Origin of the sequence: Bartonella sp. OD88NMGDW, from assembly GCF_042193775.1 — a bacterium.
GTDB lineage: Bacteria > Pseudomonadota > Alphaproteobacteria > Rhizobiales > Rhizobiaceae > Bartonella > Bartonella grahamii.
The window spans coordinates 1-115,343 of sequence record NZ_JBHIMA010000005.1 but is presented as its reverse complement, the minus strand read 5'-3'; the positions used below and the strand labels follow the sequence as shown (position 1 = coordinate 115,343).

Here is a 115,343-nt window from a genome sequence, read left to right as displayed (position 1 = left end):
CGTTATTCATATTGAGTAAAAACCCTGAATACCGTAAGATTCTCTCATCCAAATCTTTTTCATGTTGAATCCATCAAAACCATTTGATTGCATGTTACAAGTGGGGAGAGCTGTGTAGACAAAAATAAAAAAGACTAAAAATGCCTCTTATAAACCATCCCAAGTGCCAAGAGCTACACAACATTGGGAGTTGGCAAATTGTGTGATGGTAGCGGCTTGTTACTCCATAAGCGTAAAGATGGGAGTGCTCAACGAATTTTATATCATATTTTGGGGCTTTATCGTTATACCACTCATAAGCGCCGCCGTGAAATGAGCTTGGGTGCCGGTTTATTTTAAAAAAAGCACATGAATTAGCAACACAAATATATTCCGTTTAGGGCGTTCTGTTTTACATGAAGAACGTAAATCCATTAAAAACGTGAGAAACAAAAGCGTGAGGCAATGCGTAATCTCTATTATTTAACAGACATTGCTTTAGATACTTTTGAAAGTCGTAAAGCAGAATTAAAAATGATGGTAAAGATAAGATTTGGTTTTTATATTTACGCCTTCATATTTTTTCCCAATTAGGCTGTGTACTGGTTTCAGAGATTTAGGTCTTCGAACCTACCATATGTTTCAAAACTCTCCTCAAAATTGCTTTTTTCAAATAAAAGCTGTTACAAAAGTAAAAAATATGAATTCGCAAAAGCACTTTGATTACCTAAACTTCAAATGAAATAGCACTTAAGAATTTATTATAACTCTTATCAGAAAAGATGAGAGGATAAAATGCCCATAATGTACAAGCATTTCATCCTCTCACATCAATAATTAACTCCATTAAAAGCCAATTTTAAAGTTAGCTATGCGCAAAAATATCAACTTCCGCCCATCCTAAAAGATCAAGCCTAGCTCTCATAGGCAAAAATTGAAAGCATGCCTTGGCAACATTTTCTCGCTCTTCACGTCTTAAACGTTCTTCAAATATAACCTTTAAACGATGCAAATATAACACATCCGACGCAGCATATTCAATTTGTGCCTGTGATAACGTTTCTGCCGCCCAATCCGAAGATTGTTGCTGTTTAGAAATATTCACATTCAGCAATTCATTACAAATTTCTTTCAAGCCATGACGATCCGTATAAGTACGCGTGAGTTTCGAAGCAATCTTTGTACAAAAAATAGCCTCTGGCATAACACCAAATGTATGCGCTAAAATCGCAAGATCAAAACGCCCAAAATGGAATATTTTGATGACTGCGTTATCTCCAAGAAGCTTGACCAAATTAGGTGCACTCTTTTGTCCTTTAGCAATTTGTATAATATCGGCAGTACCATCTCCAGAAGAAAGCTGAACAACACATAAACGATCACGATGGGGTTGTAACCCTAAAGTTTCAGTATCAATCGCAATGGCGTCAGTTTTATAATTATCTAAGTTTGGTAAATCACCTTGATGAACGCGAATCTCAGCCATTTACCCTCCTATTTGCGAAAGCAGCAAGAATACGCGCCCAAGACCGCTGCCCCTTATGAAACGATTTTAAATTATACTTTTCATTAGGCGAATGAATACGATCATCAGCCAGTCCAAAACCAACCAAAAGAGTTTCCATACCAAGAATTGACCGAAAATCTGCTACAATTGGGATCGAGCCCCCCATAGCTGTCAAAACAGCAGGCACTTCCCACTCTTGTGATAAGGCATCCTTCGCCTCCTTGATAAAAGATGAATCATCAGAAATCTGAAGTGCCGGAGAAGAACCGTGATTCTTAAATTCAACCTTACAATCAGCCGGAATTGAGCTACGTACATAATCACGCAACGCTTGGCGTATTTTCTCTGGATCTTGCTTATGCACCAAACGACACGATACTTTTGCACTCGCTTGAGAAGCAATAACCGTTTTCATCCCTTCCCCTTCATAGCCGCCACTAATACCATTAATTTCCATGGTAGGACGTGCCCATACAAGCTCTAAAATGCTCCGCCCTTTTTCACCAGCAGGAATGGAAAGCCCTATAGGACCAAGAAAATTTTCAGCAGTACAATTAAGTTCATTCCATAACTGCAAAATCTGTGGAGGTGTTTCTTCTACGCCATCATAAAAACTAGGAAGTGTTACCCTATTATTTTCATCGTGAAGTCCTGCTAAGATTTTCGTTAGAATACGAATGGGATTAACTGCTACTCCTCCAAAATAACCAGAATGCAAATCACGATTCGCTGCTGTAATAATTATCTCTTCTGCCATAATTCCCCGAAGAGAAAGAGCAATAGATGGTGTATCCGCATCCCACATTGACGTGTCACAAACCAATGCATAATCTGCCTTAAGTTCATCTTTATTTTCTTTTAAAAAAGGAATAAGGGAAGGAGAAGCACATTCTTCCTCACCTTCACATAAAATAGTAACTTTAACAGGAAGATGCCCTGTTTCTTTCTTAAATGCACGACATGCTTCAATAAAAGTCATCAACTGACCTTTGTCATCTGAAGCTCCACGAGCACAAATAACTTTCTCTCCATCTCTCTCTTTTAAAGAAGGTGTAAATGGATCATCCTCCCATAAACTCAAAGGATCAACAGGTTGAACATCATAATGTCCGTAAAACAAAACATGCAAACAATCATCCGAAGGTCCTGGATGATGCCCAACAACCATTGGATGACCCGGTGTATCACGGCGTGAAGCCTCAAAACCGATGCTTTTTAAATCCTCTACTAACCAATCAGCTGCTTTACGACATGCATCCTTGTAAGCCGAGTCTGTAGAAATCGATTGAAAACGTAAAAGAGAAAAAAGGCGTTCAAGGCTCTTTTCTATATTTCCATCAAGATGTGTTAGTACTTTATTCAGCATAAAAAAAACCTCTCAAGCCTTGTGTAATTATACTATAGATACGACGACTTTAAGCCTCTTGTAAGATTTTGCAAGACACCTTATTCATTTTTGGCATTGTGAGCAGTAAAAACTTGAACGTCCAGCCTGTAAAATACGCACTATAGGCGTTCCACATTCCAAACATTGCTTGCCTTCTCGTCCATAAACTGAAAAAGCATGTTGGAAATAACCAAGTGAACCATCTATATGCATATAATCACGTAAAGAAGAGCCACCAGACAAAATGGCTTCAGAAATCACATTGCGTATATTTTTTGCTAAAGAATCTGCAAATTCACATGCACGTGCCGTTTTTGATGCCAATGTAAATGCACCACGTTGTGGAGACAAACGACTCCGCCAAAGTGCTTCACAAACATAAATATTCCCAAGACCTGCAACAATAGACTGATCAAGTAAAACGCTCTTGAGAGACATTTTTTTATTAACAAAAGCCTTTTGTAAATAACGACCAGAAAACGAATTACTCATAGGTTCAAGCCCTAGCTTATTTAAAAGTGGATGTTCATAAAGCTTGTCCGTATTGACTAAAAGCATAAATCCAAAGCGACGCACATCATTATAAATAAGATGATAAACTTCACCATTCCTTGTTTGAATATCCATGACAAAATGATCATGTTTAACCAATTTACTTGTCGTTCTTAAAAGATCATTCTCTATACGCCATGAACCAGACATTCCTAAATGGCTTAAAATCGTTTCATTCTGAGAAAGATGGAATAATAAATATTTTGCACGCCGACCAAGTTCTATAATTGTTCTGCCAATAAGGCGCTCAGAAAAAGCCTCAGGAAAAGGAAAGCGCAAATCTCTACGATTAAGTCTGACAGATACTATCTTTGCATCAGTTACAACAGACTCAAGTCCACGACGAACTGTCTCTACTTCAGGAAGTTCAGGCATCTCTCTTCTTTAATAATTATACACTTTTCAATTGTATCACCAATAAATTGGCTTCTTTTCCCTCCTCAAAGAACAAAGGTTTCCTCTACATCTGCTCTATAAACGACTCAAATTCTTGATGAGTGGATTTCACTTAGCTTCCTACTCATGTGAGTCACTTAACTAAAGGCTTTATGACCAAACCCTGCCTTGAATATTCACCTGGCACTCTAAAATACTTAACGTATCAATGAGGCTTACACCCCACCCTACCTCAAATGACAATATTTGAGGACATAGCAGGATTAAGCCCACTCACCTTTACGAAATACAGGAACTCTTACACCATCTTGGGTAATGCCATCGATATCAATTTCGCCAGAACCAATCATCCAGTCAATATGAATGACACTTTTATTACCACCACGCGCTGCAATCTCTTCTGATGTCAATGATGCCCCATCTAAAAAGCATTTGGAATAACACTGTCCTAAAGCAATATGACATGCAGCATTTTCATCAAATAAGGTATTATAAAAAAGGAGGTCACTCTTAGAAATTGGTGAAGAATGAGGAACAAGAGCAACTTCGCCCAATCGGCTTGCACCCTCATCACTTTGCAAAACCTGCTGCAAAACTTCCTGCCCCGTTGATGCACGGGATTCAACAATACGCCCTGCTTCAAAACGTACTTCAATATTATCAATCAGTGTTCCTTGATAGGAAAGTGGCTTTGTTGAGCGAACAAAACCTTCAACCTTATGAGCATGAGGAGTCGTGAAAACTTCTTCTGTCGGAATATTCGGATTGCAAATAACACCATTTTGAGCAACAGATGCACCACCATGCCATTCATGATCATCTGCCAAACCAACAGTTAAATCAGTCCCTGGCCCTGTAAAGTGTAAAGCAGAAAAACGCTGCTCATTAAGCCAAGATGACCGTTTCTTTAAATTCTCGTTATGGACGAACCACGCATGTACCGGATCTTCTTCTGTAACACGTGAAGCAGAAAAAATTGCATCGGCTAATTTTTTAATCGCCTCATTCAGTGGTAAAGAAGGAAACATTGCCTCAGCCCATCCTGCTGTTGGATAAGCAACAATTGACCAATTTATAGAAAAATTCGATATTTTTTTGAGAGCAGGCTGGTAAGCTAGTGAAGTCGCCTTATTCAAACGCGCAACCTTATCGAAATCTTGATTGGAAAGGAGCAAAGGATTATCACCAACAATTGCTAACCGCGCTGCCCCCTTTTCAAAAGCCTTCGCCATTCCCTCATAAAGCCAAGAAGGGGCACAATCAAAACTAGTTTTATGGGCATTTTCAAAACGTGTAAGCGATAATATATCATCACTAAAAATTGGTGTAATGACACCAGCACCAACCTTATAAGCATGATATGCAATACGCCGAACAAAAGGTAATGCTGAAACTGGAGCAGTCAAAACAAGATCCTGCCCCTCTTGTAAATTCAACCCCACTTTTACTGTAATTTCTGCAAGACGATTAAGCATTTCAGGCGAAATTGTCTCATGAATATCAAAGTACATTAGCAATACCCTTCTTTAAATAAAATGCGTTCTTTATGTCGTCATCTTATAAATTTTTTTAGATCCTTCGAGTTCATTTTCTCTACGTATATTTATGCGTGTCATTATCGCTAAAAGGTTCACTTAATTCATAAACCGCAATGGGTATATAACCCTTCTTTTGTCGTGAAAAACTTACCAGTTTCTATGTCGTTTTTCTAACATTGCAACAATTGCATTTAACTGATCTGATGAAGGCAAAGTCATAATCGTTTTATTTTCCTCTTTCCTAGCTAGATGTTGAGGTGCATAGGCAGGAATAGGAACTTTATCAAGCTGTACCAAAGCAAAAGATGCAAGATGTGCCGTCTTGGACTGTGCTATTTCTATCGAAGGAGATGCTCTTTTTTCTACCTTTACTCCCCCACTTTCTAAGCCTTCATCTATAAAGCTTGGCGCATGACCAGAACGTTCTTGAGCAAAAGCATAAGCAACATCATAAGGGCGATTATTTGTAGGAACTTGAAGTTCCCCATCACGTGATCGTTTTTCATAAAAAGCATTTCCCCCTGCAACCTGAACATAATGCATGTTTTTATACGGAAAAGACAAACCAGCGGTATGAAAAAACTTAGCGTGTTTAACTTTCTTATCTCGTTCACCCCGTAAAACAGCATCAGCCGCCTCTCTTACACGAGCAACAGATGCTTTCTCCGTCATAGGACGCGTTAAAACACCAGGAGCAAACTGCTTATATTGACCAACAACACCACAAATCGTCTTAGGATAGGCGGTTGAATTAACACGATTCATAACAACCGTCCCAACAGCAATCATTCCTTCACGGCTTGTGCGATTTGATTCAAAATACATCGCTCGCATGAGACATTGACGCTCTGTCAATGGATACGTAACTGTTTTTGTCTTATTATTATTTACTTTTCCAGTATCTAAACGATTTGAAGCACACCCCACAACAACTAACGGCGCTACACAACAGGTAACAAAAACATTCCAACGATTTTTTTTCATCTTATGCAACACATTCCTATAATCTCTGAGCTATTCAAATTTTGAAATGAGCTTTAAATGTATCTCTCAATAAAGTACATAGCTAACTGTTACCACTCAGTAAAATTTTAATACAAGAGGTAATCAAAAAGTATCTATGCAAAATAAAAAATAAAAAACTCTTAATTTACAGATCAATATTGTTATCCTTCATGGTCCAATATAGTCCATAATAGCCCACACGTTCCAATTACAATGAAGTAACACTATCCACTTCTCCTACATACAAAAAATTTGGATACCAAAACTCTTTGCATCGATATTAAAAAAATAATACAGATATCCCCTTTTAATATAAAAATTTTAACAAAATGATCTGAAAGGAAATTCCCCTAGAAAACTCCCCTCCTGCCACAATACGAGTGATGATATCATCCAATATACAAATATGTCAAACCAAGAGTTAGCAATCTGCTATGCTTCTCTGAAAAACTCTTTGTTGCCTCTTTATGCTTTTCCATAAGATAGTTATCTTATTCTTTCTATAGCCGCACTGTAAGAAAATACTCATATATCTACAAACTGATTTTATACATATAAGAAAAATCTTAATCTATTTTCTTCTCACCTACCCCAACTTTATAAGTAAGGTCATCGCGAGGACGATCAGAGGACATATGGTAACCCGTTATGATATAATGCAGCATCTCAGCAATATTAGTAACATGGTCACCAATCCGTTCAATATTCTTTAAACAAAACAGTAAGTGCGTACAAACCGTAATATTACGCATATCTTCCATCATATATGTCAAAAGTTCACGAAAAAGAGAAGTATACAAAGCATCAATCTTCTCATCACGCTCACGCACCGCGTCAACACGCTCTAATAGGCGACTCGTATAAGCATTTAAGACTTCTTTTAATTGATTGAGTGCTAAAGCTGTAATTGTTTCAAGCCCATGATAAACAGAAGCAGATTGACGTATTTCTGAAAGTGCAACAGTCCTTTTAGCAATGTTTTTGGCCATATCCCCAATCCGCTCAAGATCAGAAGAAATACGAATGGCTCCAATAATTTCACGCAAATCGACAGCCATCGGTTGGCGTTTGCAAATAATAGCAACCGCTTTTTCATCAATGTCACGTTCTGCTTCATCTAAAAACACATCATCGGCAATCACTGTCGTTGCAAGTTGAAGATCACTACACACAACCGATGCTACAGAACGTTCAATCATTCTTTCTGCATGGCTCCCCATTTCTGTAATCCTTGCTTTTAAATATTTTAGTTCTGCATCATAAGAACGGACAGTATGGTTCATAGACATATCTTACACTCCTCAATTCACCTATCCAAAACGCCCCGTAATATAATCTTGCGTCCGTTGCTCTTTTGGTGAGGTAAAGATCATTTCAGTCGCACCAACTTCTACCAAATGCCCTAAATGAAACATAGCCGTATATTGAGAAACACGTGCGGCCTGTTGCATGGAATGCGTTACAATAACAATTGTATAATTTTGCCGTAACGCATCGATAAGCTCTTCAATCCGTGCCGTCGCAATGGGATCAAGAGCTGAACAGGGCTCATCCATCAAAATAACTTCAGGACTAACCGCAATAGCACGTGCAATACACAAACGCTGTTGTTGTCCCCCTGACAAACTTGTTCCAAGATCATGAAGACGATCTTTTACTTCTTCAAACAAACCTGCCTGCCTCAAACTCTTTTCAACTACATCATGCAATTCAGAGCGCGTTTTAACTAAACCATGAATGCGTGGACCATACGCAACATTCTCAAATATAGATTTTGGAAAAGGACTGGGCTTTTGAAAAACCATTCCAACACGAGCGCGCAATTCTACAACATCAATCCTCTGGTCATAAATATTCTCCCCATCTAAGGTAATAAGACCGGTTGTTTTAGCGCCTTCAATCGTATCATTCATACGGTTAAAACAACGCAAAAAAGTCGACTTTCCGCATCCTGATGGACCAATCAAGGCTGTTACTTGATGTTCAGGAATATCAAGTGTAATACCATGGAGTGCTTCTTTGTCTCCATAAGAAACCTTCACATCCTGACCGCGCATTTTAATCTTCATTACAAAAATTCACCTTACAAAAATCTTATCAAAGCTGTTGTTTTATTAAAATTACTGGCGGCGTTCAAATCGTCGACGTAAAAAAACCGCAGAAATATTCATGATCGCAAGAAAAATCATTAATACAATAATAGCTCCTGATGTCTTTTCAACAAAAGCGCGCTCTGCTTCACCCGCCCACATAAAAATTTGAACAGGCAAAGCCGTTGCTGGATCCATGGGGGTCGTAGGAATATTCACAACAAAAGCAACCATTCCAATCAAAAGCAAAGGCGCTGTTTCACCCAAAGCCTGCGCGACTCCAATAATTGTGCCTGTCACAATACCAGGCGCAGCTAAAGGAACAACATGATGAAAAATCATTTGTGTTTTTGATGCTCCCAGTCCTAAAGCTGCTGCACGAATAGAGAGAGGAACAGCACGCAGAGCAGAACGTGTTGCAATAATGATCGTGGGAAGAGTCATGAGCGCTAAAACAAGACCACCAACAAAAGAGGCTGAACGTGGTAATCCTAAAAAATTAACAAAAAAAGAGAGTCCTAAAAGACCAAACACAATTGAAGGAACAGCTGCAAGATTATTGATATTAACCTCTATAAAATCTGTAAATTTATTTTTGCGTGCATATTCTTCCAAATAAAGAGCCGTTGCTATGCCTATCGGGAGTGAAACTAATAAAACGATGCCTATCATATAAAGAGAACCAATGATCGCAACACCTAATCCCGCAGTCTCAGGACGACTTGAAGCGCCAAATGTAAAAAAACCAATATTAAATGTTTTATAAAGCGTACCATCATGCGCTAAACGCTTTATCCATTCTACTTGTCGATTAGAAACTTTACGGTTTTTTTCTGCTACACGCAGATCAATCTGTCCCTTATAAGCAGAATCAATATCCGCAGATGCCAAAACTTTAACTTTTTGCATCGTGCCAATCAGTTTTGGATTCTTTGTCACCATTTCACGCAGTTGAACGCGAACACTATTTGAAAACATACGATTAACTTCCCGAAGAGAGGCTCGATCATTTTGATCTATATTAAGTTTCTTTGCTAAAGCATTGCGTACAAGAAGTGGATAATTCGCCGTCATGAGTACTCGCGGTTTTGTTTTATGTTGACCACTTGGATCAATGATCTTTTCATCCAAATAAATCGATAATGTCATTTCACTTTGAAAAAAAGCTGTATAACCCTGACCAATGATAGACCATAAAAGCGTAAATAAAAAAAACAAACCAATAGAAATGGCAATCAAACCATAGGCACGAAAACGACGTTCAGCCCAATACCGACGCTTGAGGCTAATATTGCGACGAGGGAAAAAATCTTCATTCATTCATATTGTTCCCGATATTTACGCACAATATAAAGAGCCAGAATGTTCATCAAAAGTGTCATAACAAAGAGCGTCATTCCTAAGGCAAAAGCCACCAGAGTTTGTGGAGAATTAAACTCAAAGTCACCGGTCAATTGATTAACAATCTTTACAGTCATCGTAGTCATTGCTTCGAAAGGATTGAGTGTTAAGTTTGCTGCAACACCTGCCGCCAAAACCACAATCATTGTTTCTCCAATTGCACGCGATGCCGTCAACAAAATGGCCCCCATAATCCCTGGAAGCGCTGCTGGTATAACAACTTTTTTAATTGTTTCAGATTGCGTTGCGCCTAAACCATAAGAACCTTCACGTAAAATGCGTGGAACAGCCGTAATAACATCATCCGATAAAGAGGAAACAAAAGGTATCAACATAATTCCCATCACAACTCCAGCAGTCAAAACACTTTGTGCCATAATAAAACCACCCCCATCTGAGAGAGACGCAGAGAGATCACGTAAAAATGGTCCTACAACCTTCAAAGCAAAAAAACCATAAACAATGGTTGGGATGCCAGCAAGAACTTCCAACAATGGTTTTACAATTGCTCGCAATCGCGCAGAAGCATACTCAGCCATATAAAGAGCTGAAAATAGTCCTATAGGTACAGCAAAAAGCATGGCGACAAATGCAATATAAAGCGTACCAGCAAGAAGCGGTATTAAACCAAATTGTCCTACTTCATCGCTTGAGCCACTCGCGGAAAAACGCGGATCCCAAACAGTTCCTAAAAAGAAATTTGAAAAGGATACAGACTGAAAAAAGCTCACTGTCTGAAAAAGCATAGAAAGCGCAATGGCTATTGTTGTCAAAACTGCAACAATAGATGCACAAATTAATCCAATAATAATAAAAGATTCAACCTTATTGCGCGCACGCTGATGAGGCGCAATTTGCATCATTCCAAAGATAAAACCAAAGAATGCAATAGCAAAAAGGAAACCATAACCTATAAACTTAAGCTTTTCAGAAGAGAATACCCACGACCGGGCTATTTTGAACACATCATCTGATGCTTCATGAGATACAATCAATCCCTTCGCGAGTAATTGTGCCTGCACTTCCTTATAGGAAGCGGTAGAAAGATTCCCCTCAAAGCGATGAATCATTTTGACGAGACTTCGAAGTGTCTCCCAAAGTAGATCATGATTTACAGACTCTGTTACATGCGCACTATACGCCCCAAGCTCTCGAGAGGCATTATATTCTAAATAAATTGTACTCCCAGCATCCCAAACAATTAAAAAAATAAAAGCTGGAATAACAGTAATCAAAAATGTCCACCAGCCATAATAATACGCACGAGAATGCATCTTATGTTGTCTGTATTCAAGAATGCGTGCTCGCATATAAGAAATACAAAAGCCACAAAATCCAAAAATCAATAACAGCAAAATAATAAAGGAAATGCGCATTTTATCTTTCAGTTTTTATAAAAAATAGCACCCAAGTTTCCTATTCCAGAAATCCAACAAATTTTCCCTGCAAATTATTTCAATGTCATTACTCGACCAGCAGAAAAATCAGAACGCTGCGCTTGACGCTCCTTTTCAGGAGAAACAATCAAACCATATTCAGCCAAAGGACCCTCTGGACCAATCATCTGATCAGAAAGAAAAAAGTCAACATACTCTCGCAAACCTGAAATAATACCTAAATGTGCTTTCTTAATATAGAAAAAAAGCGGACGAGAAACTGGATATTGTCCGCTAGAAATCGTCTCAACTGTTGGCGCAAAACCGTTAATATCGGCAACCTTTAGCCTATCAGCATTATTTTGATAAAAAGACAAACCAAAAATACCAACCCCTGTTTTATTAGAAGTTAGACGCGCAAATGTTTCAGAATAATCACCATCAATATCAACCGCTTTTCCATCCTTACGTATCGCAATACAAGCAGTGTGTATCTCCTTATCATCCATTCCTAAAGACTTCATCACCTCAACTGCCCCACTCTCTTTACACCCCTCAGTAAGTAATTTTTCCTCAAAAACTTCACGCGTCCCATGCTTCTCTCCAGGAATATACGCTGCTATCGTCCAATCAGGAAGAGCACTATTAACTGCACTCCATTTCAAAACATTATTCGGTTGCAACTTTCCGTCTATAATAATTCGAGCAGCAAGAGCTTTATAAACATCTACTGGCTTTAACTTCCAATCAGGACCCTTAATATCTGTTGCAAAAACAATACCATCATACCCAATACGTATTTCCTCAACATCTTTTACACCAGCATCAAAACAAGACTGTAATTCACTCGGCTTCATTGCTCGCGAAGCATTGACAATATCAACGGTGTTCTCCCCAATACCACGGCAGAATTCCTTAATACCAGCTCCTGTTCCACCTGATTCGATAACAGGAACCTTAAAATGGGGATAAATTTCTCCAAATGTCTCAGCAACAATCTTTTGATAAGGTAAAACTGTAGATGAACCAGTAATCTGTATTTGATCGCGCGCATTGCCTCCATTTGCTGACAGCAGTAGCGCAAAAATCAATCCCACTCCAATTGATAATACTCTGCTCATCTATAAACTCCCTAAAAATTGAGGACACAGCCTCTTAATTTATATCATACGGTCATTCTAGTTCACATTTGCAACATAACAAATATAAAAAACAACATGGATCATTTTTTTAAAACCATGTTTTTGTCCTCTGTCAAATAAATTAATTTGAACGCTTGAACTCAATAACATCCCAAAACAAATGAGCAACATCTGTACCGCAGAAGCGTTTAATTTCACGAATTCCTGTAGGAGACGTCACATTAATTTCTGTTATATAATCTCCGATCACATCAATCCCCACAAAAAGAAGACCACGTTCCTTTAAGGCTGGAGCAATACGTTCACAAATCTCATAATCACGTTTTGTTAACTCAACATTTTCCGCGCGACCTCCAACATGCATATTAGAGCGCACATCTGTTTTTGTCGGAATTCGATTAATAGCTCCAACGGGTGTACCATCAAGCAAAATAATCCTTTTATCTCCTTTTCGTACTGCCTCTAAATAGCGCTGAACAATAAAAGGTTCATGATAAATTTCTGCAAACATTTCCAACAATGATGCTAAATTGCGATCATCTTGTTTTAAATAAAAAACACCAGCGCCCCCATTTCCATAAAGTGGTTTAACAATAATATCGCCAAATGTCTCTCTAAAAGCTGTTATTTCTTCAATATCTTTGGTAATTAATGTTTCTGGCATCAGATCAGAAAATTCAGTAACAAAAATTTTTTCTGGGCTATTGCGTACCCATGCTGGATCATTCACAACGAGTGTTTTAGGATGAATACGTTCTAACAAATGAGTCGTCGTGATATAATTGAGATCAAAAGGTGGATCTTGGCGTAAAAGAACCACATCCATATCTGTTAATTCCGTGCGAGCAGGCTTTTCTAATTGATAGTGGCTTCCCTCTTTATCACGCACAATCAATGGCTCTAGTCGTGCAATCACACAACCATCACACAGAGATAAACGATCTGGTGTATAATGGAAGAGAGAATGTCCACGTTCTTGTGCTGCTAAAGCGAGTGCAAATGTCGTATCTCCTTGAATCCGAACTGTTGAAATATGATCCATCTGAATGGCAATTTTCATAAATAAATCCTCCCTATCCTAAAAGCAGACTGGTCTATGCACCATAAACTTAGTAAACAATAAAAGAACTATGACAAGAGAAAATTTATGACACAAGAAACAGATACAAAATTAAACAACAAAGAAATCGAACGCTATGCACGCCACATCATTTTGCCTGAGATTGGTGGTGCAGGGCAACAAAAGCTAAAAAAAGCACGTGTTCTTGTTGTGGGCGCTGGTGGTCTTGGTGCTCCTGTCTTAACCTATTTGGCTGCCGCAGGTGTTGGAACCATTGGAATTGTCGATAACGACATCGTTTCACTTTCCAATTTACAACGCCAAGTTATTCATAAAACAAATGCAATAAACAAAAGAAAAACAGACAGTGCTGAAACCACTATAAAAGCAATAAATCCTCATGTTGTAGTTGAAAAACACACCCTACGCTTAGATAAAAGTAATGTGGATAAACTGCTCAATGCTTACCACATCATTGTTGATGGAAGTGATAATTTTACGACACGCTATCTTCTTGCTGATCACGCTGCCCAATGCAAAAAACCTTTAATAAGTGGTTCTGTAGAACGTTTTAATGGCTCATTAACCGTCCTTATGCCATATAAAGACAATAATCCTCACTATCGCGATTTATTTCCCACGCCTCCGGCTCACGGAACTATCCCAACATGCGCTGAAACTGGAATCATCGGTGTTTTACCTGGCGTTATTGGGACCCTACAAGCAATGGAAGTTATTAAAATGATCACAAATATTGGTGAACCCTTAGTGGGAAAAATTCTTCTCTACAATGGATTATTAGCGCAATTTAATATTATTACTTATAAACGCTCAAATTATAAGAAAAATGCCATAGTTATTAAGAAACTTGGGGAATCATGATTATGTCTCCTCCCGCATTAATTTTTAGCACTCTCGCAATATGTCGCAATATGTATTGAAATACTGATGTTTTATCGTAAGTCATCGAAACACTGTAACCAATGGAAACTATTAAATTTCTCACAAATATGGAAGACCTTTTGTGAAAAAATAATTCTCTATAATAGCTTATCAGCAATAGCTTATCAGCATAATTTCATGTCATCGTCTATAAATGAACAGAGACTCGTGCAAACTTAGCTGCCATCAGTATTCTTGTGTAAAAAATTTTCGAAGTAGATAAAAATATAATCAGCAGAACTCTATTCAACTATTTTACTATTCACACATAAAAATTGCTTCCAATTTGCTTCACATGAAAGTGCTTACTTCACACCATAACCTATAAACAAATAATCTAAATCATATTTTAGTTATCGATACTATAAAAGGTCAATGATCTGTCCCTACACCTCTAACCTCAAGAGAAAACGTCTATTCATCAAGCATCATAAAAAGCAGCTTAGGATTATTGCACGTATAAGAATAATCAATTGTCTCTGTTCGCAAGAAAAGTACATAGGGATTGATGTGTATAGAAGGATTGAGATAAACCTCGTGGAGAGCTTTAATTACATAATTATTGCATTCAGAAGCAGAAAGCTGCAGCTCATGAATTGATAATCCTTCAGCAATAATTTCACAGACAAGTATATGTAGAAAAAGTGAAGCACACAAATCTTGAAAACCAATCTACAGATGACAGCGTAAAGAGTGCATTTTTATAAAAGATCTCTTTAAAATAAGCGAGTCAATATGCAACGTTAAATGTATTCTGTTTTGCGTGAGGGGCGTTCCCCCTAACAAAACATCAATAAGAGCTCTTTTTATAAAACTGTGAAACTAAAATTACAAAAAAAATCAGACTTCTTTCTAAAATTAACATCTATGGTATAAGTTAATTTAGCTCTTTTGCTTTATTATTATCCATTGGTAAAGGAACAGGATGATCGGATAAACTGCGTAAATAAAGCAAAAGATCGGCACGATCTTGGTCATTTTTAATTCCACGAAAAGACATAATGGTCCCAGGAAAAGCTTCACGTGGAGAATGTAGATAACGATCTAACGTTACAAAATCCCATTTTTGATCAAAATGAGCACGCAATGCCCGTGAATAAGCAAAACCTGCTGCTGATGCCAAAGGGCGGTTAACAATCTCCCAAAGAACTGGACCAACACGCCCTGCTTCATTGCGTCCAGAAGTATGGCATATGGCACATTGGCGAAAAATTTTACGGCCATTTTCAAAATTGCCTTGTTGAAGACGACTATTTAGTGATAGGGAGACATCAGGTTCTTTTTGTTTTTCTTGAAATGTATCATCCTTGGCAATTGTATGATGATATTGGACTGATATAGGATGATCGTAAATGATATTGCTGAGTGTGAAAATCCCCACAATAATGACCAGTACACATAAACAAGCACAAATAAAATAAATAAATCTCGGGCGATTCATAAAAACTCAAATGTTCACGGTTTCATTACCATTTTTAGTTTAAGCTTTTTCTTTATAACACACAACATCATAAATGCATCACAGATGACATTTGGAATCTTACAATGGCTCTTGAACCAATTATTCTTATTCCTGCTCGTATAGGCTCAACCCGTCTTCCTCGAAAAGCTCTCGCTGAAATTGGCGGAAAACCGATGATTGTTCATGTCGCAGAACAAGCCAAAAAAGCTGCAATAGGGCGTACGATCGTTGCAACAGATCATAATGATATCGCTAGAGCTGTTGCAGATTATGGGCATGAATGTATCATAACACAAGGTGATCATAAGTCTGGATCTGACCGTATTTATGAAGCTTTAATGCGCATTGATCCGAAACAACGTTACAACGCCATTTTAAATATACAAGGTGACCTACCAACAATAATGCCTCGTGAAATCATTCATGCACTACGCCCTTTAGAAAATAGCTTTACTGATATTGCAACCTTGGGTGCTCGAATCATTGAAGAAAATGAAAAAAGAGATCCCAATGTCGTCAAAATCATTGGTACACCGCTTTCTCAAAATCGCCTTCGTGCTCTTTATTTTACGCGCGCCACAGCACCCTATGGAGATGGTCCTCTTTATCATCATATTGGAATATACGCTTATCGGCGCGAAGCACTTGAGAAATTTGTATCATTCAAACCCTCTACACTTGAGCAACGTGAAAAACTTGAACAATTACGTGCATTAGAAAACAATATGCGTATCGATGTGGAAATAGTCGATACAATTCCCTTAGGTGTAGACACACAACATGATCTCGATAGAGTTTGTGAGATTTTAGCATGAAAATACTTCAAAAAACCAATAAAATTTCTTTCCAAGGAGAATACGGCGCTAATTCCCACATTGCTTGCTCCAATATGTTCCCCAATATGGATGCTGTTCCCTCTGCTACTTTTGAAGACGCACTTAATTTAGTGGAAAGTGGGCAAGCTGATCTTGCTATGATCCCTATTGAAAATACTCTTGCGGGACGCGTTGCAGACATTCATCATCTTTTACCGCAATCATCCCTTTATATTATTGATGAATATTTTTTACCTATCCATTTTCAATTAATGGTTTTGCCCGGCGTTACATATGACGAAATTAAAACCGTCCACAGCCATACGCATGCCCTTGCACAATGCCGAAAAATCATACGAAACAACGGTTGGAAACCTGTTGTTTCTGCAGACACCGCTGGAGCTGCAAAATTTATTAAAAAAAATGCTAAACGTTCACAGGCTGCCTTAGCACCTTTAATCGCAGCAGAACTCTATGGACTTGATATTCTTGAAAGAGATGTTGAAGATAACCCTCATAATATTACCCGTTTTGTCATCCTTTCACGCTCCAAACGACATGTCCCCAAACCTAAAAATGGCGAAAAAATCATCACCAGTCTTCTTTTTCGAGTGCGCAATGTCCCCGCTGCTCTCTATAAAGCTATGGGAGGATTTGCAACAAATGGTATCAATATGACAAAATTAGAAAGCTATCAAATTGGTGGAAATTTCAATGCAACACAATTCTTTGTTGATATTGAAGGACATCCTGAAGACCCGATGATGAAACTTGCCTTAGAAGAATTATCTTTCTTTTCTGCAGAACTGCGTATTATCGGTACTTATCCAGCACAAAACGATCGAACATCGTATATATAAAAGCAATTAAACTGCCATCATTCTTTGCTGATATCAAAGAGCATCGTAAAAATTTCATGATGCGACGCATCTTGGAAGAGCTCGTTTTTTTCTACTCAACACCCTTCATAAAAACTGAAGAAGAAAAAACGGTTCATAAAAGAATATATAAATTATTTCCATAATACTTTTTCACAAATTATATCATGATAAAAAGCAATTCAACTTGTATAAAAACCAATGTAAAAAACACAGTAACCAAAAATAAAAACACTTGTACCATATATTTCCCTTTATATATTATAGAGAGGTTCTTGAAACAAGTCATTTCTTCTGATAGTTTATGCCAATAAAGATAACGAACTTCTAATTAACTCTCAAAACAATTCAAATTATTATACATGATAGAACATTCAAATTTATTAGAATGATATTAGTCTGAACATGGTTTAAAGCTAGAAAATACAACTCAAACCTGCTTTTAGCATTAAGTTTGAACTTTCATCTTTATAAAAACTGATTTATGATTCATCTCACTTTAGAAAAAAGGAGAGGATAATGAAAAAAATCTTCACGCAAGGATTATTAGCCGCAAATATTCTCGCCTACTCTAGTGTTGCATTTGCTGGCTTTGGTGAGAAAAAATGGAATTTTGCGCTGGATGAAAGTGTTGTGATCACCCCATCCGATATTGTCCATCAAGGAGTTGAATACTCTTGTAGTATCTTTAAACCGAATAAAGTATCCTTCACTTTATCATACTCTACCCCTTCTGATCTAAACAAATTGAGAATTGTTGTTGATGATGAAAAAAAAATAACCCATGATAAAGAAAAAAAGGTCTTTACACTAAAAAATATAAAATCTCTTCATATAAGTTTTCCTTCGTCAGGACATTATATTTTTAAAAATATTACGAAGAAAAAAGTTGTTGGAACCAATTGTGACACAGGAGATTATGATTAATAATATTTCTGTAACATCTAAATTTGAGTAGATTTATTTTTTTCAGTTATTTTTTCAAAATACAGCATAATGAGCTATTAAAACTAATCGCCGAAGAGGTATTTTTATACTAATATGGAAAACCTTAAGCTGCTCAGAACGTTAGATATTAAAGGACTTTTGCAAAAACTAAAAGACTAAACTTAAATTGTTCTGGATTTTCTACTATCAGAGCTATTTTTTAATAAGAATATGACTTCTATCTTCGTAGCTGCTTCATTTTAAGTGCTATGAAGCACATCTTACCCAAATCACTTAGATAAACAGATTTGAAACTATAAAATGTCGCTTATATCGAATAAGAACCATTTTTACGCTTATAAAACCAGTACCCCCTTATTTCTATAGCGCTGAATGTTGCATCTTCTCTTGTATGAGCACAGTCACTTAAAAAATATATGAAACCTTTTCTCAAATGATGAAAATTCATATATTGATCCATCTTGTGATAAACATCGATGTTTTTTAATTAAAAGAACAAGCACGCAAAGAGCGATAACATCTACTCAGTATTTATATTCGTATATGTTAAAAGAAAAAATATTACGTATTTGATATTCTCATTCACTATAGAAATCAGGTGGTGGTCTTATAAGCTATTTAAGATATTGACTTATCATTATAAGACTTTGATTTTTTTATACTGAATTACAACCACGAATAAAGTAAGATCCTCCCATCTTAAATCTTCATATTAAATCAATTAAAATCGTTTCCTTGAAAGTTACAAATGGAGGTGGTGTGTGAGTAAAAACGATTAAAAAAGAATAAAAAAGCTTCTTATAAAGCCTCTCAAGTGCAAGGGATCGCAATATTGGGAATTGTTAATAGTATGAGAGCTCAAATTTAGACTTTTATTAAGCATAAAGAGGATAGTGCACAATGGATTTACACCTCAAGGGAAATATGTATACTATTTACGAGCGGGGTTTGAAATATCGTTAAGAGTACTGAGCAATAGCTCTTTAAAAAGCATGTAAATGAACAACATTAAGTTGTTCTGTTTGAGATGTTCTGTTTTGTGTGAGAGGAGCAACATCATTAAAGCAATATTTGCTAATTATTTAAATAGCACTCTTCCCCCTAACTTTCGAATGTTAGCCAATTACATGATCTATCTACTTTATTTGCTTCTTTGACTGTTGTAAATTTTTGATGATTCAATTTCGTAGTTTTAGAACAGACATATCTATCCTAAAACTCTTACATATTTCAGCGAATGAGAATAATTATACATTCAGATTATCTTAAGCGAAAAATATTTTCATACCAAATAAATATGAAGAGCTACTGCTATGAAAACTGATAAATCCATAATCTCTTTGTTGTTTATATGTCAATAAATTAAACGCAAAGGAAAATTCTTCGTCGTTCTTAGGATATTTTTCGTTTCTGAGCTTGATTTTTCATTCCAAATCGACAATATGAACTTGGGAGGTTGGTGGTGGACGAACTGCTCGCCAACTGGGTCAGGTCTGGAAAGAAGCAGCCCCAACGAGTTCTGGTACGGGTCATCGTGCCAACCTCCTATTTTTCTGAAGAAATTATTTTTTATGCTGTCTTTTAGCGAGGTATTTTTAATCTTCAGAGCGGCATTTGTATGCAGCAAATAAAGGGGTTTGGTTATTTTTTAACAAATTGTCCCATAAATAATTTGATTAAGAAAAAATCCTTTTATATGAAACTACAGTATTGATCTATGCTTTTGTGTTATCAAGATGTACGCATAAAGAACTTCGAAGTTGGAAATATTCATGGAAAATGTACCGGTAGAAACAGCCTATCGTGTTCTTGCTCGTAAATATCGACCCCAAAACTTCTCTGACCTTATTGGTCAGGAAGCTATGGTGCGTACTCTCACCAACGCCTTTGAAAAAGGTCGTATTGCACAAGCGTGGATGTTAACAGGGATTCGTGGCGTAGGTAAAACCACAACAGCACGTATTTTGGCACGTGCGCTTAATTATAAAACAAAAGATATTGACCAACCGACAACCGTATTAGACTCTCTTGGTGAACATTGCACACAAATTATCGAAGGACGCCATATTGATGTTATAGAAATGGATGCCGCTTCTCATACGGGCATTGATGATATTCGTGAAATTATTGAACAAATACGCTATCGTCCTGTTTCTGCACGTTATAAGGTTTATATTATCGATGAAGTACATATGCTCTCAACACAAGCCTTTAATGGTTTATTGAAAACTCTTGAAGAACCACCGTCCCATGTGAAATTTATTTTTGCCACAACAGAAATTCGCAAAGTTCCTATTACAATCCTTTCGCGTTGCCAACGTTTTGATTTGCGGCGTATTGAATCAAAAGCTTTGAGTGCACATTTGCGCCAAATTGCGAAATATGAAAAGGTAGAAGTAGAAGATCAAGCACTCTCTATGATTGCCCGTGCTGCAGAAGGATCTGCACGTGATGCATTATCCATTTTTGATCAAGCGATTGCCCATAGCAATGGCAATGTTAATGCCATTGCGGTGCGTACAATGTTAGGATTAGCGGATCAAGCACGTATTATTGATCTTTTTGAATTTATCATGAAGGGCGATGTTGTTAATGCATTACATGAATTACGCAGTCAATATGAGGCAGGTGCTGATCCTCTTACTGTATTGACAGAACTAGCCGATTTTAATCATCTGGTTACACGTTTACGTTTTACACCAGAAATAGTGGAAGATTTCTCACTGACTGAAGAACAACGTTTAAGAAGCTTAAACTTTTCAAAAAAACTTTCCGTTCCTGTTTTATCCCGAAACTGGCAAATGTTACTCAAAGGTTTGCAGGAAGTTAATCAAACTGCACGTCCGCTTCAAGCCGCTGAAATGCTTTTAATTCGTCTTGCTCACACGGCTGAGTTACCAACTCTTGATGAAGCTTTAAAAAAGCTTACGCAAGAAAAAACATCTCTCACATTGGTTAAAAACTCTTCTCATCAAGAATCTACAAATACAAATAATATAACAAAAGAAACAATGGTCGAAGCCTATGCTTCCTCGAGCGTTTCAAATACATTACCAGATCAATCAGATTTAAAAACATCCTTGAAAAACCAATTAGATCATTCCTTAAAACAGGAAAATTTAGTTAGAAATCGAAACCCTGACAAAATCAACGCCCAAGAAATAACAGAAACTCTTGAAACTTCTCAATCTATTGATCTTTCTGAAAAGAGTGCAAATTTATCGCATTCTGTCACGCAAACAACGGAAAAGATTACTCAACCTAAAACTCTAGTGATTAATTCTTTGCACGATATTGTTCAATTAGCCGAACAGCATAATGATGCTCCTTTCAAACTCCTTATTAAAGAATTTGTTCATCCTGTTTCTTTTGAAGCTGGGCATATTACCTTAAGACTTTCTGAAAATACCCCTCAATTTCTTGCTCATGATATAGAAAAAAAGATATCTCAATGGACTGAAAAACGCTGGACAATAACTTTTGTTAATGAAGGAGGTGGCCCAACCTTACAGGAGGAAAGTATAGCGATTCAAAAGACTCTTTTTTCCAATGCAGAAACAGATCCAGATATCGCGAAAATCCTCAACCATTTTCCAGAAGCAAAAATTGTCGATATTCGACTCAATAAAGAAGAAAATGATCTTGATTTACTCCCCAATACCTTTAAAAATGCTGATATTTTAAAAAATAAAAATGATATCAATGATGAATAAGGATACCTATTCCTATGCGTGAAATGATGAGCATGATGAAAAAAGCCAAAGAAATGCAAGAAAAAATGCAGAAGATTCAGGAAGAAATAGCTAATCTGCAAGCTACCGGCACTGCAGGGGGGGGGCTCGTCAATATCACTTTAAATGGCAAAAATATTATAACAGCAATTCAAATTGATCCTTCATTACTCAACCCTGAGGAAGCTGAAATTCTCGAAGATCTCATTATGGCAGCTTATAATGAAGCAAGAACAAAAATCGAAATTGCAATAGAAGAAAAAACCAAAAGTATAACGGCAGGGTTACCGCTCCCTTCAGCTTTCAAGCTTCCATTTTAATGAAACGGATCTTTTTCTTGGGACAAAAATATGTCTAAATACATTGCAGGACCTGAGATTGAACGTCTCATTCAGATTTTATCACGTATACCAGGTCTTGGTCCACGTTCAGCGCGTCGTGCTGCGCTTCATCTTATCAAAAAAAAAGAGACATTGCTGGAGCCTTTAGGAGCAGCTATACAAGCAGCTATAGAAAAAGTTGGCATTTGTTCTGTTTGTGGAAATGTCGATACCATTGATCCTTGTTCAATTTGTACAGATCCTCGCCGCGATGATACAACAATTATCGTTGTTGAAGATATTGCTGATCTGTGGGCTCTTGAGCGCGCAAAAACTTTAGCCGCACGTTACCATGTATTGGGTGGACGACTCTCCCCCTTAGATGGAATAGGTCCTGACGAACTCAACATTGCCACCTTAATACAACGTGTTGTACAAAACCCTATTAGGGAGATTATTCTTGCTGTCAATGCGACTGTCGAAGGTCAAACAACTGCTCACTATATCACCGATCAGCTTTCCAATTTTTCAGTTAAAATTACGCGACTTGCTCATGGTGTTCCTGTAGGAGGCGAACTTGATTATCTTGATGATGGAACTTTAGCAGCAGCTGTACAAGCACGAACAAATCTTTAAAACTCGCTTCTAATGCCCATTGTCTCTTCTTACTTGTTATTTTTTTCTTTTTATGAGGGAATATTAAAATGTCAAAGAAAAAACTTTCCCTTGTGAATAATTTTGGTCCAGGTATTCTATTATGCCTGCTCATATCTGCCTTAGCTTATGGTTTAGAAGTGATAGAAAAACTGTTTTCCGCAGAAGCATGGCTTGAAAGCCTTGTTTTGGCAATTCTCTTAGGATCCATTACTCGTAGCTGTTTTAATCTGCCAAAATATTTCCAAAAAGGTATAACCTTTTGTGCAAAAACGCTTCTTGAAATTGCTATTGTTCTTTTAGGGGCAAGCATTAGCATCCATGCTGTTCTTTCAGCCGGTTGGAATTTGCTTGCAAGCATCGTATTCGTTATATTTATAACCATCCTCATTAGTTTTGTTATAGGCAGACTTTTTGGACTTTCTGCCAATTTAGCAATGCTAGTCGCTTGTGGTAATGCCATTTGTGGCAATTCAGCTATCGTTGCAACTGCCCCTGTCATCCATGCTAAACATGAAGATGTAGCGGCAGCAATTGCTTTTACCGCTCTTTTAGGGGTTCTTATTATTTTATTTCTCCCTTTTTTACACCCACTTTTGAATTTATCATTTAACCAATATGGTGTGCTTGCAGGAATGGTTGTTTATGCTGTACCACAAGTCTTAGCAGCAACAGCGCCAATATCTTTCGTAAGCGTTCAAATTGCAACAATTGTCAAATTGGTGCGGGTTTTAATGTTGGGCCCTGTTATTTTTATCCTATCCATCATCTATCGTCGATCAGCACAAACACATTTTCGTCTACACACTCTCGTCCCATGGTTTATCATTGGCTTTATTATCATGATGCTTGTTCGCTCAAGTGGTCTTATCCCTGAAAAGGCTATCAATCCAATCAAACTTATTGCTCAACTGTTCACGGTCATTTCAATGGCAGCTTTAGGATTAGGTGTTGATATCCGCTCATTAAAAAAAGCAGGATGGCGCGTTATTTTAGCTTCAACTTCCTCCATACTCCTTCTTGGCGCTTGTAGCCTTATCATGATAGGATTAATTGATCTGAACCATATAACATTTTGAAATATGCATTTATTATTTTTTTCAACAGAGCATGCAATCAATTCAAAGGCTCACTAAGTATTAAAAGCAGTTTTTTATAAAACCAGCAAAAGTTCTAAAAAACTGCTCATTATTCTATACAAAAAATTGAAAGAGCTGTTATGTTAAGTGAAGACTATCAGAATTACTTTTTCAATTAGCTTTTCAGTCCATAATGATTTGCAATGACGTAGTATCAAATACGTAACTCATGTAAAACAATGCCATTTCTTTCATCTTCTCATTACGCTGAAGTTTTTATACAAAGACTGATAAAATATGCTCTTGTTTGGAAAAAATATGGGGTCATGGCTTTCCCCCTTTTAAATTACTTTTACTTACTATGTAATATAAGTGGCATCGTCGTACTATTTGATAGCTTAAAATGTTGTGACAATCCTTACATTTAAACGATTCGTAAAAGGAGTTTTTATTCACACCCTAATTTCGCTTGTAATTTACAAGCTAATAACTTTAATTGTTTTGCCATAAGTATATTTGAGATAAGAGAATCTTACAATATTCAAGGTACTCATTCAAAAAGTGATAACAAATAGGGATTAAATCAACATCTCGTTCTATCCCATAAAAAGATATTGTTGCTTATTGGCACTAGTAACTCTCTTATAAATGAAATATACGATAATAAAAAGATTAAAAATACAGCAGGACTTTTGTTTATCATTTTATTCGACTAAAATATTTTTATGCTTATCCTTGCTATAGATACTGCTTCAATTTATTGTGCTGTTGCGCTCATTCATCATAAATCTGTTATTGCGCGTATCAATGAGCGCATGAACAAAGGACATGCTGAAAAACTTATTGGGCAGATTACACAAATAATGACACAAGCCAATATGACGCTTGATCAAGTTGAGCGTATTGCTGTCAATATTGGACCTGGATCATTTACTGGTGTACGTGTCGGTGTTGCAACAGCGCGCGCTTTGGCATTAGCACTTGAAATACCTGCTGTTGGAGTGAGTGCTCTTGAAGCGTTAGCAGCACAAGTAATAAACAGTAAAAGTACAGCATCAGCAATTACTGTTGTCATTGAAGCAGGGAGAGAGATGTTCTACCATCAAAATTTTCATAATGATCTCACACCTTTAGGAGCGCCGGGATTAAAAACAATTGAAAATATCCTCGAAGATTTGCCAAAAAAAACCCGACTGACTGGCCCAGCTGCTGATGCCGTTGTGGAGCATATTAAAAGCCATAAAATAAACGAAAAAATTGTCCTAGAAAAAATCCCCTGCGAAGCGGCTGATATTGTAAACTATGCTTATCTTGCTGCAAACAAACAATCAAAAAATTCGCCTCGCCCACTCTATCTACGCAGCGCTGATGCAAAACAACAAACCAATTTTGCTTTACCACAAAAAAAATAATGCCCAAATTTTCATTGACAAAAAAGATTTTTGGAATTGCTCCGCTACAAGTTAATGATAGTGCTCCTCTTCATCAAATTCATCAACATTGTTTTACCCCGTCTTGGGGAAAAGAAGCTTTTGATAATTTCTTAACAGATCACTCTATCTTCGGATACAAAGTTTTTCTCATCGATCGCTCTGATCAAATTTTAGGCTTTTGCCTATGCCGTCTCATCCTTGATGAAGCAGAAATTATCACGATTGCTGTTCACCCTCATTATCGTCAACAAGGAATTGGTACCTTTCTGATCGAAAGAACAGTTCACCATCTTCACGACAAAGGCGCTATAAAATTATTCTTGGAAGTAGAAGCCACAAACCTTTCTGCTTTGAACCTTTATCAACGCTTTGAATTTCAAAAAATTTCTGAACGTCTTGCCTACTACCCGTCAAAAAATGGTCGTGGTGATGCAATTATCATGCAAAAAACTTTTAAGTAAATAGATTGAGATTTGTGTAAAAAACATTTACACATGCACCATGAATAAAGTAAATCCTAAAAATACACCTCCTGTTGCTCCGAAAAAGGTTTTTATCAAAACCTATGGATGTCAAATGAATGTTTATGATAGCCAACGGATGACTGATAGCCTCAGTTCGCAAGGCTATGTAACAACACAATTTCCCAATGATGCCGATCTTATTCTTGTTAATACCTGTCATATTCGTGAAAAAGCAGCAGAAAAACTTTATTCTGATCTCGGTCGTTTGCGCGTTATGCGTCAAGAGCGCACACCTGATAAACCCCTGATGGTTGGTGTAACGGGTTGCGTTGCACAAGCTGAGGGAAGTGAGATCTTGCGCCGTGCTCCAACAGTGGATCTTGTTATTGGTCCGCAAATGTATCATCGCTTGCCAGAATTGTTAGAGAAGGCCAAACAAGGAAAAAAAATTATCGAAACAGACTATGCTGTTGAAGATAAATTTGCTCATTTGCCACCCCATAATAAACATGCAGTAAGAAAACGAGGTGTTAGCGCATTTTTAACAGTACAGGAAGGTTGCGATAAATTTTGCACTTTTTGTGTTGTGCCCTATACACGCGGTGCCGAAATATCACGATCCGTTGAGCAAATTACTGAAGAAGCCCTTCAACTCATCGAAGCGGGTGTCAAAGAAATTACACTGCTTGGACAAAATGTCAATGGTTGGCATGGACAAAGTGCTGATGGCAAAACTTGGCGTCTTGGCGATCTTCTTTATCATCTTGCAAAACTCGATGGTTTAAAGCGTTTGCGTTACACAACCAGCCACCCACGTGATATGGATGATAGCCTTATTGCCGCGCATCGAGATCTTGATATGTTAATGCCTTACCTCCATCTTCCTGTTCAATCAGGTTCAGATCGCATCTTAAAAGCTATGAACCGCCAACACAAAAGCTCTCATTATCTTCATCTTATCGAAAAAATTCGAACCGCACGGCCAGACATTGCCTTTTCAGGCGATTTCATTGTAGGATTTCCAGGAGAAACAGATGAAGACTTTGAAGAAACCATTAAACTTATTCAACAAGTACAGTACAGTTCAGCTTATTCTTTTAAATATTCTCCCCGTCCTGGAACAGTGGGAGCCACAATGAAAAATTATGTTGATGAATCTGTAAAAGATGCCCGCCTTCAACAGTTACAAGTCCTTCTCCTTGAACAACAAAATGCGTTTTTGCGTTCTAAAATTGGTCAAAAAACTAACGTTCTCATCGAAAAACCTGGACGTCACTCAGGGCAAATGGTAGGACGTTCCCCTTGGCTTTTACCTGTTGTCGTAGATACAGAAGCCTCTACAGGTAGCGTAATAGAAATTCATATTAAAAATGCAAGCTCAAACAGTTTTGTTGGTGAAATGACAAATAGATAAACATACCTCTAAAACCTTGTTCACAATAAATATTTTGGAAAACTCTTTTATTTTAAAAGAAAATGATTACATCTAAAACGTGCACTTTTCTAAAAAATTGTCTTTTATAAAATTTACTTAACAAAACGTGCAATATTTATGTAGATATGGAGAATAGGCTGAAAGCTTCAACCGAAAAAATAAAGCGTATTAAAGAAAAAGTAAATATGTCCCTTGAAAAGGCTGATAACTTGAAACAAACAAGCGCTTCAGATCCGAGCCAAGTTGTTTTGATTTTCGAAAATAATAAATATGCAAAAGCAGTTTTTGGTAAATTTGACGAAAATCTCGCTTATATCGAAAAAAAACTTGAACTTAGTATTCATCCGCGTGGTAATGAAGTCTTAATCCGTGGAAGTATTTCTGTTATAAAACGTGCGCAATATGTATTGCAGCAACTTTATGAACGTGCCCAAACACATCAAGAGCTCACTTTATCAGATATAAAAGGAGCACTTGCTATGGCAAATATACCAAAGAAGCAGAAAGAAGACACAATAACATACAAATCTGCAACGAAACGTATACCAGCAAGGTTGAGTACCCATAAAAAAATAATTCATGCAAGAACTCCAACACAAGATGCTTACATACGCGCTATGGAGCATACTGAGCTTGTATTTGGTGTAGGACCAGCAGGAACAGGCAAAACGTATCTTGCTGTTGCTCATGCTGCAATGCTTCTAGAACGTGGTATCATTGAGCGAATTATTCTCTCACGTCCGGCTGTTGAAGCTGGAGAACATCTTGGTTTTCTTCCCGGTGATCTCAAAGAAAAAGTCGACCCATATTTACGACCACTTTATGATGCTCTTTATGATATGATGCCCGCTGAAAAAATAGAACGCATTTTAGCTTCTGGTGTCATAGAAATTGCTCCTCTTGCCTTTATGCGCGGACGAACACTTGCCCATGCTGCTGTTATTCTTGATGAGGCACAAAATACTACGCCCATGCAAATGAAGATGTTCCTCACACGTCTTGGTGAAGGAACACGTATGATTGTTACCGGTGACGTAAGCCAAATTGATTTGCCTACAGGGCAAAAATCAGGTCTCATTGAAGCAATTCGCATTCTTTCAAATGTAGAAAATATTGCAATTGTACATTTTGATGAAGAAGATGTTATACGCCATCCACTTGTTGCTGCTATCGTTCGTGCTTATGATCGTGATTCCGAAATACAAAATAAAAAAAAATCATTCGCATGCGATGCATTAAAAAATGAATTTGATTCATCATGATTATTATTGATATAATGGTCAAAAGCGCAGGGTGGAATGATGAGAAAATGCTTTATAATATCACTGAAAAAGCATTAATGACGACTATGCATCATGTTTCATTGGAAAATGTTGTAAGCGAGATTAGCCTGCTTTTTACGGATGATAAACATATGGCACAAATCAATGCACAATGGCGCAACAAAAACAAATCTACTAATGTATTATCCTTTCCTGCTTTTCCACTTAAAGCTGGAAATCCTCCTGGTCCCATGCTCGGTGATATTATTATTGCGCGAGAGACTGTTGTTCTCGAAGCAGAAAAACAAGGAAAAACATTTCAAGACCATTTAACGCATATGATTGTTCATGGTATCTTGCATCTGCTTGGCTATGACCATGAAACTGATAATGAAGCATATCAAATGGAAAAGCTCGAAAGAGAAATTCTGCAAAAGCTTTCCATAAAAGATCCTTACGCTGAATTGTCTATAAATGATAAAATTTAACTTTTAAAATCAATATTACGAGCATACCATTCAAAGCCTCTCATTCACCTAATTATAAAAAGAAAGTTTAGAAGATTTCAAAACCATGACAAACAAAACAAATGCACAAAATAATAGTCAAACATCTTCTAATAATGAAAAAAAAACCTCTCAACAGACGAATCATACAGAAAAATATTCTCTGATGAATCATTTGTTTTCATTTTTACGGGGTCGTAATTGTGTGTCTACATCACTGCGCGATGATCTTACCGTTGCACTCACGACTGACAATAAAAAAGACACTGCCCTCTTCTCACCTGAAGAACGTACTATGTTGCATAATATTTTACGCTTACGTGAAGCACGCGTGGATGATGTTATGATACCACGTTCTGAAATCGAAGCACTGGAAATAAACACTTCACTTGGAGAAACCCTTAAATGCTTCGCAAAAATTGGTCATTCTCGCTTACCTGTTTATGCTGAAACTTTAGATGATCCGCGTGGCATGATTCATATCCGCGATATTCTTAACTATATGACTCGCTTTATTGTCAGCCCAACAAAAACCGAACAGAAATCCGATTTGCTTCAATTAAACCATACAGACTTACATACCCCAATCGGTGAATTGGATCTGATCCGAACTGTTCTCTTTGTTCCAAGTTCCATGCTTGCAAGCAAATTATTAACACGAATGCAAACTACACGAACTCAAATGGCTTTAGTTATTGATGAACATGGGGGAACAGATGGTCTCGTTTCAATGGAGGATATTGTTGAATTGGTTGTTGGTGATATCGAAGATGAACATGATAATGTCGACAATGCTATCGTACGTGAACCAAACAATAAATGGCTCGTTGATGCAAGAACTGAACTAGAAGATGTGGAGAAAGCTCTTGGTCCTGATTTTATCGTAGGGGAATATGGTGATGATGTTGATACGATTGGTGGTTTGATCGTCTCCATTCTTGATCGCATTCCTGCCAAAGGTGAAATTGTCGAAGCTGTACCTGGTTATAGATTTCGTATTTTAGAAGCTGATAAACGCCGGATTAAGCGATTGCGTATTTTTCGCATTCCAAAAAATGAGAATCTTGAGAACAATGTCATCCCTAAAGAATAGTCCAGCGTTTTTAAACAATTTTATCGTTTTTTTGTCCTCTGTTACCGGTTGGAAGCGCCAAGCATGGATATTTCTCTGTGGTGCTCTTACTTCTTTTGCACTTCCACCCTTTTATTTGACACCTCTTTGCTTTTTAACTTTCCCTCTCTTTATTGTTTTGCTGGACTCAATACGGGACGCAAAAAACAATAAAAAACATTTTTTTACTTACGCTTTAAGCTGTGGAACCTTTGGTTTTAGTTATTTTATTTGCGGACTTTGGTGGCTATGCAATGCTTTGTTAACAGATCCAGATTCTTTTGGTTGGGCAGTCCCATTAGCCATTTTAGTTCCTCCACTCTACCTTTCTCTTTATTGGTTTTTTTCTGGTTTCATTGTCGGTTTATTATGGACAAAAGGAATAGCACGCTTTTTTGTTTTAGCCTTTGCATTAGGATTGTCCGAGTGGTTGCGTGCGTTTTTATTCACAGGATTTCCATGGAATGCTCTTGGCTATACAGCCATGCCAACCCCAATGTTCATGCAATCTGATGCAATCGTGGGACTTTACGGAATGAATATTCTTGCTGTCTTAGCCTACAGTTTGCCAACTGTTTTATTAACAAATGAAAAAAAGAAAGTGGCACTCTCTCTTTGCTTATCACTTATATTCATTCACAGTGGTTTTGGGTTTTATCGTCTTCATACTATAGAAAACACAGCTAAAAATCAAAAAAGTTCTTATTGGGTGCGCATTGTTCAACCTTCCATCCAACAAAATATAAAATTGCGTGATAATACACGAGAAGCTATGTTGGAAGCGCATATGAATCTAAGTGCAATGCCAACAACCGATCAAAATTCAGAACCCGATTTTATCGTATGGCCCGAAGCTTCCGTTCCTTACCTTCTCTATGATAACTCATCTATCACAATGCGCATTGCCTCTCTTTTAAAACCTAAACAATGGGCTATTATCGGAGCAATACGAGCCAGCAATGATCTACCTCATTCCCAAACACAATATTTTAATACAATTGCAGTCATTAATGCTCAAGGTAATATTTTAAATACTTCCGATAAACTTCATTTGGTTCCTTTTGGTGAATATCTTCCTTATCAGAATTTATTGAAAAAAATTGGATTGCGTACCCTTGCCGATAATATTGGTGGATATAGTGCTGCAAGTGTGCGCAAAATTGTTACAATGCCAAACGGATTTTCTTATCTACCCTTGATTTGTTATGAAGCAATATTTCCTCATGAAATGACTTTTAAAGGCTCCCCGCCTCAAGCAATTATTAATATTACAAATGATGCATGGTTTGGTGTAACACCAGGACCCTATCAACATCTTCAACAAGCACAACTTCGTGCCGTTGAACTCGGAATCCCCCTCATACGAGCAGCCAATAACGGAATATCAGCTGTTATTGATTCTTATGGACGAATCGTTGTAGCTCTTCAACAAAATGCTGTGGGCATTATTGATTCACAAGTTCCATCATCCATTACCCCTATAGGAAGCAATGAATACAGAACTTTCTCTACTTTTATCTTATTCATCCTTATGCTATTGTGTCGTGTTGGTTTTGGTTCTACAAAACAGCTTAAATGATTCAAGTGCCCTTTGTACGGTATTATGTTGCGTTTACCAGTAATATTGGGAAAAAATATTACATATTATTTTAATTATATGATAAATCAGCTGCGCATAAATATGATGTTGGTTTAGAATAAAAGTGCTGGAAATAAAGAGTTGCATTATGACCGAAACTAGAAAAAAACCTGACCCTATAGATATCTATGTTGGAACTCGTATCCGCTTACGTCGTAATATTTTAGGACTCACTCAAGAGAAACTAGGTGAAAAATTAGGAATTACTTTTCAGCAAATCCAAAAATATGAAAAAGGAACAAACCGTATTGGTGCCAGTCGTCTTCAAGCGATAGCGGAAATTATGGATGTTCCTGTTTCTTACTTTTTTGATAAAGGTATTACCTCCCAACAAGTAGAGGGTTTTGCTGAAAATGATCACAATTTTATAGACTTTTGTTCTAGCAGCGAAGGGATTCAGCTCATGCGCGCTTTTACAAATATATCTGATGCTAAAGTGCGTCGAAAAATTATTGATTTGGCAAAAGCACTTTCTGAGGAAGATTTGACAAATAAGCTATAAATTTAAATTATATCTTTTCTCTTTTATTCATATAAATTTTCATTGACGATTTGCTGTAGAATTAGCAAATCGTGACAACTTTAGTAAGCAATTAATTAAATCGTTGATTTTCTTTTTTGAAGGAGTTCCTATGCCGCATCAAGATTATCTTTTTACGAGCGAATCGGTATCGGAAGGACATCCTGATAAAATTTGTGATCGTATTTCCGATGAAATCGTTGATATGATCTATAAAGAAGCTGAAAAGACTGGTACTGATCCATGGTTAATACGCGTTGCCTGTGAAACTCTCGTCAGTGTCAACCGTGTTGTTATCGCTGGTGAAGTGCGTGTCCCCGATACGCTATTAAAAAAAGATAAAAATAAAGAATTTATCTATGATGAAACTGGCTTTCCACTCATTAATCCTACGCGTTTTCGTACAGCAGCGCGCCGTGCTATTCGGACCATTGGCTATGAACAAGCAGGATTCCATTGGAAAACTGTTAAAATTGATGTTCTTTTGCGCCCTCAATCAGCTGACATAGCAAGAGGGGTTGATAATGCTACGGATCGGCATGGTGAAGAAGGAGCAGGTGATCAAGGCATCATGTTTGGATATGCTTGCCGTGAAACACCTGATTTCATGCCTGCGCCAATTTATTATGCGCATAAAATTCTCAAACTTCTTGCCGCAGCCCGTCATAAAGGAGAGGGAGAAGCTGGAAAATTAGGACCAGATGCTAAAAGCCAAATAACCATACGCTATAAAAATGGAAAACCGATAGAGGTCACATCCATTGTTCTTTCAACTCAGCACCTCGATGAAAGCTGGGATTCCAACAAGGTACGTACAGTGGTTGAACCTTACATTCGTCAAGCTTTACATGACATTCCCATTGCAGCTCAATGCAGTTGGTATATTAACCCAACAGGAAAATTTGTCATTGGTGGTCCTCAAAGCGATGCCGGATTAACAGGACGCAAAATTATTGTGGATACTTATGGAGGCGCAGCACCCCATGGAGGCGGTGCTTTTTCAGGAAAAGATACAACAAAAGTTGATCGTTCTGCAGCCTATGCGGCACGCTATCTGGCTAAAAATATTGTTGCGGCTCATTTAGCAGAGCGATGCACCATTCAACTCTCTTATGCAATTGGTATTGCACAACCTTTATCTATTTATCTTAATCTTCATGGAACAGGAAAAGTCGATGAAAAAGTTATTGAAGCAGCCATTCGCAAAATAATGGACCTTTCACCTACCGGCATTCGAAAACATCTTGACCTCAATAAACCTATTTATGCGAAAACAGCTGCCTATGGTCATTTTGGGCGAAAACCAAAACACGATGGTTCGTTTTCATGGGAAAAAACTGATCTCGTGAAAACGCTTCAAACAATGATCCAAATTCCATGATTAAATATAATACACGCAAGAGTGAAGCATTTTTTGGACGCCGACAAGGAAAACGATTACGAAACTGTCAGCTTATCCGTATAAAAACGCTTCTCCCAACTCTTAACATTGATTTAAATGTCCCTCCTCCCTCAAACCTTACATCCTTATTTTCAAGCAAAGTAAGAGAAATTCGACTTGAAATCGGCTTTGGTGGAGGTGAACATTTACTTCATGAAATGGAATATTTTCCACAAACCGGTTTTATTGGCATCGAGCCCTTCATTAATGGCATGGCAAAAATGTTAATGTCTCTTGAACAGCATGCACAGCATCAAAATCATCTCCGACTCTATGATGATGATGCTACACGCCTCCTTGATTGGCTCCCAAATGCATCACTCGATGGAATAGACCTTTTCTACCCTGATCCATGGCCTAAAAAAAAGCATTGGAAACGACGCTTCATCAACATAAAAAATCTTAATCGTTTTGCGCGCGTTCTTAAAACAGGCAAAAAATTCCGCTTTGCTAGCGATATAGACAGTTATGTAAACTGGACTTTGTACCATTGTGCACAACATGATCACTTTGAATGGAAAGCAGAAAGCCCTCAAGACTGGAAACTCCCTTATCCACTATGGAAAGGAACCCGCTATGAAGCAAAAGCTTTACGCGAAGGACGAACACCTGCCTATCTTACCTTTATCAAGAAATAAATGATCAAGCGCTTTTCTCATAAACAACTTGAAAAATTTTGAATTTAAGAGTATCAATAGTTAAATTCTTGGTCTTATGATGAAGGGTGGGCCGTTGGACCCGCTCTTTTTTAATATCATAAAACTGATGAAACCAACTTGGATAAAATGTATGAACGAAGCTGAAAAAATAAGCAATCTTGACGAACCACGCCTGTTTGAAGAAGATGGTATCGAAGCACAGGTTGCTGCTCTTGTCATACCACTACTTAAACCTTTAGGTTTTCGTTTGGTTCGTGTGAAACTTCTTGGTCAAAATGGTTTAACACTTCAAATTATGGTTGAACGTGCCGATGGTTCTATGACCGTAGAAGATTGTGAAACTGTTAGTCGAACTGTTTCCCCCCTCCTTGATGTACAAAATGTTATTGAACGCAAATATCATTTAGAAATCTCATCACCTGGAATTGATCGTCCATTGGTAAGAAAATCTGACTTTTTTCATTGGCAAGGGCATCTTGCAAAAATTGAAACCAAAATAACAATTGATGGGCGCCGAAAATTTCGCGGGACACTTACAAATATCACGCAAGATGGATTTATTTTAAACACTGATAAAGCTGCTTATGGAGAAGCCATGTATACCCCTATTTCCTTTTGTGATATCATAAATGCGCATTTAGTGCTTACCGATGAGCTTATTCGCGATGCATTGAAAAAAAATAAAGAGTTAGGTCAACAATTCATTGCTGAAGAGAAAGCTAACGACTCTATACAGACGCTCAATTTCAAAAAATAATATCACTGGGAAATACCCATCGTGTGGCACAAAGAAGGAGAAAATTGATGGCTACAAGCGCTAACAGGCTTGAGATTCTGCAAATTGCAGATGCTGTTGCACGTGAAAAGTCAATCGACCGTGAAATTGTCATTTCTGCGATGGCTGATGCTATTCAAAAAGCAGCACGTTCTCGTTATGGTCAAGAAACAAATATCCGTGCTGAAATCAATTCTAAAACAGGTGAAATTAAATTACAGCGCCTGCTTAAAATCGTTGATGTCGTTGAAGACTATACAACGGAAATTACTTTGTCTGATGCTCTTAAACATCAAGCAGAAGCAAAAATTGGTGATTTTTTTGCTGATCTTTTACCTCCTATGGATTTTGGACGTATCGCAGCACAATCTGCTAAACAGGTTATTGTACAAAAAGTACGCGACGCAGAGCGTGATCAGCAATATGAAGAATTCAAAAATAAAGTTGGTGAAATTATTTCTGGTACAGTTAAGCGTGTGGAATATGGTAATGTTATCGTTGATCTCGGACGTGGTGAAGCTATTGTGCGCCGTGATGAATTAATTCCTCGTGAATCATTCCGCTATGGAGATCGTATTCGTGCTTTTGTCAATGATGTACACCGTGAAACGCGTGGTCCGCAAATTTTCCTTTCACGCACACATCCCCAATTTATGGTAAAACTTTTCACTATGGAAGTGCCAGAAATTTATGATGGTATTATAGAAATCAAATCTGTTGCTCGTGATCCAGGTTCACGGGCTAAAATCGCCGTTGTTTCACGCGATGGTTCCATTGATCCTGTTGGAGCATGCGTTGGAATGCGAGGAAGTCGTGTACAAGCTGTTGTTGCTGAATTACAAGGCGAAAAAATTGATATTATTCCTTGGTCGCCTGATGCGGCAACATTTGTCGTTAATGCACTGCAACCTGCTGAAGTTTCTAAAATCATCCTTGATGAAGATGCTGAACGGATTGAAGTTATTGTGCCAGATGATCAACTTAGCCTTGCTATTGGACGACGTGGACAAAATGTTCGCTTGGCTTCGCAACTAACAGGATGGAACATTGATATTTTAACGGAAAAGGAAGAATCTGAAAATCGTCAAAAAGAATTTACTGAACGGAGTAAATTGTTTATGGAAGCCTTAGAGGTTGACGAAATGATCGGACAAGTTATGGCATCAGAGGGTTTTTCTTCTATTGAAGAAATCGCCTATATTGATCTTGAAGAGATCGCTTCTATTGATGGTTTTGACCATGATACCGCCGCTGAAATCCAAAGTCGTGCCCGAGAATATCTTGATCATCAAGAAAAAGAACTCGATGAAAAACGCAAAAAGCTCGGAGTTTCTGACGAATTGCGAACACTTCCTGGAATGACAAGTGCTATGTTGGTTGCTGTAGGTGAGGATGGTGTAAAAACAATAGAAGACTTTGCTGGCTATGCCGTTGATGATTTAGCTGGTTGGAGAGAACGCAAAGAAGGTCAAACACAGAATTTTTCTGGTATTTTAACCCCTTTTGACATTACACGCGCGGATGCAGAAGCTATGGTTTTAGCCGCACGTGTACAAGCAGGCTGGATAGACCAAGCTGATCTTGTTACAGAAAATCCTGTAGAAGATGAAAATTCTGCAGAAAATGAAAAAACAGATGATTTGGATGTGGATACACTTTAAATGAATGAACGGACTTGCATTGTGACCAGAAAAAATGCTTCAGCACAAACGCTGATCCGTTTTGTTATTGGTCCCAATAACCAAATTGTTCCTGATCTTAAAGCGAATTTACCAGGGCGTGGCGTTTGGATTTCTGCCCATCACGCTATTATTGAGAAAGCAATCAAACAGAAAGCTTTTCATAGAAATTTTAAAACAGATGTTGAGGTTGCGCCAAATCTTGTGCATGTTGTTGATACGCTTTTACTAAAAGCCGCTCTTTCAAGCCTTTCCATGGCACGAAAAGCGGGAGCAATTGTTATGGGAGCAACAAAGGTTGATGCTGCTATCCGATCTGGTAAAGTTATTCTTGTACTTCATGCTAAAGAAACAACAGATGATGGGAAACGAAAAATTGCACAGGCCATCCATTCAATACAACAACAAACAAATCGGACTATAAAAACCATATCTTTATTTACAAGTGATGAAATGCAAGTGGCTTTTGGCTCTAATCCTGTAATGCACGCGGCCTTATTGGACACAAAAGCTGCTGAGGGATTTCTCAAAACGACATATAAATTGATCAGCTATCGTGACGACAAGCATAGTAAGCCTAGTGAGATGACGGCACAAGCCGTGAAGGAAATACAATGAGTGAAAATAACAACGACAAAACAACAGTCAAGAAGACACTAACTCTCAAGCGGTCTGTCTTGGAAACGAGCACGGTCAAACAAAATTTTAGCCATGGCCGTACGAAGGCTGTCGTTGTCGAAACCAAACGGCGTAAAATTACGCGACCTGATGAAAAAGCTGAAACCCCACAGCCCATTACAAAGCCGCATGTGGCCCCTCAGCGCTCTAAACCGCGTTTTGAGGGAAAAAAGCCTCAAGAATCTGTGACCAAAAGCAATCTTTCATCGACTGAAATGGAAGCGAGACTTCGCGCATTAGAAGAAGCACATATCCAAGAAAGAAGAACACGAGAACAAGCCGAAGAAGAAGCAAGGCGCGCTAAAGAGCGTGAAGAAATTTTACAGCAAGAAATTAAAGAAAAAGAAATACATCTCCAACAAGAAGAAGAAATATCGCCAGTACAGGCTCCACCTGTTCCCCCTCTCATTGAACAGACAGATATTTCTATTGCGCCTAAAAACACAACTGTGGTTGAAAAACGCAAAATAGATGAAAATAAAGAGGAAGAACGGCATAGTCGACGTGCTAATCCTGCTAAATCAGAAATACGTGTACCAAAAGTTGTCAAAGGAGCTGATGAGCGGCGACGCGGAAAGCTAACTCTGAATAGTGCACTGGATGAAGAAGGAAGCGCACGTGGACGCTCAATGGCTGCAATGCGGCGTAGACAGGAAAAGTTTAAGCGTGCACAAAATCAAGAACCAAGAGAAAAAATTTCTCGCGAAGTTGTTCTTCCTGAAACGATTACCATTCAAGAGCTCGCACAACGTATGACTGAGCGTTCTGTTGATGTGATTAAATTCTTGATGAAACAAGGACAAATGATGAAACCTGGCGATGTTATTGATGCAGATGTTGCCGAACTCATCGCTGTTGAATTTGGCCATACTGTTAAACGTGTTTTAGAATCTGACGTAGAGGAAGGTATCTTTAATATAACAGATAATCCTCAAAACATGCAGCAGCGCCCTCCTGTTGTAACCATTATGGGCCATGTTGACCACGGAAAAACTTCTCTTTTGGATGCTATTCGTAAAGCAAATGTTGTTTCTGGCGAAGCAGGAGGTATTACGCAGCATATTGGTGCCTATCAAGTAGAACAAAACGGTCAAAAAATTACCTTTATTGATACACCAGGACATGCTGCATTTACGGCTATGCGTGCACGTGGAGCTCGTGTTACCGATATTGCTGTTCTCGTTGTAGCCGCTGATGATAGTGTTATGCCCCAAACGATTGAATCAATCAATCATGCGAAAGCCGCTGGTGTACCTATCATTGTTGCTATCAACAAAATTGATAAACCAGCTGCGAATGCACAAAAAGTGCGTACAGAACTTTTACAACATGAAGTATTTGTTGAAACTATGGGCGGAGAAACTTTGGACGTTGAAGTTTCTGCTAAAACTGGTCAAAATCTTGATAAACTTCTCGAAGCTATCCTTCTTCAAGCTGAAATGCTTGATCTGAAAGCAGATTCTCAACGAACTGCAGAGGGCGTTATCATTGAAGCCAAATTGGATCGCGGACGTGGATCTGTTGCAACAGTTCTTGTTCAAAAAGGTACATTACACCCTTCTGATATTATAGTTGCCGGAAATGAATGGGGTCGTGTGCGTGCTTTGATTGATGACCATGGTCGCCATATTAAAGAAGCGCTCCCCTCTACACCGATTGAAATTTTGGGCATGCAGGGAACACCTCAAGCTGGTGACCGTTTTGCTGTTGTTACGCATGAAGCAAAGGCACGTGAAATTTCTGAATACCGTCAACGATTAGCACGTGATAAAGCTGTTGCGCGGCAAACTGGTTCGCGTGGTTCTCTTGAACAGATGATGACAAAATTGCAAACGATAGGTGTTAAGGAATTTTCTCTTATTATAAAAGGGGATGTGCAGGGATCAATTGAAGCAATCGCTTCAGCATTGGAAAAACTCGGAAATGATGAGGTTCGTGCGCGTATTGTACATTCTGGTGCGGGAGGAATTACCGAAAGTGATATTTCTCTTGCGGAAGCTTCTAATTCTGCTGTAATTGGTTTTAATGTTCGAGCCAATAAGCAAGCACGTGATTTTGCTAAAACACAAGGAATTGAAATTCGTTATTACAACATCATTTATGATCTTGTTGACGATATTAAGGCTGCCATGTCTGGATTACTCTCACCAGAACAGCGTGAAACTTTCCTTGGTAATGCTGAAATTCTAGAAGTCTTTAACATTACAAAAACTGGAAAAGTTGCAGGATGTCGTGTTACAGAAGGTAAAATAGAACGAGGAGCCGGTGTTCGCCTTATCCGCGATAATATCGTTATTCACGAAGGAAAGCTGAAAACACTCAAACGCTTTAAGGATGAAGTCAATGAAGTGCAAAGTGGTCAAGAATGTGGAATAGCCTTTGAAAATTATGAAGACATGCGCGCAGGAGACATCATTGAGATCTTCCGTATCGAACATATTAATCGCACATTATAAAATAATCCAATAACTTTACTCTGTTGTAAAATGAAGAAAGTTATTAGGTTTTATACACAATATCTCTTTTTCCTTATCTAAATGGTTAAAAAAAGAGATCTTGTAGCAAGGATAAAACTTTGATGAAAAATGCAAAGCCCTCACAACGGCAACTTAGAGTAGCAGAGCAAGTACGTCATGCAATAGCGCATATATTACAGCGTGATATTTTGCTTGATGATATCTTGAAAGATATTGTTATTTCTGTCTCTGAAGTACGCATGTCACCAGATTTAAAAATTGCTACTTGCTTTGTATCACCTCTCAGCACTCTTAAAAATGCTTCTCATACCGATGTTGTTGATACCCTCAATAAACATAGTCGTTTTCTCCGTGGAGAAATCAGTCACGCGTTGCGACAAATGAAATATATGCCTGAACTGCGTTTCCGACTTGATAATAGTTTTGATAATTTTTCAAAAATTGATGCCCTCCTTCGCTCGCCTGAAGTTGCTCGCGATCTTCACCATAGTGATAAAGATGAGGATTAAAGATATGGCACGGCAACACAAAAAAAAAGGGCGTCCTGTTTCTGGCTGGGTCATATTTGATAAACCAAAAGGAATGAAATCAACAGAAGCTGTCTCACAAATCAAATGGCTCTTTCATGCACAAAAGGCAGGACATGCAGGAACACTTGATCCTCTTGCTTCTGGTCTCCTTCCCATTGCATTGGGCGAAGCAACCAAAACCGTCCCTTACGTGATGCAAGGCAAAAAAACTTACCGTTTTCATATCGCTTGGGGAGAAGAGCGTTCAACAGATGATCTAGAGGGCGAAATAACGAAAACTTCTCTCAAACGTCCAACACAAGAAGAAATACTTGCTCTTCTTCCTCAATATACAGGTGTTATTTTGCAAACGCCTCCGCAATTTTCAGCAATAAAAATTGCCGGAAATCGTGCCTATGATTTAGCGCGTGAAGGGGAAGTTGTTGAAATTCCGCCCCGTGAAGTGGAAATAGAAACTTTCAAATTATTAGAAATGCCTACCAAAGAGCACTCTGTCTTTGAAATAACCTGCGGAAAAGGAACTTATGTGCGCTCTTTAGCGCGCGATATGGGACGTGATCTAGGTTGCTATGGGCATATTGCTGATTTAAGGCGTATTTCTGTCGCACCTTTTGATGAAGAAGATCTCATTACATGGGACGAACTAAAAGCGGCCGTTCGGCCAAATAAAAACACTACAGATGAAAATAATCGTTCTTTTGAAAAAAACTTCACAAAACTCGATGAGCTCTTAATTGAAACAAGCGCTGCATTGGATTGCCTCCCTCACTATATCCTTAATGAAACTCAAGCACAGAGAATTATAAAGGGTCATTCTATCCTCTTAAGTCATCACAAAGTACCTCTTGACGAAGATGAGATTTTTGTCCTCTATAAGGAACAACTTCTTGCCATTGGCACCCTCGACAAAAGTTTATTTAAACCGAAGCGGATTTTCACAATTTAATCGATTCTTTTCCACAACCACCTTTTGCGGAAAGATATTTTTTTCTATCAATTAAGAAAAATATGGTGCTTTTCATTGTCTATGTTTACCATATTCATATCAAAATTTAAGTCAGTGCTATAAGCTAACACCACCACACACTTTTTCCTCTTAATGTCGGAACAATCCTTGCGTTTGAAAGGATTCATAAGAGGCTTTTTATTTCTTATTCAATCGTTTTTTACTCACACTTTAACCCTCATTTGTAATGTGCAAGCGAAGATTTAGACTGATTTACTCTAAATAGATTTGAAACGAGAAAAGCTTAAGATTTTTAAGACTATCACTCAACATGAAAAACGACAAATAATCATTATAAATCAATTTATTAACCACTTAAACAGCAATTTTTTGTTATGATTATGCTAACAAATCGATCGAAATAATATTAACGTATTTAATATTTTACAAAAACTGTTTTAACCCTAAGGGAGATGATCAGAGGAGGCTTTTAAAAGCATCTCATTGGCTTGGGGTATTGTTTGGCGTTCAATCATACGGTGCACTCTTATGCCGTTAGGAGCACAATTTAAATGACGCAAACGCTTATTGACTTCTGCATCCGCTTTTGTACGACGATGATTATGGCGTAAATAATCTACCCATGTCGGCATATGATAAGCCTCTGTCCAATATTCAGGTCTTTCAAGATCTCGTAAAAGAACCCACTGACGCGCACCATCACGTAACCGGATATGGCGTCGACGCGTCATCACTTTGAGAAACTCTTCGAGATCATTTTCATGAATTTGATAATCAATCATTATCATGATCGGGCCACTTCTTGCTTTGAGGTCGAGTAATAGTTCCGGCTCTCTAAAATGATCAAGAGGATTTAAATCTATCTGAGGAATTTCTTGAATTCTAAATTTTACCCCCGCAAGAGCACCAAAAATCAAGAATAGAGAACAAATACTCAAAGCAATTGTTGGAGAATAACCATCAGCTAAGCCTCCCCAGATTGCACTTCCAATAGCCATCCCCCCATAAGACGCCGTTTGATAAAGTGCTAAAGAACGTGCAACAACCCAGCGTGGTGTAGAGAGTTGTACAGATGTATTAAACAATGATAATGCCAAAACCCAACATAAACCTGCAGGAAATAAAGCAATATGGCTTATAATTAGTGAACGGCTGATTCCCAATAAAAAGCAAGAAAAGGCGAAACCAATAAATGCACTTGCAATAATTGTTTCTGAACGAAAATGATGCCGTACAACTGCATTAATAATACCCGCTGTCATGGCTCCTAATCCAAAACAACCGAGCAATGTACCATAAAGAAGGGCACTTCCTCCAAGAACTTTATGCGCAACAATTGGCAAAAGTGCTAAAATAGAAATAGCTCCTATACCAAAAAGGAACGCTCGAACCATAATACTCAGGAGATTAGGTGACATCGCAACATAACGCAAACCATCTGAGACAGCTCCTAACAGCCTTTCTCGTGGCAATGAGTTTTTTTTATAATTCGACTTCCAGAAAAATAACGCACCGATAAGAGGAATATAGCTTATAGCATTAAACAAAAAAGCAGCAGATGCCCCCAAAGTTGCAATGATGGCACCGCCAATAGCAGGACCAACACTCCGCATCAAATTAAAGCCTACACTATTCAAACTAACAGCAGCAGGAATATTTTCCCTGCTCACAATATCTCCTATCGTTGCTTGCCAAGAAGGATTATAAAAAGCTGTGCCACATCCAATCAAAAACGTAAAACATAACAAAAGCCAAGGTGTTAGAAATCCCATATAGGCTAAAACAGATAAACTCATGGATATGACCATCATCATAATCTGCGCACACAACATAATTTGACGCCGATTAAAATTATCCGCTAATGCCCCTGCCATCAAAGAAAACATAACAAGTGGTAATGTTGTGGCACTTTGAACAAGCCCAACCATGGAATGCGAAGAACTAATCAACGCCATTAACCACCCTGCTCCAACAGCCTGTATCAGCCCCCCTAAATTAGAAATAAGAGTAGATGACCATAGATTTCGAAATACCGAATTACGAAAAAGTTTTAATGTTGAAATGCTCTGCATCTTTTTCCTCCAAATCGGTATTTATCATCTTTGTTAACACACACACGCTCATAATCTTTGTATCAAAAGGATGCATAATTCTTTAAAAGGCTTCTCATAAAACTCTATTTAAATCAATATTTCAAAACAAAAGCTTTTATTTAAAGAAAGACTTCAAAATGCTGTAAAGGACTAGTATTTTAACCTTCTTTCCTATATAAGGACGAAAATAGGTAAGAGTCTTTGACTCTTCTTATTTCCTCACAGACCCTTGCTGAACGACATCTCGGCTATGGGTGACTTTATGTTTCTTCGTTTTTGGAAAGGATAATACGATGTCGATTACAGCTGAACGTAAACAAGCTCTTGTCGCAGAATACGCAAATAAAGTTGGTGATACAGGATCACCAGAAGTACAGATTGCTGTACTTTCTGAACGTATTTCTAATTTAACAAACCACTTTAAATCTCACAAAAAGGATAATCATTCTCGTCGTGGTCTTTTGAAGATGGTGTCTCAACGCCGGCGCCTTCTTGATTATCTTAAAGGAGTTGACCAAAATCGTTATCAGACACTTATCAAGAAGTTAGGTTTGCGTCGCTAAAAGAAAAATGGTGGTGGTGTTTTAAAAAAAACCACCCATTTTTTCAACGTGTTGCTTTTAATTAAAAAATTTAAAAACTGACAAGTTATTATGGGATAGGACTGCTCATCATTTCGCATTTAAGGCAGTTTACTTCTCTCTTCTCGTAACAAAGATAAAAAGTATGTTGTCCACCCCAGAGCTTGGAAATATGCTACGCAAAACCAGAATGTGAGCAATCAAAGATTTAAACACTGGTCATTAAGGATAAAAAATGTTCAAAACGCACAAGATAGAAATTGAATGGGCTGGGCGTCCTCTCACCCTTGAAACAGGGAAAATAGCACGTCAAGCTGATGGTGCAGTGATTGCTACCTATGGAGAAACTATTGTCTTAGCAACCGTTGTATCAGCCAAAAGTCCAAAACCAGACCAGGATTTTTTTCCACTCACTGTTAATTATCAAGAAAAATCCTATGCTGTTGGTAGAATACCTGGGGGCTATTTAAAACGTGAAAGTCGACCAAGTGAAAATGAAACTTTGGTTTCACGTTTGATTGATCGCCCAATTCGTCCCCTTTTCGTTGAGGGATATAAAAATGATACGCAAGTGATTGTTTCCGTTATACAGCATGATCTCGAAAATAATCCCGATATCCTTGCGATGATTGCATCTTCTGCTGCATTGACCCTGTCAGGTGTTCCTTTCATGGGGCCTATAGCTGGTGCCCGCGTTGGCTATTGTAATGGACAATATGTTCTCAATCCTCATATTGATGAAATGCCTGAATCAAAACTTGATCTTGTTGTTGCTGGAACAGAAAGTGCTGTTTTGATGGTTGAATCAGAAGCACAAGAATTACCGGAAGATATCATGTTGGGTGCCGTGATGTTTGGTCACAAAGGCCTTCAACCTGTCCTTGATGCCATTATAAAGCTTGCTGAAGTTGCTGCAAAAGATCCTCGTGATTTTGTTCCTGAAGATCTTTCTGAACTTGAAAAAGCAATGCAGAAAATGGCAGAACAGGATATACGAAAGGCTTACACAATTACTGATAAGCAAGAACGTTATGCTGCAATTGATGCACTAAAGACAGAAATCCTCAATAAATTTATGCCCGAAACAGAAGAAGACTGTAAGTTTAGTGCAGATCAAATTGCAACCGTATTTAAACAGTTGCAAGCAAAAATTGTTCGCGGGAATATTCTTGATACCCAAAAGCGGATTGATGGACGCAATCTTTCTACCGTGCGCCCTATCCAATCAGAAGTAAGTATTTTACCCCGCACACATGGATCTGCACTCTTTACCCGCGGAGAAACACAAGCTATTGTCGTTGCAACACTAGGAACTGGTGAAGATGAACAATATGTTGATTCGTTAACGGGAATGTATAAGGAAACATTCCTTCTCCATTACAATTTTCCACCATTTTCAGTGGGTGAAACGGGACGCCTTGGTTCTCCTGGTCGTCGTGAAATTGGACATGGCAAATTGGCATGGCGGGCAATTCACCCCATGTTGCCAACGAAAGAATCTTTTCCTTATACCATTCGTGCTGTCTCAGAAATTACAGAATCCAATGGCTCCTCTTCAATGGCAACGGTTTGTGGGACCTCACTTGCTCTCATGGATGCCGGCGTTCCTCTAGCACGCCCTGTTGCTGGTATTGCTATGGGCTTGATTAAAGAAGGAGAACGCTTTGCTGTTCTGTCTGATATTTTAGGGGATGAAGATCATCTTGGAGATATGGATTTTAAAGTCGCAGGAACAGAAAATGGTATTACTGCCTTGCAAATGGATATCAAAATTGATGGTATTACCGAAGAGATTATGAAAATCGCGCTTGAACAAGCCCAAGGTGGACGAATCCATATCCTCAATGAGATGGCGAAAGCTTTAACCAGTGCACGTGCTGAGCTGAGTGAATTTTCTCCACGAATCGAAGTTATGAATATTTCTGTCGATAAAATCCGTGATGTTATCGGCTCTGGTGGTAAAGTTATTAGAGAAATCGTGGAACAAACTGGAGCAAAAATTAATATCGAAGATGATGGTACCATTAAAATTGCTTCTGCTGATGCTAAAACCATTGAAGCAGCAAAACGCTGGATCCATTCTATTGTTGATGAGCCTGAAGTTGGTGCTATCTACCAAGGAACAGTTGTAAAAACTGCAGAATTTGGTGCATTTATAAACTTCTTTGGTTCTCGTGATGGACTCGTTCATATCTCTCAGCTTGCATCAGAACGCGTTACCAAAACAACCGATATTGTGAAGGAAGGTGACAAAGTTTGGGTTAAATTAATGGGCTTTGATGAGCGTGGAAAAGTTCGGTTATCAATGAAGGTTGTTGATCAAAAAACCGGAAAGGGAATCACCGCTGATAAAGAGATGAATGAAGAAAAGTCTGTGGATGAAAAAAAACAACCTGAAAATAAGCGCCGCCGTAAGAAAAAAGAAGAGTAAGTTTTTCCTCTCATCTTATCATGAAATGCCATCCCAACATTGGAGTGGCATTTTTCTTTGAAAGAGTCATGTGTGTTATTATTTTTGCCTTTTGGAAATCATGAACTCCCGTATCCTGATCCAAACCAATGTTGGTTAGGTTTCGGTTTAACAGAAATCCCAACTCCAGAATGGGCACAGAATTTAAAAGTTATTACGCCTTGGCGACCAGATTTTTTAAAATTTGTCGATACTCCATTTCACTGCTCTCCTCAAATAGATAAAACCTGCAGCTATGATGGTGCATTTTTACATTTGAGCAAATATCGTGGTTTTAACCAAAATTGTTTTCTTGATTTATTAGAATGCGTTAAACCCAATGGATGGATTGTAATCAGTGGGAATAAAACTGCTGGTGCTGCTTCAATGATGAAGTGGGTTAAAACAATTGTTCCCATCACCAACAAATTGTCTAAAAATCATGGTCTTGTATTTTGGTTGCAAGTTCCTCAACAAATTAAGAGACATAACATTGCACAATTGCGCTTACCACCGCTCACTTTTGATAAATTTCAAACCACTTCTGGTATGTTCTCACACGGACGTATTGATCCGGGATCTGCTGCACTTGCTTCTTATATGCCCAAAGTTATTTCTGGAAAAACGGCTGATTTTGGTGCTGGATGGGGCTATCTTTCTCACGTTGCGCTTGAAAGAAGTGAAAAACTCACCGCTCTCGACCTTTATGAAGCAGACTACAACGCTTTGAGAGCAGCAAAACAGCACCTTAAATCCATAACAGCTCCTTTTTCAATTCATTTTTATTGGCACGACCTTGTGCATGAACCTATCACAAATCTGTATGACACCATCATTTCAAACCCACCCTTTCACACGCAACAAACGACAGATATTTCATTAGGAAAAAATTTTATTATAAATTCTGCAAAGTGCCTAAAACCAGGCGGCAGTCTGCTTTTTGTTGCAAACCGCCACCTGCCTTATGAAACATTATTAAAAAATATTTTCCGCACAGTGTTGATACATGAACAAGCCCATGGTTTCAAAATTATCGAAGCACGCAGATAAACAGAACAAGCTATAACTTTCAAAGAATAAAACGTGAAAGATCGATATCAGCAGCAAGCTCACCAATAGATTTTCTCACATAAGCGGCATCAATTGTAAACGATGTTCCAGCTTTATCAGGTGCCGTGAAAGAAATTTCATCCAAAACGCGCTCCATCACTGTTTGCAAACGACGTGCCCCTATATTTTCAATCCTTGCATTTAAATCTACAGCAATATCTGCTAAAGCATCAATTGCATCATCGGTAATTTCCAAATGAACCTCTTCTGTTGCCATAAGAGCAATATATTGTTTAATCAAACTAGCTTCTGGTTCCGTTAGAATGCGCCGTAAATCTTCTCTTGTTAAAGGGTTGAGCTCCACACGGATGGGCAAACGTCCTTGAAGTTCCGGTAATAAATCAGATGGCTTAGAAACATGAAATGCACCTGAGGCAATAAAAAGAATATGATCTGTTTTGATTTGCCCATATTTTGTACTAACCGTTGTTCCTTCAACCAAAGGCAAAAGATCACGTTGAACGCCCTCACGTGAAACGGCAGCACTAGCTCCACCATCCCTAGTTGCAATTTTATCAATCTCGTCAATAAAAACAATCCCGTCATTTTCAGCAACACGAAGCGCTTCTTGAATAATTTGATCCTGATCAAGGAGTTTTTCAGATTCATCATCAATAAGCGGCTTAAAAGCATCCCTTACTGTCGTCTTACGGACTTTTGTACGACTGCCCATTTTTCCCAAAATATCTGATAAATTCATAATACCCATTTGTGCCCCAGGCATACCAGGAATATCAAAGGTTGAAGCACTATTGCTATTATTATCAGCGACTTCAATTTCAATCTCTTTCTCATCCAATTCACCTTCACGCAATTTTTTGCGAAAACTATCACGGGTAGCGGGACTGGCTGTTTTACCAACAAGGGCGTCTAAAACGCGCTCTTCAGCATTCACGTGAGCCTTTTCTTTTATTTCATCCCGTTTCTTTTCACGCACAAGAGAAATGGCAATTTCAACAAGATCGCGAATAATTTGCTCAACATCACGTCCCACATAACCAACTTCAGTAAATTTAGTCGCTTCTACTTTAACGAAGGGTGCTCCAGAAAGTTTTGCTAATCGACGTGCAATACCAGTTTTACCAACACCTGTTGGCCCTATCATTAAAATATTTTTTGGCATAACTTCTTCACGCATCGGCTCCTCAAGCTGTTGCCTACGCCACCGATTGCGCAGTGCAATAGCTACAGAGCGTTTGGCATCATTTTGGCCAATAATAAAACGATCAAGTTCAGAAACAGTCTCACGAGGGGAAAATACAACACACATTTAAATAGCTTTCTCTAAAGAAGATAATTCTGCATCCAATGTTTCAATCGTAAAATGATCATTGGTGTAAACACAAATTTTAGCGGCAATAGCCATAGCTTTACGAGCAATAGTTTCTGCATCCAAATCCAAATCCATGAGTGCACGCGCTGCTGAAAGAGCAAAATTTCCTCCAGAGCCAATTGCCATAACCCCATCCTCTGGTTCTAATACATCACCAAGCCCTGTTAGAGCCAAAGTTACTTTCTTATCAGCCACGAGCATCATTGCTTCGAGACGACGCAAATAGCGATCTGTTCGCCAATCTTTTGCAAGTTCTACACAGGCACGCATAAGCTGATCAGGATATTGTTCAAGCTTTGTTTCCAATCTTTCCAGTAATGTGAAAGCATCTGCCGTAGCACCAGCAAAACCAGCAATAACCACTCCGTTCTTTCCAAGACGACGCACTTTACGTGCATTACCTTTCATAATTGTCTGCCCAAGAGAGACCTGACCATCACCGGCCATCACGACTTTTCCACCTTTTCGTACCGTAATAATTGTTGTACCATACATTATGTCTGGCTTATGTTCTGTCATAAGGAGACTCCTTAATATTAACTTTACTTTTTAATATTGATTTCTTTTCATACAATGTAAAACTCAACTACTATTGTCCTATTTAAGAACATATACAACAAAACACAATGATTCAGCATAACTCAATTTGTTGAAAATGGAAAAATGATATCATTGTTGTCAATGTAAATTACTGCTAAATAGCTTTATATAAACAGTTTGTGCCTTTTAGAGGAAAATTATGAAAAAAATAGCCATAGGGACCTTAGGTGGAACAATTGCAATGACTGCTGATCGTTTTGGTCACATGCAACCGACTTTAACTTCAGATAACCTCATAAAAAGTGTTCCTGATTTAAATAACGTTGCTGATATTCATGCACAAACATTAATGCAAATACCAAGTGGATCTTTATCGTTTCAAATTCTTTTTGAAATAATCGAGTGGGCAAAACAACAAATAAACGCTGGTGCAGAAGGTATTGTTTTAACACAAGGGACTGATACTCTGGAAGAAACAGCTTTTTTTCTTTCTCTTTATTGGAAGGAAGCTGAACCACTCATCATAACCGGCGCTATGCGCATGCCTCATGAAGCAGGTGCGGACGGCCCGGCCAATATTTTAGCAGCCACTCGTGTCGCAGCAGCTCCACAAAGTCGTAACAGGGGCGTTCTTGTTGTCATAAATGATACAATTCATTCACCTTATTGGCTTTATAAAAGCCATACCGTCAAAGTCGAAACATTTCAATCAGGTCTTGTAGGTATTTTAGGAACTATTTTAGAGGGAAAACTTATTTATTTCAATGATCAAAAACTTTTTCCGACAACGTTTGATCTCCCCCAAAACCACGATCATCAAATTGCACTCCTCTATTCCTCTTTATCATCTGATGCACAATTAATGAAACTATGCCTTGAAAGTGGGTATTATGCTGGAGTTGTTATTGCTGGTTTTGGTGCAGGACACTGTAGTTTTCAAGAAGCCGACCTTGTGCAACAATATGCACAAAAAATACCAATCATTATTGCTAGTCGTTGTTGTAATGGCTCAACAACTCGTATAACTTATGGCTATAAAGGCTCAGAAATCGATATGATTGCTTCTGGTGCTCTCATGTCTGGTTATTTATCAGCCGTAAAGGCGCGTCTACTTTTATGGGCGTTTTTATCGCAAGGGCACTCATTAGCACAAATCCGTGCAAACTGGAATGACTGGACTATAAGTTAATGAAAAATGATCTATTATCTTAAAGAAGAGAGCATGCAAAACAAAATTTATTTGAAAATCAAGCCGCTCATCTTGTCCACTTTTAATCGATTGCTGCGGCAAAAAATTCTCGTCCAATACAAATGATTGATACGACTATACAAAAAATTAATCAGGAAGATAATCTGGTCAAATGCGTTTCTGACCGATATTCACCCTATCGTGTTTTTACTGCACAAGAATGGTCAGAGTTTCGCGCAGACACACCTCTTACTTTGACTTTTGATGAAATTAAGCGTTTGCGCTCTATTGATGATCCTATCGATCTTAAAGAAGTCCAACGCATTTATCTTTCTTTATCGCGTCTGTTAGCATGCCATGTTGAAGCAGTACAGGAACTTTTTCACAAACGTCAGCAGTTTCTCCATCAAGAAGAGAGTAGAAAAACGCCCTTTATTATTGGAATTGCTGGTTCTGTAGCAGTAGGAAAATCAACCACGGCTCGCATTATTCAAGAACTGTTGAAACGATGGGCATCTAGCATTAAAGTTGATCTGATCACAACGGATGGTTTTCTCTATCCTAATGCAATCTTACAGCAAAAAAATCGTATGAATCGTAAAGGATTTCCTGATTCCTATGACATTAAGAAATTGCTGTGCTTTCTTTCGGCTATAAAAGCAGGTATCGGAAATGTTCGTGCCCCGCTTTACTCACATATGACCTATGATGTTCTAGAAAATCAGACAATTACCATTGATCGTCCTGATATTTTAATTGTTGAAGGTATTAATGTATTACAGGTCAGTGATCTTCCTAAAGATGGGAAAGCTATTCCTTTCGTATCAGATTTTTTTGATTTTTCAATCTATGTCGATGCCGAAACAGAAGTCATTCGTCACTGGTATTTGGAACGCTTTAAACGTTTGCGTAAAACAGCTTTTCAAAATCCTGAATCCTATTTTCATCGTTATGCCCAGCTCAGTGAAAAAGAAGCCTCAAAAATCGCTGAGGATCTTTGGCAAACAATTAATTTAAAAAATTTACAAGAAAATATATTGCCAACACGACCACGATCCAATCTCATTCTACGAAAAGGAAAAAATCATTTGGTCGAGTATGTCGCACTTAGACGACTATAAGGATCTCATAACTATGCAGCACTATCACATTCATTTTACCTCAACGCGTATTGATAACAGTTGCCCTATCATCTTGGTAAACCAAAGAACTCTTGCCAACTTATCACTTGATGCGTCAACAACAGCATGGATAAAAGTTAATGACTTTACTGGTAAAGCAGGACAAATACTCTTTGTTCCTCATGAAACGGGGCATTTAAAAAAAGTTTTATTTGGAATTGGCAATGGGAACGATCCCTTTATCACAGGACTGCTTGCTCAAAAACTTCCTGCTGGTCAATGGCATTTAGAAGGTACAACCTCTGATGAAATAAATGCCTATCTTGGATTAGCATTCGGTAGCTATCAATTTAATCGCTATCATCAAAATTCCTCTTTCAAATCATTGTCTATCCATGTCAATGAGGCCGTTGATCTTAATGAACTCCAACGAATTTATGAAGCTGTCTTTTTCGTCCGTGATCTCATCAATATTCCAGCCAATGATATGACCCCTGATGCTCTCGAAAAAGAAGTACGAAAACTAGGAAAAATCTACGGTGCTCATATCCAAAGTATTTGTGGAGATGATCTCTTAACCCATAACTTTCCGATGATTCATGCCGTAGGACGAGCAGGCAGTACTGCACCGCGACTGATTGAGTTACACTGGGGGCAAGAACATCATCCTAAAATAACGTTGGTAGGAAAAGGGGTAACTTTTGATACGGGAGGGCTCGATATTAAATCAGCCAATAACATGTTGCTTATGAAAAAAGACATGGGGGGTGGAGCAAACGTTTTGGGATTGGCTAAACTTATCATGGATGCCAAATTGCCTTTCCGTCTACGTGTTTTGATTCCAGCTGTAGAAAATGCAATTTCTGCGAATGCTTACCGACCAGGTGATATTCTAAAAAGTCGTAAAGGCTTAAGTGTTGAAGTAGGTAATACAGATGCTGAAGGACGACTTGTCCTTGCCGATACGCTCGCCTATGGTGATGAAGAAAGTCCACAATTCATGCTTTGTATGGCTACTTTAACAGGGGCAGCGCGTATAGCATTAGGACCAGATCTTCCCGCATTTTATTGTAATGATTCAATATGGGCACAACAAATTTCTGAATCTGCTCACGCTGTTTTTGATCCTCTTTGGCAAATGCCCCTTTGGAAACCTTATCAAGAGATGTTATCATCACCAATTGCTGATCTTAACAATGTAACTGGAAATAGCTTTGCTGGCTCTATAACGGCTGCTTTATTTCTTAATTCTTTTGTTGAAAAAGCTGAACATTTTGCGCATTTTGACCTTTATGGATGGGTTCCAAAAGAAAAACCAGGATACCCTATTGGTGGATCAGCACAAACTATTCGTGCCCTTTATAATATATTTAAAAATGAAGTTTGACACACAATATCCACAAAGATAGACAATTTTGCATCTTAAAGAATAATTGCAATCGTCTTAAACTGTGTTCTTAGTTTTGTTTGAGGATAAAAACCTTACCAATAGAGTTTTCATGAGTTTGTTTAAAAGTAAGAAGTAACAAAATGGAAGCAAAAAGATGATCTCTAAAGACCCAAGACTTTATGCATTCAGAAATGATCTAGCAGATCAACGTCTTGAAACAGAAATTACAGCCCAGCGCTTTGTTCAAGGTGAAAAAAAACGTGTTAATACAGCGGTCGCTGGACTTTTTAAAGAAAATAGTAAAAAAAGTGAAAGACAAACAGAATGCTTATTGGGAGAAGAACTTCTCATTTTTGAACAAGGGGAAACGATGTCGTGGGGACAATCCCTCAAAGATGGTTATGTTGGTTATATTGATACAACAGCCCTTTGTACATCAACTATAAAACAAACGCATATAGTTTCAGTACCACGTACATTTAAATATTTACACGCTGACTTACGTGGACCAATAGTGTCCCCATTATCTATGGGAAGCAAAGTCAGTGTTGTTGATGAAATTGAAGTCCGTGACACAATGTATTCTATTCTTGAAAATGGAACAGCAATCATTACAAGCCATCTCAGCCCCATTGGACGTGTATACGAAGATTATGTCACAGTTGCAGAAACCTTTATCCGTACACCTTATCTTTGGGGTGGTGTCAGCGGTTTTGGAATTGATTGTTCGGGACTCATTCAACTCTCTATGATGATGACCGATCAAATAGTTTTACGTGACACCGATATGCAGCAAGAAACTATAGGCAGTCCTCTTACAGATACTGATAAACTTCAACGAGGCGATTTAATTTTTTGGAAAGATCATGTTGCTATTATGGTTGATCATGAAAATATTATTCATGCAAATGGTTTTTCCATGGACGTTATGATCGAGCCACTGGAAGAGGCAATTACGCGTATCGCTAAAAAAAATCAATATCCCATCGCAAAACGTCGTCCAATGCAAGAAACTTAATACATGCCTCCTATAAAAATAATTAATTGGATGTTTTTGTTATATAATAAATTGATTTATAAGGATAATTATCCATCATTCATTCTGTGTCAAGAATTCCAAATATCGTAAAATTCTCTCATTTCAAATCGGTTTTTATGTTGAATCAATCAAAATCGCTTGCTTGTTCATCACAAGCGACATTGATGTATAAGTAAGAATATCCCTTCTGAATGCTCTCAAATGCCAAAAGCTATCATAATAACATTGGGACCAGCTTACTCTTTCATAAGCGTAAGGATAGTGGTGCTCAATAGATTTTACATTATTTCCATGGGGGCTTTAACGTTATACCATTCACTAGTGCGACACGAAATGGGCTTTGGAGCATTGCGAGATGCCTCTTTTAAACAAGCTCGTGAATATACAACACAATGCCGTTCTACATTACCTAAAGAATGCCCCCCTCTTAATCAAAAGCAACATTTTTTGAAATTTTTCCTATTATCGATATCTCATGAAATAAGTACCCCTTATACCTCTCAGTGCACCCAAACCCATCTCACAATGATCCGCGTGAAAAAGCATCATTATATACTTTGCCAATTCTCAATGTTGCGATAACCCTTGGCTATTGGAGAGTTCTTTCAGCACGTATTTTATTTCTTTCTTAAATAATTTTATCCACATGACCCTCCTCACTTGGAACGTGCAAAAGAATGATTTTGATTAATTTAACATAAAACAGATTTGAAATGAAAAAAATTACGACTCTGGACTTTCCCATTCAACATAAAAATTATAAATTATCAATTTAAATCAATATATTGAATTATATTTAAACAATATTTCCTTCTTATAACACATTAAAGAAGATGATTTTTCAATACCTGAACCAATGGTTTATCAGCATCAGGCATAGGGTATTTATCAAGATCATTAACAAAAACCCATTCTAAATTTTGCCCCTCTCGTCCTTGCGCAACTCCCTCATAATGATAACAAAGATACAACGGCATCAAGAGGTGAAATGTTGTATAGCTATGGCTCGCAAACGTTAAAGGGTGTAAATTATTTGCCTGAACATACACACCGAGCTCTTCTTCTAGTTCACGAATCAATGAAATTTCTGGAGTTTCACCTTGCTCAACCTTTCCACCAGGAAACTCCCATAAACCAGCCAGCGATTTTCCTTCAGGACGCTTGGTAAGCAAAACACGATTATCTTGATCTAACAGTGCACATGCAACAACAAGAAGAAGGGGACTTTTTATATACATATCACTCTCCAATGAGAATATAAAGATAACTGTCTCTTTCTAGTATATTCCCTTACCTCAAAAAGAACGCACATATCTCATTCTCTTTTAAAAAATAATAATAGGCAGTTAAATATAGAGAGTGCATCCATTAACTTCTGTAATCGCTATTGATCATAACGTACTCTTTTGTTAAATCGCAAGACCAAACCGTCGCTGTGCTCTTACCCAAACCGATATCAACACGAATTGTGATGTGTTTACCTTGCATATAAGCACCTATTGTCTCTTCACAATACTCAGGATCTCGTACGCCATTCACGGCCACACGATGCTCACCAAACCAAATCGTCAATAGATCACGATCGACTTCAACACCGGCCTTCCCAACTGCCATAACGACCCGCCCCCAATTCGCATCTTCACCGGCAATAGCCGTTTTTACGAGCGGTGAATTTGCAATTGATAAAGCAATAGTTTTAGCTGCATTGTTTGTTGTAGCGCCCATCACATTAACCTCAATTAAATGACGAGCACCTTCGCCATCACAAACAACTTGTAGTGCAAGTTCATGCAGAAGTGCACTCAATTGTTTCACAAAAACTCCATAACGCGGATCAGATTTACTTGTAAGACATGGAAAATGTTCTTTTCCTGTCGCAAACAACATAAGCGTATCTGAAGTTGAGGTATCGCTATCAACAGTAATTGAATTGAAAGAACCCTCAACTGCCTCTGATAACATGGATTGGAGTGCATCCGAAGAAATAGTCGCATCACTAACCACAAATGACAGCATTGTCGCCATATCAGGTGCAATCATACCAGCACCTTTTGCAATTCCATTAATGGTAACACTCTCTCCCCCACAGTCAAAAGTGCGCGTCGCAAGTTTTGGAAATGTGTCCGTTGTCATTATGGCTTTTGCAGCTTCCAACCAATTCCCCTCTTCTGCTGTCTCTGCCATACTTGGTAAAAGATTGACAATACCCGATGCATCCATTGGCTCACCAATAACACCCGTAGAAGCTATAAAAATTTCATCTCCTCTAACCTTTAAAGCGTTCGCTGCTGCACAGATGATTTCATCGGTTGTGCGCTTTCCTTTGCTTCCTGTAAAAGCATTTGCATTTCCAGAATTCACAACAACACCCCTCGCAACCCCATGAGGAAGCGATGCACGACAATGCTCTACAGGGGCAGATGGACATTTTGAACGGGTAAAAACACCGGCCACACTCACTGGCTTATCGAATATGATGAAAAGAAGATCTGTACGATCTTTATATTTAATCCCAGCTTCAGCTGTTGCTATCCGTACCCCAGATAAGGGAGAAAGCTCCTGGATCTTTTGAGGCGACAAAGGAGAAATTTTCAAAACCACAATATGCTTTCTGTAAAAATAAATGAAATAATTGCAGATCAATAACCCCTCATAGAAAACTGCTAGGCTTTTTGAACAAAACTAACCTAGCAAATTATCTATTAAAGAGGCTATCCACTTATTTTTCCTAGCTATTCCGTATCTTCTTCATCTGATGTCTCATCGGGAAGTAGCGTTCCATTTTGATGAAGCGATTCCATGATTTTTGTAACATTAGGATCAGGGTATTTCACATCTATCTTGCTACGCAAATCAACAATCAGTTCTTGATAGCGCTTTTTTATCAGCTGTGTCCGCAACATCTCTTTAACATCATCAAATGCAGGAGGTTGTTTCAAACGACGATCTTCTAATTTAATAATATGCCAACCAAAAGGACTTTCAACGGGTTGTTTAGTGTATTCGCCAATTTTTAAACCAAATGCAGCATCTTCAAAAGGCTTGACCATTTGACCATGGCTAAAATAACCAAGATCACCTCCAACAGCAGCAGAACCATCTGTTGAACTTTTCTTTGCAATCTCTTCAAAATTTTCGCCTTTATTTAAATGCTTAATGATAGATTCTGCTTCTTTTCTTGTTTTGACCAAAATATGACGCGCTTTAACCTCATCTTCTTTAGGTAAAGCAGCGACTTCTTGCTTATAAAGAGCTTCCAAATCAGTATCCGAGATTTTGTCAACAATCGCCTGTTTAAAATAAAGCTGTTGAAGAACATTGTCACGCATGACTGACATACGTTTATCGTAAGCTTCTGTCTTATCAAGACCTTTGCTTCTTGCTGCTTTTGCAAGTGCCTGCATATCTAAATAAGCTTTTAGAACCATCATACGGCGTTGTTCATCAGGAAAACGTGCTAAATTAGGATTTATTTCAAGCGCTAAATCATCCAATTGGCCTGCTGTAATATTTTTCCCATCGATAACCGCCATAACATGAGAAGGAGAAACGGCTTTTTCAGAAGTTTTCTCCAAAGTCTTTAAATCATTCGACGATGAATTCAAACCTTCTTGGGCTCTCACCCCTAAACTTGTACTTGCCAATAAAGCTGATGCTAAAAAAAGCGTGATAAAGTTAAATTTCATAAATATACTCCTTAAAAATGAAGGCAGGTTCAAGATTCCAATTTTCTTTACCATAACACTTTAACCTTTAAACATAGAGAAATAAATTAGTAATTTTATTTTAAAAAAGTATAAAATTGTCCTTTTATCTCAGTTGCTCCAATCCTATCTAATGCAGATGAAAAACATGATAATAGAGAAAAATGACATATTGTATCTTAAATTACTTTGTATTGTATCAGTTAAATAGCGTACCTAAAGTTGACATAGAGCGCTTAGCCTCTTATCTCTACTTTACAATTAAAGTGAAAAATTGCACACCAACAAGTATAATGGTACCATCTGCATTTCATGATGTCTCTAATAATATCAGATAACTTGAAGAAAATGTAGAGTATGGGGAAAGCGTATGAATTACCCAACAAGAGTGACAACAATTAAAAGAAAGGGCCAGAGATGGTCAGTTTAGGTGTTTTTGCCCGTAAGTTTTTTGGTTCAGCTCATGAGCGACGTCTCAAAGCACTCCGCCAAAAAGTTGCACAAATTAATGCTTTGGAAGAACAATTTGTAAAATTAAGTGATGAGCAGCTTTGCCAAAAAACAGATGCCTTTCGTAAACGTCTTAGTGAAGGTGAAAGTGTTGATTTGCTCTTACCAGAAGCTTTCGCAACTGTTCGTGAAGCCGCAAAACGTGTTTATGACATGCGTCCTTTTGACGTGCAACTTATTGGTGGAATGGTCCTTCACGACTGTGGCATAGCTGAAATGCGTACTGGTGAAGGTAAAACATTAATGGCAACTTTACCAATTTATCTCAATGCATTGGAAGGTAAAGGCGTTCATGTTGTGACAGTAAATGATTATCTCGCCAGTCGTGATGCTGAAACAATGGGGAAAATTTTTAGTTTTCTAGGGCTTACAACAGGCGTGATTCTTCATGATCTTGATAGTGATGCCCGCCGAGAGGCCTATGCATGCGACATCACCTATGCTACAAATAATGAACTAGGTTTTGATTATTTGCGTGATAATATGGCCTTCGATCGTAGTCAAATGGTCCAACGTGGACATCATTACGCGATTGTTGATGAAGTTGATTCGATTCTTATCGATGAAGCCCGTACACCCCTTATTATTTCTGGTCCTCTAGAAGATCGTACTGACTTCTATAACCTTATTGATACATTTATTCCTGCCTTAACTCCAGAAGACTATGAAATAGACGAAAAACAAAAAACAACGACTTTTACCGAAGTTGGTACTGAAAAAATTGAAAAAATGCTCGAACAAGCTGGACATCTTAAAGGTGAAAGTCTTTATGACATAGAAAATGTCGCTATCGTTCATCATGTCAATAATGCTCTAAAAGCTCATAAACTGTTTGCTCGCGATAAAGATTACATTGTTCGCAATGATGAAATCGTTATTATTGACGAATTTACAGGGCGAATGATGCCTGGGCGGCGTTATTCTGAAGGACTTCATCAAGCGTTAGAAGCTAAGGAGCATGTTGCTATTCAACCAGAAAACCAGACACTTGCTTCCATCACTTTCCAAAATTACTTCCGTATGTATAGGAAATTATCTGGAATGACTGGAACTGCAACAACAGAAGCCGAAGAATTCAGAAATATTTATGGTCTTGACGTTGTTGAAGTCCCTACAAATTTGCCAATACAACGTATTGATGAAGATGATGAAATTTATCGAACAGCAGAAGAGAAATATCGGGCAATTGTGCGTGATATCCGTCAAGCACACGAAAAAGAACAGCCTATTCTTGTTGGAACAACCTCTATTGAAAAGTCAGAACAATTGGCAGAGCGTTTGCGAAAAGAAGGCATTACCGATTTTAGAGTCTTAAATGCTCGCTATCACGAACAAGAAGCGTACATCATTGCGCAAGCAGGAGTTCCTAGAGCTCTCACCATCGCAACCAACATGGCAGGACGCGGTACGGATATACAGCTTGGTGGTAATGTTGAAATGCGCATCCGACAAGAGTTACAGGATATCCCCGAAGGTCCAGAGCGGACAGCTAAAATTGAAGAAATAAAAAAAGATGTTCAGAAGCTTAAAGACAAAGCTTTAGCTGCTGGTGGTCTTTACGTCATTGCGACGGAACGTCATGAAAGCCGTCGTATTGATAACCAGCTTCGTGGACGTTCTGGTCGCCAAGGCGATCCAGGTCGCTCAAAATTCTTTCTCTCTCTTCAAGATGATCTTATGCGTATCTTTGGCTCCAATCGTATGGATGGTATGCTGCAAAAACTTGGATTGAAAGAAAATGAAGCTATTATCCATCCATGGATTAATAAAGCCCTTGAAAAAGCACAAAAAAAGGTCGAAGCACGAAACTTTGAAATTCGTAAAAATCTGCTAAAATATGATGATGTCATGAATGATCAACGCAAGGTTATTTTTGAACAGCGTATGGAGATCATGAACGCAGATGATTTATCAGAAATGATCCTTGAAATGCGCAATGAAGTCGTAGAGGATCTCGTAGAGGCTTATATTCCATCAGGGACATATTCTGAAAAATGGGATGTAAAAACTCTCGAAGAAGAACTTCAACAACTCTTTAATCTTGAGCTTCCAGTAAGAGAATGGGCAAAAGAAGATGGAATTGCCGAGGAGCAGATTTTAGAGCGTGTATCAGATGCTGTTACAAAACTTGAAAATGAACGTACTGAACGCTATTCTCCAGAAGTTATGGCTTATTTTCACAAGGCAGTATTGCTCGAAACTATCGACACGTTATGGCGTGAACATCTGGTGAGTTTAGACCATTTGCGTTCTGTTGTTGGTTTTCGTGGTTATGCGCAGCGGGATCCGCTCAATGAATATAAGACAGAATCTTTTGAACTCTTTCAAAGTATGTTGAGAAATTTGCGCAGAATTGTCACTTCTAAGCTTATGCGCTTTGAAATCATTCAACAACCTACAGAACCGACCATGCCTGAGCAAACTGATGCTGCTTCTTCTGTTTTTAATGATCAAAGTCAAGAAAATGCTCCCACCTTATGGGCACGATCACAAGAAAATAGATTTGTTAATCCACAAGATCGTGACCCTAACGATGTAACCACATGGGGAAAAGTTGGACGTAATGAGCGTTGTCCTTGCGGTTCAGAGAAAAAATACAAACACTGTCATGGAGCCTTTGTTTGAAAAGCAAACTATGAAAATGAATAAAAAGCGAAATTATGAGCAAGAATTGCGCACAGCTGGTTTAAGAGTAACACGTCAACGACGAGTTATTCTTGATATTTTGGCTGATACAAATGACCATCCCAATGCATTTGAGATTTTTCAGCGTGCAAACAAAATAGATTCGAGTATTTCACTCTCAACTGTTTATCGAACCATGAAAACATTAGAAGGAAATGGAACAATTCATCGCCATAGCTTTAGTGGTGGTCCATCTCGTTTTGAGCAAGCAGATGGGCAACATCATGATCATCTCATTGATATAGAAACAGGACAAGTTATCGAGTTTCATTCTGATGTTATTGAAAAGCTGCAAGAGGAAATTGCAAAGTCCCTTGGCTATGATATTATTCATCACCGCCTTGAACTTTACGGAAAAAAAAACTCTTAAAAAAGTGATTATATATCATTAGATAAAATACCTCAGGTAAATCAAGTTTTATAAAAATTTACCTTTAAGATATAACAGTTTCCATTGGCAAAAAAATTTTTTTGCTCTATTACCCCTTTTTGTATGATGCTATACGGTAATTCATTGTCAGCATTATAACGAAAAATCATTGCAACAAAATATTATAAAAATTGTATTATGAAAAATTAGGCCAATATTATCATGGTTTCTTTGCCACAAGATCGTATGAGACAGCTTGAAAAGCGCTTTGAAATAATTGAAAGCCAAATGACGACTAATCCAAATGCTGAAACATATGTCAAATTAGCTTCTGAATATGCAGAACTACAACCCGTTATTGCCTCTATACGCGCATTAAATGCTCTTTACGGAGAGATTACAGAATTAGAAACGATTATCAATGATAAACAAACAGATATAGAGATGCGTAATCTTGCCCAAGAAGAGCTACCATTGTTATATAAAAAAGTAGAGCAATTTGAAAAAGAACTCCAGATTCTGCTTTTGCCTAAAGATGTTGCTGATGAAAAAAACGCTATTGTTGAAATTCGAGCAGGAACAGGTGGATCAGAAGCAGCACTTTTTTCCGGTGATCTTTTCCGTATGTATGAACGTTATGCCCATGCTCACCATTGGAAAGTAGAAGTTATTTCACTCAGTGAGGGAGAAGTTGGCGGATATAAAGAGATTATTGCTACTATCTCAGGAAAAGGTGTCTTTTCTAAATTGAAATATGAATCAGGGGTTCATCGTGTGCAACGCATCCCCGAAACAGAAACCGGTGGACGTATCCATACATCTGCTGCTACCGTTGCAGTCCTTCCGGAGGCTGAAGAAATTGATATTGATATTCGCCCTGAAGATATTCGTATTGACACAATGCGTGCATCTGGAGCAGGAGGACAGCATGTTAATACAACGGATTCAGCTGTTCGTATCACGCATATTCCAACAGGAATTATGGTCGTACAAGCAGAAAAATCACAACATCAAAACCGAGCACGAGCCCTTCAAATTTTACGGGCACGCTTATTCGATATCGAACGACAAAAAGCGGAAAGTGAACGTTCAGCTTCTCGTAAAAGCCAAGTTGGTTCTGGTGATCGTTCAGAACGTATTCGTACCTATAATTTTCCACAAGGACGTGTCACGGATCACCGTATTAATCTAACCTTGTATAAGCTTGATCGCATTCTAGAGGGAGATCTTGATGAGCTTCTTCATGCACTCATCTCAGATCATCAAACAACACTGCTGATGGAAATGGATAATAATTGAGAAAATATTCTTTCAAGAATGTCATCCAACAAATGCAAGAAAAATTGCGCACGAAAGGAATTGCTGAAGCCGATCTCGATGCGAAAATACTCGTTGAATGGATAACAGGAATAAATGCTGCTGAAAGAATTTCTAAACCAGATATGCATCTGTCTTCTGAGCATATTATACAAATAGAACAGGCTTTACAACGGCGTATTGCAGGCGAACCCGTCTATCGTATTATAGGAGCACGAGAATTTTATGGTATATCTTTTACATTGTCTCAAGAGACGTTAGAACCTCGTCCTGATACAGAAACGCTGATAGATCTTGTTCTCCCTTTTCTCCAAAAACAGGTCGAAAATTCGGGAAGAACAACATTCCTTGATATGGGAACAGGAAGTGGCGCCATTGCCATTACACTCCTTAAACAAATTCCCCAATCCTATGCGGTGGCAGTCGATATTTCTGAAGATGCCCTTAAAACAGCGAAAAAAAATGCAAAGAATGCTGAAGTAGCACACCGCTTCACACCTCTTCTTAGCGACTGGTTTGATGCTGTCGCAGATCGCTTTGATTTCATTGTTTCCAATCCACCTTATATTCCCGCACAAGATATCAAAAAACTTGCAAAAGAAGTGCGCTTACATGACCCATTGCGCGCCCTGATAGGAGGGGAAGATGGACTTTATTTTTATCGAAAACTCGCCCATGAAGCAGCCAACTACTTAAAAGAAAACGGCTATGTCGCTGTTGAAATTGGTTACTCTCAAGAAAATGAAGTCTGCAATTTATTTAAAAAAAATGGTTTTCAATGTTTAGAAGTGCGTAAAGATCTAAGTGGAATACCCCGCGCACTTCTATTTGCATGCAAACATTAAAATTCCCAATCATCATCCGTGGTAGCAACCGCCTTGCCAATGACATAAGAAGAACCTGCCCCTGAAAAAAAGTCATGATTTTCGTCAGAGTTTGGTGATAAAGCTGCCAAAATAGCGGGATTAACACGACAAACCTCAGGGGGAAAAAGAGCTTCAAAACCTAAATTCATTAAAGCCTTGTTAGCATTATAATGAAGAAAAATTTTAACATCTTCTGTCAATCCAAGTGCATCATAAAGATCTTCAGTATATTTGCACTCGATATTATAAAGGTCAAAGAGCAGGTTAAAAGCAAAATCTTTAATTTCTTGTCTTTTGGCTTCATCAAGCTTTGCAAAGCCCAATTGGAATTTATAACCTATATAATAACCATGGACTGCTTCATCACGAATGATTAATCGAATGAGATCTGCTGTATTGGTCAACTTAGCGCGACTGGCCCAATACATGGGCAAATAAAAGCCAGAATAAAATAAAAAGCTTTCCAGCAAAGTCGAAGCAATTTTTTTCTTAAGTGGATCATTTGCTTCATAACGCTCAAGTACTAATCTAGCCTTTTTCTGCAAATGAATATTTTCTTCTGACCATCTAAACGCATCATCAACCTCTACCGTCGAACAAAGGGTTGAAAAAATAGAGGAATAAGAACGTGCATGAACCGCTTCCATGAAAGCAATATTCGTCAACACTGCCTCCTCATGCTCTGTTATCGCATCAGCCAGAAGCGAAATGGCTCCTACGGTGTTTTGAATTGTATCTAAAAGCGTTAGTCCTGTAAAAACACGAATTGTTAATTTACGTTCTTCATCCGTTAAGCTTGACCATGAGGGAATATCATTGGAAAGTGGTACCTTCTCAGGTAACCAAAAATTCCCAGTTAAGCGGTTCCATACTTCAAGATCTTTCTCATCATGTAATCTATTCCAATTAACAGCGCACACAACAGGATTTTTGGTTGTAATCTTTGTCATATGATGATCTCCTATAAACTACACGAAACACAGCCATCAACTTCTGTTCCACTCAACGCTACTTGCCGTAATCGTACATAGTAAATACTCTTTATACCCTTTTTCCAGGCATAAATTTGTGCGCGGTTAATATCACGTGTGGTAGCGGTATCAGGAAAAAATAATGTTAATGAAAGACCTTGATCAACATGCTGTGTTGCAGCAGCATAGGTATCTATAATTTTTTCAGGACCAATCTCATAAGCATCTTGGTAAAAATTCAAATTCGTATTATCCATATAAGGAGCGGGATAATAAACCCGCCCAATTTTTCCCTCTTTGCGAATTTCAATTTTTGAAGCAATTGGATGAATAGAAGAAGTAGCATGATTAATATAGGAAATAGATCCCGTAGGGGGAACTGCCTGCAAATTGCGGTTATACAGCCCATACTCAATGACTAATTTTTTGAGTTCCTGCCAATCCTTTTGATCTGGGATAACAATATTATTCCGTGCAAAAAGCTCTTGCACAAGCGCAAATTGCGGTTTCCATTCTTTTTCAATATATTTTTCAAAAAAACGTCCATCTGCATAAGCTGATTTTTCAAACCCAGCAAACATTTCTTGACGTTCACGTGCAATCAAATTGGAAGCCCGTATAGCGTGATATGTCACAATATAAAAATAGATATTGGTAAAATCAATCGCTTCTGGAGACCCATAATAGATCTGCTCACGTGCTAGAAACCCATGCAAATTCATTTGTCCCAAACCAATCGCATGACTTTCAGCATTGCCTTTCGCAATGGAAGGCACACAGGCAATATTACTCATATCCGAAACCGCAGTAAGAGCACGAACAGCAGATTCCACGGTCTGTCCGAAATCAGGACTTTCCATTGCTTTGGCAATATTCATGGATCCAAGATTACAGGATATATCACTTCCAATCGTTCGATAAGTTAAATCTGTCTCCAGTTCACTCGCCTCACTCACCTGCAAAATTTCTGAACATAAATTGCTCATACTTATGCGCCCAGCTATCGGATTCGATCGATTAGCAGTATCCTCAAATAAAATATAGGGATAACCCGACTCAAATTGAATTTCCGCTAATGTCTGGAAAAAAACGCGTGCACTTATTTTCTTTTTACGAATTTTTGCATTATCAACAAAAGAACGATAATGCTCCGTTAAAGAAATATCGCTAAAGGGCTTCCCTATCACACGCTCGATATCATAAGATGAGAAGAGATACATATCCTCATTATTCCGTGCAAGCTCAAAAGTAATATCAGGAATAACGACACCAAGCGAAAGCGTTTTGATTCTAACTTTTTCATCAGCATTTTCACGCTTTGTATCCAAAAACTTCATAATATCTAAATGGTGGGCATGCAAATAAACAGCACCAGCCCCCTGTCGGGCCCCAAGCTGATTGGCGTAAGAAAAAGAATCTTCCAAGAGTTTCATCACCGGTAAGACTCCTGAGGACTGATTTTCTATTTGCTTAATTGGTGCCCCAGCTTCCCGCAAATTCGTTAAACAAAGCGCCACACCTCCACCACGTTTTGAAAGCTGCAAAGCCGAATTAACCGCACGACCTATCGATTCCATATTATCTTCAACACGTAGCAAAAAACACGAAACCAATTCACCACGTTGTTTTTTCCCAGCATTTAAAAATGTCGGTGTAGCCGGTTGAAACCGGCCTGTAACAATTTCATCCACAAAATTTTCAGCAAGAGATTTATTTCCTTGTGCCAAATATAAAGCTACAAGACAGACGCGATCTTCATAACGTTCAAGATAACGTTTCCCATCAAAAGTCTTCAGTGTATAACTGGTATAATACTTAAATGCGCCTAAAAAGGTGGGAAAACGAAACTTAAATGCATAAGCACGTTTAAAAAGTTTTTTAATAAAAGAAAAATCATAAAGATCAAATAAAGCTTTTTCATAATAACCTTCTTCTATTAAGTAATCTATTTTTTCCTTCAGGTTATGAAAAAAAACTGTATTTTGATTAACATGCTGAAGGAAATACTGCCGTGCGGCAAGTCGATCCATATCAAATTGAATATGACCATTTTCATCATAAAGATTAAGCATTGCATTCAGCGCATGATAATCAGTAATCTGATCCGATTTCTGCGATTGTCCTATACCAATTGTTTCCAAAATCTTTCCAATCCCTTTTTTACATAAAGAACGTCTTCATCAGTTCCACGCAGCTCAAAACGATAAAGGCAAGGTACACAACATTTTTCAGCAATGATTTTACTTGCTAAATTATAATAACAACCAAAATTACGATTCCCACCACCAATGACACCACGAATTAATTTTCGGTTCTCAGCTTCATTAAGAAAATGGATAACGGCTTTCGGCACTGCTCCTCTTCCTTCACCATCTGCATATGTAGGAACAACCAGTACATAAGGTTCACCAACCAATGCAGAAGGCTTTCTTTTATCAATTTTGAAGAGTCGTTGACCAAGTTGCGAGACAAAATGTTCTGTATTACCCGTTGCACTCGAATAATAAACAATAAGCCCCATTAAGCACAAAGACCACTAATCATATCTGGTCTAAAACCAGACCAATGATTTTCACCACAAACAACGACAGGAACCTGACGATACCCCAGAGATTGAACAAAACTGTATGCTTGTTCATCACAAGAAATATCAACAACGCGATAATGAATGCCTTTTGCATCAAAAGCACGGCGTGTAGCATCACATTGGACACAAGATGGTTTGCTATAAATAGTGATCGACATTTTCTTCAACTTTCACAATTCCAAATAATCAACCCTAAAGGGTCAATCTAATAATTTTATAAGTACTCAAGAATAACAAAAAAACAGAAATTGTACGCAAAACATGTGGTTATTTTCAAATAGTACACAGCTTCCTGAACATAACAGAATTCCTCATCAAATAACTTCAAAGACTATGATGAGAATAAGCGATTATTCTATAACTTAAATGGCAAAGCCCCCCAGTTATAAACAATCTTTTGCTTGCATTACAATTCCCTCCTGCTGTCTAAAAAACTAACGTTCTAAACTACCGTTTTTCAAGAGCTCTGTTTTACTCTTTTTCGGCAAAAATCAATTACAAAAACGAAAGGAATCCTTCCAAAAGAGATCCTTCAGCAAAAATACTGCTATGCCCTTGGTCAATAAACTCTTTACAATAATGGAAATAACTTAGATACCAAACGAAACACACTAACACCCTCTCTTGTGCTTATTTAGAATCACCAATCATTTTGATACTATATATAGTATATACTCTCTCTCTTTCGTCAAGGTGAATTCAATTATTATTTTTAATTTTCCACGATCTTCACACTAAAATTTTCAGTTCTCAAAACTATGTAATAATATAACATTTTATTGACAAACGTTATATTATTACATAGTTTCCAAAATAATAAGCAACGATGGTAAAAAATATGGATCTGCACTTCAATAAGACAACATTAGGCTATGGAAATAGAATAGCAATAAAGAACTTTTCAGCGAAGTTAAAAGCTGGTTCATTGGTCGCAATAACAGGTGATAATGGCGCTGGAAAATCGACACTGCTAAAAGCCATCGCCGGATTGATTAAACCTCTTAAGGGAAAAATTACAAAACCAAAAAAAAGCCGCATTGCTTATCTTTCTCAGCAATGTGATGTAGATCAAACATTTCCAATTGATGTGAAAACGCTTGTAAAAACAGGGCTGTGGTCTTTTTGTGGATTATGGAAAAGCCAGCGCCCTTATGATTCTAAGATTCAAAATGCGCTTGAAATGGTTGGGCTTACAGAACTCGCACCCCGTTCGCTTGAAACATTATCAGGCGGGCAATTACAACGCGCTCTTTTTGCACGTATCATTGTGCAAGATGCCAATATTATTTTGCTTGATGAACCTTTCAATGGTGTAGATCATAAGACCCAAAAAGATCTTCTTGCACTGATCACATACTGGCAACAGCAAGGACGCACAGTTCTCACAGCACTCCATAACCCTCTCATCGTGCAAGAATTTTTCCCCCAAATGATTCAAATTAATCAACAAAACGCCTTTTATGGAGAAACAACACAGTTTTTAAACAACACTATTCATCACGTTATGCCACCTCTCACATCCAATTCTTTTCCTATTAGCGCACAAAAACAAAATCTTCCCATCAATGATCCTCTCTTTCTTAGGTTATAAGACGTGTATGCATTTTTTCTTGCTCCCTTTGTTGATTTCCAATTTATGCAAAACGCCCTTATCGGTTCTATTTTCCTGTCTATTAGCGCTTGTCCTGTTGGTGTATTTTTGATGCTCCGTGGAATGAGCTTGACAGGAGATGCTATCTCTCATGCCATTCTTCCTGGTGTTGCAACTGCTTTTCTGATTTGTGGCTTTTCCCTCATATCTATGACACTTGGTGGCATCTTCGCTGGTATTATTGTCGCTTTAGCAACCATTTTAATTTCACGAAATAGCTTTCAGAAAGAAGATGCATCCATGACTGTCTTTTATCTTATTGCACTCGCGGCAGGTGTCATTATTATCTCACTAAAAGACTCAACAATTGAGCTGCTTCATCTCTTATTCGGATCGGTTCTTGCACTTGATGCACAAGCCCTCTGGTTAATCACTACTATAATGCTGATTACACTATGCAGCCTTTGTATTTTTTGGCGTGCACTCGTTTTAGAAAGCTTTGACCCCCTCTTTTTTAAATCACTCTCTCCATTGAGTAAATATATTCATATTTCATTGCTTGGACTTGTGGTGTTGAATCTGGTTGGAGGATTTCAATCACTAGGAACATTACTTTCCGTTGGCATTATGATGATTCCAGCTATTACAGCCCGTTTTTGGTTTTCACGGCTAGGCCCTATTTGCGCACTTTCCACTCTTTTTGGAATCATTTCTAGCGTATGTGGTCTCCTGCTTTCTTTTCATCTTTCACTTCCCTCCGGCCCTGCGATCATCATTGCCGCAGGATTTATTTATCTTTTTTCCTGCTTGATAAGTCCACGTGGACTTATTGTAACATGGTTTCCCCACCTCTTTTATACCTCCTCACTTTAAGGAAAAAAATGTGCCTAAGTTTGCTCAAAAATTTGTTCTTCTTGGAGCTTTATTGCTTTCTTTTTCTCCATTTTCTGCTTCTGCAAACAATAAAATCAAAGTTGTTGCGAGCTTTTCTATTCTCGCAGATCTCGTAAAAAATGTAGGAGACAACCATATCTCTATGACCACTTTTGTAGGTCCCAATGCAAATACCCACACTTATGAACCTACCCCCCATGATGTTCAAGCTCTTAGAAATGCTCAAATTATTTTCATCAACGGACTTCATTTAGAAGGATTCATTGATCGCCTCATTACAGCAAGCGGTACAAAAGCACTTCTTGTCAAAGTTAGCGCTAACATTCCCTCCCTCAAAATGAAAAATCAAGAACATAACGCCCATCATCACCACAGCGTTATTGATCCACATGCTTGGCAAACAATTCCCAATGTCAAAATCTATGTGAAGAATATCGCTGCTGCTTTTTGTAAAATCGATCCACAATCCTGCACAAGCTACAAAAAAAATGCCGAAACCTACATCCAAAAACTTAAAATAGCACAAGATACCCTGAAAACAAAAATTACTACCATCCCTAAAGATAAACGTATCATTATCACATCTCATGACGCCTTTGGCTATTTTGCAAAAGAATACGGTTTTACTATCCTCGCCCCTCAAAGTGCTTCAACAGAAGCTGAAGCAACCGCAGCCGATGTTGCTAAACTTATCAAACAAATTAAGGCGAATAAAGCAGCTGCACTATTCGTTGAAAATATCTCTAATCCCCGTCTCATAAAACAGATTGCAAAAGAAACAGGTTTGAAAATTGGTGGGACACTTTATTCTGATGCATTGTCAAATAAAAATGGCCCCGCAGCAACTTATCTCGATATGATGGAACATAATGTGAATACCATCATTGATGCCATCACAAAACATTAAGATCTTCTACAAAAGAGATAAAAAACTGAATACAGCACTGAACCGTCTTCATATTTGTCTCAAACATACTGTTGTATAAAGTTTAGGTTGGTTTATAAGCAACAAAAAAGTACGCACTTTATAAGAATGCAATATCATAAAACCATTAATATACTGGCAATATATTAAAAAAATATATCAGCTTTTATAAAATGCTTTGCAAAACAACAAGATAACTGTCTTTGTCCCTGCTAATTCTTATAGGTATTCGCACCAATCCCTTATGTCATATTCATAAAGATCTGTCTAAGGATGATCTATAGGCAATTTTTTAACTCAAGAATATAGAAAATTTGATGGGATGTTACAGATGTGTTTCATCTGCTTTTATCATTAAAAGTAATGAAAATTTTAAAACAAGCGCGCCTTCTATCTCTCAGTGATTTCTTTTGCAACTGACCAGATACCCTAGCTGAAAATTGCATAGTGATTTACATGAGAAAAAATAAAAGCTTCTTATAGAAGCTCTGAAACCATTTAAGATCATATGGTCAGCGGTAAAATAAAATATGCCTATTCTCGTACAGGCTATTTAGAACAGCGTCGTATTTTTTGGATCAAATAGACTTCTTATGTTAGGGATCAGAGCTAAGATATGGGGCGCATCCCCTCTCATCTGTGAATTATTGGTTCCCTCTATTTCCCTCATTTACTTTTTATAAGATACATAAATTATTACATCAAGAAACATATGGTTAATGAATGGTTATTTTATATTGATATTTTTTATAATGAAAATGATTTTATTATGTTTGAGGTTTGAAAATAATATTCTTCTTACAGACCGTGAAAATGCAAATTTTCTTCATATAAATATTTTGACACTCTCAGCGCCATGGAACAATAGATCATTACCAAAACTTTTAAAATTTTGTTTTTAATCACATCGGGTACAACCTGATTTTGTAAATGTAATCGAGAAAGTCAAAACACAACATTATCATGACGCAACATAAAAGAAAGTCGTGTCACATCAATTAATGCTTACTTATTATTTGTGCGCTTTCCAGTGTTTTTATTAAAAGTATGAAAATTCTGATGAGCGACAGTAAAACTTAGTTTTTGACCATAGTCGTGTGTCAAGCGTTCTTTTATTTCAATCGTAAAGATGATATCATTCCAGCGCGTTAAAACATGGCAACCTGTTCCAATAGGCTTGATAAGCTCAATTTTTGTGTGAAAGACAGGTCCTTTATCTGGATGTTCGCCTAATAAGATTATTTCAGGTCTGAATGCTAAAAGATCAGTTTCTTCGCCATAAGACAATGAATGCCCTAAATGTTGTTCTAAGACATGGCGATCAAGAAAATTCATAGGAGGAGAACCAATAAAATCAGCAACAAATGTTGTTGCTGGAGTGTCGTAAATTTCCATTGGTGTTCCAATTTGCTCGATAGCTCCTTTATTCAAAACGACTATTCTATCAGCTAATGTCATAGCTTCTAGTTGATCATGGGTAACATAGAGGCTGGTTGTTCCTAATGAACGCTGTAGTGTTTTTATTTCAATACACATTTGCGCCCGTAATTTTGCATCAAGATTTGAAAGAGGTTCATCAAAGAGAAAAACACGGGGTTGACGTACAATCACACGCCCCATTGCAACACGCTGACGTTGTCCTCCTGATAATTGTCGTGGTTTACGATCAAGAAATGGTTCTATCTCCAAAAGTTTTGCAGCATGTGCGATGCGTTTTTTAATTTCTTCTTTAGGGGTTTTACGATTTTTAAGACCATATTCTAAATTTCCACGAACTGTCATATGGGGATAAAGAGCATAATTTTGAAAAACCATAGCAATATCACGATCAGCTGGTTCACGATCATTGATGCGTTCGTTATCAATACATAATTCACCTGAGGTAACTTGTTCAAGTCCTGCTATAATACGCAATAAGGTTGATTTCCCACACCCTGAAGGACCGACAAGAACAAGAAGTTCTTTATCAGCAACAGTTAAGTTTAAATCATCAATGACCAGAATGCCGTTGTCATACCGTTTTTTTATATTTGATAACTGGATTATGGCCATAATTACTTCTCCGTTTCAATAAGGCCTTTGATAAAAAGCCGTTGCATGAAGATAACAACAAGAACAGGGGGAACCATGGCAACAACCGATACTGCCATGAGTATATTCCATTGAGGATCATGTTGAAGTGATTCGACAATAAGCTGTTTTAAAATAATAAGGATCGTTTGATGCTTTTGATCCGTTGTGATGATAAGAGGCCAGAGATATTGTATCCATCCATAAATAAACATAATGATAAATAAAGCAGCGATATTGCTTTTGCTGAGAGGAAGAAGAATATCCTTAAAAAATTTAACTGGACCTGCACCATCAACACGTGCCGCCTCTAAGAGTTCATCTGGAATAGTCAGAAAAAACTGGCGAAATAAAAATGTAGCGGTTGCAGATGCAATAAGTGGAATAATCATTCCACTATAGGTGTCGATCATCCCCAATTTTGCAACAACCTCATAGGTTGGAAGAATACGAACTTCGACAGGGAGCATCAATGTAACAAAAATAAGAACAAAAGCAGTTTTTCGGAAAGGAAAACGCATATAAACAATTGCATAAGCAGACAAAAGTGAAATAATAATTTTCCCAATACTAATCCCAAGAGCCATAATGAGTGAATTCATTAAGAGTGGCCAGAGGTTGGGAAGACCGAGTTGTGCGAGGCCATCACCAAAGATTGTTTTATAATTTTCCAAAGCATACTTCCCAGGTAAAAGAGGAAGTGTTCCTGAGTTGAATGCTGCTGAACTATGGGTTGATGCAATGATAGCAACATAAACTGGAAAGAAAATAATGATAATGCCAATAATGAGAGTAATATGGGTTAGAAATTTCAAAACAGGGCGATTTTCAACCATAATTTACTTCCTAATATTGTACACGGCGCTCAATCCAGCGAAACTGAATAAAGGTTAAGACAATAACCATCAACATCAATATTGTTGATTGTGCTGCTGATGCACCGATTATTTGATTTCTAAAGCCATCGTCATATACTTTATAGACGAGGATGCTCGTTGCACGCGCAGGACCTCCAGAAGTTGTATTATCAATAATACCAAAGGTATCAAACATAACATAATTGACATTGACAATAAGAAGGAAAAACGTCGTTGGTGAAATTTGCGGGAAGACCACAGTCCAAAATCGTTTAAAGGGACCAGCACCATCAATGGCGGCTGCTTCTATTTGAGAACGCGGAACAGACTGAAGACCTGTAAGAAAAAAGAGAAAATTGTAAGAAATTTGCTTCCAACTAGCCGCTATGACAATAAGAATCATTGCTTGAGTGCCATTAATACGATAATTCCATAGCACCCCTATTTTCTCGAGAAGAAAAGGAATAATTCCGATGGTGGGATGAAAGATAAACAGCCATAATATACCTGCCAATACTGGAGCAACAGCATAGGGCCAGAGCAAAAGCATTGTATAAGCCTTTTTTGCACGGATGACACGGTCAACACAGACCGCTAAGAGAAGTGATATTGTCATTGAAGCGACAGTAACTGAGATGGAAAATACTGCGGTTGTAAGAAGTGATTGCCGATAAGTAGGATCAGAAAGAACCGTTAGATAATTTTCAAAACCAATAAATGTTGTTGTAAAGCCAAAAGGGTCTTCACGCTCAAAAGATGATTTTATTGCTTGAGCAGCAGGCCAGAAGAAAAACAAAAAAGTCACAAGAAGCTGAGGGAAAAGCAGTCCGTAAGAAAGTAGACTATTTTTAAAATATGCATGTTTTTCTTGCATTCGTAGGGCTCTTTAAATGTAGAGACTTTAAAAAGATAAACAAAAAGAACTCAACTGTTTTTGTTGAGTCTTTAATGTCTAACAATAAAACAAAATTAATGATTAGATTTTTCAAATTCACGCAAGAGTTTATTTCCACGTTCAACGGTCTCATCTAAACCATCTTTCGGTGTTTTTGAACCACTAAGAACAGCTTCCAACTCTTGATCAAGAATGGCACGGATTTGTGGTAAATTACCAAATCTTATCCCTTTCGAGTTAACTGTTGGTGGATTAAGATTAATCTGTTTGATAGCTATATCCGCACCTGGCGTTTTTTCATAGAAATGTTGTTTTTTGCTCAATTCATAAGTCGTTTTTGTGGTTGGAAGATAACCTGTTTCCTGATGCCATTTTGCTTGATTTTCTGTTTTTGAAAGAAATTTAAGAAAAGCAGCTGCCCCTGCATATTCCTTTGGGGTATGGCCCTTAAACGCCCAAATAGAAGCGCCCCCAATAACTGAATTTTGTGGTGCTCCTTCTGTATCCTTATAGTAAGGTAGCATACCAACCCCCACATTAAACTGAGCTTCAGAAACAATTCCAGCATGTGATCCTGAAGATTGCATAAAAATTGCACAATTTTGTGCCATAAACATTGGTGTTGAATCTAATGCACCTGCTGGACCACCATAACGGAAAATACCTTGATCAGACCACTTTTTCAGGTCAGTCCACATACGCACTTGTAAAGGTCCATTAAATGTAAGTTCTGAATCAAGTCCTTTAAAGCCATTTTCCTTCGTTCCAAAAGGAACATTATGCAACGCTGAAAAATTTTCTATACCAATCCATTGAGCAGCATAAGCCATCGTAAAACCGCAAGTTGCCGCTTTAGTCTCAAGAATTTTTTTGGAAAAGTCTTCTATATCTTGCCATGTTCTAGGAGGCTGTTCTGGATCAAGCCCTGCTTTTTTAAAGATATCTTTGTTATAATAAAGAATGGGAGTTGAAATATTGAATGGCATAGAGACGATGTGCCCCTGTTCATCGGAGTAATAACCACTAATAGCAGGGAAATAATCTGTAAGATCAAATTCTTGTTTTGTATCAGCCATAAGTTGATAAAATGGATAAATTGCACCTTTTGCAGCCATCATAGTTCCAGTACCAACGTCATAAATTTGGGCAAGAACTGGCTGTTTCTTTCCACGAAATGCCGCAATGAGTGAAATCAACCCCTCTTCATATTCGCCGCGAAATGAAGGAACAACTTTATACTCAGATTGACTTGCATTAAAATCGTTAATGAGACTTTCAGTTTGCTTTCCTAATTCACCACTCATAGAATGCCAAAAGCTGATTTTTGTCTGCGCAAAACCTGCTGTTATTCCCGCTGTGGACATTATGATAGCAACCGTGGCCGCTATGGAAAGATAAAAACGACTCATGGTTCACCCTTTCTGAAGTGATGGAATACAAACTACCCCTAAATTTATAGTATTACACATGAACATGCTATGACAGTCTTATTTCAGAAATATATTCTTTCATTTAAACAGGAACCACCAAAAGGTCAAATGAATTTGTTTAAATTTTTTCGTTTTCTTTTATAAGCTTTCTTATATATTAACGAGATACGCGTTTATAACTATCTGAAAAAAGTGAGATGGCTTAAATAAGCAAAGTCACTTGGTAAAAAGATGTAGATCGTAAATGTCACTCAATGACTATTTTAATATTTGGATTTACTTTTTTTTAAAGAATTGTTTATTCTTTTGTTATTTATCTTATAAGTTTCGGCTTATAACTTTAACACGATATTTCTCCTGAATTTAACAAAGAGATAAATAGAAATTTTCTTAAAATTAAGAAAATCATTTTGAAGCGCTTAATAGTCTCCTTCCTTGTAGTGAAATCATGCCCCTCACGCAAAACAAAATGACATTTTATGACCAATTTCCATGCTGTTAAAAAATCTTTCAATACATCTACATTTCATGATAGCGCCTATAAAATAAGCTATAAAACCTCTCCACTAAAGTATATAAGACTTTTTGCATGCTATCATTTTCACTTCATAAAAGTGCAAAACGACATCATTATATGAGATCCTAATGCTTTAACAAGTCTTGCATTTTAAATACGTTAAATGAATATTTTTATTCTTTTTTCAATAATCTTTTATCCACACACCAACCCTGCTTGTAATGTGCAAACGAATGATTTTGATTGATTCATTGTAAAAAGATTCGAAATAAGAGAATCCTACGTATTAAAGTCTCTTATTCACATGAATAAACTATTAATCATCATTATAAATCAATGTATTATTGTTATATATTCGATATTTTTTCTTCTTTCATTACGCTAGCTTTATGAGGATATATAGTTCTCTTTGTATTGATGTATTTTTTACCTTTGCGCACGCAATTGCAATGCGAGATCAGGTTGATCTGTCGTAATATAATGTACAGGCATGTCAAGCCAATGTGATAACCGAGCTTTTCCATTAATTGTCCATACCCCTACAGTAAAACCAGCCTCAAGAGCTGATTCAATAAAGTCCTGTGAAACAATAGAGCCATCTAAACTTAGATCAGAATAACCTAATTGCTTCCATTCAGAAAAATGACGGTACATATCACCTTCAAAATTATCAACACATGGACCAGATGATATTCCTGCTTCAATAAAAGGACGAAGGATCAAAGGATCAAAACTAATTGCAGAAACCCGTTCTGATAAATTTCGGCTTTTTATTAGCGCAAGCGCTTTTTGGGATAATATTGTTTCACGCTCCACTTCACCACATGTCTTGATTTCAAGATGCAATGCGATATTCGTTGGTGTTAAAAGATCAAGCACCTCTTCTAATAAGGGAGGTGCTTCTTGGCTTCCTTTTACGCAGAGTTGTTTGCGTGTTTCATTATCAATGTCGTGAATATACCCCTTTTTTCCAACCAATTGGTCTAGACGAAAGTCGTGAAAGACAACCACTTCACCGCTTTTCAGCAAATGAACGTCGCACTCAACTTCATCAACACCTAACGCTATAGCATTATTAAATGCCGAAAGAGTATTTTCAGGATAAAGATGAGCTCCACCACGGTGTGCAACAATTTTTTTCTCAGACATGCAAAATTCCGCACTTCTCAATTTTAAACGATACTGACGTACAGATTGCCAGATACCGGCTTATATCATATGAAAATACACAATCATTTTTAAATGATTTTTTCTACACTTTTCGAATATCAAACCCTCAGTCATATTTTATTCTTAAAAAGACTTATCCTTCATTTTAATTATTCCCATTCAATAGTGCTAGGAGGCTTTGAGGTTACATCATATACAACACGATTAATCCCTCTAACTTCGTTAATAATACGTGCTGCCGTCTTACTTAAAAACGCCATATCATAGGGATAAAAATCAGCAGTCATTCCATCTACAGATGTGACGGCGCGAAGAGCACAAACAAATTCATAAGTGCGACCATCCCCCATCACGCCAACAGTTTGAACAGGAAGAAGAACAGCAAAAGCTTGCCAAATTTCGTCATAAAGACCAGCTTTACGGATTTCCTCAAGATAGATAGCATCTGCTTCACGTAGAATTTCTAATTTTTCACGGGTTACAGTACCTGGACAGCGAATTGCAAGACCTGGACCTGGAAAAGGATGGCGACCAATAAACTGCTCTGGTAATCCTAACTCTCGCCCTAGCAAGCGAACCTCATCCTTAAAGAGCTCACGCAACGGTTCTACAAGTTTCATATTCATCTGTTCTGGTAGCCCACCCACATTATGATGACTTTTAATGGTTACCGTTTTACCAATAGCAGACACACTCTCAATAACATCTGGATAAAGCGTCCCTTGTGCTAAAAACTCTGCACCTCCTATTTTTTTAGTTTCTTCTTCAAAAACTTCAATAAAAAGGCGACCAATCGTTTTGCGCTTTTTTTCTGGGTCTGTCTCACCTTCTAAAGCATTAAGAAATATATCGGCAGCATTAACGTGAATAAGCTCTATATTATAATGATCACGAAAGAGCGTGAGAACTTCTTCAGCTTCATTCTTGCGCATCAGCCCATGGTCTACCAAAATGCATGTCAGTTGATCTCCTATGGCTTCATGAAGGAGTACCGCTACAACAGATGAATCCACTCCTCCTGAAAGACCACAAATCACACGACTTTTCCCAACTTTTTGTCGTATCGTAGCAATTGCCTGCTCACGATAAGAAGCCATTGACCAACTACCTTTAATAGCAGAGATTTTATGAATAAAATTTTGCAAAAGTTTTGTACCATCTGGTGTATGGATAACTTCAGGATGAAACTGTACTGCATAAAAATGCCTTTTTTCATCAGCAATAGCCGCATAGGGAGCTCCGTTTGAGGTCCCTATGACATGAAAACCTTCTGGTAAAGCTGCCACACGGTCACCATGGCTCATCCATACTTGATAACAAGAACCTTTTTCCCACACTCCATCAAAAAGGGCACTCTCTTCTTGCACTTTCAAAAAAGCACGCCCAAATTCACGCTCATGTCCAGCTTCAACCTTTCCTCCAAGCTGAACACACATGACTTGTTCACCATAGCAAATACCCAGAATCGGAATACCCACCTCAAAAATTTCCATTGGAGCACGCGGAGAGCCCTCATCAATAACGGAATAAGGACTCCCTGATAAAATAATAGCTTTAGGATTTATGCGGCGCACAGCTTCTAAAGCTAATTGAAAAGGAGCAATTTCACAATATACCCCCATTGCTCGTACCCGTCGTGCAATAAGTTGTGTAACTTGTGAACCAAAGTCAATAATAAGAACAGTGTCTGGATGCGATATGCTCATAGAAAACCAATCAACAATTGTAAAAGAAAACTCATGAGAGTTATGATTCAATCTTTCTCTTTTCACAAGCCTGTTTTCTTAAGAAAAAGATTATTCTCATAAAATTTATGATAAAAAATGCAAAAATATAGATCAATGTTTTTTTTGCAACACAGATAAAAAGAACCCATCTGTTTGTGTTGTGGCTGGCGACAAAGTAAGTCCATAATTTGAAAAAACTGGTTGCACAGGAGAAAAACTAAAATGTTTCTGCCAAAGCGCTGGCATATCTATTGGAGCAAAATGAGAATGTTGTTGAAGGAAATGGGAAATTTGTTTCTCATTTTCATCTGTAAAAAGAGAACAGGTAATATAAACTAGGCGCCCCTTTGGCTTAAGATAAGCTATCGCTTCATTCAAAATAGCCCTCTGTTCTGTTTGGCGTTGTTTCACCTGTTCTAATGTTAAACGCCATTTCGCATCTGGACGACGACGCCATGTTCCTGTCCCACTACATGGCGCATCTAGTAGAACTCTATCCATCTGACCTGTTAATGGTTTTAATTCTTCTCTTTGCACTCGTATTTGTACATTACGAACACCAGCGCGTCGAAGACGATCAAAAATAGGAGCCAAACGAGCTTTGTCTGAATCATAAGCATAAATCTGCCCACGATTGTTCATATCAGAAGCTAAAGCTAATGTTTTGCCCCCAGCACCTGCACAATAATCTAATACCTGCATGCTTTCTTGCGCTTCCACAAGGTGAGCAACAATTTGAGATCCTAAATCCTGTATTTCAAAGTGTCCTTTTTGAAAAGCTGGTTCCACTTGAATATGAGGATGACGGTTAAACTTTTCAATCGGTGCAATTCTTAAAGCTTGCCCAAACCATGGCAAAGATTTAAGTTTGGTTTTTGCTAATTCTTTCAACACCTTTTCTGGTGTTGCTTTTAGATTATTTACCCGTAGGTCTAAAGAAGGACGCGTTGCTAACGCAGCCGCTTCAGTGATCCAATTATCACCAAATAAAGGACGAAGATGCGCTTGACACCATTGCGGGATATCACCACGAATATAGTCTGGAGCATCCACTAATTGCTGACCTTGCCAGGATTTACGCTGTTTAGCTCCTAATAACTGCGGTGCAAACCGATCTTCTGCCAACTCACCGTCAATTTGCTCCAGCGTCATTTTTCCAGAATCTAATAAGGCACCAAAAGCGATATCTCGGATATCATCACTCTCCATACGCCATTGTAAAGAATAGCGTCGTCTTAACACATCATAAACGATTGTACCAATAGCTGCGCGATCACCTGCTCCAGCAAAGCGATGAGAAAGGCCCCAATCCTTTAAAGCTTCTCCTACTGGGCGATGCTTCATTTCTATCTCTTTGAGAACATCTATTGCTGCTTGCAAACGCCCACCTAATCGCATTCATTTCTCCCATTAAAATAATAAAATTAAATCATCTAAAAAAATAATATTATCTTCTTCTTGCCAATAAAACCTTCTCAAAGCCATTAAAAATTTACATTCAACATTAAAATGATTTGATCATGCTTTTTATAAGATCCAATATTAGAGTATCTAGATTTTTCCTTTCATCTTCTGCCCATTCACTTTTTTATCCCTCTACCTCTTATACTAAAAGATACGCAGTTATCCATAAAGACCTTATTTCCGCCATGCATTACGAAAAAAATAAACTCTTTAAATAAAATTTATGAGGATTATCTGAATAGCAGAAAAAATCAAATATCTCCCATCTTTTATGGCTATCCTTCTGAAAAAATAGAAAAAATCTTCTCATAAAATTAAAAAAGTTTATCTTACGTTCACCAAAAAATTAACTTTTTAGAAAATGCTTGGAACCACTATTTGGCATGACCGTTTTTACTCTACTGGCAACTGCCAGACAATTTAAAAGGAGAAAATAATGACTTATAATAATGAAAAAACAACTTCATCTAAAAGCCGTCATAACACAATGCCCTCAAACAACGGAAAGAAATCCGTCCAAAGTGATCAGACAAACACTCGCCAACGTGCGTCAAAGACAGGACGGAAGACTACAAAAAGTTAATTCTAATTTTATATAAATTATTTCATATAGTCTTAACAGAAAGAGTTAGAGTTTTGACCTCTAATTCTTTCCTTTTTGGGATTATTACACCAAATCACAAACAGAAAAAGCGCAGTCTTCCTTTCTCGTTCTCGGAAGATTTAAATTTATGCGATATGACATTATGCTCTTATATCTTTAAACTGGCCCACGATAGTTGGGACTCTCCCGTGTAATAGAAACATCATGCGTATGACTTTCATGGAGTCCCGCATTCGTAATACGTACAAATGTTGCTTTTTCACGAAACTCTACGAGATCTTTTGCTCCAACATATCCCATTGAAGCACGAAGTCCACCAGCAAGCTGATGTAGAACTGATGCTATAGGACCTTTATAAGCCACCTGCCCCTCCACACCTTCAGGAACCAACTTAAGTTCATCACGAACATCATCTTGAAAATAGCGATCTGCCGATCCTCGTGCCATAGCACCAACAGATCCCATACCACGATAGGCTTTAAAAGATCGGCCTTGATAGAGATAAACTTCACCAGGACTTTCTTCTGTACCTGCTAAAAGAGATCCAATCATCGCTGCACAAGCCCCACCAGCTAAAGCTTTAGCAAAATCACCTGATGCTTTGATTCCACCATCTGCAATGATGGGAATGCCCGCTTTTTCAGCAACTTCTGCAGCATTCATTATGGCTGCAAGTTGAGGAACACCGACACCAGCAACAATACGCGTTGTGCAAATAGAGCCAGGACCAATACCAACTTTTACCGCATCTGCACCACTGTCAATCAATGCCTGCGTTGCTTGAGCAGTTGCTACGTTCCCAGCAATAACAGCTAGAGAGGAAGCCATCTTTTTAATTCGTTCAACAGTTTCTAGCACATGTTGAGAATGCCCATGCGCTGTATCAATAACCAACACATCAACACCCGCGTCGATGAGGCGTTCAGCACGTTCAATCCCTCCATTCCCAACACTACTGGCTGCTGCAGCACGCAAACGCCCTTGAGAATCTTTAGCAGCATTTGGATTTAATTTTGCTTTTTCAATATCCTTAACTGTTATCAGTCCGACACAACGATTTTGTTCATCCACAACTAATAATTTTTCAATACGATGATGATGTAAAAGATATTTTGCTTCATTAAGTTTGACATTTTCACGCACCGTGATCAAATTTTCATGCGTCATTAATTCATAAATTTTTTGTTTTGGATCCGATGCGAAACGAACATCTCTATTGGTCAAAATACCAACAAGTCGTCCTGCTGTCTCACCTTTAACACTATTTTCAACAACCGGAATACCTGAAATGCCATGAGAGCGCATCAAAGATTTCGCTTCCTCAAGTGTTGCATCTGGTCCAATTGTCACCGGATTAACAACCATACCAGATTCAAACTTTTTTACTTGGCGGACTTCTTCTGCCTGTTCTGCAGGAGACATATTACGATGAATAACTCCAAGACCTCCAGCTTGAGCCATAGCAATTGCCAAACGCGATTCTGTTACCGTATCCATTGCAGCAGAAAGCAATGGCAAATTGAGCTTAATATCCGCTGCAATGCGCGTACTGAGATCCACTTGACTAGGCATAACAAGAGAATGACCGGGCTGTAAAAGTACATCATCAAAAGTCAGTGCCAATGCACCTGTCCCCGTTTCAACAATCTTTGCCATAGCAAAATTCCTTTTATAATAAAACACCGCAAGGAGCTTTAAAATACAACTGCGGTTCTCATACATGGTAGATTGGCAAAAAATTATGCCATGCTACAAACAAAATGAAAAGAAAAATAAATATTTTTTTTAAGTGTGGTTTATAAAAATTTACAATTGTGATTCAATAGGTAACCAACTTATTATTTTTGTAAATGTGCGACGCCAAAAATTGCTTTCTGGCTCATGGTCAATGCTATATTTTTTTTCATTTTCAATAAAATCCCAATAAATACGATTATTATCACCAAGACGCAGATGATAACTCATTTCTCCTGTTGTTTCTTCAGAAAACAACAAATCTAATCTTGCTGTAATGGGAGCACATTCAAAAAGAATGCCCATTTCTGTATTTAATGATGCTGATCTGGGATCAAAATTTAAAGATCCAATAAAAGCTGTTTTACGATCAATTAAAAAAGCTTTGGCATGTAAACTTGCCTTACTCGATCGAAACAACCGTAATCCATGGGTGTTGCCCTCCGATTTTAATTCATAAAGCTTAACACCACTTTTCAACAACGCCTTACGATACGATACATAACCCCCATGCACCAGTGCTACATCAGTAGCTGCTAAAGAATTCGTCAGAATTTTTACATCAACACCCTTTGAAACCAAATTACTAAAATTCTGCGTTCCAACCTTACCAGGAACAAAATAAGGTGACGTAATCTGAACCGTTTTTTGGGCATTTCCAATAACCTTTGAAAGTGCCTTCATAAGCCAATTGCTTGCTTTTTTACGCAATGCTTTTTCTGGAGGGTCAGAAAGAACAACAACTTTGTCTGCTAAAAATAACCGCCTTCCTGTTTGAATAAAACAATCAAAATTAATGTGCTGTTTGACATAATCTAAATAAACTTTTGCAACCTTGGAATCCCGAAATTTTTGTAATTTATCCTTCCAATAGCTAAGATCACTTGCGCTTTTAGGAACAACCAAAGTATGAATTGGCAAAACAACAGCACTATTCCAAAAATCATCAAAAATGCTTTCCACCTTTTTAACAGAGGGTCCGATTAACATCAAATCTAAATCTCGAAAATGGGATTCTTCACCAGCATCAAAATAAGAATCTGCAAGATTACGTCCTCCTACAAAAGCGATCCTACCATCAACAATAAAAGCTTTATTATGCATTCTACGTGTAACAGTAATCGCCCGTAATATAATCTCTAAACCACGGCGTAATCCACCTTTACGCGATCGTCCTGGATTAAACATTCTCACCTCAATATGAGGGTGTTTATCTAGCGCAATATAAGCTGGATCACGTGCTTGAGCGTTAATATCATCCAAAAGAAGCCGTACCCGAACACCCCGATCCGCTGCCTTAACTATTTCACTTAATAATAGACGCCCTGTTAAATCATCATCCCAAATATAATACATCAGATCAAGGCTACGCCCAGCCTCTGCAGCTCCTATTGCACGAACGCAAAACGCGTCCAAATTGCTGATAATGAGGGAAAGAGCATCTTTATCAATCCCCAATCCATTTTCTTCCTCAGCTAATTGACTGACGATACGATCAAGCTTAGTTTCATCTTTCTGAATAGGTAACGCATAAGAACATTGCCCCCTAGCATTTTTCACAAAACGCCCATAAGTGTAGATTGCCAACATAGATGCAATAAAAAAAAAGAGAACAAAACCAATAACAATATGTAAAAGAGTCAAAGAGGACAAACTTTCTATTTTAAGCTATCGCATCATCAGTAATGCAAACGATAATCCTAATCACTTTATCTTAACCGTGTAGCAGATAAAATGCCACTTCTTGCTTAAGAGAGTATAAATTTAATATTGATGATACAAAAATTTTAGCGGTAGTATTTAAAAGTTTTTAAAAATGCCTCTCTGCTTTAATAAATATAAACTTAACTAAAATTGTATAAACTGAAACAGACGATTAAAATAGTCACATAAAATTTATATTTGTTTTAAATCTACAAAATCATCCTCTATAGATAAATTTTGCAATAAATGATTGTTTTCTTAAGCCCCCCCACGGACTTTATCAAAATCCACTCTATTTTTTTGAAACTCATGCTTGTCATGAAGAGAGATTTGTTATGAATTTTACTTTCGTTCTTGATTTCTTATTGCTCGTAATTCTTCCATTTTTCTATAAAGTGTAGAGCGACCAATATGAAGGCGGCGCGCAATCTCACTCATATGTCCTTTATAATGTTTGACCGCTTTCTCGATAATATCATGTTCCATCTCTGCAAAAGTACGCACATGCCCATCTGTATTCAAAAATTTTATCGATTCTTGTTCATTATCTTCTTGCATAGCACCCTCAATGATATTGGGAACATTCATTAATGGATTTCCCATTAATTGCGGAAAATCTCGAACAGTTAATAACGGTCCTTCACTGAGTAAAATCGCACGAAATAAAAAGTTTTCAAGCTCATTTCTATTGCCAGGCCAATCATACTGCATAAGCAAGGAAAGAGCAGATCCTGCTAAACCATGGACATGTGATCGCCCTGTTTCGGTGATAATGCGATCAATCAAACGTTGTGTGATCTCTGGAAAATCATCCCTTAATTCTCGCAAAGCAGGGACGCTAATAGACAAGTGAGAAAATTGTTCAAACAAACTATGCAAAAAAAAGTTCTCTTTAACCAAATCCTTTAAACGCGATGTTGAAATAGCAATGATCCGAAAAGGGAAAAAATCTCCTTTTGTATTCCTTTCCCTTTCTTTAAGGTAATGAGCGAACCGTTTTTGCTGTATGGGCTCAAGTCGATCAATATCACAAAGGCAAAGTGTCCCTTTCTCAAGAGAAGAAACCAATGGTAGGAATTCTTTAAACCACTGCTGATTTTCTTCTTCTGGATCAACAATGGCTGAACATTGAAAGCGAATAAAAACACCTTCCGAGAATAATCCCTCATGATGAATAATCCGAGCTAATGTTTCACGTCCTGTTCCAACTTCCCCCTCTATCAAAAGATTCTGTAAAGAAGTTGCTGCTTGTCTCGATTGTTCTAACACTACCTGCATAGCTCTACTTTTTATGCAAAGATCAGAAAACCGTAAATGATTCTCTTTTTTTCGCCGAATATCTCTAACTTCATGCTCCAAGGCAGAAATAAGAGCAAGAATATCCAAAGTAACCCTTACGCGTAATAATGTTACTGGGTGGATCCAATAATCAATAGCTCCAGCTGTTAAAGCTTTCTGGAGTAAATTCTGATTCTCTTGTTGTGCTATAACGACAATAGGAACAGAAACACCAGCAACTCTAATCATTTTAATTAAATCGCTCACACTCAAATCACTCATAACGACATCAAGGAGTGCAAGCACAATGTTTTTACGCCTGTGTAAAAGATCAATCGTACGGAGACCATTTTCTGCTTCAATGACACGATAGCCAAAACCTCGCAGCATAGCAGAAAGTTCTATCCGTCTTCCATAATCTTCACTCGCAACAAGAATAGGACCAACCATAATGTCAATAATCTCCTTTGAGACTACTCAGCAGCTTAATATAAAAATTGTTGTAAACCATAAGAAATATTTCACCTCTTGTGTTTCACTTACGAACTTCATCAAGCTGTTAATTAAATACAACATTAAGGCATTTTTTTCCATTTTTTTGCTTTTTCATTGATTTTCATCAAATTTTTCATATTGACTCATGGAGTATTTGATAATGTTATAAAAGCTAGAGAGCAAAATAATCTAAATAGAGTGCAATAAATGAAACATACCTATCATATTTTATGTCTTACAATTACCACCTTGCTGTTAGGTGCCTGTAGCTTTTCGCAATATTATAACTCAAATATGCCAACTGGAATTGATGGAAAATGGGTTGATGAGAATGGTATTATTTCTTCTTTCCACAATGGTGTTTTTGAAACGCGTGCAGCAGATACAGAAGAAAAACTATCAGAAGGGGTATATAATTATCTCAATGCCCAAAATATAGAAATTGAAATACGCTCTATTCTCCGTGGAACAATTTCTAGAGTCAATTGTACAGTGTCATATGATGCCACACAACTTCTCTGCACCTCGCATACAGGAGCACAGTTTTTCCTTAAGCGGAAATCTTAGACAAGGTACAAAGGAAGCCTCTCTTAAGAACAGAGGGAGCACATACATTAAACAGGAGGTGATCCTTTCTCCTCCTGATAGAAAATCCTCTCTAAAATACGCAAAGATACGGATATAATTTTTACCTTGAAAATTTTCTAAACATTATGAAATGCATAAAATAATCATTTTCTTCCACCAAATATCAGTAAAGCCACCTCACAATAAAATTGTTACTTTGTATCATTCAATCTATTTTAACCTAAAATAACATTTTATTTGATAGGGAACTTTAATCTAAGCAGCGCCAATGCGCAAAAGATCATGAAAATGAACAATTCCTATCGGTTTTTTATCTTCAACCACGAAAAATGCACCAATATGATGATCATTAATAAAAGCTGTTGCTGCACCAACAAGTGTATTTGGTTTTACAACTTTAGGAGCTTTGGTCATCACCTCGTCAACATTAAATTTTGATAAATTAAAATGCATGTTACGTGCAAGATCGCCATCGGTTACAATTCCAATTAGTTCGCCTTCTTGATTCACAACACCAACACAACCAAAATGCTTTTCCACCAAAACATTCATCGCTTCAGTCATAGATGTTCCCTGCATAACCAAAGGCATATTATCACCCTCATGCATAATATCACACACGTATTTAAGGCTTGCACCAAGAGAACCACCAGGATGATATATTTTGAAATCCGTTGCGGTAAAACCACGCATTTCTAAAAGAGAAACCGCTAATGCATCTCCCATTGCCAATTGCATAATTGTTGAAGTTGTAGGGGCTAAACCATGGGGGCAAGCCTCTTCTATCTTTGGTAATAATAAAACAATATCAGCTTGTCGTCCTAATACAGAGTACTCACTTGATGTCATCGCAATAAGGGGGATACGAAAACGCGCCGCATAACTTATGATACCACTTAACTCTTGAGTTTCACCAGACCATGATAAAGCAAGAATAACATTATCAGATCCAATCATACCAAGATCACCATGATTGGCTTCTGCAGCGTGAACAAAAAAGGCAGGCGTTCCAGTTGAAGCTAGGGTTGCTGCAATTTTTGTCCCTATATGACCACTTTTCCCAAGACCAGTAATGACCACATGTCCACGAGCTTTTCTAATAGTTTGAACAGCCGCTTCAACAGAAGAAGAAAGAGTTCCCAGAAGAGATTTTTCAAGGGCTTCAAGCCCCTGCTTTTCACTGGCAAGTGTTTTAAGCGCTGATGCAACTGCACCTTGCAAAGCCATATGAGGAGACGGTGTTATCATAATCAAATTCGATCAATAAAATTAAATGAGAGATCTATATCATTTTTCAACATTAATGGTTTCCAGTAAATTTTTCAATGAGGCAGAAACATGGCTGTGCATATCAGCGCGTGCCAAAGAAAATGCAACGTTGGCTTCAATGAAACCAGTTTTAGAACCGCAATCAAAAGTGCGCCCTTCTACTTGCAAACCCCAAAAATCCTGCTCATTTGAAAGCCGTATCATAGCATCTGTTAATTGAATTTCATTTCCTGTTCCTCGTTCTTGAGTGGAAAGAATATTAAAAATTTCTGGTTGCAAAATATAACGTCCATTGATGTACAAATTTGATGGTGCCGTTCCTAACACTGGTTTCTCTACCATTTTTGTGATTTTAAAACCATTTGCAATCTGTTTACCTTTGCCAACTATACCGTATTTATGTGCTTCTTCAAGATCGCATTCCTGAACGGCAATAATATTTCCCCCGCCCACCTTTTCATAAAGACTAATCATCTCAGAAAGACATCCCTTTTTGGCTTGAATCAGCATATCGGGTAATAACAAAGCAAAAGGTTCCCCTGCAACTAATTCACGCGCACACCAAAGAGCATGCCCTAATCCCAAAGGTTGCTGTTGCCGAGTGAAAGAAGTTGACCCTGGTAATGGCTGTAAACGGTATAAATGTGCAAGATCTTCTTTCTTTCCACATTCAGCCAGTGTCGTGTATAATTCAACTTGCGCATCAAAATAATCCTCAATGACTGCTTTGTTACGTCCAGTCACAAAAATAAAATGCTCAATACCAGCCTCCCTCGCCTCATCCACAACATATTGAATAACAGGTTTATCAACAACTGTTAGCATTTCTTTAGGAATTGTTTTTGTCGCAGGAAGAAAACGCGTACCAAGACCTGCTACTGGAAATACAGCTTTCCGGATTTTACGCACACTCACCCTCCTCAATGAATTCATATATTTTTTGTTTTATTTAACATATGTTTTTACGAAATGGTAAAAAAGATATCTTATTGTTTTGATTATCATTATAATGGGCAATCAAAAATGTAAAAAAGAGTATGAGAATTTATTGAAAGGATTAAAACGAATTATTTATTTCAGTTTTCTCCCCTTCTTGATCATATTATCGATTAAACTAAATACAAAATAAAGTTATTGCACATCTAATAAATTGAATATTAATGGGGATTTCAAAATGCAAAAAACAGAATTGAAGACTTTCTCTTTTTTAGAGAAGTCCATAAATTGGAGAACTCTTCTCACTGGCTCTGCCGTTATTTTTTCTGCTTTTTTAATGTTTTTTGTATCCCTTTCATATGCTGATAGCGGATTTAAACACTGGATTAAAGAATTTAAAAAAATAGCTATTGCTCACAATATTACCCCTTATACGTTTCATATGGCGTTTAAAGGTGTTAATGCAATTGATCCAGAAGTTCTAAAAAGTGCCGCATACCAACCGGAATTTGTTGCTCCTTCATGGAACTATTTCGATAATCGTGTCCATGATATTGCAATTGAGGAAGGACGGCGCCAAACTCAAAAATGGAACAAATGGCTTCTTCAAATTGAAAAACGTTTTGGTGTTGACCGCAATATTCTGCTTGCTATTTGGTCAATGGAAAGCAACTATGGGAAAGTTTTAGCTAATAAAAGTGTAATGCGTGACACCATTCGTTCTCTTGCAACTTTAGCCTATGCTGATAAAAAACGTGCAAAATATGCATATACACAGCTGATTGCTGCTATGAAAATTCTACAAAGTGGCGAAATTAAACGCTCTCAACTCACTGGATCTTGGGCCGGTGCATTGGGGCATACACAATTTATTCCAAGCAGTTATCTCGCCTATGCAGTTGATATGGACCAAGATGGACGGCGTGATATCTGGAACTCTGTTCCAGATGCTCTGGCTACTGCTGCTAACCTTCTCCACAAAAATGGCTGGCAATCTAATCTTATTTGGGGAGTAGAGGTAAAAGTACCGCAGGGGGAAAACCTCCCTGAAGGCTGGTATTCCTTTGAACAATGGAAAAAATTAGGTGTAAAACACGCAAATGGGCATCCTCTTCCTACATCAGCTGAACAAGCAATATTAAAATATCCAGATGGAGCAAAAGGACCTATATTTTTAGTCACAAAAAATTTCTTTGTTCTGAAACATTATAATAATGCAGATCGTTATGCGTTTGCTGTTGCTCTTCTTGCTGACCGCATCGCTGGACATCCTGGATTGGTGCATGATTGGCAAAGACCTTTTCAACCTCTTACTTTCCAAGAATGCAAAGAACTGCAATCTCGCTTAAGTGCACTGGGCTATTACAAAGGGAATGTTGATGGAAAAATCGGAACAGCTTCTCGCAAAGCAATTAAAGCCTTTCAACTACGTCACGGTCTAAAAGCAAATGGATATCCATCATCTCAAGTGCTTTTTCTCCTTCGCAAACAATAATGGAGACTAAGGTTTTGTCTTCTGTTCGCCTGATATACTTGGCATTATTGCTATTTTCACTTTCCATTGTGGGGATCATACAGCCATCCCCAAGTAAAGCAACGAACTTCTTCAAATGGTTATCACAACATAACAAACAGACGCAACAACCACCGCAAATTATAGAACAAAAAATAGACAAGCCGCAAAAAAAGATCGTAACACAAAAAAACATACAAAAGCTAAAAGATGAGAATGCAAAGCGCATTCTTGTCATAGGGGATTTTACAGCTTCTGCTGTTGCCGATGCACTTAAGAAGTTTTTTATAAATAATAGCGATATCGTTATCATGAACAATACAATGCCAGCTTCCGGCTTAGTTCGGACGAATTATTATTCTTGGCAAAGCAATATTCCTAAACTCATTGATCAAAATAACCCCGATGTTATTATCATGATGATCGGTGCAAATGATAATCAACCAATCACAGACTCTTATAGAACAATTAACACAGATCAATCAGAATGGATGCACATCTACAAACAAAGAATTATCGAAATTGTTGAAAGTCTTCATGCCTCTAGAAAATCATGGATATGGATAAGTCAACCTGCCTTTAGAAATGACCTTTTGACACAAAAAATGAAAATTTTTAATGTGCTCTATAAACAAGAAACAGAAACAGCAGGAGGATATTTCCTCGATATCTGGAGCGGCTTTAGTGATGAGACAGGAAATTTTTCTTTTTCAGGCTATGATATTAATGGAAAAATAACCAAATTACGCACCAATAATGGCATGCATTTCACCTCTGAAGGAAAGAAAAAACTTGCCTCTTATTTAGAAAAACCATTGAAAAATATTTTAAATTTTTATGCCTTTTCTCATAAAAATCCTTACTCAACCGATCAAGCTATTCAAAAACTTATACAAGAATCAGAGAATAAAGAGCGGAGCAATATTATGCGTCAGCCTCCAATGAGCCTCGATGATATGGCACAACAAAACACTCACCTTTTAGGCAAAAGAAAGTCAAGTTTTATAAAAAAATCATGGTTTGCACCAAATGGGCATCAAAAAGATCGAGCTGATAATTTTTCTTTCCCATAATGTCTCTTTAAAAGACAAAATCTAATTTCCTTCATAAACAAAAGGTGAACAAGATAAAAAACTCTGTTTACAGAGCTATAATGAAGAGAGAATTCGTATAAATCACAACTGCATTTTTCGAATAATATGAAAACGGCATGGTATTAACCATACCGTTATATCTTATAGTCCACGTTTGTTAATCATTGCCTCTGGTAAAGGCATCCGTCCCCGAAAAGCTTTATAAAGCTCCTCTGGATCACGACTTCCCCCAGCAGAGTAAATAAAACGTTTCAACTTATCAGCAAGCTCTGAATTAAAAACATCTCCCGTTTCTTCAAAAGCCTGAAAAGCATCAGCATCAAGGACTTCCGCCCACATATAAGAATAGTAACCAGCGGCGTAACCATCACCTGAAAATATATGCGTAAAATGTGGAGGACGATGGCGCATAATAATTGTATCAGGCATTTGCAGCTTTTCTAATTCTTGGCGTTCAAATCCTGTTGGATCAGTTACCTTTTGTCCTTTATGAAAAGCCATATCTACGAGAGCTGATGAAGTAAATTCAACTGCAGCAAAGCCAGCATTAAATGTCTGTGCTGACAAAACCTTATCCATTAATGCTTGCGGCATAGGATGTCCTGTTTTTGCATGCGTAGCATAAGATTTTAATATCTCTGGTACAGTTAACCAATGTTCGTAAAGTTGAGAAGGCAGCTCAACAAAATCACGTGAAACAGATGTTCCCGATACAGATGGCCATGTGACATCAGAAAGCAAACCATGCAATGCATGCCCAAATTCGTGGAAAAGCGTACGCGCATCATCAAGTGATAAAAGAGCAACCTCCCCTTTGGGTGGTTTAGCAAAATTACAAACATTGTAGATAATAGGCTTTTGTCCGCCATCCAATTTATATTGTGATTGCAAACTACTCATCCACGCACCGGACCGTTTTGAAGAACGTGCAAAATAATCACCAATGAAATGCCCAAGTAGACTTCCATCAGACTTTTTTACTTCCCACAAACGTGCATCAGGATGCCAAAGTGCAACAGCATTTTTTTCTTCAAACGTAATGCCAAAGAGTTTTTCTGCTACCCCAAAAGCCGCTTTAATCATACGATCAAGCTGAAAATAATATTTAATTTCAGCGCTATCGAAAGAAAGTTTTTCAGTGCGAAGTTTTTCAGTATAATAACGCCAATCCCAAGCAGCTAAAGATTCATTGCTGCCCTGATTGTTGGCAAAATTTTGTAATTCAATTTGCTCAGTAGAAGCCTTCGCTCTTGCACGCTCCCATACAGGCATAAGCAAATCCATAACGGAATCAACACTTTTAGCCATGGTATTATCGAGTTTCAAATCTGCAAAAGATTTATATCCTAATAATTTAGCCTGCTCATCTCGAAGCGCAACAATCTCTACAATAATTGTTTTATTATCATTCTTGTTATTATTTTCACCACGTTTAGCCCAAGCTTGGAATGCAACCTCACGCAAATCACGACGATCAGAGAATTTTAAAAAAGGTTCAACAATCGAACGTGCTAGTGTTAATGCATACGCTTCTTCATTACCTCTTTCACACGCAATTTCCTTCATTGAATCAATGAGATCTTGCGGTAAACCAGATAAGTCGGTCTGTTTTAAAAACAGAATCCATTCAGCTTCATCATTTAAGACATTTTGTCCAAAAGTAGCATTTAAAAAAGCAAGTCTTTCATTAATTTCCAAAAGCCGTTTCTTAGCTTTTTCATCGAGTTTTGCCCCATGACAAACGAACTTTTTCCACCATAATTCAAGAACACGTGTTGTTTCACTCTCAAATATGCCCAGCTGCGACTGTTTATAAAGCACATCTATTTTTGCAAATATCCGTGCATCCATCATCATTTTTGAAGAATAACGAGAAAGTTTTACAACGAACTCTTGCTCTAGCTGTTGAATTAATACATTCGTATGAGCACTGGTGCGCAAGAAAAATATTGAACAAACACGATCAAGCGCTTTGCCACAAAGCTCAAAAGGCTGCAAAAAACTCTCAAGCGTTGGTGGTTCTTGCACCATCGCAATCGCCTCTAGTTCTTCTTCGGCTTCTTGAAGAGCCTGTTCAAAAGCGGGTTTAAAATCTTCATCACTGATAGAAGAAAAATCAGGAAGACCTGAAAATCCCTTCCAGTCCAGCACTGCTGCTTTTGTCATAATACTTTATGTCTCCATTATAAATTTAAGCTGTAACGATTATCTTTACGACACAAATTGATAATATACTAAAACTATTTCGTGAGTTTCAAAACGACCTTTCCAAACGCTATTGAATAAAAAAATCTAGAAATCGTAAAATTCTTTCATTTCAAACCATATTATATTGGAGAAATAAAGATTATTCGTTCGCACATCACAATACAATTGCATATTAATAAAAACACTTGAAGAAAGGCATAATCTCCACTCTTTAGAAAATATTGCTGTAGATCCTTTTGAAAATCGCAAAACTGCATCAAAGAAATGATGGTAAAAATCAGAACTGATTTTTACATTTACGCTTTTATATTATTCTCAAATTAAACTGTATTCTTGTTTTATTGATTCAGAAACTTGTTTATAACCTATAATTTACCCTTGACTTTACTTCAAATATTAACAATTGGGAATATAGCTGGGGAGTTTTTTAAATCTTCCATAAACTTTTGTTTTTATCTCATCTATTATCTAGATTTACAACTCTCCAACTCTTCAGGAGGTACTTTATCATGACTGAAATTAAAACGACCTTCGACTTCAAAAATTTTTCTCCTGAAGCTCTCGCTGAAAAGTTAAAAAATCAGCATTTTGCAGACTCTATTGATATCATCAATGACCTCGATATCATGGAACGTGTAACCATTCTTAGTCTTCTGCCTCTTGATTATGTTATCGAACTTTTTGATAAACCAGAGCTTGAGCAACCTGCTTCCATCCTAGAACTTCTCCCTATAAATCGTGCAGTTGAAATTCTTGATGGCATGTCTGCCGATGCTGCTGCGGACGTCTTTCAAGAAATGGATAAAGAAACCCGCACACGACTTTATGCCTTGCTTAAACCCTTAACGCGCGCTGAACTTAAAAAACTCACCAGTTATCCTGATCATACAGCAGGGGCACTGATGACAACAGAGTTTATAGCCGTTCCTTCAAACTGGACTATACAAAAAACGTTGGATCACATTCGTGAGGTCGAGCGAACACGTGAAACCGTTTATACCAGCTATGTAATTGACCCTAAAACAGGTATTCTTCTCAAAGCTGTTTCACTGCGTAACCTTATTCTTGCCTCACCTGATGAACAAATTCTTAATGTCCCTACCCATGACTCGCCCATTACAATATCGCCCTTCACACATCATGAAGATATCGCACGCCTTTTCCAGCGCCATGATCTTCTCTCTGTGCCTGTAGTTGATGAAAGTAACCATGTCATTGGCATTGTAACCGTCGATGACGTGCTTGATACTATGGTTGATGAGATGAATGAAGATGCCTATAAATTTGGGGGTATGGAAGCGCTTAATAAGCCCTATATGCAAATTAAATTTCCTGAAATGATGAAAAAACGTGGCGGATGGCTCGCTTTACTCTTTGTCGGTGAAATGCTGACAGCAAGTGCTATGCAACATTTCGAAACAGAACTCGAAAAAGCGATTATTCTTACACTGTTCATACCTCTCATTATGAGCTCAGGAGGAAATTCCGGCTCACAGGCTACATCCCTTATTATCCGTGCATTGGCTTTACGTGAACTCACGTTGAAAGACTGGTGGAAAGTGTTCATTCGTGAAATTCCAACAGGACTATCTCTTGGTCTCTTACTCGGAATTATTGGCATTACGCGCATTGCTCTTTGGCAACAATTCGGTATCTACGACTATGGGCAACATTGGATTGCTGTTTCGACAACAGTGGGTACAGCTTTAGTCGGAATCGTTACCTTTGGTTCTCTTTCTGGATCTATGCTGCCTTTTATTCTTAAAGGTTTAAAATTTGATCCAGCAAGTGCTTCTGCTCCTTTTGTGGCAACTTTAGTAGATGTCATGGGCATTATAATCTATTTCTCTGTAGCTTCCATCATTTTGTCAGGAACTCTTCTTTAAACATGTAAAGTAGAAACTCTTTCTTCTGGAAAGACTTTGTCATGTAACCTAAGATCTTTCCAGAAGAGAATAAGCTCCATTAATTTATTTTCTAGCGCACCGCTCCATAAACAATTTATTATTTTTATTGAATAACAGCTCCGAATATCGTAAATTTACCTCATCATAAAGCTTTTTATATTAAATCGATTAAAGTCATCTTCTTGCCAGTCACAAACGGGATTGGTGTATAGCTAAAAACTATTCAAGAAAAAAATTAAATACTCCTTATATCCTCTCTCTCGTATCAAAAACTGTTGCAATATTGACAGCTGAGAAAGAATAATAATGATATGCTCTATAGGCTTTATATTTCTTCACAAAGGTGTTGATAGGTATACTATTCACGTATATTACATCATTTATGAGCCCTATCATGGAATGGATTTAGTGTACGTTCAGAAAACTCTCTTAAGTACATGAATATGCAACAACAAGTGTATTCTGTTTGAAGCGTTCTGTTTGGCATGAAAAGCATACTCCTATTAGAGAATGCGATTAACAAAAGTGTGAGGTAATGCACTATCTCCATGGCTTAGAAGATATTGCTTAGATGCTTTTGAAAGCATAAGTTTGGCTTAACGGCAAAGATAAGAATTTTCTTTTGATGCCTTCATCTTCTTTCTAAAAAAGACTGTATTCCGGTTTCATAAATAAATAAATAAAACAGATATAATTCTTGCCCCAATCTGTCATACAAAAGCTAGAACTTCTTATAAAATGCTTAATCGTCTCAATATTTACCTCAAATACACGGTTGCATTAGATCTGGATTTTGATTGACAAGTTATAGAATAAGAAAAAGCTGTGTTAGAATAAAAATATCGTACAGTTGTAATAAATTGGCTATGAATTAAGAGATATTCGGGATTTTTATCAATCTCTTTGCAAAAAAACAACAATAATACGGCTAGCTTTATACTTACTTACTCTTACAAGAGCTCATATAAACTCCTTGTGTCATATTGATAGAAATCAAGTTGACGGTGATTTTTGGGATAATTCTTAACTCGAGAATAGAACATACGTACTATAAAAATCCTTTTACGAAGCTCCAGCAATTGAAGCTTAATAGAGCCTTAAAGACTTGGATAAATAGTTTTGCCATAAAAATATTGCCTCCATCTTCCAAAATTATAAAAAAACATGTAAAAGGTTTTTTAATAGTCAGGCAAAGAATGTAAAGACTTTGCCTCAAATGAAATTTCATTAAACGAAAAGAAGAAAATTTATGCAATTGCGTAACATTGCCATCATTGCCCACGTTGACCATGGGAAAACAACGCTTGTAGACGGACTTCTCAAGCAATCAGGAAACTTCCGTGATAATCAGCGTACAAGCGAACGTATGATGGATTCAAACGATATTGAAAAAGAACGTGGAATTACAATCCTAGCGAAAGTGACATCTGTTGTTTGGAAAGATACTCGAATTAATATTGTTGATACACCAGGACACGCCGACTTTGGCGGAGAAGTTGAACGTATCCTAAATATGGTTGATGGAGCCATTGTACTTGTTGATGCTGCTGAAGGACCAATGCCACAAACAAAATTTGTCGTTGGCAAAGCATTGAAAGTGGGTTTGCGCCCTATTGTTGCTATTAATAAAATTGACCGACCGGATGCACGCGTTGATGAAGTCATTAATGAGGTTTTTGACCTTTTTGCTGCTCTTGACGCAACCGATGAACAGCTTGATTTTCCTATTCTTTATGGATCTGGACGCGATGGATGGATGGCTGAAGCCCCCGAGGGACCAAAAGATCATGGATTAGGTCCTTTATTTGATCTTGTGACACAGCATGTCCCTTCTCCTAGTGTAGCAGAAGGACCGTTCCGCATGATTGGAACTATTCTTGAAGCGGATCCGTTTTTGGGACGAATTATTACAGGGCGGATTCATTCTGGCTCTCTAAAACCCAATCAAAGTGTCAAGGTTCTTGGACAAGATGGAAAACTTTTAGAAACTGGGCGTATTTCAAAAATTTTAGCATTTCGTGGCTTAGAACGGCAACCCATTGAAGAAGGAAGTGCTGGTGATATTGTTGCGATTGCAGGCCTACAAAAAGGTACCGTAGCTGATACTTTCTGTGATCCTGCTGTTAATGAACCCCTTACTGCCCAACCAATTGATCCTCCTACTGTTACTATGAGTTTTCTCGTCAACGATAGTCCCCTTGCTGGAACTGAAGGCGATAAAGTAACAAGTCGTGTCATTCGTGACCGATTGTTAAAAGAAGCAGAAGGCAATGTCGCTCTTAAAATTGAAGAATCAGCCGATAAAGATTCTTTCTACGTTTCAGGGCGAGGAGAATTACAGCTTGCAGTTCTCATTGAAAATATGCGCCGTGAAGGATTTGAGCTTAGTGTTTCACGCCCACGTGTTGTTATGCAAAAAGATGAAAATGGAATAACTCTTGAGCCAATCGAAGAAGTTGTTATCGATGTTGATGAAGAATATTCCGGTACTGTTGTACAAAAAATGTCTGAACGTAAGGGAGAAATGGTGGAATTACGCCCTTCTGGAGGTAATCGTGTCCGCCTTGTCTTTTATGCACCAACCCGAGGACTCATTGGTTATCAATCTGAACTTTTAACGGACACACGTGGTACAGCAATTATGAATCGCCTTTTCCATGCTTATGAACCTTATAAAGGAGACATTGCTGGTCGTGTTAATGGTGTTATGATTTCAAATGACAACGGTGAATCTGTCGCTTATGCTCTTTTTAATCTTGAAGATCGTGGACCTATGATCATCGATGCGGGTGTGAAAGTCTATCAAGGTATGATTATTGGCATCCACTCACGAGATAATGACTTAGAAGTTAATGTGTTAAAAGGAAAAAAACTCACCAATATGCGCGCTTCCGGAAAAGATGAAGCCGTAAAGCTAACGCCTCCCATTAAAATGACATTAGAACGTGCCTTATCGTGGATACAAGATGATGAGCTTGTGGAAGTAACCCCTAAAAATATTCGTCTCCGCAAACTCTATCTTGATCCTAATGAACGTAAACGTTTTGAAAAAACACGTGCATCAATTTCAAGTTAATTTCATAATCTCTTTGGTAAAATACTTAATTGTATTGAGCCTCACTATATCCCAGAAAGGATGTCTCTATGAATATTAAGGAAATACCCGTAGGCAAAAATCCACCAGAAGATATTAACGTTATTGTGGAAGTCTCCCTTGGTGGGCAACCAATAAAATATGAGATGGATAAAAAGTCGGGCGCATTATTTGTTGACCGTTTTCTTCATACATCAATGGTTTATCCTGGAAATTACGGTTTTGTCCCTCATACGCTTTCAGATGACGGTGATCCTATTGATGTCCTTATCTGTAATACCCGTCCACTTATGCCTGGTTGTGTTATCAATGTTCGCCCCATCGGAGCTCTGATGATGGAAGATGATGGTGGTAAAGATGAAAAAATTATTGCCATTCCCACTCCAAAATTAACAAAACGCTATATCAATATTCATGACTATACAGATCTACCCGAGATTACTCTCAAACAAATTGAACATTTCTTCAAGCATTACAAAGATCTGGAACCTGGAAAATGGGCTAAAATTGAAGGATGGCGTGATAAAAACTTTGCTTATGAATTAATTAAGCAAGCTGTTGAGCGCAATAAAAAAATATAACGATTTTAATAAAATAAAGCCTGTTTTTATAATAGGCTTTATTATTTATTTTTTCTACGAGATGCAATCTCTAAAGGATTGCCATATCTGCTTTAACTCTTCTAAATGTGTTGAAAAGTAAAGTTGTTTGTAGCGAGATATTGCGCCATTTTTCAGAGAAATAGAAGAAGACGGTATTCTCCACTGCTTCGCAAGAAATTTAATGAGAGCTTTATTCGCTTTTCCATCTTCAGGAACAGCACGAAGGCGTATAACCAGATATTGTTTTTCACCATCTCTACATTCAACCCCTATTATTTTGTCAACAGATGATTTGGGAATGAGATATACAAACAAAATCAAGTTATTTTTATCAACTTGATAAAACATGTATTCGCCTCAAATAATATTTCTATAAATACATGTTTGCGTAAACGCGCCACATGAAATTACGAATAAAATAAATAATAATGAACACTACAATAGGTGAAATATCAATTGTTCCAAAATTTGGTAAAATTTGCCGGATACGGCTTAGAACAGGATTTGTAAGACGATTTAGAAAGCTTCCTATCAAAACAACAAAGCGATTGCGCGAATTTATAATATTAAAGACATAAAGCCAAGAAAAAATAACACTAGCGATTAAAATATCAATATAAATATCAAAAATCAAATCAATCGTCCGAAGCAATGCATAAATCATGCGTGATCCCTTTCAATCAAGGAAACAGAAGAGCGTATAGAAAACCTTCATTAAAGCAGGTTTGTGTATCAAAAAATGGTTTTATACTTCAATACTCTTTTTTCTTGAATAAAAACCAGACATCTAAATTCTTCATCTCTCTATTTAATGACGATGCAGCTAGAAAACAAATATCAAAATTAAAAATAGCACATGAAAATAGAAGAAACAGCAAAAAATCTGAATATCCCTTATAGGATTAATCTTAAATCTCATCGTTTTAATTATTAATATATAAAAAACAAACAAAATAAAAACGGCCTTTTAAAGGCCGCTTTTATTTTTAAAATTATTTCTGCAAAGCAGTCAAACGGTTAAGAGCACTGCTAAAACCATTGAGCTGAACAAATAAATCATTCAAAGCTGGTTCACCTGCAGCAGCAATTGTCATTGCCAACTTTAACTGTTTTCCAGAACGTAAAGCTGCTACGTGATTTTTGTCAAAAACGACAGGAACCATGCAACCTGCTGGTACACAAGTCCGAATACCAGTTTCGATAACAGCTTTTCCCTCATCAACTTGTAAACGAACAGGCTTAGAGACCAAAATACCAAAAGGAACTGTTAAATTACCAGATACAACACCCTCAGCATCGAGAGTAAGGCCCATAGCCACAACAACACGCCCCTGCTCATTCACTTCTTGACGGTGCATAAAACAAATTCTTTTCCCTTCTTGTATACCACAGTTAATAGTCCATAAACCGTAGGTTTCAGTCAAAGAAGAAGCTCCATTTGGCAATGTCGCTGCCGCATCTTTTGATGCAGGAGGCTTTGAACTTGTTGCAAATGCAACAGATGAAATACTCAAGAGAGTAAAAACTATAAGTAAATTAAATAACTTTTTCATTTTATATTCCTGTTCTTTACATAAAAGAGAAACATGTTTATTATTTATTATAATATAAAGCATCTTAATAAAAAAAGCTTTCTCATCATCATATAGCTTTTATAATGGTCTAAGGCTACCTCGAAATTCGCTGACCACTTTCGTATAAACGTGCTTTTTAAAAGAAACAGCAATCAACGGAAGGGTTTCTAGATCGATCCATTTCCATTGATCGAATTCCGCTTTATTGCCATCTGGTGGCGGGTTAATCGCAATTTCAGAAAGCTTTCCCGTAAACTGGAAAGCAAACCACTTTTGTATTTGCCCACGATACTTATTGCTTAATGTGCACCCAATAAGTTCTTGTGGAAAATCATAGTGGAACCAATTTTGTGCTTCTTTAATTAACTTTACAGATCGAATACCCGTTTCTTCATAAAGTTCACGATATGCTGCATCCAATGGTTTTTCATCTTCATCAATCCCTCCTTGAGGAAGCTGCCAACGATGAGATATGTCAATATCTGCATGAATGGGCGCCATTAAACGACGCCCAACCCAAACTTTACCCTCATGATTAAAGACTACAATCCCAACACATTTGCGATATGGAAGAATCTTCAAATTAATACCTGCATCCATTTAATATTCCTCAAAATCGCAAGCTATAGATATCATTTCTCACTTTAACACATCCTTATTGGGATCTGGTGGAAATGCTGCATTTGCCATTTCACCTCGTAACAGCTTATAGGCCTCATTCAATTGAATATCATCTTTAGGGTCTTTCGGAACAAAAGCAGCTGAACCAGATCCTTTATTACTCTCTCGTTTTCCTTTGATATGTCCTTTTAATGCAGACTCACCAACTTTTACATCATAACCCTTATATTTTTCAGGGAGTGGTTGCTCTACAATAATATCAGGCGTAATCCCTGTCCCTTGAATAGAAGTGCCAGATGGCGTGTAATAAAGTGCTGTTGTTAAGCGTAAAGCTCCATTTTCACCCAAAGGAATAATTGTTTGAACAGATCCTTTACCAAAAGATTGCGTCCCTAAAATTGTTGCACGACGATGATCTTGTAATGCACCAGCAACAATTTCAGAAGCACTTGCCGAACCACCATTAATAAGGACAATGAGCGGTTTTCCACTGATGACATCACCTGGCTTCGCATCAAATCTTGTCACATCACTCTTTTTGCGCCCACGAGTCGACACAATTTCACCTTTATTGAGAAAAGCACTCGAAACACTAACAGCTTGATCTAAAAGCCCACCCGGATTAAGCCGCAAATCAAGGACGTAACCTTTTAGCTTATCTTCAGGAATTTTAGATTGGATATCTTTAATTGCCGCCAGAAGATTATTCAATGTCTGCTCAGAAAACTGGATAACTCTTAAATATCCAATGTCACCCTCAACCCGATATTTCACCGCTTTTACTTTGATAATATCACGAACAATCTTCACTTCAAATGGCTTATCAACGCCAGAACGAATAATTGTTAAGGTAATTGGTGTTCCAGGAGCACCTCGCATCTTATTAACAGCTTCATTCAATGTTTGACCATTCGTTTGTACATCATCAATTTTTGAAATAAGGTCTCCTGCTAGAATACCTGCTTTTGAAGCGGGAGTATCATCCATTGGTGAAACAACTTTAATTAAGTTTTTTTCCATAGTGACCTCAATACCAAGACCTCCGAACTCTCCTTTCGTAGAATCCCGCATATCCTTGGCTTCTTCAGCATTCAAATAAGATGAATGAGGGTCCAGTGATGTGAGCATGCCATTGATAGCATTTTCAATAAGCTTTTTATCATCTGGAACTGTAACGTATTGCATACGCACGCGCTCAAAAACATCGCCAAATATAGCTAGCTTTTTATATGCATTATCTTCATTATTTGCAGCAACAGACTGCACCATAATCATTGAACAGGCGCCGAGCAATACCCCAGCGACCAAAAGAATAACTTTACGAATCATTTTGGCTCCTTCTTATTTTTTCAGTCTGCCACCAAGGAGTTGGATTTACAGGTTTTCCCTGCTTTCTAAACTCAATGTAAAGCATTGGAGAAGTTTTTCCTATATCCAATGCAACACTGTTTGAAATAAATTGCATCTCCATTATACCCAGAGGCTCACCTGAAAGAACAAACTGCCCCTGTTTTACATTAATTCTCGACATTCCAGTAAGAATGATATGATAACCATTTCCAACATTGAGAATAATTAACTGTCCGTAAGAACGAAATGGCCCAGCAAAAGCAACAAAAGCATCCACAGGTGATATAACAACAGCTCCTGACTCTGTTTCTATCGTTTCACCAAAGCGCGTAATCTGCGAATTCTTGTTAGAGTGATGTATTCTTTTTCCTGAAACAGGAAAAAGTAAAGAACCTTTTCGGCTTTCAAAATTGGACTGTTCTAACAATTGCAAACTTTTCCGTACCTGTACTGATGCATCAGAGTTAAGTTTTGACTGACGGTCGAGCTCTAAAATCAATTCTTCCAAAGACTGCGCTTTTTTAGCAAGAGCAATATTCTTTTGTTGTTGTTCTGTAAGTTCTTTTTCTGATTTTTTTTGTAGTTTATTTTTTCTGTCTAATAAAAGCTCTAGACGTTTTCGCTGCTCTGCTTGATTTTGCAGTTTTGTCTTTAATGCCGTATATTCCGTAGTAATGGAATTACTCAAATTGGTCAACTCCTTGAGTTTCTGTGTTAAATCTCGCGTTTTCTCTTGCATCTGAGGAATAACAGTACCTAATAAAACAGAACTACGTATAGAAGCCAACGCGTCCTCTGGCTGTATCATAAGAGCAGGAGGTGGATTCAATCCCATACGTTCCAAAATTGCAAGAACTTCCGCAAATTCAGCGCGACGACTTTTTAAACTTTGATAGACTTGTACCCGCTCTTCTATCATTTTTTTAAGCTTTTCTTCCCTTTTAGCAATATCATCTGCTACTGTACGTTCTTCTTTAGCCGCCTTTATGAGTGCATCACTCAAAACACGTTGATCTTTTTTTAAATGCTCAACTTGATGCGTAAGAAAAGCAACACGCTCACGCGAAAGTGAAATATTTTGGCGAATTTCTCCTAATTCTTTATGTGCTTGCGTACTCCTCATTGTATCTTCCGCATGTGATACAGAAAAGCAAAAAAACATACTCAAGAGCAAAATGACAAATATCACGCACTCCCCATATAAATATAGCGTCTTTCTATGAAGAAGCTTTTTCATTTGCCCAACCATGACACCTCATCGTATACATTAGAGATGCTTTAAATGGTGTCAGCTAAAACAATATTAATAAATATATAAATAAGTGCTAAAAATTGCACAAAAATATTAAAAACGATGATACGGATGATTATTTTCAATTGTCACAGCGCGGTAAAGTTGTTCTGTAAGAAGAATACGTGCAATTTGATGTGGCCACGTCATCAAACCAAAAGATAAAAGAAAATCAGCATGCTTCCTTATTTGTTCATTATGCCCATCAGGTCCTCCCAAAGCAATAACAACATCTCGAATGCCTTCATCACGATAACACCTCAATTTTTCAGAAAAAGAAGTTGAAGAAATCGATTCTCCACGCTCATCTAACACAATTAATCGACATTTTTCAGGTAAAAATTCAATAAGTTTTCTCCCCTCTTCCTCCATACGTTGACACGCTGTTTGAGCACGACTTTCTGGTATCTCTTGTAACTTTTTTAAATGAAAGCCTACAACTCCAGAAACTTTAGAAAAACGATCCAAATAATGCTGAACTAATTTTTGCTCCGCCCCACTTTTCATACGACCAACCGCAAAAATAGAAATTTGCATTTTAATGATCTCCGAAGAAACGCAAAGCTGTATCGTTTAAATCCGGAGTCATCCATATTTTTTCTAAATTATAAAAAAGACGAATTTCTGGACGAAAAAGATGAGTGATAATATCACCTGTATCAATCAATACCCAGTCACCTCCAGCAAGCCCTTCTACACGCGCAAGCCCCTGCCCACTATCTTTCCAAGTATGTAATAAATGATCAGCAACAGAAGATACATGACGCTGCGAATTTGCTGAAGCTATGACCATATAATCAGCCAAAGATGACTTTCCTCGAATATCAATAGTAACAATATCTTCTGCTTTTGTATCTTCTAAACTCTTGAGAATAACTTCAAGACTCTCACTAACAGAAAAAACTTTTTTTTCTTTTGAAAGCATACTATCGCAAGAGTGTTTGTGTGCAATGTTTTTCAGATCAATATCCTTTCTTATCGTTGTGGAATCTAAAAAAGAGATTTCTCTAAAGAGAAGCAGAATCTTATGAAATGTTCAAGAAAAATCATTCTTTTTCAAACGCAGGTTTGTTGAAGATTGAAAAGATAAAGGTCCATGCAAATAAGTCCAAACTGGTGGCTTTATAAAAGGTAATCGCTTACTTTCTCTCTCATCCAAACGAAAACGACGATAAATATGTGCCATAGGAGAAGAAAGTGCTGACCGATTGCCTAAAGGACGATCAATAATCGCAATAGGAAGCATAGAAACGATATCATGCCATCGATACCAATGATGTATCGTCGTAAAACTATCTGCCCCCATAATCCATACGAAATTTACGTCACTATAATGGGTAAGAATATGAAAAATTGTATCTACTGATACTTTACTCCCTATAGCCTGTTCAAAACCTGTTAAGCGAATTTTCGGGTGGTCAATAAGTTTAAAACTTAATTGCATTCTCTCCTCTAAAGAGAGCAACTGTGTACAATCCTTTAAAGGATTTCCTGGAGTGATCATCCACCATAACTGATCAAGATGCAAACGCCGAATGGCAATTTTTGCAACAAGAAGATGCCCCGCATGCGGTGGATTAAAGGAACCACCAAAAAGACCCACAACATTGGATCTTTCAACATGTGGCATACAATTTTTCCATGGAAAAAATGGTGTTCTCAAGCTCTAACCTGACCATTTCCTTTAACATGATATTGAAATGAAGTTAGCTGTTCAACACCTATCGGGCCACGTGCATGCATTTTTCCTGTTGCGATACCAATTTCCATTCCAAAACCAAATTCACCTCCATCAGCAAATTGTGTGGACGCATTGTGCAGCAAAATAGCTGAATCTAAATGATTAAAAAATTTCTTTACCACTTCCAAATCCTCAGCAATAATCGATTCCGTATGTCCTGATGAATAACGCTTGATATGAGAAATGGCTCCCTCAACACCCTCAACCGTTTTAACAGAAAGAATAGCATCAAGATATTCATGCGACCAATCTTCTTCAGAAGCTAATTTGACATCTGGCATAAGAAAAACAATATCTTCTGTAGCACGAATTTCACACCCCTTCTCCTGTAAAGCAGTTAAAACAGGAAGAAACTTTTTTAATGCTTGGCTGTCAATGAGAACTGTCTCAACAGCACCGCATATCCCTGTCCGCCGCAACTTTGCGTTTAAAACAATATTGCGTGCCATATCTAGATCTGCCGATTTATCAATATAAATATGACAAAGTCCCTCCAGATGAGCAAAAATTGGAACACGTGCATCAGACTGAACGCGGGCAACAAGGCTCTTTCCACCACGTGGTACGATCACATCAATCGCCCCATCCAATCCTTTGAGCATTTCCCCAACGGCAGCGCGATCTGTCGTTCCAACCATTTGGATAGCATCTTTAGGTAAACCAGAGCGTTCTAAACCTTGTACCAAAGCTAAATGAAGAGCATGAGAAGAATGAAAGCTATCCGAACCACCGCGCAAAATCGCAGCATTACCTGCTTTTAAACACAAAGCACTCGCATCAACTGTAACATTTGGACGACTTTCATAAATAATACCAATCACACCAAGAGGTGTTCGTACACGACTTATATGAAGCCCATTTGGACGTTGCCACGCACTCATGACCTGTCCAACAGGATCAGATAAACGAGCAACTTGGCGAACACTGTCTATCATTGCACGTAAACGCAAGTCATCTAATTTTAGCCGATCAATCATTGCAGCTTTCAAATTATTCTGAGCAGCATTCTCTAAATCTTGACAATTCGCTCGTAAAATTTCATCTGATTGAGCCTCTAGACTTAAAGCGATCATTTCCAATGCATTATTCTTTTGCTCAGAAGAAGCAACGGCCAACGCTGCAGCGGCATAGCGTGCTTTTTGTCCCATATCTTTCATTTGTTCTTCTAAAGTCATCGTATCATCCACTCTGCGAAAACAATAAAAACAAAAGTAACTTTTTTAAACAGAATTGATCAAGCAACGTACAATCATATCATTACGATGCACCATAGCAGAACGCGCCTCATACCCAAGAATAGCTTCAATTTCTTCACTTTTATGTCCCATAATACGTACAGCTTCATCTTTGTCATAGCTTACAAGCCCACGCGCAATCTCAACCCCATTTGTATCAATAATTGCAACCGTATCCCCACGCTGGAAATTTCCCTCAACGCCAATAACCCCTGCTGCTAATAACGATTTTCCTGTTTCAAGAGCCCTAATGGCTCCTTGATCAATCGTCAAAACACCAGATGGATCTAAATGACCAGAAATCCATGTTTTCCAAGCATTGACAGATTTCTTACTTGCCGCAAAAAAACTCTTGCGTTCACCTTTGTCAATTGCAGCAAGGGGATTCATACGCTTGCCTGAGGTGATAATCATCGCCGTTCCAGCAGCATTAGCTATTTTTCCGGCATCAAGCTTGGTCTTCATTCCTCCCCGTGAAAACTCTGAAACAGCAACATCTGCCATTTTTTCGATATCATGCGTAATGGATGCAACAAAAGGTATAAATTCAGCCGTAGGATCACTATGGGGAGACTTTGTATAAAGACCATCAATATCGGATAAAAGTATTAAAAGATCTGCCCTCACCATTGTTGCCACACGTGCAGCTAAACGATCATTATCACCATAACGAATTTCAGTTGTTGCAACAGTATCATTCTCATTAATAACAGGCACAGCTCCTAAATATAAAAGCATCTCAATCGTTGCACGTGCATTGAGATAACGCCTTCGCTCCTCCGTATCAAATAAAGTGAGCAAAATTTGGCCTGTTTTGAGCCCATGTTGAGCAAGCGCATCCCCATAGGTTTTTGCTAACTCAATTTGCCCCAAAGCAGCACATGCCTGACTTTCTTCCAATTTCAAAGCCCCCTTAGGAAGCTGTAGCAATGTCCTTCCTAAAGCAATAGCGCCTGAAGACACCAACAATATCTCTACGCCTTTTTTGTGCAATTCAACAACATCACTGATTAAGCTTTTAAGCCATTCAACCCGTAAACCTGTCTGAGGATCAACCAAAAGGGCAGATCCAATCTTGACCACAATACGTTTATAGTGTGTAAGTTTTTGCGATCCAAAAGCCATCTCAATCAACCTTGCTATCCCCACTAATCTCCTCTTTGCGTGACATTTCAATAATATGTGCACCAGCACGCAGCACATTTTCTAAACCTTCGCGGCTAACCGCAGAAAACATCATAACAGGTTGATCCGCTGCTCTTTGCAAAGCTTCCTGTTTCATTTTACGCTCTTCAATTGTCAGAGTATCTATCTGGCTTAAAGCGACAATTTCAATCTTATCACTTAGATTATTTCCATATGCCTCAAGTTCATGACGCACAATTTGATATGCTTTTGCTACATCTTCTTCTTGAGAAGAAATTAGATGAAGCAGTACGCGACAACGTTCCACATGTCCTAAAAAACGATCTCCAATTCCCACACCTTCATGCGCTCCTTCAATTAATCCTGGAATATCAGCCAAAACAAATTCACGACCATCAATACGTACAACACCAAGATGAGGATGTAGAGTGGTAAAAGGATAATCTGCAACTTTTGGTTTTGCAGCCGTTACAGAAGCTAAAAAAGTTGATTTTCCAGCATTAGGTAAACCAACAAGCCCAGCATCAGCAATTAACTTCAAACGAAGCCATACTGCACGCTCTTCTCCAGCCAAACCTGGATTTGCACGACGCGGTGCCCGATTTGTCGATGTTGTAAAATGAAGATTCCCAAAACCGCCATTCCCTCCTTTTGCAAGACGATAGCGCTGTCCCACTTCTGTTAAATCACAGATTAACGTTGTATTATCTTCTTCAAAAATTTGCGTCCCAACCGGAACTTTAAGGATGACATCATCACCCTTTTCACCCGTCATATTACGACCCTTGCCATGCCCCCCTGTTTTTGCTTTAAAATGCTGTTGGTAGCGATAATCAATCAGCGTGTTAAGCCCATCAACAACAAGAGCCCAAACATCACCACCCCGTCCTCCATTCCCCCCATCAGGTCCCCCAAATTCTATGAATTTTTCACGACGAAATGATACTGCTCCAGAACCTCCATTACCAGAACGAATATAAACTTTAGCTTGATCAAGAAATTTCATTGGAAGCACTCACTGAGGAATCAATCTCTCTACCTCTATAGGCAATACATTAGTTTTACCAGTTTTTCATCATTGATAACAGAAAAACTGTCAATATCGCCGATAACTCTTTGAGAAAAAATCATCACATCTAAATAGGTTAAGTAAAGTTAAGGCTTCTTAAAAGAAGGCGCTATTCTTGTATTTTTGTTTTTCCCTTAAATTCAAGAGCTAGAAGATAAAGCTCTACTGATTCTGATCGGCTTGCGGGTGGTTTAACATGATAGACTTTTTTAAAATGCTGTTTTAGTATCGTGAGAAGAGTATTTTCTGCTCCTCCTTGAAAAGCCTTTGCTAAAAAATGTCCCCCAGGCTTAAGAACCGAAAGAGCAAAATCAGCCGCAACTTCACATAAATAAATCGTTCTTAAATGATCCGTCTGACGATGACCTGTTGTTGGCGCTGCCATATCAGAAAGAACCACATCCGGGTTTGTCCCTAAAGTTTCAATTAATTTCTGCGGTGCATCTGTATGTAAAAAATCCATTTCCAACATGGCAACTCTAGGCAATGGATCAACATGTAAATAATCAATACCAACAACGCTAGGATCTTCATCACTTGACCCTACTATACGCTCAGCCACCTGACACCAGCCCCCAGGTGCTGCTCCTAGATCAATAACCTTTTGACCTTTTTTCAAAAACCTATAACGCTCATTAATTTCAATGAGTTTATAAGCCGCACGCGAACGATAACCATCTACTTTTGATTGATGAACATAAGGATCATTCAGATGCCTCTCTAACCATCGTCGTGATGAAGCTTTAATGGTTCCTGCTTTCTTTTTTACGCGCTGATATAATTCATGTGACCCTGAACCTCCATAGCCACCTCTCGGTGTTTTTGTTGTTTTTTTCATCGTTATTCATTGTCTCCATATTTAATTCTCTAACGCTTGGAACCTCTGCTCTTTCTATGACGACACCATACCCCATCGCGTAACATCAGATCTATCAAAATTCCTTCCCTTAATCCACGATCAGCAACTCTTAAACGCTGGCTTGGCCAAACTTCCCGAATAACATCTAAAATTGCACAACCAGCTAAAACTAAATCTGCTCTCTCGCGCCCAATAAAAGGACTTATGACACGTTTTTCTATATCCCATGATAACAGGCGTTGTGTCATAAGTGTAATGTCTGCATCATTCATCCAAATGCCATCTACTTTTTTCCTATCATAACGCTCTAAATTAAGATACATTCCTGCTAAAGTCGTAACCGTACCAGAAGTTCCCAAAAGATGAAACTTCGAACCTTGCGCTAACTCTCCTAATTTATGACGATCTGAAAAATTATTTAATAACCCTCGCACATAGCTTTTCATTTTTTCAAAATCGTCTAAGCTAATATCATTTCCTCCAAAACGTTCAGCAAGCGTAACAACACCAACAGGAAGAGAAGTCCAAGCAATAATTTGTCTCGCTAAACTAAAAGAACGCCTTTGAGAAACATCAAGTAGCACAATTTCTGATGATCCTCCTCCAATATCAAAAAGTACAATTGCGTCAGTATTTGGTTCAACAAGTGTACTACACCCTGTAACAGCAAAACGCGCTTCTGTTTGCCGATCAACAATTTCCAATTCAAGACTTGTCTCTTCCAAAACACGCTGAATAAAATGTCTACCATTTTCTGCAGAACGACAAGCTTCTGTTGCAATCAAGCGATAACGCTTAATATGCCTTTGTTTTAGCTTTAAATGACAAATCTTTAATGCTTCAATCGCACGATCCATAGCTTGTGTATTAAGAAAACCGTTATTTATTAAACCTTCTCCCAATCGTACAATACGAGAAAAAGCATCAACAACACGAAAATATCCAGGTCTACTGGGAGATGCGATAAGAAGACGACAATTATTCGTTCCGAGATCGAGTGCCGCATAAAGAGGTGGAGATTTTACTGGAGGGAACCGTCGAAGAAAAGGCGCTTTGAGTTTTTTTGTTTTTTGAGCAGCTATCATTATCTGACTATGAAACTCAAAAGCTGTCTCAGATTGAACAAAAGCCTGTTTCTGTTCATAATGTTTTTTTCTCTGTTGTCTCTTTATATCAACAAAGACAGAGTATGCCTCTGTTCGTGACAATGCAGAACGATTATTTGTATTACTACCACCCTGATCATACAACTGATCTGCTTTGGTATCGTATATTTCTCCTCGCTTTAACTCTTTTGAACCATAATTTAACGGGGTCATTTCTTTTATCCCTTGAGCGTTCCCCCCAATAAATAAACGCGAAAACTCTTCTGCTCATTCCTAAATAAAGCAATAATGCAGCATCAAATGATAAATACAAAAAATCATTCTTTCTTTGCCTATCATTAAAATTTTCTACACTAGCATCATTCAGATTTTTGTATAATCTTTTGATTGTTTCCGTAAAATCATGCTTCTCTTTATGTACTTAAAACTATAAATTAATCGTTTACGTTCGCATCAATTTTTATAAATTTTGCTCTTTTCTTTATACCATTTACACGGAGCACACCTCTATTATAACAATACTATTTGCTGACTCTTAAGGTCACAACAACCTATACATTAGTACGGTTTATAAAAAAATTTTTCTTTTTTCAATCTCGTTATCCACACACGAGCCTCGTTTGTTGTATACAATGAAATGGCTTTGATTATGCTGGAATAAAAGTTCCGTAGTACTACAAAATGCAATTACAATAGCTGTTATTTTGTGAATACCAATTAAAACTATCGTTCAAAAAATTCTCTAGGATTATAAATTTATCTAAAAAATATTAATGCTTAATCAGATCGCTCTAAAAATCCATTTAAAGCTTTAAAAAAGAATTTAGCCTACTTATTATTGTAAGGAAGCTATCTTTTTAATTATTTTAAATCGAGTATTGCTAATCTTTTTTACTTTTAATAACTAACGAAATCACTCTTTAAGCTTTATGGAAATTACTAACTTGAATTTCTATTACATACAAAGAACTTATTGTGACTTTATATTCATAAAACTCTCGCTCTTTCCAATAAATTACCTCTATATCATATTATATAAAAATTCTTACTTATTTGGCCTTATAATTTACACTCAAAAATATAATACAACAATTTATGAAAAATAAATCTTGTTAAAAACACTCGATGGATTCTAAGGACGTAAAGAATTAAGTGCCGCATTTAATCCTTTAAATGGTACAGTAAAAGAAAATACCTTTCCTTCTTTAATTTTATAGGAAATACGTACTTTATTGTCCTGCTCTATTTGTTTAGTCAAAACCGGCCCTACAGGCGATTGTGCCAAACAAACAGTTTCATTGCATTGCGTATAATGAATAAGAACAGGTTTTTTAACACCTTTTACAAACATTTGAATCGGAACATTTATATCAGAATTTGGCAATGTCCGAAAAAGCATCACTGCTTGACCACTTGTCGTAGACACAAGAGACCAACTAAAAATGGTATTTCCTTCTTGATCATGAACAGTCTGTGTCACATTACATATACCTTGCTTATGTTTAAGCTTTTGTTTTTCGTCACAAATCAAAGTCCAGTCATAAAACTGCATAATAATTCGACGTGTTTCACCAGGTTCTCCCTTAGGTATCGATAAGTGCGGTGGATGCACTGTATAAATATTATTGTTCTCATTAGCAAAGCTTTCGCTCTTGCCTATTAAGGCAAGAGCAAACAAAACCTTTACTAACATACTTCTCTTTTTTACAATAACAGCCATTTTTTCTATTATCATCTCAACCTCAGAGTAATTCCAGCACCTATCCCCCAGTGACCTCCAGCACTCGTAATAGATACATTCGAGCGAATATTTCCATCTTCAGATGTATAACCCGCCCCAATAGCAAATGCGGATTGACTACGCCATAAACCACTACCAAATGAAACACTTAAAGATCCTGGTATATCATAGTAACGTAAGTTTGACACCGCTAGACCAATCGCTGCAGCTTGTCTTGCTTCCTTGCGAACATCCTCAACAGCATAATTTAACGTCTCAAACTTCATATCCGTATACGAATTAGCCTCATTAACTCCATCTTTTACAATATGAGAAACTTTCTCATCCGTATACTTATTGGCATCTTCAAGAACCGTCTTCATCTGCTGTTCGGTGTAATCATGTAACTGACCCCCATTAACAGCTTCATGCGAGCCCGTTTCAATCTTTCCATCCGCTACATTGTCTATCAAAACTGGATCACTCTCATTCCCACCTACCAACGTAACCTTATTCGTCTTTTTACCATCACCATCTTTGTCATATTTAACCGCTCCATCCATAACCGTTGTTGTAATATCTTTTACATGTTGATCAATCGTATCTACTTTCTTTTCAACCTCTTTCACTTTCTCATTCGTCTCCCATAGCTGACCTCCATTCACAACTTCTTGTGAATTCTCTTCAACTTTACCAGCTAAGACATTCTTAATCTTGCTCGACTTGTCATCATGCTTCGCGTCGTACGCTCCTTCAGTTTCATTCCAATTTAAACCATTGGACGCCACATTCTTCTCAACATCATGAATACGATTGTTGATATTGGTCATACCTGTATTCACACCATCAAACGCAGCCGCAACATTATCATAGCTCGTCTTCTCATCTGAACTACCGTCGCTCTTAAATTGTGCAACCTTGAATTCCGGTGCACTCCATTTCCCATCCTTATAGCCGGCTCCTCCTCCTAAATAGGCCGCTAAGACATTACTCATAGAATAAAGTTGTGAACCATTAACCGCATCCGTGGATGTTTCTGAAATCGTTCCACCACGCACTCCAGAAAGAGTCCGTTCCGCTCCATCAATGTTGGAAAGGGTAATGCTTGTGCCACTTTTTTCGCCTCCAATGCTAATAACATGCGTCTTGTCATCTTGTTTAACTAAGCTATCACTAACAACATTGTTAATTTCTTTGTGAATATTCGTGAAAGATGTCCCTACTCCTGCTAACGCATCCGCAACATTATCATAGCTCTTCTCTTCAGAACTACCTTCAGAGTTGACAGTTTGTAGCTTGAAACTTGGAGCACTCCACTCGCCCTTATCATTATAGCCAGCACCTCCACCAAAATACTCCGCAAACATCTTAT

Annotated in this window: 95 protein-coding genes, 1 other RNA gene and 1 pseudogene; 46 read left to right on the top strand and 51 right to left on the bottom strand. The window is 37.8% G+C overall.

The window, feature by feature from the left end:
* Positions 1-140: 140 nt before the first annotated feature.
* Positions 141-596: pseudogene (locus ACFIJR_RS05655) on the top strand (integrase); the annotation flags it as partial.
* A gap of 248 nt (positions 597-844) precedes the next feature.
* Here ACFIJR_RS05655 and ACFIJR_RS05650 read toward each other — a convergent pair.
* The 11 genes from ACFIJR_RS05650 to gshB all read right to left on the bottom strand — a co-directional run bounded on the left by ACFIJR_RS05650 (position 845) and on the right by gshB (position 13,433).
* Positions 845-1,465, bottom strand: a complete 621-nt coding sequence (locus ACFIJR_RS05650; protein ID WP_273787818.1) for a ribonuclease D — start codon at positions 1,463-1,465, stop codon at positions 845-847.
* A complete protein-coding gene (locus ACFIJR_RS05645) occupies positions 1,458-2,852 on the bottom strand; it encodes a M20/M25/M40 family metallo-hydrolase (RefSeq protein ID WP_375626811.1) in 1,395 nt (464 codons plus the stop codon). The genes ACFIJR_RS05650 and ACFIJR_RS05645 overlap by 8 nt, the downstream gene beginning before the upstream one ends.
* 84 nt (positions 2,853-2,936) lie before the next feature.
* The gene (gene mutM, locus ACFIJR_RS05640) at positions 2,937-3,800 is read right to left on the bottom strand and encodes a bifunctional DNA-formamidopyrimidine glycosylase/DNA-(apurinic or apyrimidinic site) lyase (RefSeq protein ID WP_375626809.1); all 864 of its coding nucleotides are present in this window, start codon (positions 3,798-3,800) and stop codon (positions 2,937-2,939) included.
* Between the two features lie 284 nt (positions 3,801-4,084).
* Positions 4,085-5,332 carry an aminopeptidase gene (locus tag ACFIJR_RS05635; protein ID WP_375653795.1) on the bottom strand — a complete coding sequence of 416 codons (1,248 nt, stop codon included), beginning with the start codon at positions 5,330-5,332 and terminating at the stop codon, positions 4,085-4,087.
* Between the two features lie 174 nt (positions 5,333-5,506).
* Entirely contained in the window at positions 5,507-6,343 is an 837-nt protein-coding gene (locus ACFIJR_RS05630; protein ID WP_375653794.1) for a cell wall hydrolase, read from the bottom strand.
* Positions 6,344-6,930: 587 nt separating this feature from the next.
* Complete coding sequence (gene phoU, locus ACFIJR_RS05625; protein ID WP_012754655.1) at positions 6,931-7,653, bottom strand: phosphate signaling complex protein PhoU; 723 nt, start codon at positions 7,651-7,653, stop codon at positions 6,931-6,933.
* A gap of 21 nt (positions 7,654-7,674) precedes the next feature.
* The gene (gene pstB, locus ACFIJR_RS05620; protein ID WP_375625677.1) at positions 7,675-8,433 is read right to left on the bottom strand and encodes a phosphate ABC transporter ATP-binding protein PstB; all 759 of its coding nucleotides are present in this window, start codon (positions 8,431-8,433) and stop codon (positions 7,675-7,677) included.
* Between the two features lie 51 nt (positions 8,434-8,484).
* Entirely contained in the window at positions 8,485-9,774 is a 1,290-nt protein-coding gene (gene pstA, locus ACFIJR_RS05615) for a phosphate ABC transporter permease PstA (protein WP_375653793.1), read from the bottom strand.
* Positions 9,771-11,231, bottom strand: coding sequence for a phosphate ABC transporter permease subunit PstC (pstC, locus tag ACFIJR_RS05610; protein WP_375653791.1), 1,461 nt, complete (start codon positions 11,229-11,231; stop codon positions 9,771-9,773). Before pstC ends, pstA begins: the two co-directional genes overlap by 4 nt.
* A 74-nt stretch (positions 11,232-11,305) precedes the next feature.
* On the bottom strand, positions 11,306-12,352 hold the full coding sequence (locus ACFIJR_RS05605) for a substrate-binding domain-containing protein (protein WP_375626798.1): 1,047 nt from the start codon (positions 12,350-12,352) through the stop codon (positions 11,306-11,308).
* Positions 12,353-12,494: 142 nt separating this feature from the next.
* The gene (gene gshB / locus ACFIJR_RS05600) at positions 12,495-13,433 is read right to left on the bottom strand and encodes a glutathione synthase (RefSeq protein ID WP_375626796.1); all 939 of its coding nucleotides are present in this window, start codon (positions 13,431-13,433) and stop codon (positions 12,495-12,497) included.
* Positions 13,434-13,520: 87 nt separating this feature from the next.
* Between gshB and ACFIJR_RS05595 the strand changes: the two genes are divergently transcribed.
* The gene (locus ACFIJR_RS05595; protein ID WP_375626794.1) at positions 13,521-14,315 is read left to right on the top strand and encodes a molybdopterin-synthase adenylyltransferase MoeB; all 795 of its coding nucleotides are present in this window, start codon (positions 13,521-13,523) and stop codon (positions 14,313-14,315) included.
* Between the two features lie 937 nt (positions 14,316-15,252).
* Here ACFIJR_RS05595 and ACFIJR_RS05590 read toward each other — a convergent pair.
* On the bottom strand, positions 15,253-15,816 hold the full coding sequence (locus tag ACFIJR_RS05590; RefSeq protein ID WP_375653790.1) for a c-type cytochrome: 564 nt from the start codon (positions 15,814-15,816) through the stop codon (positions 15,253-15,255).
* Between the two features lie 104 nt (positions 15,817-15,920).
* On the opposite strand from ACFIJR_RS05590, the gene ACFIJR_RS05585 reads away from it, so the two are divergent.
* The 24 genes from ACFIJR_RS05585 (at position 15,921) to truB (ending at position 41,817) form a co-directional block, all read left to right on the top strand.
* A complete protein-coding gene (locus ACFIJR_RS05585; RefSeq protein ID WP_375653789.1) occupies positions 15,921-16,652 on the top strand; it encodes a 3-deoxy-manno-octulosonate cytidylyltransferase in 732 nt (243 codons plus the stop codon).
* Positions 16,649-17,512 (top strand): prephenate dehydratase, encoded by an 864-nt coding sequence (locus ACFIJR_RS05580; protein ID WP_375653787.1) that lies wholly within the window; start codon positions 16,649-16,651, stop codon positions 17,510-17,512. Before ACFIJR_RS05585 ends, ACFIJR_RS05580 begins: the two co-directional genes overlap by 4 nt.
* Before the next feature lie 537 nt (positions 17,513-18,049).
* Positions 18,050-18,457, top strand: a complete 408-nt coding sequence (locus ACFIJR_RS05575) for a hypothetical protein (protein ID WP_375653786.1) — start codon at positions 18,050-18,052, stop codon at positions 18,455-18,457.
* Between the two features lie 1,472 nt (positions 18,458-19,929).
* Positions 19,930-20,027: signal recognition particle sRNA small type (ffs, locus tag ACFIJR_RS05570), an RNA gene on the top strand.
* 223 nt (positions 20,028-20,250) lie between these two features.
* Entirely contained in the window at positions 20,251-22,191 is a 1,941-nt protein-coding gene (locus tag ACFIJR_RS05565) for a DNA polymerase III subunit gamma/tau (RefSeq protein ID WP_375653785.1), read from the top strand.
* A gap of 14 nt (positions 22,192-22,205) precedes the next feature.
* Positions 22,206-22,529 (top strand): YbaB/EbfC family nucleoid-associated protein, encoded by a 324-nt coding sequence (locus ACFIJR_RS05560; protein WP_375653783.1) that lies wholly within the window; start codon positions 22,206-22,208, stop codon positions 22,527-22,529.
* A gap of 30 nt (positions 22,530-22,559) precedes the next feature.
* On the top strand, positions 22,560-23,165 hold the full coding sequence (gene recR, locus ACFIJR_RS05555; RefSeq protein ID WP_375626777.1) for a recombination mediator RecR: 606 nt from the start codon (positions 22,560-22,562) through the stop codon (positions 23,163-23,165).
* Positions 23,166-23,233: 68 nt separating this feature from the next.
* Positions 23,234-24,262 (top strand): YeiH family protein, encoded by a 1,029-nt coding sequence (locus ACFIJR_RS05550; protein WP_375626774.1) that lies wholly within the window; start codon positions 23,234-23,236, stop codon positions 24,260-24,262.
* Between the two features lie 725 nt (positions 24,263-24,987).
* Positions 24,988-25,674 carry a tRNA (adenosine(37)-N6)-threonylcarbamoyltransferase complex dimerization subunit type 1 TsaB gene (tsaB, locus tag ACFIJR_RS05545; RefSeq protein WP_375626772.1) on the top strand — a complete coding sequence of 229 codons (687 nt, stop codon included), beginning with the start codon at positions 24,988-24,990 and terminating at the stop codon, positions 25,672-25,674.
* On the top strand, positions 25,674-26,156 hold the full coding sequence (gene rimI / locus ACFIJR_RS05540; protein WP_375626770.1) for a ribosomal protein S18-alanine N-acetyltransferase: 483 nt from the start codon (positions 25,674-25,676) through the stop codon (positions 26,154-26,156). Before tsaB ends, rimI begins: the two co-directional genes overlap by 1 nt.
* Before the next feature lie 40 nt (positions 26,157-26,196).
* Positions 26,197-27,573, top strand: a complete 1,377-nt coding sequence (gene miaB, locus ACFIJR_RS05535; RefSeq protein ID WP_375626768.1) for a tRNA (N6-isopentenyl adenosine(37)-C2)-methylthiotransferase MiaB — start codon at positions 26,197-26,199, stop codon at positions 27,571-27,573.
* Between the two features lie 158 nt (positions 27,574-27,731).
* Entirely contained in the window at positions 27,732-28,856 is a 1,125-nt protein-coding gene (locus ACFIJR_RS05530; RefSeq protein WP_375626873.1) for a PhoH family protein, read from the top strand.
* Complete coding sequence (gene ybeY / locus ACFIJR_RS05525; RefSeq protein ID WP_375625647.1) at positions 28,853-29,344, top strand: rRNA maturation RNase YbeY; 492 nt, start codon at positions 28,853-28,855, stop codon at positions 29,342-29,344. Before ACFIJR_RS05530 ends, ybeY begins: the two co-directional genes overlap by 4 nt.
* An 85-nt stretch (positions 29,345-29,429) precedes the next feature.
* On the top strand, positions 29,430-30,455 hold the full coding sequence (locus tag ACFIJR_RS05520) for a hemolysin family protein (protein WP_375625645.1): 1,026 nt from the start codon (positions 29,430-29,432) through the stop codon (positions 30,453-30,455).
* Positions 30,418-32,052, top strand: coding sequence for an apolipoprotein N-acyltransferase (gene lnt / locus ACFIJR_RS05515; protein ID WP_375625643.1), 1,635 nt, complete (start codon positions 30,418-30,420; stop codon positions 32,050-32,052). The genes ACFIJR_RS05520 and lnt overlap by 38 nt, the downstream gene beginning before the upstream one ends.
* 148 nt (positions 32,053-32,200) lie before the next feature.
* Positions 32,201-32,614 (top strand): helix-turn-helix transcriptional regulator, encoded by a 414-nt coding sequence (locus ACFIJR_RS05510; RefSeq protein WP_330168649.1) that lies wholly within the window; start codon positions 32,201-32,203, stop codon positions 32,612-32,614.
* Positions 32,615-32,744: 130 nt separating this feature from the next.
* Complete coding sequence (metK, locus tag ACFIJR_RS05505) at positions 32,745-34,013, top strand: methionine adenosyltransferase (protein ID WP_375625641.1); 1,269 nt, start codon at positions 32,745-32,747, stop codon at positions 34,011-34,013.
* Positions 34,010-34,711 carry a tRNA (guanine(46)-N(7))-methyltransferase TrmB gene (locus tag ACFIJR_RS05500; RefSeq protein WP_375626763.1) on the top strand — a complete coding sequence of 234 codons (702 nt, stop codon included), beginning with the start codon at positions 34,010-34,012 and terminating at the stop codon, positions 34,709-34,711. The genes metK and ACFIJR_RS05500 overlap by 4 nt, the downstream gene beginning before the upstream one ends.
* A gap of 127 nt (positions 34,712-34,838) precedes the next feature.
* Complete coding sequence (gene rimP, locus ACFIJR_RS05495; RefSeq protein ID WP_375626871.1) at positions 34,839-35,489, top strand: ribosome maturation factor RimP; 651 nt, start codon at positions 34,839-34,841, stop codon at positions 35,487-35,489.
* A 47-nt stretch (positions 35,490-35,536) separates the two neighbouring features.
* The gene (gene nusA / locus ACFIJR_RS05490) at positions 35,537-37,168 is read left to right on the top strand and encodes a transcription termination factor NusA (RefSeq protein WP_375625637.1); all 1,632 of its coding nucleotides are present in this window, start codon (positions 35,537-35,539) and stop codon (positions 37,166-37,168) included.
* Positions 37,169-37,804, top strand: coding sequence for an RNA-binding protein (locus ACFIJR_RS05485; protein WP_375626759.1), 636 nt, complete (start codon positions 37,169-37,171; stop codon positions 37,802-37,804).
* Entirely contained in the window at positions 37,801-40,320 is a 2,520-nt protein-coding gene (infB, locus tag ACFIJR_RS05480) for a translation initiation factor IF-2 (protein ID WP_375653782.1), read from the top strand. Before ACFIJR_RS05485 ends, infB begins: the two co-directional genes overlap by 4 nt.
* Positions 40,321-40,442: 122 nt before the next feature.
* The gene (gene rbfA, locus ACFIJR_RS05475) at positions 40,443-40,850 is read left to right on the top strand and encodes a 30S ribosome-binding factor RbfA (RefSeq protein ID WP_273787793.1); all 408 of its coding nucleotides are present in this window, start codon (positions 40,443-40,445) and stop codon (positions 40,848-40,850) included.
* A gap of 4 nt (positions 40,851-40,854) precedes the next feature.
* Positions 40,855-41,817, top strand: coding sequence for a tRNA pseudouridine(55) synthase TruB (truB, locus tag ACFIJR_RS05470; RefSeq protein ID WP_375653780.1), 963 nt, complete (start codon positions 40,855-40,857; stop codon positions 41,815-41,817).
* Between the two features lie 464 nt (positions 41,818-42,281).
* Here truB and ACFIJR_RS05465 read toward each other — a convergent pair whose 3' ends face one another.
* Positions 42,282-43,910, bottom strand: coding sequence for an MFS transporter (locus tag ACFIJR_RS05465; protein WP_273787792.1), 1,629 nt, complete (start codon positions 43,908-43,910; stop codon positions 42,282-42,284).
* Positions 43,911-44,224: 314 nt separating this feature from the next.
* Between ACFIJR_RS05465 and rpsO the strand changes: the two genes are divergently transcribed.
* From rpsO to ACFIJR_RS05450, 3 genes are all read left to right on the top strand, one after another.
* Complete coding sequence (rpsO, locus tag ACFIJR_RS05460; protein ID WP_005774142.1) at positions 44,225-44,494, top strand: 30S ribosomal protein S15; 270 nt, start codon at positions 44,225-44,227, stop codon at positions 44,492-44,494.
* A gap of 253 nt (positions 44,495-44,747) precedes the next feature.
* Complete coding sequence (gene pnp / locus ACFIJR_RS05455; RefSeq protein WP_375651801.1) at positions 44,748-46,943, top strand: polyribonucleotide nucleotidyltransferase; 2,196 nt, start codon at positions 44,748-44,750, stop codon at positions 46,941-46,943.
* A gap of 72 nt (positions 46,944-47,015) precedes the next feature.
* Positions 47,016-48,011, top strand: coding sequence for a class I SAM-dependent methyltransferase (locus tag ACFIJR_RS05450; protein WP_375653779.1), 996 nt, complete (start codon positions 47,016-47,018; stop codon positions 48,009-48,011).
* 19 nt (positions 48,012-48,030) lie between these two features.
* Here ACFIJR_RS05450 and hslU read toward each other — a convergent pair whose 3' ends face one another.
* Positions 48,031-49,341 carry an ATP-dependent protease ATPase subunit HslU gene (gene hslU, locus ACFIJR_RS05445; protein ID WP_375648363.1) on the bottom strand — a complete coding sequence of 437 codons (1,311 nt, stop codon included), beginning with the start codon at positions 49,339-49,341 and terminating at the stop codon, positions 48,031-48,033.
* Positions 49,342-49,923, bottom strand: a complete 582-nt coding sequence (gene hslV / locus ACFIJR_RS05440) for an ATP-dependent protease subunit HslV (protein ID WP_012754621.1) — start codon at positions 49,921-49,923, stop codon at positions 49,342-49,344. It lies immediately after the preceding gene.
* A 220-nt stretch (positions 49,924-50,143) separates the two neighbouring features.
* On the opposite strand from hslV, the gene ACFIJR_RS05435 reads away from it, so the two are divergent.
* The 4 genes from ACFIJR_RS05435 to ACFIJR_RS05420 all read left to right on the top strand — a co-directional run bounded on the left by ACFIJR_RS05435 (position 50,144) and on the right by ACFIJR_RS05420 (position 54,662).
* Positions 50,144-51,133 carry an asparaginase gene (locus ACFIJR_RS05435; RefSeq protein WP_375626744.1) on the top strand — a complete coding sequence of 330 codons (990 nt, stop codon included), beginning with the start codon at positions 50,144-50,146 and terminating at the stop codon, positions 51,131-51,133.
* Between the two features lie 122 nt (positions 51,134-51,255).
* Complete coding sequence (gene coaA, locus ACFIJR_RS05430) at positions 51,256-52,254, top strand: type I pantothenate kinase (RefSeq protein ID WP_375625617.1); 999 nt, start codon at positions 51,256-51,258, stop codon at positions 52,252-52,254.
* Positions 52,255-52,267: 13 nt separating this feature from the next.
* Positions 52,268-53,641, top strand: a complete 1,374-nt coding sequence (locus ACFIJR_RS05425) for a M17 family metallopeptidase (RefSeq protein WP_375626742.1) — start codon at positions 52,268-52,270, stop codon at positions 53,639-53,641.
* 157 nt (positions 53,642-53,798) lie between these two features.
* Positions 53,799-54,662, top strand: coding sequence for an NlpC/P60 family protein (locus tag ACFIJR_RS05420; RefSeq protein WP_375626740.1), 864 nt, complete (start codon positions 53,799-53,801; stop codon positions 54,660-54,662).
* A gap of 845 nt (positions 54,663-55,507) precedes the next feature.
* Here the strand turns inward: ACFIJR_RS05420 and mutT are convergent.
* The 3 genes from mutT to ACFIJR_RS05405 all read right to left on the bottom strand — a co-directional run bounded on the left by mutT (position 55,508) and on the right by ACFIJR_RS05405 (position 58,369).
* Positions 55,508-55,921: an 8-oxo-dGTP diphosphatase MutT gene (gene mutT / locus ACFIJR_RS05415; protein WP_375625611.1), complete on the bottom strand. Its 414-nt coding sequence runs from the start codon at positions 55,919-55,921 to the stop codon at positions 55,508-55,510.
* A gap of 130 nt (positions 55,922-56,051) precedes the next feature.
* Entirely contained in the window at positions 56,052-57,284 is a 1,233-nt protein-coding gene (gene argJ / locus ACFIJR_RS05410; protein WP_375626736.1) for a bifunctional glutamate N-acetyltransferase/amino-acid acetyltransferase ArgJ, read from the bottom strand.
* A 131-nt stretch (positions 57,285-57,415) separates the two neighbouring features.
* A complete protein-coding gene (locus ACFIJR_RS05405) occupies positions 57,416-58,369 on the bottom strand; it encodes a peptidylprolyl isomerase (protein ID WP_375625607.1) in 954 nt (317 codons plus the stop codon).
* Between the two features lie 435 nt (positions 58,370-58,804).
* On the opposite strand from ACFIJR_RS05405, the gene secA reads away from it, so the two are divergent.
* The 4 genes from secA to prmC all read left to right on the top strand — a co-directional run bounded on the left by secA (position 58,805) and on the right by prmC (position 64,114).
* Positions 58,805-61,522: a preprotein translocase subunit SecA gene (gene secA, locus ACFIJR_RS05400; RefSeq protein ID WP_375626732.1), complete on the top strand. Its 2,718-nt coding sequence runs from the start codon at positions 58,805-58,807 to the stop codon at positions 61,520-61,522.
* Complete coding sequence (locus tag ACFIJR_RS05395) at positions 61,461-61,952, top strand: Fur family transcriptional regulator (protein WP_375625603.1); 492 nt, start codon at positions 61,461-61,463, stop codon at positions 61,950-61,952. The genes secA and ACFIJR_RS05395 overlap by 62 nt, the downstream gene beginning before the upstream one ends.
* A 222-nt stretch (positions 61,953-62,174) precedes the next feature.
* Positions 62,175-63,251, top strand: a complete 1,077-nt coding sequence (gene prfA, locus ACFIJR_RS05390) for a peptide chain release factor 1 (RefSeq protein ID WP_375625601.1) — start codon at positions 62,175-62,177, stop codon at positions 63,249-63,251.
* The gene (gene prmC / locus ACFIJR_RS05385) at positions 63,248-64,114 is read left to right on the top strand and encodes a peptide chain release factor N(5)-glutamine methyltransferase (protein WP_375625599.1); all 867 of its coding nucleotides are present in this window, start codon (positions 63,248-63,250) and stop codon (positions 64,112-64,114) included. Before prfA ends, prmC begins: the two co-directional genes overlap by 4 nt.
* Here the strand turns inward: prmC and nrdF are convergent.
* From nrdF to nrdH, 4 genes are read right to left on the bottom strand one after another with little or no spacing between them, the layout of a single operon-like run.
* The gene (gene nrdF, locus ACFIJR_RS05380) at positions 64,111-65,085 is read right to left on the bottom strand and encodes a class 1b ribonucleoside-diphosphate reductase subunit beta (RefSeq protein WP_273722534.1); all 975 of its coding nucleotides are present in this window, start codon (positions 65,083-65,085) and stop codon (positions 64,111-64,113) included. The genes prmC and nrdF overlap by 4 nt on opposite strands.
* Positions 65,086-65,096: 11 nt before the next feature.
* Complete coding sequence (gene nrdE, locus ACFIJR_RS05375; RefSeq protein ID WP_375625597.1) at positions 65,097-67,247, bottom strand: class 1b ribonucleoside-diphosphate reductase subunit alpha; 2,151 nt, start codon at positions 67,245-67,247, stop codon at positions 65,097-65,099.
* Positions 67,229-67,627 (bottom strand): class Ib ribonucleoside-diphosphate reductase assembly flavoprotein NrdI, encoded by a 399-nt coding sequence (gene nrdI / locus ACFIJR_RS05370; RefSeq protein WP_012754607.1) that lies wholly within the window; start codon positions 67,625-67,627, stop codon positions 67,229-67,231. Before nrdI ends, nrdE begins: the two co-directional genes overlap by 19 nt.
* Positions 67,627-67,851 (bottom strand): glutaredoxin-like protein NrdH, encoded by a 225-nt coding sequence (gene nrdH / locus ACFIJR_RS05365; RefSeq protein WP_005774163.1) that lies wholly within the window; start codon positions 67,849-67,851, stop codon positions 67,627-67,629. The genes nrdI and nrdH overlap by 1 nt, the downstream gene beginning before the upstream one ends.
* Before the next feature lie 680 nt (positions 67,852-68,531).
* On the opposite strand from nrdH, the gene ACFIJR_RS05360 reads away from it, so the two are divergent.
* Genes ACFIJR_RS05360 through ACFIJR_RS05350 form a run of 3 tightly spaced genes read left to right on the top strand, consistent with a single transcriptional unit; the run spans position 68,532 to position 71,085 of the window.
* Positions 68,532-69,284: an ABC transporter ATP-binding protein gene (locus tag ACFIJR_RS05360; RefSeq protein ID WP_375626724.1), complete on the top strand. Its 753-nt coding sequence runs from the start codon at positions 68,532-68,534 to the stop codon at positions 69,282-69,284.
* Positions 69,285-69,287: 3 nt separating this feature from the next.
* On the top strand, positions 69,288-70,157 hold the full coding sequence (locus ACFIJR_RS05355; RefSeq protein WP_375625594.1) for a metal ABC transporter permease: 870 nt from the start codon (positions 69,288-69,290) through the stop codon (positions 70,155-70,157).
* A gap of 10 nt (positions 70,158-70,167) precedes the next feature.
* Positions 70,168-71,085 (top strand): metal ABC transporter solute-binding protein, Zn/Mn family, encoded by a 918-nt coding sequence (locus ACFIJR_RS05350; protein ID WP_375625593.1) that lies wholly within the window; start codon positions 70,168-70,170, stop codon positions 71,083-71,085.
* 1,023 nt (positions 71,086-72,108) lie between these two features.
* Here the strand turns inward: ACFIJR_RS05350 and ACFIJR_RS05345 are convergent.
* The 10 genes from ACFIJR_RS05345 to ACFIJR_RS05300 form a co-directional block, all read right to left on the bottom strand.
* Positions 72,109-73,155 (bottom strand): sn-glycerol-3-phosphate import ATP-binding protein UgpC, encoded by a 1,047-nt coding sequence (locus ACFIJR_RS05345; RefSeq protein WP_375626722.1) that lies wholly within the window; start codon positions 73,153-73,155, stop codon positions 72,109-72,111.
* A gap of 2 nt (positions 73,156-73,157) precedes the next feature.
* Positions 73,158-74,009 (bottom strand): sn-glycerol-3-phosphate ABC transporter permease UgpE, encoded by an 852-nt coding sequence (gene ugpE / locus ACFIJR_RS05340; protein WP_375626720.1) that lies wholly within the window; start codon positions 74,007-74,009, stop codon positions 73,158-73,160.
* Between the two features lie 10 nt (positions 74,010-74,019).
* Positions 74,020-74,904 carry a sn-glycerol-3-phosphate ABC transporter permease UgpA gene (gene ugpA / locus ACFIJR_RS05335; protein ID WP_375611841.1) on the bottom strand — a complete coding sequence of 295 codons (885 nt, stop codon included), beginning with the start codon at positions 74,902-74,904 and terminating at the stop codon, positions 74,020-74,022.
* 95 nt (positions 74,905-74,999) lie between these two features.
* A complete protein-coding gene (gene ugpB, locus ACFIJR_RS05330; RefSeq protein WP_375651793.1) occupies positions 75,000-76,334 on the bottom strand; it encodes a sn-glycerol-3-phosphate ABC transporter substrate-binding protein UgpB in 1,335 nt (444 codons plus the stop codon).
* Positions 76,335-77,298: 964 nt separating this feature from the next.
* Positions 77,299-78,021, bottom strand: coding sequence for a glycerophosphodiester phosphodiesterase (locus ACFIJR_RS05325; RefSeq protein WP_375649188.1), 723 nt, complete (start codon positions 78,019-78,021; stop codon positions 77,299-77,301).
* Between the two features lie 170 nt (positions 78,022-78,191).
* Positions 78,192-79,748 carry a glutamine-hydrolyzing GMP synthase gene (gene guaA / locus ACFIJR_RS05320; RefSeq protein WP_375625726.1) on the bottom strand — a complete coding sequence of 519 codons (1,557 nt, stop codon included), beginning with the start codon at positions 79,746-79,748 and terminating at the stop codon, positions 78,192-78,194.
* 132 nt (positions 79,749-79,880) lie between these two features.
* On the bottom strand, positions 79,881-81,167 hold the full coding sequence (locus ACFIJR_RS05315) for an RsmB/NOP family class I SAM-dependent RNA methyltransferase (RefSeq protein WP_375625587.1): 1,287 nt from the start codon (positions 81,165-81,167) through the stop codon (positions 79,881-79,883).
* A gap of 826 nt (positions 81,168-81,993) precedes the next feature.
* Entirely contained in the window at positions 81,994-83,493 is a 1,500-nt protein-coding gene (gene guaB, locus ACFIJR_RS05310) for an IMP dehydrogenase (RefSeq protein WP_375626712.1), read from the bottom strand.
* A gap of 150 nt (positions 83,494-83,643) precedes the next feature.
* Positions 83,644-85,215 (bottom strand): phospholipase D family protein, encoded by a 1,572-nt coding sequence (locus tag ACFIJR_RS05305; RefSeq protein ID WP_375625585.1) that lies wholly within the window; start codon positions 85,213-85,215, stop codon positions 83,644-83,646.
* A 402-nt stretch (positions 85,216-85,617) separates the two neighbouring features.
* Positions 85,618-87,003, bottom strand: coding sequence for a sigma-54-dependent transcriptional regulator (locus ACFIJR_RS05300; protein ID WP_375625584.1), 1,386 nt, complete (start codon positions 87,001-87,003; stop codon positions 85,618-85,620).
* 252 nt (positions 87,004-87,255) lie between these two features.
* Between ACFIJR_RS05300 and ACFIJR_RS05295 the strand changes: the two genes are divergently transcribed.
* A complete protein-coding gene (locus ACFIJR_RS05295) occupies positions 87,256-87,615 on the top strand; it encodes a hypothetical protein (RefSeq protein WP_375625583.1) in 360 nt (119 codons plus the stop codon).
* Between the two features lie 276 nt (positions 87,616-87,891).
* Here the strand turns inward: ACFIJR_RS05295 and ACFIJR_RS05290 are convergent, their stop codons facing one another.
* Both ACFIJR_RS05290 and ACFIJR_RS05285 read right to left on the bottom strand, forming a co-directional pair.
* Complete coding sequence (locus tag ACFIJR_RS05290; RefSeq protein ID WP_375626709.1) at positions 87,892-88,884, bottom strand: SIS domain-containing protein; 993 nt, start codon at positions 88,882-88,884, stop codon at positions 87,892-87,894.
* Positions 88,885-88,923: 39 nt separating this feature from the next.
* Positions 88,924-89,814: a UTP--glucose-1-phosphate uridylyltransferase gene (locus tag ACFIJR_RS05285; RefSeq protein ID WP_375648657.1), complete on the bottom strand. Its 891-nt coding sequence runs from the start codon at positions 89,812-89,814 to the stop codon at positions 88,924-88,926.
* A gap of 265 nt (positions 89,815-90,079) precedes the next feature.
* Here ACFIJR_RS05285 and ACFIJR_RS05280 point away from each other — a divergent pair, with 265 nt between their 5' ends.
* Both ACFIJR_RS05280 and ACFIJR_RS05275 read left to right on the top strand, forming a co-directional pair.
* Positions 90,080-91,336: a lytic murein transglycosylase gene (locus tag ACFIJR_RS05280; RefSeq protein WP_375653776.1), complete on the top strand. Its 1,257-nt coding sequence runs from the start codon at positions 90,080-90,082 to the stop codon at positions 91,334-91,336.
* 14 nt (positions 91,337-91,350) lie between these two features.
* Positions 91,351-92,427 (top strand): SGNH family hydrolase, encoded by a 1,077-nt coding sequence (locus ACFIJR_RS05275; RefSeq protein WP_375626703.1) that lies wholly within the window; start codon positions 91,351-91,353, stop codon positions 92,425-92,427.
* A gap of 162 nt (positions 92,428-92,589) precedes the next feature.
* Here ACFIJR_RS05275 and ACFIJR_RS05270 read toward each other — a convergent pair whose 3' ends face one another.
* Entirely contained in the window at positions 92,590-94,614 is a 2,025-nt protein-coding gene (locus ACFIJR_RS05270; protein ID WP_375626701.1) for a M3 family metallopeptidase, read from the bottom strand.
* A gap of 551 nt (positions 94,615-95,165) precedes the next feature.
* Here ACFIJR_RS05270 and mgtE point away from each other — a divergent pair.
* From mgtE to ppa, 3 genes are all read left to right on the top strand, one after another.
* Positions 95,166-96,542: a magnesium transporter gene (gene mgtE / locus ACFIJR_RS05265; RefSeq protein ID WP_012754587.1), complete on the top strand. Its 1,377-nt coding sequence runs from the start codon at positions 95,166-95,168 to the stop codon at positions 96,540-96,542.
* A gap of 1,270 nt (positions 96,543-97,812) precedes the next feature.
* Positions 97,813-99,639, top strand: a complete 1,827-nt coding sequence (gene typA / locus ACFIJR_RS05260) for a translational GTPase TypA (protein WP_375626698.1) — start codon at positions 97,813-97,815, stop codon at positions 99,637-99,639.
* Positions 99,640-99,707: 68 nt separating this feature from the next.
* On the top strand, positions 99,708-100,238 hold the full coding sequence (gene ppa, locus ACFIJR_RS05255; protein WP_375626696.1) for an inorganic diphosphatase: 531 nt from the start codon (positions 99,708-99,710) through the stop codon (positions 100,236-100,238).
* Between the two features lie 54 nt (positions 100,239-100,292).
* On the opposite strand, the gene ACFIJR_RS05250 is transcribed toward ppa, so the two are convergent.
* From ACFIJR_RS05250 to ACFIJR_RS05175, 16 genes are all read right to left on the bottom strand, one after another.
* A complete protein-coding gene (locus ACFIJR_RS05250) occupies positions 100,293-100,607 on the bottom strand; it encodes a DUF167 domain-containing protein (RefSeq protein WP_375625575.1) in 315 nt (104 codons plus the stop codon).
* Between the two features lie 22 nt (positions 100,608-100,629).
* Positions 100,630-100,923 (bottom strand): YggT family protein, encoded by a 294-nt coding sequence (locus ACFIJR_RS05245; RefSeq protein WP_375626693.1) that lies wholly within the window; start codon positions 100,921-100,923, stop codon positions 100,630-100,632.
* A 328-nt stretch (positions 100,924-101,251) separates the two neighbouring features.
* Positions 101,252-101,812, bottom strand: a complete 561-nt coding sequence (locus ACFIJR_RS05240; protein ID WP_375626691.1) for an invasion associated locus B family protein — start codon at positions 101,810-101,812, stop codon at positions 101,252-101,254.
* A gap of 99 nt (positions 101,813-101,911) precedes the next feature.
* Positions 101,912-102,433, bottom strand: coding sequence for an RNA pyrophosphohydrolase (locus ACFIJR_RS05235; protein WP_375648622.1), 522 nt, complete (start codon positions 102,431-102,433; stop codon positions 101,912-101,914).
* Positions 102,434-102,472: 39 nt separating this feature from the next.
* Positions 102,473-103,783, bottom strand: coding sequence for a S41 family peptidase (locus ACFIJR_RS05230; RefSeq protein ID WP_375626687.1), 1,311 nt, complete (start codon positions 103,781-103,783; stop codon positions 102,473-102,475).
* On the bottom strand, positions 103,773-105,053 hold the full coding sequence (locus ACFIJR_RS05225) for a murein hydrolase activator EnvC family protein (protein WP_375653775.1): 1,281 nt from the start codon (positions 105,051-105,053) through the stop codon (positions 103,773-103,775). Before ACFIJR_RS05225 ends, ACFIJR_RS05230 begins: the two co-directional genes overlap by 11 nt.
* Positions 105,054-105,149: 96 nt before the next feature.
* Positions 105,150-105,632: a 23S rRNA (pseudouridine(1915)-N(3))-methyltransferase RlmH gene (rlmH, locus tag ACFIJR_RS05220; protein WP_375651789.1), complete on the bottom strand. Its 483-nt coding sequence runs from the start codon at positions 105,630-105,632 to the stop codon at positions 105,150-105,152.
* 1 nt (position 105,633) lies between these two features.
* Entirely contained in the window at positions 105,634-106,020 is a 387-nt protein-coding gene (rsfS, locus tag ACFIJR_RS05215) for a ribosome silencing factor (protein ID WP_375626681.1), read from the bottom strand.
* Positions 106,021-106,131: 111 nt separating this feature from the next.
* Positions 106,132-106,725, bottom strand: coding sequence for a nicotinate-nucleotide adenylyltransferase (locus ACFIJR_RS05210; RefSeq protein ID WP_375626679.1), 594 nt, complete (start codon positions 106,723-106,725; stop codon positions 106,132-106,134).
* A gap of 29 nt (positions 106,726-106,754) precedes the next feature.
* Positions 106,755-108,011, bottom strand: coding sequence for a glutamate-5-semialdehyde dehydrogenase (locus ACFIJR_RS05205; RefSeq protein ID WP_375653773.1), 1,257 nt, complete (start codon positions 108,009-108,011; stop codon positions 106,755-106,757).
* 45 nt (positions 108,012-108,056) lie between these two features.
* The gene (gene proB, locus ACFIJR_RS05200; protein WP_375653772.1) at positions 108,057-109,196 is read right to left on the bottom strand and encodes a glutamate 5-kinase; all 1,140 of its coding nucleotides are present in this window, start codon (positions 109,194-109,196) and stop codon (positions 108,057-108,059) included.
* Position 109,197: 1 nt separating this feature from the next.
* Entirely contained in the window at positions 109,198-110,223 is a 1,026-nt protein-coding gene (gene obgE, locus ACFIJR_RS05195; protein WP_375651786.1) for a GTPase ObgE, read from the bottom strand.
* 172 nt (positions 110,224-110,395) lie between these two features.
* A complete protein-coding gene (locus ACFIJR_RS05190; RefSeq protein WP_375653770.1) occupies positions 110,396-111,124 on the bottom strand; it encodes an RlmE family RNA methyltransferase in 729 nt (242 codons plus the stop codon).
* A 29-nt stretch (positions 111,125-111,153) separates the two neighbouring features.
* Positions 111,154-112,464, bottom strand: coding sequence for a Ppx/GppA phosphatase family protein (locus ACFIJR_RS05185; protein WP_375653769.1), 1,311 nt, complete (start codon positions 112,462-112,464; stop codon positions 111,154-111,156).
* Between the two features lie 919 nt (positions 112,465-113,383).
* Positions 113,384-113,986: an invasion associated locus B family protein gene (locus ACFIJR_RS05180; protein WP_375625562.1), complete on the bottom strand. Its 603-nt coding sequence runs from the start codon at positions 113,984-113,986 to the stop codon at positions 113,384-113,386.
* The coding region (locus ACFIJR_RS05175) for a Vomp family autotransporter (protein WP_375653768.1) at positions 113,983-115,343 on the bottom strand (1,361 nt) is incomplete at its 5' end. The genes ACFIJR_RS05180 and ACFIJR_RS05175, both read right to left, overlap by 4 nt.

Bases quoted from the DNA above. Each gene is read 5' to 3' on its own strand.
- ACFIJR_RS05605 (WP_375626798.1), bottom strand. From the start codon at position 12,352: ATGAGCAGAGTATTATCAATTGGAGTGGGATTGATTTTTGCGCTACTG.
- ACFIJR_RS05205 (WP_375653773.1), bottom strand. From the start codon at position 108,011: ATGACTTTAGAAGAACAAATGAAAGATATGGGACAAAAAGCACGCTAT.
- ACFIJR_RS05290 (WP_375626709.1), bottom strand. From the start codon at position 88,884: ATGATAACACCGTCTCCTCATATGGCTTTGCAAGGTGCAGTTGCATCA.
- rimP (WP_375626871.1), top strand. From the start codon at position 34,839: ATGAAACCAACTTGGATAAAATGTATGAACGAAGCTGAAAAAATAAGC.
- miaB (WP_375626768.1), top strand. From the start codon at position 26,197: ATGAATAAAGTAAATCCTAAAAATACACCTCCTGTTGCTCCGAAAAAG.
- nrdI (WP_012754607.1), bottom strand. From the start codon at position 67,627: ATGGGGCTTATTGTTTATTATTCGAGTGCAACGGGTAATACAGAACAT.
- ACFIJR_RS05425 (WP_375626742.1), top strand. From the start codon at position 52,268: ATGCAGCACTATCACATTCATTTTACCTCAACGCGTATTGATAACAGT.
- ACFIJR_RS05250 (WP_375625575.1), bottom strand. From the start codon at position 100,607: ATGTTTTATCAAGTTGATAAAAATAACTTGATTTTGTTTGTATATCTC.
- ACFIJR_RS05395 (WP_375625603.1), top strand. From the start codon at position 61,461: ATGAGCGTTGTCCTTGCGGTTCAGAGAAAAAATACAAACACTGTCATG.
- ACFIJR_RS05630 (WP_375653794.1), bottom strand. From the start codon at position 6,343: ATGAAAAAAAATCGTTGGAATGTTTTTGTTACCTGTTGTGTAGCGCCG.
- ACFIJR_RS05235 (WP_375648622.1), bottom strand. From the start codon at position 102,433: ATGGATGCAGGTATTAATTTGAAGATTCTTCCATATCGCAAATGTGTT.
- ACFIJR_RS05225 (WP_375653775.1), bottom strand. From the start codon at position 105,053: ATGGTTGGGCAAATGAAAAAGCTTCTTCATAGAAAGACGCTATATTTA.
- ACFIJR_RS05565 (WP_375653785.1), top strand. From the start codon at position 20,251: ATGGAAAATGTACCGGTAGAAACAGCCTATCGTGTTCTTGCTCGTAAA.
- rlmH (WP_375651789.1), bottom strand. From the start codon at position 105,632: ATGCAAATTTCTATTTTTGCGGTTGGTCGTATGAAAAGTGGGGCGGAG.
- nrdH (WP_005774163.1), bottom strand. From the start codon at position 67,851: ATGTCGATCACTATTTATAGCAAACCATCTTGTGTCCAATGTGATGCT.
- ACFIJR_RS05465 (WP_273787792.1), bottom strand. From the start codon at position 43,910: ATGCAGAGCATTTCAACATTAAAACTTTTTCGTAATTCGGTATTTCGA.
- ACFIJR_RS05435 (WP_375626744.1), top strand. From the start codon at position 50,144: ATGAAAAAAATAGCCATAGGGACCTTAGGTGGAACAATTGCAATGACT.
- pstC (WP_375653791.1), bottom strand. From the start codon at position 11,231: ATGCGCATTTCCTTTATTATTTTGCTGTTATTGATTTTTGGATTTTGT.
- ACFIJR_RS05295 (WP_375625583.1), top strand. From the start codon at position 87,256: ATGAAACATACCTATCATATTTTATGTCTTACAATTACCACCTTGCTG.
- ACFIJR_RS05405 (WP_375625607.1), bottom strand. From the start codon at position 58,369: ATGAAATTTAACTTTATCACGCTTTTTTTAGCATCAGCTTTATTGGCA.
- pnp (WP_375651801.1), top strand. From the start codon at position 44,748: ATGTTCAAAACGCACAAGATAGAAATTGAATGGGCTGGGCGTCCTCTC.
- ACFIJR_RS05185 (WP_375653769.1), bottom strand. From the start codon at position 112,464: ATGACCCCGTTAAATTATGGTTCAAAAGAGTTAAAGCGAGGAGAAATA.
- ACFIJR_RS05510 (WP_330168649.1), top strand. From the start codon at position 32,201: ATGACCGAAACTAGAAAAAAACCTGACCCTATAGATATCTATGTTGGA.
- gshB (WP_375626796.1), bottom strand. From the start codon at position 13,433: ATGAAAATTGCCATTCAGATGGATCATATTTCAACAGTTCGGATTCAA.
- ACFIJR_RS05595 (WP_375626794.1), top strand. From the start codon at position 13,521: ATGACACAAGAAACAGATACAAAATTAAACAACAAAGAAATCGAACGC.
- mgtE (WP_012754587.1), top strand. From the start codon at position 95,166: ATGACTGAAATTAAAACGACCTTCGACTTCAAAAATTTTTCTCCTGAA.
- secA (WP_375626732.1), top strand. From the start codon at position 58,805: ATGGTCAGTTTAGGTGTTTTTGCCCGTAAGTTTTTTGGTTCAGCTCAT.
- proB (WP_375653772.1), bottom strand. From the start codon at position 109,196: ATGGCTTTTGGATCGCAAAAACTTACACACTATAAACGTATTGTGGTC.
- ACFIJR_RS05325 (WP_375649188.1), bottom strand. From the start codon at position 78,021: ATGTCTGAGAAAAAAATTGTTGCACACCGTGGTGGAGCTCATCTTTAT.
- ACFIJR_RS05270 (WP_375626701.1), bottom strand. From the start codon at position 94,614: ATGACAAAAGCAGCAGTGCTGGACTGGAAGGGATTTTCAGGTCTTCCT.
- ppa (WP_375626696.1), top strand. From the start codon at position 99,708: ATGAATATTAAGGAAATACCCGTAGGCAAAAATCCACCAGAAGATATT.
- phoU (WP_012754655.1), bottom strand. From the start codon at position 7,653: ATGTCTATGAACCATACTGTCCGTTCTTATGATGCAGAACTAAAATAT.
- hslV (WP_012754621.1), bottom strand. From the start codon at position 49,923: ATGACAGAACATAAGCCAGACATAATGTATGGTACAACAATTATTACG.
- hslU (WP_375648363.1), bottom strand. From the start codon at position 49,341: ATGTGTGTTGTATTTTCCCCTCGTGAGACTGTTTCTGAACTTGATCGT.
- typA (WP_375626698.1), top strand. From the start codon at position 97,813: ATGCAATTGCGTAACATTGCCATCATTGCCCACGTTGACCATGGGAAA.
- coaA (WP_375625617.1), top strand. From the start codon at position 51,256: ATGATTGATACGACTATACAAAAAATTAATCAGGAAGATAATCTGGTC.
- pstA (WP_375653793.1), bottom strand. From the start codon at position 9,774: ATGAATGAAGATTTTTTCCCTCGTCGCAATATTAGCCTCAAGCGTCGG.
- ACFIJR_RS05240 (WP_375626691.1), bottom strand. From the start codon at position 101,812: ATGAAAAAGTTATTTAATTTACTTATAGTTTTTACTCTCTTGAGTATT.
- ACFIJR_RS05360 (WP_375626724.1), top strand. From the start codon at position 68,532: ATGGATCTGCACTTCAATAAGACAACATTAGGCTATGGAAATAGAATA.
- ACFIJR_RS05420 (WP_375626740.1), top strand. From the start codon at position 53,799: ATGATCTCTAAAGACCCAAGACTTTATGCATTCAGAAATGATCTAGCA.
- metK (WP_375625641.1), top strand. From the start codon at position 32,745: ATGCCGCATCAAGATTATCTTTTTACGAGCGAATCGGTATCGGAAGGA.
- ACFIJR_RS05180 (WP_375625562.1), bottom strand. From the start codon at position 113,986: ATGATAATAGAAAAAATGGCTGTTATTGTAAAAAAGAGAAGTATGTTA.
- ACFIJR_RS05485 (WP_375626759.1), top strand. From the start codon at position 37,169: ATGAATGAACGGACTTGCATTGTGACCAGAAAAAATGCTTCAGCACAA.
- nusA (WP_375625637.1), top strand. From the start codon at position 35,537: ATGGCTACAAGCGCTAACAGGCTTGAGATTCTGCAAATTGCAGATGCT.
- ACFIJR_RS05300 (WP_375625584.1), bottom strand. From the start codon at position 87,003: ATGGTTGGTCCTATTCTTGTTGCGAGTGAAGATTATGGAAGACGGATA.
- ACFIJR_RS05245 (WP_375626693.1), bottom strand. From the start codon at position 100,923: ATGATTTATGCATTGCTTCGGACGATTGATTTGATTTTTGATATTTAT.
- ACFIJR_RS05190 (WP_375653770.1), bottom strand. From the start codon at position 111,124: ATGAAAAAAACAACAAAAACACCGAGAGGTGGCTATGGAGGTTCAGGG.
- lnt (WP_375625643.1), top strand. From the start codon at position 30,418: ATGAGAATCTTGAGAACAATGTCATCCCTAAAGAATAGTCCAGCGTTT.
- ugpB (WP_375651793.1), bottom strand. From the start codon at position 76,334: ATGAGTCGTTTTTATCTTTCCATAGCGGCCACGGTTGCTATCATAATG.
- ACFIJR_RS05315 (WP_375625587.1), bottom strand. From the start codon at position 81,167: ATGCGATTAGGTGGGCGTTTGCAAGCAGCAATAGATGTTCTCAAAGAG.
- ACFIJR_RS05560 (WP_375653783.1), top strand. From the start codon at position 22,206: ATGCGTGAAATGATGAGCATGATGAAAAAAGCCAAAGAAATGCAAGAA.
- ACFIJR_RS05645 (WP_375626811.1), bottom strand. From the start codon at position 2,852: ATGCTGAATAAAGTACTAACACATCTTGATGGAAATATAGAAAAGAGC.
- ACFIJR_RS05635 (WP_375653795.1), bottom strand. From the start codon at position 5,332: ATGTACTTTGATATTCATGAGACAATTTCGCCTGAAATGCTTAATCGT.
- ACFIJR_RS05210 (WP_375626679.1), bottom strand. From the start codon at position 106,725: ATGCCACATGTTGAAAGATCCAATGTTGTGGGTCTTTTTGGTGGTTCC.
- ACFIJR_RS05580 (WP_375653787.1), top strand. From the start codon at position 16,649: ATGAAAATACTTCAAAAAACCAATAAAATTTCTTTCCAAGGAGAATAC.
- ACFIJR_RS05575 (WP_375653786.1), top strand. From the start codon at position 18,050: ATGAAAAAAATCTTCACGCAAGGATTATTAGCCGCAAATATTCTCGCC.
- ACFIJR_RS05550 (WP_375626774.1), top strand. From the start codon at position 23,234: ATGTCAAAGAAAAAACTTTCCCTTGTGAATAATTTTGGTCCAGGTATT.
- ACFIJR_RS05590 (WP_375653790.1), bottom strand. From the start codon at position 15,816: ATGAATCGCCCGAGATTTATTTATTTTATTTGTGCTTGTTTATGTGTA.
- ACFIJR_RS05345 (WP_375626722.1), bottom strand. From the start codon at position 73,155: ATGGCCATAATCCAGTTATCAAATATAAAAAAACGGTATGACAACGGC.
- ACFIJR_RS05650 (WP_273787818.1), bottom strand. From the start codon at position 1,465: ATGGCTGAGATTCGCGTTCATCAAGGTGATTTACCAAACTTAGATAAT.
- ACFIJR_RS05280 (WP_375653776.1), top strand. From the start codon at position 90,080: ATGCAAAAAACAGAATTGAAGACTTTCTCTTTTTTAGAGAAGTCCATA.
- ugpE (WP_375626720.1), bottom strand. From the start codon at position 74,009: ATGGTTGAAAATCGCCCTGTTTTGAAATTTCTAACCCATATTACTCTC.
- pstB (WP_375625677.1), bottom strand. From the start codon at position 8,433: ATGAAGATTAAAATGCGCGGTCAGGATGTGAAGGTTTCTTATGGAGAC.
- guaA (WP_375625726.1), bottom strand. From the start codon at position 79,748: ATGAGCATATCGCATCCAGACACTGTTCTTATTATTGACTTTGGTTCA.
- rsfS (WP_375626681.1), bottom strand. From the start codon at position 106,020: ATGCTTTCAAAAGAAAAAAAAGTTTTTTCTGTTAGTGAGAGTCTTGAA.
- ACFIJR_RS05500 (WP_375626763.1), top strand. From the start codon at position 34,010: ATGATTAAATATAATACACGCAAGAGTGAAGCATTTTTTGGACGCCGA.
- mutT (WP_375625611.1), bottom strand. From the start codon at position 55,921: ATGTATATAAAAAGTCCCCTTCTTCTTGTTGTTGCATGTGCACTGTTA.
- truB (WP_375653780.1), top strand. From the start codon at position 40,855: ATGGCACGGCAACACAAAAAAAAAGGGCGTCCTGTTTCTGGCTGGGTC.
- prfA (WP_375625601.1), top strand. From the start codon at position 62,175: ATGGTTTCTTTGCCACAAGATCGTATGAGACAGCTTGAAAAGCGCTTT.
- ybeY (WP_375625647.1), top strand. From the start codon at position 28,853: ATGATTATTATTGATATAATGGTCAAAAGCGCAGGGTGGAATGATGAG.
- ACFIJR_RS05520 (WP_375625645.1), top strand. From the start codon at position 29,430: ATGACAAACAAAACAAATGCACAAAATAATAGTCAAACATCTTCTAAT.
- infB (WP_375653782.1), top strand. From the start codon at position 37,801: ATGAGTGAAAATAACAACGACAAAACAACAGTCAAGAAGACACTAACT.
- obgE (WP_375651786.1), bottom strand. From the start codon at position 110,223: ATGAAATTTCTTGATCAAGCTAAAGTTTATATTCGTTCTGGTAATGGA.
- nrdF (WP_273722534.1), bottom strand. From the start codon at position 65,085: ATGACAAAGATTACAACCAAAAATCCTGTTGTGTGCGCTGTTAATTGG.
- rimI (WP_375626770.1), top strand. From the start codon at position 25,674: ATGCCCAAATTTTCATTGACAAAAAAGATTTTTGGAATTGCTCCGCTA.
- ACFIJR_RS05230 (WP_375626687.1), bottom strand. From the start codon at position 103,783: ATGATTCGTAAAGTTATTCTTTTGGTCGCTGGGGTATTGCTCGGCGCC.
- tsaB (WP_375626772.1), top strand. From the start codon at position 24,988: ATGCTTATCCTTGCTATAGATACTGCTTCAATTTATTGTGCTGTTGCG.
- guaB (WP_375626712.1), bottom strand. From the start codon at position 83,493: ATGGCAAAGATTGTTGAAACGGGGACAGGTGCATTGGCACTGACTTTT.
- rbfA (WP_273787793.1), top strand. From the start codon at position 40,443: ATGAAAAATGCAAAGCCCTCACAACGGCAACTTAGAGTAGCAGAGCAA.
- ugpA (WP_375611841.1), bottom strand. From the start codon at position 74,904: ATGCAAGAAAAACATGCATATTTTAAAAATAGTCTACTTTCTTACGGA.
- ACFIJR_RS05585 (WP_375653789.1), top strand. From the start codon at position 15,921: ATGGCTCTTGAACCAATTATTCTTATTCCTGCTCGTATAGGCTCAACC.
- rpsO (WP_005774142.1), top strand. From the start codon at position 44,225: ATGTCGATTACAGCTGAACGTAAACAAGCTCTTGTCGCAGAATACGCA.
- recR (WP_375626777.1), top strand. From the start codon at position 22,560: ATGTCTAAATACATTGCAGGACCTGAGATTGAACGTCTCATTCAGATT.
- mutM (WP_375626809.1), bottom strand. From the start codon at position 3,800: ATGCCTGAACTTCCTGAAGTAGAGACAGTTCGTCGTGGACTTGAGTCT.